The organism is Nitrobacter hamburgensis X14 (assembly GCF_000013885.1).
Lineage (GTDB): Bacteria > Pseudomonadota > Alphaproteobacteria > Rhizobiales > Xanthobacteraceae > Nitrobacter > Nitrobacter hamburgensis.
In genome coordinates this window covers 1878230-1989714 of sequence record NC_007964.1, presented here as the reverse complement: position 1 = coordinate 1989714, position 111485 = coordinate 1878230, and the positions used below count along the sequence as shown (strand labels likewise).

At 62.4% G+C, this 111485-nt stretch carries 109 protein-coding genes, 2 tRNA genes and 5 pseudogenes (1 of these 116 cut by a window edge); 33 read left to right on the top strand and 83 right to left on the bottom strand.

Annotated elements, in window-relative coordinates; genetic code table 11:
• Positions 1–15 precede the first annotated feature (15 nt).
• Positions 16–681 carry a protein-L-isoaspartate O-methyltransferase family protein gene (locus NHAM_RS09140; RefSeq protein ID WP_011510283.1) on the bottom strand — a complete coding sequence of 222 codons (666 nt, stop codon included), beginning with the start codon at positions 679–681 and terminating at the stop codon, positions 16–18.
• Between the two features lie 260 nt (positions 682–941).
• Between NHAM_RS09140 and NHAM_RS09135 the strand changes: the two genes are divergently transcribed.
• The 3 genes from NHAM_RS09135 (at position 942) to NHAM_RS09125 (ending at position 2207) form a co-directional block, all read left to right on the top strand.
• Positions 942–1016: transfer RNA gene (locus tag NHAM_RS09135), tRNA-Asn, on the top strand.
• A gap of 240 nt (positions 1017–1256) precedes the next feature.
• Positions 1257–1496: an aa3-type cytochrome c oxidase subunit IV gene (locus NHAM_RS29040; protein ID WP_011510282.1), complete on the top strand. Its 240-nt coding sequence runs from the start codon at positions 1257–1259 to the stop codon at positions 1494–1496.
• A gap of 480 nt (positions 1497–1976) precedes the next feature.
• Positions 1977–2207, top strand: coding sequence for a hypothetical protein (locus NHAM_RS09125; RefSeq protein WP_011510281.1), 231 nt, complete (start codon positions 1977–1979; stop codon positions 2205–2207).
• A gap of 33 nt (positions 2208–2240) precedes the next feature.
• Here NHAM_RS09125 and glmU read toward each other — a convergent pair whose 3' ends face one another.
• The gene (gene glmU, locus NHAM_RS09120) at positions 2241–3599 is read right to left on the bottom strand and encodes a bifunctional UDP-N-acetylglucosamine diphosphorylase/glucosamine-1-phosphate N-acetyltransferase GlmU (RefSeq protein WP_011510280.1); all 1359 of its coding nucleotides are present in this window, start codon (positions 3597–3599) and stop codon (positions 2241–2243) included.
• 151 nt (positions 3600–3750) lie between these two features.
• On the opposite strand from glmU, the gene NHAM_RS09115 reads away from it, so the two are divergent.
• Positions 3751–5121, top strand: coding sequence for a hypothetical protein (locus tag NHAM_RS09115; RefSeq protein ID WP_041358896.1), 1371 nt, complete (start codon positions 3751–3753; stop codon positions 5119–5121).
• A gap of 66 nt (positions 5122–5187) precedes the next feature.
• Positions 5188–5568: a hypothetical protein gene (locus tag NHAM_RS09110; RefSeq protein WP_011510278.1), complete on the top strand. Its 381-nt coding sequence runs from the start codon at positions 5188–5190 to the stop codon at positions 5566–5568.
• On the opposite strand, the gene NHAM_RS09105 is transcribed toward NHAM_RS09110, so the two are convergent.
• Complete coding sequence (locus tag NHAM_RS09105; RefSeq protein ID WP_081434972.1) at positions 5531–7126, bottom strand: beta-(1-6) glucans synthase; 1596 nt, start codon at positions 7124–7126, stop codon at positions 5531–5533. The genes NHAM_RS09110 and NHAM_RS09105 overlap by 38 nt on opposite strands.
• A gap of 319 nt (positions 7127–7445) precedes the next feature.
• Between NHAM_RS09105 and NHAM_RS09100 the strand changes: the two genes are divergently transcribed.
• From NHAM_RS09100 to NHAM_RS09090, 3 genes are all read left to right on the top strand, one after another.
• Positions 7446–8021 (top strand): hypothetical protein, encoded by a 576-nt coding sequence (locus tag NHAM_RS09100; protein WP_011510276.1) that lies wholly within the window; start codon positions 7446–7448, stop codon positions 8019–8021.
• Between the two features lie 187 nt (positions 8022–8208).
• Complete coding sequence (locus NHAM_RS09095; protein WP_011510275.1) at positions 8209–10878, top strand: glycosyltransferase; 2670 nt, start codon at positions 8209–8211, stop codon at positions 10876–10878.
• Between the two features lie 167 nt (positions 10879–11045).
• Positions 11046–11121, top strand: a tRNA-Lys gene (locus tag NHAM_RS09090).
• Between the two features lie 426 nt (positions 11122–11547).
• Here NHAM_RS09090 and NHAM_RS09085 read toward each other — a convergent pair.
• On the bottom strand, positions 11548–11808 hold the full coding sequence (locus NHAM_RS09085) for a hypothetical protein (protein ID WP_157043571.1): 261 nt from the start codon (positions 11806–11808) through the stop codon (positions 11548–11550).
• A gap of 492 nt (positions 11809–12300) precedes the next feature.
• Here NHAM_RS09085 and NHAM_RS09080 point away from each other — a divergent pair, with 492 nt between their 5' ends.
• From NHAM_RS09080 to NHAM_RS09070, 3 genes are all read left to right on the top strand, one after another.
• Positions 12301–12690: a hypothetical protein gene (locus NHAM_RS09080; protein WP_011510273.1), complete on the top strand. Its 390-nt coding sequence runs from the start codon at positions 12301–12303 to the stop codon at positions 12688–12690.
• A 210-nt stretch (positions 12691–12900) separates the two neighbouring features.
• On the top strand, positions 12901–13251 hold the full coding sequence (locus tag NHAM_RS09075) for a hypothetical protein (RefSeq protein ID WP_011510272.1): 351 nt from the start codon (positions 12901–12903) through the stop codon (positions 13249–13251).
• A gap of 19 nt (positions 13252–13270) precedes the next feature.
• Entirely contained in the window at positions 13271–13768 is a 498-nt protein-coding gene (locus tag NHAM_RS09070) for a hypothetical protein (RefSeq protein WP_041357877.1), read from the top strand.
• Positions 13769–13800: 32 nt separating this feature from the next.
• On the opposite strand, the gene NHAM_RS09065 is transcribed toward NHAM_RS09070, so the two are convergent.
• Together NHAM_RS09065 and cysK are read right to left on the bottom strand one after the other, a co-directional pair.
• Entirely contained in the window at positions 13801–14040 is a 240-nt protein-coding gene (locus NHAM_RS09065; protein ID WP_011510270.1) for a BrnA antitoxin family protein, read from the bottom strand.
• A gap of 38 nt (positions 14041–14078) precedes the next feature.
• The gene (cysK, locus tag NHAM_RS09060) at positions 14079–15056 is read right to left on the bottom strand and encodes a cysteine synthase A (protein ID WP_011510269.1); all 978 of its coding nucleotides are present in this window, start codon (positions 15054–15056) and stop codon (positions 14079–14081) included.
• Positions 15057–15278: 222 nt separating this feature from the next.
• Here cysK and NHAM_RS09055 point away from each other — a divergent pair, with 222 nt between their 5' ends.
• Positions 15279–15497 (top strand): hypothetical protein, encoded by a 219-nt coding sequence (locus NHAM_RS09055; protein ID WP_011510268.1) that lies wholly within the window; start codon positions 15279–15281, stop codon positions 15495–15497.
• Between the two features lie 27 nt (positions 15498–15524).
• Here NHAM_RS09055 and tgt read toward each other — a convergent pair whose 3' ends face one another.
• From tgt to coaD, 6 genes are all read right to left on the bottom strand, one after another.
• Positions 15525–16658: a tRNA guanosine(34) transglycosylase Tgt gene (gene tgt, locus NHAM_RS09050; RefSeq protein ID WP_011510267.1), complete on the bottom strand. Its 1134-nt coding sequence runs from the start codon at positions 16656–16658 to the stop codon at positions 15525–15527.
• Positions 16655–17737: a tRNA preQ1(34) S-adenosylmethionine ribosyltransferase-isomerase QueA gene (queA, locus tag NHAM_RS09045; RefSeq protein ID WP_041357875.1), complete on the bottom strand. Its 1083-nt coding sequence runs from the start codon at positions 17735–17737 to the stop codon at positions 16655–16657. Before queA ends, tgt begins: the two co-directional genes overlap by 4 nt.
• Before the next feature lie 110 nt (positions 17738–17847).
• Positions 17848–18312, bottom strand: a complete 465-nt coding sequence (locus NHAM_RS09040) for a peptidylprolyl isomerase (RefSeq protein ID WP_041357874.1) — start codon at positions 18310–18312, stop codon at positions 17848–17850.
• On the bottom strand, positions 18288–18560 hold the full coding sequence (locus NHAM_RS28090) for a hypothetical protein (RefSeq protein ID WP_245270038.1): 273 nt from the start codon (positions 18558–18560) through the stop codon (positions 18288–18290). Before NHAM_RS28090 ends, NHAM_RS09040 begins: the two co-directional genes overlap by 25 nt.
• Positions 18561–18725: 165 nt before the next feature.
• Positions 18726–19286, bottom strand: coding sequence for a peptidylprolyl isomerase (locus tag NHAM_RS09030; RefSeq protein WP_011510263.1), 561 nt, complete (start codon positions 19284–19286; stop codon positions 18726–18728).
• Positions 19287–19318: 32 nt separating this feature from the next.
• On the bottom strand, positions 19319–19816 hold the full coding sequence (gene coaD / locus NHAM_RS09025) for a pantetheine-phosphate adenylyltransferase (RefSeq protein ID WP_011510262.1): 498 nt from the start codon (positions 19814–19816) through the stop codon (positions 19319–19321).
• A 327-nt stretch (positions 19817–20143) separates the two neighbouring features.
• Between coaD and NHAM_RS09020 the strand changes: the two genes are divergently transcribed.
• Entirely contained in the window at positions 20144–20398 is a 255-nt protein-coding gene (locus tag NHAM_RS09020; protein WP_011510261.1) for a hypothetical protein, read from the top strand.
• 213 nt (positions 20399–20611) lie between these two features.
• Here the strand turns inward: NHAM_RS09020 and gyrA are convergent, their stop codons facing one another.
• Positions 20612–23353 (bottom strand): DNA gyrase subunit A, encoded by a 2742-nt coding sequence (gene gyrA / locus NHAM_RS09015; RefSeq protein ID WP_011510260.1) that lies wholly within the window; start codon positions 23351–23353, stop codon positions 20612–20614.
• A 149-nt stretch (positions 23354–23502) separates the two neighbouring features.
• Between gyrA and NHAM_RS09010 the strand changes: the two genes are divergently transcribed.
• On the top strand, positions 23503–24126 hold the full coding sequence (locus NHAM_RS09010; protein ID WP_011510259.1) for a MarC family protein: 624 nt from the start codon (positions 23503–23505) through the stop codon (positions 24124–24126).
• Between the two features lie 63 nt (positions 24127–24189).
• Here the strand turns inward: NHAM_RS09010 and scpB are convergent, their stop codons facing one another.
• From scpB to NHAM_RS08980, 6 genes are all read right to left on the bottom strand, one after another.
• Positions 24190–24936 carry an SMC-Scp complex subunit ScpB gene (scpB, locus tag NHAM_RS09005; protein WP_011510258.1) on the bottom strand — a complete coding sequence of 249 codons (747 nt, stop codon included), beginning with the start codon at positions 24934–24936 and terminating at the stop codon, positions 24190–24192.
• 21 nt (positions 24937–24957) lie between these two features.
• Entirely contained in the window at positions 24958–25797 is an 840-nt protein-coding gene (locus NHAM_RS09000; protein ID WP_011510257.1) for a segregation and condensation protein A, read from the bottom strand.
• Positions 25794–26819 carry a beta-N-acetylhexosaminidase gene (gene nagZ / locus NHAM_RS08995; protein ID WP_011510256.1) on the bottom strand — a complete coding sequence of 342 codons (1026 nt, stop codon included), beginning with the start codon at positions 26817–26819 and terminating at the stop codon, positions 25794–25796. Before nagZ ends, NHAM_RS09000 begins: the two co-directional genes overlap by 4 nt.
• A 47-nt stretch (positions 26820–26866) precedes the next feature.
• Positions 26867–28312, bottom strand: coding sequence for an SPOR domain-containing protein (locus NHAM_RS08990; protein WP_011510255.1), 1446 nt, complete (start codon positions 28310–28312; stop codon positions 26867–26869).
• A gap of 100 nt (positions 28313–28412) precedes the next feature.
• On the bottom strand, positions 28413–30206 hold the full coding sequence (argS, locus tag NHAM_RS08985; RefSeq protein WP_011510254.1) for an arginine--tRNA ligase: 1794 nt from the start codon (positions 30204–30206) through the stop codon (positions 28413–28415).
• A gap of 38 nt (positions 30207–30244) precedes the next feature.
• A complete protein-coding gene (locus NHAM_RS08980) occupies positions 30245–31459 on the bottom strand; it encodes a deoxyguanosinetriphosphate triphosphohydrolase (protein WP_011510253.1) in 1215 nt (404 codons plus the stop codon).
• A gap of 111 nt (positions 31460–31570) precedes the next feature.
• Here NHAM_RS08980 and erpA point away from each other — a divergent pair, with 111 nt between their 5' ends.
• On the top strand, positions 31571–31903 hold the full coding sequence (gene erpA / locus NHAM_RS08975) for an iron-sulfur cluster insertion protein ErpA (RefSeq protein ID WP_011510252.1): 333 nt from the start codon (positions 31571–31573) through the stop codon (positions 31901–31903).
• A gap of 114 nt (positions 31904–32017) precedes the next feature.
• Positions 32018–32818 (top strand): exodeoxyribonuclease III, encoded by an 801-nt coding sequence (gene xth, locus NHAM_RS08970; protein WP_011510251.1) that lies wholly within the window; start codon positions 32018–32020, stop codon positions 32816–32818.
• A 118-nt stretch (positions 32819–32936) separates the two neighbouring features.
• On the opposite strand, the gene NHAM_RS08965 is transcribed toward xth, so the two are convergent.
• The 10 genes from NHAM_RS08965 to NHAM_RS08920 form a co-directional block, all read right to left on the bottom strand.
• A complete protein-coding gene (locus NHAM_RS08965; protein WP_011510250.1) occupies positions 32937–33758 on the bottom strand; it encodes a tetratricopeptide repeat protein in 822 nt (273 codons plus the stop codon).
• Complete coding sequence (locus tag NHAM_RS08960; RefSeq protein ID WP_041357873.1) at positions 33745–34089, bottom strand: dihydroxy-acid dehydratase; 345 nt, start codon at positions 34087–34089, stop codon at positions 33745–33747. The genes NHAM_RS08965 and NHAM_RS08960 overlap by 14 nt, the downstream gene beginning before the upstream one ends.
• Positions 34090–34386: 297 nt before the next feature.
• On the bottom strand, positions 34387–35820 hold the full coding sequence (gene lpdA, locus NHAM_RS08955; RefSeq protein WP_011510249.1) for a dihydrolipoyl dehydrogenase: 1434 nt from the start codon (positions 35818–35820) through the stop codon (positions 34387–34389).
• A gap of 218 nt (positions 35821–36038) precedes the next feature.
• Positions 36039–37403, bottom strand: coding sequence for a pyruvate dehydrogenase complex dihydrolipoamide acetyltransferase (locus NHAM_RS08950; protein ID WP_011510248.1), 1365 nt, complete (start codon positions 37401–37403; stop codon positions 36039–36041).
• A 13-nt stretch (positions 37404–37416) separates the two neighbouring features.
• Positions 37417–38841 carry a pyruvate dehydrogenase complex E1 component subunit beta gene (locus tag NHAM_RS08945; RefSeq protein ID WP_011510247.1) on the bottom strand — a complete coding sequence of 475 codons (1425 nt, stop codon included), beginning with the start codon at positions 38839–38841 and terminating at the stop codon, positions 37417–37419.
• 27 nt (positions 38842–38868) lie between these two features.
• The gene (pdhA, locus tag NHAM_RS08940; protein ID WP_011510246.1) at positions 38869–39891 is read right to left on the bottom strand and encodes a pyruvate dehydrogenase (acetyl-transferring) E1 component subunit alpha; all 1023 of its coding nucleotides are present in this window, start codon (positions 39889–39891) and stop codon (positions 38869–38871) included.
• Between the two features lie 220 nt (positions 39892–40111).
• Entirely contained in the window at positions 40112–40429 is a 318-nt protein-coding gene (locus NHAM_RS08935; RefSeq protein ID WP_011510245.1) for an FtsB family cell division protein, read from the bottom strand.
• A 60-nt stretch (positions 40430–40489) separates the two neighbouring features.
• Positions 40490–41047, bottom strand: a complete 558-nt coding sequence (locus NHAM_RS08930) for an NADPH-dependent FMN reductase (protein WP_011510244.1) — start codon at positions 41045–41047, stop codon at positions 40490–40492.
• A 146-nt stretch (positions 41048–41193) separates the two neighbouring features.
• Complete coding sequence (locus NHAM_RS08925; RefSeq protein WP_011510243.1) at positions 41194–41778, bottom strand: protein-S-isoprenylcysteine O-methyltransferase; 585 nt, start codon at positions 41776–41778, stop codon at positions 41194–41196.
• A 7-nt stretch (positions 41779–41785) separates the two neighbouring features.
• Positions 41786–43036, bottom strand: a complete 1251-nt coding sequence (locus tag NHAM_RS08920; protein ID WP_011510242.1) for a hypothetical protein — start codon at positions 43034–43036, stop codon at positions 41786–41788.
• A gap of 263 nt (positions 43037–43299) precedes the next feature.
• Between NHAM_RS08920 and NHAM_RS08915 the strand changes: the two genes are divergently transcribed.
• Positions 43300–43974 carry a thioesterase domain-containing protein gene (locus NHAM_RS08915; protein ID WP_011510241.1) on the top strand — a complete coding sequence of 225 codons (675 nt, stop codon included), beginning with the start codon at positions 43300–43302 and terminating at the stop codon, positions 43972–43974.
• 92 nt (positions 43975–44066) lie between these two features.
• Here NHAM_RS08915 and eno read toward each other — a convergent pair whose 3' ends face one another.
• Positions 44067–45350, bottom strand: a complete 1284-nt coding sequence (gene eno, locus NHAM_RS08910) for a phosphopyruvate hydratase (RefSeq protein WP_011510240.1) — start codon at positions 45348–45350, stop codon at positions 44067–44069.
• A gap of 185 nt (positions 45351–45535) precedes the next feature.
• Between eno and queF the strand changes: the two genes are divergently transcribed.
• On the top strand, positions 45536–46012 hold the full coding sequence (queF, locus tag NHAM_RS08905) for a preQ(1) synthase (protein ID WP_011510239.1): 477 nt from the start codon (positions 45536–45538) through the stop codon (positions 46010–46012).
• A 17-nt stretch (positions 46013–46029) separates the two neighbouring features.
• On the opposite strand, the gene NHAM_RS08900 is transcribed toward queF, so the two are convergent.
• From NHAM_RS08900 to tpiA, 6 genes are all read right to left on the bottom strand, one after another.
• A complete protein-coding gene (locus tag NHAM_RS08900; RefSeq protein ID WP_011510238.1) occupies positions 46030–46746 on the bottom strand; it encodes an outer membrane beta-barrel protein in 717 nt (238 codons plus the stop codon).
• 85 nt (positions 46747–46831) lie between these two features.
• The gene (locus NHAM_RS08895) at positions 46832–48043 is read right to left on the bottom strand and encodes an MFS transporter (RefSeq protein ID WP_011510237.1); all 1212 of its coding nucleotides are present in this window, start codon (positions 48041–48043) and stop codon (positions 46832–46834) included.
• Positions 48040–48903 (bottom strand): 3-deoxy-8-phosphooctulonate synthase, encoded by an 864-nt coding sequence (gene kdsA / locus NHAM_RS08890; protein WP_011510236.1) that lies wholly within the window; start codon positions 48901–48903, stop codon positions 48040–48042. Before kdsA ends, NHAM_RS08895 begins: the two co-directional genes overlap by 4 nt.
• A gap of 153 nt (positions 48904–49056) precedes the next feature.
• The gene (locus NHAM_RS08885) at positions 49057–50685 is read right to left on the bottom strand and encodes a CTP synthase (RefSeq protein ID WP_041357871.1); all 1629 of its coding nucleotides are present in this window, start codon (positions 50683–50685) and stop codon (positions 49057–49059) included.
• A 167-nt stretch (positions 50686–50852) separates the two neighbouring features.
• Positions 50853–51245 (bottom strand): preprotein translocase subunit SecG, encoded by a 393-nt coding sequence (gene secG, locus NHAM_RS08880; protein WP_011510234.1) that lies wholly within the window; start codon positions 51243–51245, stop codon positions 50853–50855.
• 303 nt (positions 51246–51548) lie between these two features.
• Positions 51549–52301, bottom strand: a complete 753-nt coding sequence (gene tpiA / locus NHAM_RS08875; RefSeq protein WP_011510233.1) for a triose-phosphate isomerase — start codon at positions 52299–52301, stop codon at positions 51549–51551.
• 239 nt (positions 52302–52540) lie between these two features.
• On the opposite strand from tpiA, the gene NHAM_RS08870 reads away from it, so the two are divergent.
• From NHAM_RS08870 to moaC, 4 genes are all read left to right on the top strand, one after another.
• Positions 52541–54448 carry a peptidylprolyl isomerase gene (locus NHAM_RS08870; RefSeq protein ID WP_011510232.1) on the top strand — a complete coding sequence of 636 codons (1908 nt, stop codon included), beginning with the start codon at positions 52541–52543 and terminating at the stop codon, positions 54446–54448.
• A 40-nt stretch (positions 54449–54488) separates the two neighbouring features.
• Positions 54489–55502: an anthranilate phosphoribosyltransferase gene (trpD, locus tag NHAM_RS08865; protein WP_011510231.1), complete on the top strand. Its 1014-nt coding sequence runs from the start codon at positions 54489–54491 to the stop codon at positions 55500–55502.
• A 10-nt stretch (positions 55503–55512) separates the two neighbouring features.
• Positions 55513–56358: an indole-3-glycerol phosphate synthase TrpC gene (gene trpC / locus NHAM_RS08860; RefSeq protein WP_011510230.1), complete on the top strand. Its 846-nt coding sequence runs from the start codon at positions 55513–55515 to the stop codon at positions 56356–56358.
• Positions 56359–56515: 157 nt separating this feature from the next.
• Positions 56516–57031: a cyclic pyranopterin monophosphate synthase MoaC gene (moaC, locus tag NHAM_RS08855; protein ID WP_011510229.1), complete on the top strand. Its 516-nt coding sequence runs from the start codon at positions 56516–56518 to the stop codon at positions 57029–57031.
• Here moaC and NHAM_RS08850 read toward each other — a convergent pair.
• Complete coding sequence (locus tag NHAM_RS08850) at positions 57020–57412, bottom strand: SPW repeat protein (RefSeq protein ID WP_011510228.1); 393 nt, start codon at positions 57410–57412, stop codon at positions 57020–57022. The genes moaC and NHAM_RS08850 overlap by 12 nt on opposite strands.
• 626 nt (positions 57413–58038) lie before the next feature.
• On the opposite strand from NHAM_RS08850, the gene NHAM_RS08845 reads away from it, so the two are divergent.
• Complete coding sequence (locus NHAM_RS08845; protein WP_011510227.1) at positions 58039–59253, top strand: molybdopterin molybdotransferase MoeA; 1215 nt, start codon at positions 58039–58041, stop codon at positions 59251–59253.
• A 163-nt stretch (positions 59254–59416) separates the two neighbouring features.
• On the top strand, positions 59417–60118 hold the full coding sequence (gene lexA, locus NHAM_RS08840) for a transcriptional repressor LexA (protein WP_011510226.1): 702 nt from the start codon (positions 59417–59419) through the stop codon (positions 60116–60118).
• A gap of 121 nt (positions 60119–60239) precedes the next feature.
• Here lexA and NHAM_RS08835 read toward each other — a convergent pair.
• Both NHAM_RS08835 and NHAM_RS08830 read right to left on the bottom strand, forming a co-directional pair.
• Positions 60240–61324 (bottom strand): annotated as a pseudogene (locus tag NHAM_RS08835) (ComEC/Rec2 family competence protein); the annotation flags it as partial.
• A 32-nt stretch (positions 61325–61356) separates the two neighbouring features.
• The gene (locus NHAM_RS08830; RefSeq protein WP_011510225.1) at positions 61357–62160 is read right to left on the bottom strand and encodes a tyrosine-type recombinase/integrase; all 804 of its coding nucleotides are present in this window, start codon (positions 62158–62160) and stop codon (positions 61357–61359) included.
• A gap of 224 nt (positions 62161–62384) precedes the next feature.
• Between NHAM_RS08830 and NHAM_RS08825 the strand changes: the two genes are divergently transcribed.
• Complete coding sequence (locus NHAM_RS08825) at positions 62385–62861, top strand: hypothetical protein (RefSeq protein WP_157043569.1); 477 nt, start codon at positions 62385–62387, stop codon at positions 62859–62861.
• Positions 62862–62902: 41 nt separating this feature from the next.
• The gene (locus tag NHAM_RS08820) at positions 62903–63106 is read left to right on the top strand and encodes a hypothetical protein (protein ID WP_041357868.1); all 204 of its coding nucleotides are present in this window, start codon (positions 62903–62905) and stop codon (positions 63104–63106) included.
• On the opposite strand, the gene NHAM_RS08815 is transcribed toward NHAM_RS08820, so the two are convergent.
• From NHAM_RS08815 to NHAM_RS08730, 20 genes and pseudogenes are all read right to left on the bottom strand, one after another.
• On the bottom strand, positions 63103–64725 hold the full coding sequence (locus tag NHAM_RS08815; RefSeq protein ID WP_011510224.1) for a terminase large subunit: 1623 nt from the start codon (positions 64723–64725) through the stop codon (positions 63103–63105). The two genes, NHAM_RS08820 and NHAM_RS08815, sit on opposite strands and share 4 nt — an antisense overlap.
• Positions 64722–65060 carry a phage head closure protein gene (locus NHAM_RS08810; protein ID WP_011510223.1) on the bottom strand — a complete coding sequence of 113 codons (339 nt, stop codon included), beginning with the start codon at positions 65058–65060 and terminating at the stop codon, positions 64722–64724. Before NHAM_RS08810 ends, NHAM_RS08815 begins: the two co-directional genes overlap by 4 nt.
• Positions 65057–65473 (bottom strand): phage terminase small subunit P27 family, encoded by a 417-nt coding sequence (locus NHAM_RS08805; RefSeq protein WP_011510222.1) that lies wholly within the window; start codon positions 65471–65473, stop codon positions 65057–65059. Before NHAM_RS08805 ends, NHAM_RS08810 begins: the two co-directional genes overlap by 4 nt.
• Positions 65470–65772 carry a head-tail connector protein gene (locus tag NHAM_RS08800; protein WP_011510221.1) on the bottom strand — a complete coding sequence of 101 codons (303 nt, stop codon included), beginning with the start codon at positions 65770–65772 and terminating at the stop codon, positions 65470–65472. The genes NHAM_RS08805 and NHAM_RS08800 overlap by 4 nt, the downstream gene beginning before the upstream one ends.
• Positions 65773–66164: 392 nt before the next feature.
• A complete protein-coding gene (locus NHAM_RS26570) occupies positions 66165–66305 on the bottom strand; it encodes a hypothetical protein (protein ID WP_157043568.1) in 141 nt (46 codons plus the stop codon).
• Between the two features lie 90 nt (positions 66306–66395).
• Positions 66396–66542, bottom strand: a complete 147-nt coding sequence (locus NHAM_RS27510) for a hypothetical protein (RefSeq protein WP_011510219.1) — start codon at positions 66540–66542, stop codon at positions 66396–66398.
• Between the two features lie 98 nt (positions 66543–66640).
• Positions 66641–67027, bottom strand: a complete 387-nt coding sequence (locus tag NHAM_RS08795; RefSeq protein ID WP_011510218.1) for a hypothetical protein — start codon at positions 67025–67027, stop codon at positions 66641–66643.
• Positions 67028–67085: 58 nt separating this feature from the next.
• On the bottom strand, positions 67086–68279 hold the full coding sequence (locus NHAM_RS08790) for a phage major capsid protein (protein ID WP_245270037.1): 1194 nt from the start codon (positions 68277–68279) through the stop codon (positions 67086–67088).
• Entirely contained in the window at positions 68257–68787 is a 531-nt protein-coding gene (locus NHAM_RS08785; RefSeq protein WP_011510216.1) for an HK97 family phage prohead protease, read from the bottom strand. Before NHAM_RS08785 ends, NHAM_RS08790 begins: the two co-directional genes overlap by 23 nt.
• Positions 68784–69887 carry a phage portal protein gene (locus NHAM_RS08780; RefSeq protein ID WP_245270036.1) on the bottom strand — a complete coding sequence of 368 codons (1104 nt, stop codon included), beginning with the start codon at positions 69885–69887 and terminating at the stop codon, positions 68784–68786. The genes NHAM_RS08785 and NHAM_RS08780 overlap by 4 nt, the downstream gene beginning before the upstream one ends.
• A gap of 116 nt (positions 69888–70003) precedes the next feature.
• Positions 70004–70204 carry a hypothetical protein gene (locus NHAM_RS08775; RefSeq protein WP_041357866.1) on the bottom strand — a complete coding sequence of 67 codons (201 nt, stop codon included), beginning with the start codon at positions 70202–70204 and terminating at the stop codon, positions 70004–70006.
• On the bottom strand, positions 70204–70443 hold the full coding sequence (locus tag NHAM_RS08770) for a hypothetical protein (RefSeq protein WP_041357865.1): 240 nt from the start codon (positions 70441–70443) through the stop codon (positions 70204–70206). Before NHAM_RS08770 ends, NHAM_RS08775 begins: the two co-directional genes overlap by 1 nt.
• Before the next feature lie 6 nt (positions 70444–70449).
• Positions 70450–70860, bottom strand: a complete 411-nt coding sequence (locus NHAM_RS08765) for a hypothetical protein (RefSeq protein WP_011510213.1) — start codon at positions 70858–70860, stop codon at positions 70450–70452.
• 10 nt (positions 70861–70870) lie between these two features.
• Positions 70871–71743, bottom strand: a complete 873-nt coding sequence (locus tag NHAM_RS08760; protein ID WP_011510212.1) for a hypothetical protein — start codon at positions 71741–71743, stop codon at positions 70871–70873.
• Positions 71744–71999: 256 nt separating this feature from the next.
• Positions 72000–72590 (bottom strand): hypothetical protein, encoded by a 591-nt coding sequence (locus tag NHAM_RS08755; protein WP_157043567.1) that lies wholly within the window; start codon positions 72588–72590, stop codon positions 72000–72002.
• Positions 72591–73102: 512 nt separating this feature from the next.
• A complete protein-coding gene (locus tag NHAM_RS08750; RefSeq protein WP_041357860.1) occupies positions 73103–73297 on the bottom strand; it encodes a hypothetical protein in 195 nt (64 codons plus the stop codon).
• Positions 73294–73659 (bottom strand): hypothetical protein, encoded by a 366-nt coding sequence (locus NHAM_RS08745; RefSeq protein ID WP_245270035.1) that lies wholly within the window; start codon positions 73657–73659, stop codon positions 73294–73296. The genes NHAM_RS08750 and NHAM_RS08745 overlap by 4 nt, the downstream gene beginning before the upstream one ends.
• Before the next feature lie 106 nt (positions 73660–73765).
• The gene (locus NHAM_RS08740) at positions 73766–75070 is read right to left on the bottom strand and encodes a hypothetical protein (RefSeq protein WP_011510210.1); all 1305 of its coding nucleotides are present in this window, start codon (positions 75068–75070) and stop codon (positions 73766–73768) included.
• Between the two features lie 202 nt (positions 75071–75272).
• Positions 75273–76490, bottom strand: a pseudogene (locus NHAM_RS08735) (ComEC/Rec2 family competence protein); the annotation flags it as partial.
• 87 nt (positions 76491–76577) lie between these two features.
• Positions 76578–78254, bottom strand: coding sequence for a glutamine--tRNA ligase/YqeY domain fusion protein (locus NHAM_RS08730; RefSeq protein WP_011510208.1), 1677 nt, complete (start codon positions 78252–78254; stop codon positions 76578–76580).
• 204 nt (positions 78255–78458) lie between these two features.
• Here NHAM_RS08730 and gltX point away from each other — a divergent pair, with 204 nt between their 5' ends.
• Both gltX and gltA read left to right on the top strand, forming a co-directional pair.
• Positions 78459–79883, top strand: coding sequence for a glutamate--tRNA ligase (gene gltX, locus NHAM_RS08725; protein WP_041357859.1), 1425 nt, complete (start codon positions 78459–78461; stop codon positions 79881–79883).
• Between the two features lie 144 nt (positions 79884–80027).
• The gene (gene gltA / locus NHAM_RS08720; RefSeq protein ID WP_011510206.1) at positions 80028–81329 is read left to right on the top strand and encodes a citrate synthase; all 1302 of its coding nucleotides are present in this window, start codon (positions 80028–80030) and stop codon (positions 81327–81329) included.
• A 61-nt stretch (positions 81330–81390) separates the two neighbouring features.
• Here gltA and lpxB read toward each other — a convergent pair whose 3' ends face one another.
• The 16 genes and pseudogenes from lpxB to NHAM_RS08640 all read right to left on the bottom strand — a co-directional run.
• Positions 81391–82581, bottom strand: a complete 1191-nt coding sequence (lpxB, locus tag NHAM_RS08715; RefSeq protein WP_011510205.1) for a lipid-A-disaccharide synthase — start codon at positions 82579–82581, stop codon at positions 81391–81393.
• Positions 82581–83438 carry an LpxI family protein gene (locus tag NHAM_RS08710; RefSeq protein ID WP_011510204.1) on the bottom strand — a complete coding sequence of 286 codons (858 nt, stop codon included), beginning with the start codon at positions 83436–83438 and terminating at the stop codon, positions 82581–82583. The genes lpxB and NHAM_RS08710 overlap by 1 nt, the downstream gene beginning before the upstream one ends.
• A 19-nt stretch (positions 83439–83457) precedes the next feature.
• Positions 83458–84264: an acyl-ACP--UDP-N-acetylglucosamine O-acyltransferase gene (gene lpxA, locus NHAM_RS08705; protein ID WP_011510203.1), complete on the bottom strand. Its 807-nt coding sequence runs from the start codon at positions 84262–84264 to the stop codon at positions 83458–83460.
• Positions 84264–84719 (bottom strand): 3-hydroxyacyl-ACP dehydratase FabZ, encoded by a 456-nt coding sequence (gene fabZ, locus NHAM_RS08700; protein WP_011510202.1) that lies wholly within the window; start codon positions 84717–84719, stop codon positions 84264–84266. Before fabZ ends, lpxA begins: the two co-directional genes overlap by 1 nt.
• A gap of 3 nt (positions 84720–84722) precedes the next feature.
• The gene (gene lpxD, locus NHAM_RS08695) at positions 84723–85808 is read right to left on the bottom strand and encodes a UDP-3-O-(3-hydroxymyristoyl)glucosamine N-acyltransferase (RefSeq protein WP_011510201.1); all 1086 of its coding nucleotides are present in this window, start codon (positions 85806–85808) and stop codon (positions 84723–84725) included.
• Positions 85809–85840: 32 nt separating this feature from the next.
• The gene (bamA, locus tag NHAM_RS08690) at positions 85841–88372 is read right to left on the bottom strand and encodes an outer membrane protein assembly factor BamA (RefSeq protein WP_011510200.1); all 2532 of its coding nucleotides are present in this window, start codon (positions 88370–88372) and stop codon (positions 85841–85843) included.
• 314 nt (positions 88373–88686) lie between these two features.
• Positions 88687–89838, bottom strand: coding sequence for an RIP metalloprotease RseP (gene rseP, locus NHAM_RS08685; RefSeq protein ID WP_011510199.1), 1152 nt, complete (start codon positions 89836–89838; stop codon positions 88687–88689).
• Between the two features lie 46 nt (positions 89839–89884).
• Complete coding sequence (dxr, locus tag NHAM_RS08680) at positions 89885–91108, bottom strand: 1-deoxy-D-xylulose-5-phosphate reductoisomerase (RefSeq protein WP_011510198.1); 1224 nt, start codon at positions 91106–91108, stop codon at positions 89885–89887.
• 3 nt (positions 91109–91111) lie between these two features.
• Positions 91112–91954, bottom strand: a complete 843-nt coding sequence (locus NHAM_RS08675; protein WP_011510197.1) for a phosphatidate cytidylyltransferase — start codon at positions 91952–91954, stop codon at positions 91112–91114.
• A gap of 5 nt (positions 91955–91959) precedes the next feature.
• Entirely contained in the window at positions 91960–92718 is a 759-nt protein-coding gene (locus NHAM_RS08670) for an isoprenyl transferase (protein ID WP_011510196.1), read from the bottom strand.
• Between the two features lie 19 nt (positions 92719–92737).
• On the bottom strand, positions 92738–93301 hold the full coding sequence (gene frr / locus NHAM_RS08665) for a ribosome recycling factor (protein WP_041357857.1): 564 nt from the start codon (positions 93299–93301) through the stop codon (positions 92738–92740).
• Positions 93302–93362: 61 nt separating this feature from the next.
• Positions 93363–94079 (bottom strand): UMP kinase, encoded by a 717-nt coding sequence (gene pyrH, locus NHAM_RS08660; RefSeq protein WP_011510194.1) that lies wholly within the window; start codon positions 94077–94079, stop codon positions 93363–93365.
• 52 nt (positions 94080–94131) lie between these two features.
• Positions 94132–95055, bottom strand: coding sequence for a translation elongation factor Ts (gene tsf, locus NHAM_RS08655; RefSeq protein ID WP_011510193.1), 924 nt, complete (start codon positions 95053–95055; stop codon positions 94132–94134).
• A 127-nt stretch (positions 95056–95182) separates the two neighbouring features.
• Positions 95183–96181, bottom strand: a complete 999-nt coding sequence (locus NHAM_RS08650; RefSeq protein WP_011510192.1) for a 30S ribosomal protein S2 — start codon at positions 96179–96181, stop codon at positions 95183–95185.
• 180 nt (positions 96182–96361) lie between these two features.
• The gene (gene dnaE, locus NHAM_RS08645; protein ID WP_011510191.1) at positions 96362–99868 is read right to left on the bottom strand and encodes a DNA polymerase III subunit alpha; all 3507 of its coding nucleotides are present in this window, start codon (positions 99866–99868) and stop codon (positions 96362–96364) included.
• A gap of 547 nt (positions 99869–100415) precedes the next feature.
• A pseudogene (locus NHAM_RS08640) lies at positions 100416–100760 on the bottom strand (transposase); the annotation flags it as partial.
• A gap of 64 nt (positions 100761–100824) precedes the next feature.
• Between NHAM_RS08640 and NHAM_RS08635 the strand changes: the two are divergent.
• A pseudogene (locus NHAM_RS08635) lies at positions 100825–102049 on the top strand (IS256-like element ISNha9 family transposase).
• Positions 102050–102112: 63 nt separating this feature from the next.
• Here the strand turns inward: NHAM_RS08635 and NHAM_RS08630 are convergent.
• A pseudogene (locus NHAM_RS08630) lies at positions 102113–102856 on the bottom strand (IS5-like element ISNha7 family transposase); the annotation flags it as partial.
• A gap of 89 nt (positions 102857–102945) precedes the next feature.
• On the opposite strand from NHAM_RS08630, the gene NHAM_RS08625 reads away from it, so the two are divergent.
• Positions 102946–103545: a hypothetical protein gene (locus tag NHAM_RS08625; protein WP_011510188.1), complete on the top strand. Its 600-nt coding sequence runs from the start codon at positions 102946–102948 to the stop codon at positions 103543–103545.
• A 61-nt stretch (positions 103546–103606) separates the two neighbouring features.
• Here NHAM_RS08625 and pyrF read toward each other — a convergent pair whose 3' ends face one another.
• Entirely contained in the window at positions 103607–104329 is a 723-nt protein-coding gene (gene pyrF / locus NHAM_RS08620; protein WP_011510187.1) for an orotidine-5'-phosphate decarboxylase, read from the bottom strand.
• 260 nt (positions 104330–104589) lie between these two features.
• Here pyrF and NHAM_RS08615 point away from each other — a divergent pair, with 260 nt between their 5' ends.
• Both NHAM_RS08615 and NHAM_RS26565 read left to right on the top strand, forming a co-directional pair.
• Positions 104590–105333 (top strand): SDR family NAD(P)-dependent oxidoreductase, encoded by a 744-nt coding sequence (locus tag NHAM_RS08615; protein ID WP_011510186.1) that lies wholly within the window; start codon positions 104590–104592, stop codon positions 105331–105333.
• A gap of 125 nt (positions 105334–105458) precedes the next feature.
• Positions 105459–105626: a hypothetical protein gene (locus tag NHAM_RS26565; RefSeq protein WP_157043566.1), complete on the top strand. Its 168-nt coding sequence runs from the start codon at positions 105459–105461 to the stop codon at positions 105624–105626.
• Positions 105627–105690: 64 nt separating this feature from the next.
• Here NHAM_RS26565 and der read toward each other — a convergent pair whose 3' ends face one another.
• The 5 genes from der to NHAM_RS08590 all read right to left on the bottom strand — a co-directional run bounded on the left by der (position 105691) and on the right by NHAM_RS08590 (position 109943).
• Positions 105691–107073 (bottom strand): ribosome biogenesis GTPase Der, encoded by a 1383-nt coding sequence (gene der, locus NHAM_RS08610; RefSeq protein ID WP_011510185.1) that lies wholly within the window; start codon positions 107071–107073, stop codon positions 105691–105693.
• 69 nt (positions 107074–107142) lie between these two features.
• Positions 107143–107682, bottom strand: coding sequence for a hypothetical protein (locus NHAM_RS08605; RefSeq protein WP_011510184.1), 540 nt, complete (start codon positions 107680–107682; stop codon positions 107143–107145).
• A 40-nt stretch (positions 107683–107722) separates the two neighbouring features.
• Positions 107723–108376 (bottom strand): tetratricopeptide repeat protein, encoded by a 654-nt coding sequence (locus NHAM_RS08600; protein WP_011510183.1) that lies wholly within the window; start codon positions 108374–108376, stop codon positions 107723–107725.
• 153 nt (positions 108377–108529) lie between these two features.
• On the bottom strand, positions 108530–109357 hold the full coding sequence (panB, locus tag NHAM_RS08595) for a 3-methyl-2-oxobutanoate hydroxymethyltransferase (protein ID WP_011510182.1): 828 nt from the start codon (positions 109355–109357) through the stop codon (positions 108530–108532).
• A gap of 1 nt (position 109358) precedes the next feature.
• Positions 109359–109943 carry an NnrU family protein gene (locus NHAM_RS08590; protein ID WP_011510181.1) on the bottom strand — a complete coding sequence of 195 codons (585 nt, stop codon included), beginning with the start codon at positions 109941–109943 and terminating at the stop codon, positions 109359–109361.
• A 185-nt stretch (positions 109944–110128) separates the two neighbouring features.
• Here NHAM_RS08590 and NHAM_RS08585 point away from each other — a divergent pair, with 185 nt between their 5' ends.
• Positions 110129–110419 (top strand): hypothetical protein, encoded by a 291-nt coding sequence (locus NHAM_RS08585; RefSeq protein ID WP_245270034.1) that lies wholly within the window; start codon positions 110129–110131, stop codon positions 110417–110419.
• A 53-nt stretch (positions 110420–110472) separates the two neighbouring features.
• On the opposite strand, the gene NHAM_RS08580 is transcribed toward NHAM_RS08585, so the two are convergent.
• Positions 110473–111485 carry the 3' portion of a peptide chain release factor 3 gene (locus NHAM_RS08580; protein WP_011510179.1) on the bottom strand. It continues 607 nt past the right edge of the window, so 1013 of the gene's 1620 nt are visible here — the last part of the coding sequence; the start codon falls outside the window, past its right edge; its stop codon occupies positions 110473–110475.

The following is a 111485-nucleotide window of genomic DNA, read 5'->3' as shown; positions in this document are numbered from 1 at the left end:
TTCCTAACCGACTCGTTAAAAAATAAAAGCTGCCGGCCGCTCCAGCCCGGGCAAGACCGGGACCGACGCATCGAAGAGATCTCTGTGTCCGAAATCGGAATGCGAATGCGTGACGATGACCGCCCGTTGCGCGCGGCTCATGGCGAACACGCCGACCAGACGCCCTTCGGCGCCGAGCTGCCGGTTGAGCAGGTCCGGAACGACCTCGGTCGCGCCCTCCAGAATAATAACGTCATAGGGCGCATTGACGGGCGCTCCTTTGGACGCCGCGGCGGTGACGACGGTCACATGGCCGAGGCCGAGCGTCGCAAGAATGCCGGCCGCTTTCGCCGCCAGGGCCGGGTCGCTTTCGGTCGCCGTCACCCGATCCGCGAGTTTCGCCGCCAGCGCCGCAGAGTATCCGGTTGCGCAGCCCACCACGAGGACGTTGTCGGTGCTCTTGATGTCGGCAGCCTGCATCATCTTTGCGACGACCATGGGCTTGATCAGATACCGCTTCGGCGCGCCCTTTTCGCTGACGTCCAGATCGAGATCCAGGTAAGCCAGCGCCCGGCGATCTTCGGGAACGAAAACCTCACGCGGCAGCGCCAGCATGGCGTCGATGATTCTAAGATCGGTGACGTCGCTGGGGCGCACCTGACCATCAACCATTTTTCCGCGAGCGGTCGAAAAGTCAGACATCGGAGATAATCCCTCACCCGTGCAATAGATTCCGGGAGGACTAGGGCACCCCCATCGTCGATGCAAGCGTTTGCTGGAACAGGCATCACCCGCCGTCGCATTTGTCGCAGTATTTTCCGTCGGTTGCAGAAAGTGCTGGATCATCCTGCGGGCGAAATCCGATCCGACCGCCCGTCCCTGTCGAGGGAGTGCCCATTTGCCGCTTTGCAAGCGTCCGAGGCTTTGTTATAGGCTGGCACCGCGAAGATATTTTCGCCTGTTCCCTGGTAGCTCAGCGGTAGAGCATTCGACTGTTAATCGAATGGTCGCTGGTTCGAATCCAGCCCGGGGAGCCAAATTATTGCAATAACATATTGAAGTAATCGCACTTTTCTTGAAGCGTGAAAGTAGGCTTCCCCGCTTCCCCTCCCCACTTTTGGAATAGCCAACCGGCACCCCCAGATGCCGGCCGGCGGTGTTGTTTAGGACAAACGGCCACAACTCTCCACACTGATCCCGGCCAACTGTCCGTCGTCAGGTGATTTGAGACTGGTCAGGGATCGAGGCCGCTTTATTGCATTACCCAAACGCGTCACATGATCGTGACGCGCCGAAGGATCGACAGCAATGGAGATTGCGCTAATCTTTCAAGGCAAGATCAACCCTACCATGGGAGGCTTGACATGTCAGATCATAGCGAAATGATATTCACGACGGCGGACGGAATGGATTATCCGGCGCACGAGCAGCAGTTTAAAACTTTCGTCAAGATAGGGATGATCGCTACAGCGACCGTGGCTACCATTGTCGTGTTGATGGCGATTTTCATCGGCTGATTCTCCGGCCGTCGTTCCGGCCGGCCCTGATTTCAGTTCGCTGACAATGTGCCCAGTGCTTGAGTCGTGCGCGTAATCCATGGCTTTCCAGTTGCCGTCACGGATTGCCAGACCGATTGCCCGCATGACTTGAGCCTGAGGCAAGAGCACGGCGTTTTGCTTGCTCGCTGCGAGCGCTTCGACTTCGTCCCGATCGATTAACACAGTGCCGTCGTTCTTCACTTCGTAAAGCGCGGTATCGTTGAACGATTGCGCGACTTTGACAATCTTAACGGCTTTTGGCTCTTGGGCAGAGACAACGGCAGTTAGAGCTATCGAAGCAGCTATGGCCGTATCCGGTGCCGAGCGGATCGTACGACTCGTCAATCGGCGGGACGCATCCATTGGATGCCCTGCCATCCACCGTTCGACTTTGCAGCATCACTTTAACGAACGCGCAACGTTTATGCCGAAAGCTTCCATGACAGGAGGTCATGGAACGTGAGCAACACGCGCGATCCTAAAGGCACCGGGGTGCACCGCTTTTCCGCGACGCCGACGCGATCGCTCGAACAAAAGCCGTCGCGCCTCGCGAACTGGCCGCCGCCGTTCCGCAGCACCGCCGCGAAGCCAAAGATTATCCGGCATAAATCCGACGAGAAGCCGCAGCGGGCAAAGCCGCGCGGCTGGCGCCTGACGCGGGCGATGTTTTCCGAATTCGAGGAAGAATGAGTCTTCGGTTCTCGGGACGGATCGGTCGCCCCCTCAACCGGTCTTCGGCTTTTTGGCGAGCAGCTTCATTTCGCGGAAGCGTCTGGCCCAACCCTCGCGCACGGTCTGCTGGCCGCGCCCGACCGCAAGCGCGTCGTCCGGCACGTTTCGCGTGACGACCGAACCCGATCCCACATAGGCGCCGGCGCCGATCTTCACCGGCGCGACCAGCGACGAATTGGAGCCGACGAAAGCGCCCTCGCCGATCTCGGTGCGATACTTGCCGAAGCCATCGTAGTTGCAGGTGATGGTGCCCGCCCCGATGTTGGCATTGGCGCCGATATGGGCATCGCCGACATAGGTCAGGTGATTGACCTTGGCCCCGGCTTCGAGAACGGCGGCCTTGGTCTCGACGAAGTTTCCGACCCGCGCGCCCTCGCCCAGCGACGTTCCCGGTCGTAACCGCGCGTAGGGACCAACCGACGCATTCCTGCCGATCGACGCCTGCACGAGGTGGGAGAACGAGTGGATCACGGCGCCGTCAGCGATGGTCACGCCGGGTCCGATCACCACGTATGGCTCGATGGTCACGTCCTTGCCGAACGAGGTGTCGGCGGCGAGGAAAACCGTGTCGGGGGCCACCATCGTCACGCCGGCATCGAGCGCCTCCTTGCGCAGCCGCGCCTGCATGACCTGTTCGGCCTCGGCCAGTTGAGCCTTGGTGTTGATGCCGCGCACCTCATCCTCGCTGGTTTCGATCACCGCTGCCGTCAGACCGGACTCCCGGACGATACTGACGGCGTCGGTGAGATAGTATTCGCCCTTGCTGTTGGCGTTGCCGATTTTTTCAATGATTTGCAGCGCCGTCTTGCCGTCGAACGCCATGACGCCGGCATTGCAGAGCGTGATGCTACGTTCGTCAGCGCTTGCGTCCGCCTGCTCGCGGATCGCCGTCAGCCGGCCATTGTCCACGATCAGCCGGCCGTACCCGGTGGGATCGGCGGCATGGAAGCCGAGGACGACGAGCGACGCGCCAGCCTGTAACGGCGCCCGCATCCGCGCGAGCGTATCGGCCGAGATCAGCGGCGTGTCGCCGAACGCGATCACCAGATCGTCGGCGCCGCGGGCGATGGCCTCGCGCGCCGCGAGCACGGCGTGCGCGGTCCCGAGACGCTCGTGCTGGACGAACGTCATAACGTCCGGCCGCACGTGCCTCGCTTCATCGGCCACCGCCTCATGGCCCGGGCCCACAACGGCCGCCAGCGACGTTCCCGGGCCGCTTGGCGCGGCCGTCAACACATGCGCCAGCAGCGTCTGCCCCGCCACCGGATGCAGCACTTTCGGCAACGATGAGCGCATCCGCGTCCCCTCGCCAGCGGCAAGCACAATGGTCAGACAGCTCCGGCCGGTCATCCAGGGTCCTCATTCTCCGGCGCGTCATTACGCCGTCGCCGTCATTAAGCGTTTTTGCCCGAAGGGGAAACCGCCCGGTGCTCTGAGATCGGGCGGATTTCCTGTTAGCATTCGGCCATGATTCGGAGTGCAGGGGTCCGGCGTCATTATTGTGGCGAAGAATCAGAACGATCTGGCCGGGAGCGCACCGGCTGATAAAAGCGGCGGCAGGCCGAGCGGCTTTCTGGCCGACGAGGGCGCGTTCGACCGCCGTACCCTGTGGCGCCTCGGATCATGGGGTGCCGGCTCCGTCGGAGCCGTCATTGTCGCACTTCTGGCGCACAACTCCGGGGCCGGACTCCGACACGAACAAACAGCCGACCTGGCAAGGCAATCGCAGCAGATTCAATCGATCGCGAAAGCAAACGAAAACGAAACAAGGCGCCTTTCCTCCGCCATCGACACATTGAACCGCGATCGCGACCGGCTGTTTGCCCGTGTCACCGTGCTCGAGCAGGGACTGGATTCCGTCACCGGCTCCATAAGCCAAAATGCGGCGCAACCCGGTCCTCGGAGGCCGTCCTCTCACAACGAGGTCGCCTTGGGCTCGCCGCCGGCAGCAGCACCGCTCCTCCCTCAGCCGGATAAAGCGCTACCGGCCCCTGCGGGCCTGACGCCGCCACTCGCATCCGCAGCGGCCGAAACGGCGGCAGCAAAGCTGTCACCCGCTGCCCCCTCGCCTGCGAAGTCTTTATCCGCGAACACACCCTCCAAGACCTCTCCATCCGCAAATTCGTCGTCCACACCGGCCCTGCCTGAGACGAACTCACCCGCAGCGGCCGCGACGCCGGTCACACCAAAAGCCGCATCGCAACCTGCGACCGCCGCGCAGGATTCGCCCGCGACAAGGACCGGCGGGCCAGACGAAACAGCGGCCATTACGCCCGCAAAGTCCGAGCCGAGAAAAAACAGGGAGCTTCATAAAAGCAAGGATGCCGGGAGCAAGGCTGCGCAAATCGTCACCGCATCCATTCCCGCGATCGCCGATGCCCGACAGGCCCCCCCACTCCCTGCCCATATTCCGGTGGCGCACACCGATTTCGGCGTCGATCTCGGCAGCGCCAGTTCGATCAAGGGTTTGCGGGCGCTGTGGCGGAGCGTTCTGAAATCGGAGGCAAAAGAATTGACTTCGCTGCACCCGATCATCGTGCTGAAGGGACGCAGCAAAGGGGGCGGCGTGCAAATGCGCCTCGTCGCCGGGCCGCTGGCCGACGCGGCAGCCGCGGCAAAGATTTGCGCCGTCCTGTCCGAAAACGGCCGCGCCTGCGAAACTGCCGTGTTCGATGGCCAGCACCTCGCCATGAACGAAGACGGCAAAGAGAGCGGTGCCGCCGCCACGACAAAAAAGCCGAGACCGGCGCACACGTCATCACGGCATCGGCACAACCCGAGATCATCAGCGCGTACCGAAGAACCGGCGCCACCACCGCCACCGCCCCCACCACCAAAGCCGTCGCCGTTCGGTTCGTTCTTTTCACATTGAAACACCCGACGGCCGGGACCAGGTTTCCGGGTTGTCGGGCCGATCGATCCGGATCATATTGGCCTTATGAAAAAAGATCCGTTCCGGCTGACGCCTTACCAGGTGCAATGGCTGCTGATCGTTGGTTTCCTGAGTGTCGGTTACGCACTTTATCTGCGCTATCTCGCGGTCGAGCTGTCCACGGTCGCGCTGGCATGTGACGCCGGCCTGCAAACCATGCTGTGCACGGGGCGCAGCGTCGCGACCTACCTGTTTCGCAACCACGTCTTCGGCATCGCCGCGCTGGTCATCGCCGTGCTGCACGTGATCCGGCCGTCGATCGTATTGTTGACCGCGGGCCTGATCGCCGCCGGCTTCGGAATCGTACTCTACAATGTCGGCCTTTCCGGTCTTGCGATCGGCCTGCTTGTCACGGGGTTTGCGCGGCCCGCGCCCGCCACAGCGTGACGCCGAGCATGGCGTACACCACGCAGGTCCAGAGCGACTGCCAGTTTTTCGGACCTTCGTTGAACCCGACATAAACGGCCGCGATCACCAGCAGACCGGCGAAAACCTGTTCCGCGATCGGGCGGCGGCCGGCGAGCGGACGGGTGAGCCACGCCAGCGCCCAGCACGGCACCACCGCCATCGTCAGCGCGGCGAAGGGAAAATCGCGGTAGCGGGGATCGAAGACGAAGCCCAGCGCGGTCTCGGCCGCGATCAAGGTCGTCACGAGCAACGTGAGTCCCAGCAGCGCCGTCAGCACCGAGCTGGTGCGGCCGGGGCGCGGTCCCATCAATTCGACGAACGTCGGCAGCGCGCGTCCGGACATCAGGGCGTTCGCGCCCAACAACGGAGAGACGATCCCGGCCGCCAGCAGCAGGCCCCAGCGCAACGAGTTGCCCAGTCCGTAACTCTCGTAACACAGCTTGTCCGCGGCCACGCCCAGCAGGATTCCCGCCGACGTCGCCGAAACCGCAACCGCGATCCAGGACATCGGCCGTGGCGTCCACGGCCTCCGCCGCAACGTCAGCATGGCGACCGCAAAGACGAGGATGCACAATGCCATCCCGGCGCCCATCTGGGTTTTCCAGAGCGGAAAATTGCTTATGGGCTCGCCGGCCGGGTATTTCAGCTTGCGCCGGGTGGCGTCGATCAAGCCCCAATTGCCGCCGACCGTGCCCTCGAGCTGGCGCTTCCAGGGCTGGTCGTAGGCCTCGATCAGGTTGACGCGAAATTTCTCACGCTTCGCCATGTCGAGAATTTCGGACACCACGCGCGCCTGATTGGTGCGCGAGGGCAGCGCGCCTTCTCGCATGCGTCCGGCGCTCGGCCATCCGGTTTCGCCGATAAGGATTTCCTTGGCGGGAAAGGCCGCGGCGACCCGCTTGCGGATGGCGTCGACATGCGCGGCGGCGTTGCGCGCGCGGATCGGCAAATCCTCCCAGTAAGGCAGGATGTGGATGGTGACGAAATCGACCGCGTCATAGACCTCGCGGTTGCGCAGCCAGTATTCCCAGACATCCGCATAGGTGACGGGCACCGTCACTTGCGACTTCACCAGCCGGATGTTGGCGACGAGATCGGCGGCGGTCATTTCCCCGCGCAGCAGAACCTCATTGCCGACAACAAGCGCGATGATGGTGTCGGGGTGTTCCTTCGCAAGACCCACCGCGATATTGATCTGAGCGAGGTTTTTCAGGCGATTGTTGCCGAGCCAGATGCCCTGGATGACCTTGAGACCGACCTTCGCTGCCAGAGCCGGCACCCGATCGAGGCCGTTCTCGATCGAGTAGGTCCGGACGCATTTCGAGATCTTGGCCAATTGGGCAAGATCCTCGGCGATCTGTTCAGGCGGTATTTCGGTCGTCGCGACCAGCGGAGTCTGTTGACCCCGGAACGGAGCATAGGACACGCACTCCAGTTTCGCCGCCGGATCGATCGGCGCGCGCGCAAGCCGGATCGGCGCGCCAAGCCACCACCACGCCGCCGCGATCAGGCCTAGCGAAATGACGAGAAGCGCCAGTGGCGTACGAAAGGAAATCGGCTTCGTCCTCCGCGAGAGTGTCGTCGATTAGCGGGTCGAGGCGCTTCTGCCAAGAGCGGTGGTCGGACTTGCTGGACAAAATCCAGAATCTCCGTCATGGGAACCTAGTGGAGTGAATTTGACATTCGCGACCCACTTGGCCACGCGTCCCGTTTTAGCGAGCCTTCTTGCGAATGTTAGAACCGGACCACCGGGGCGTCTCCGCCGCATTGGGGACCAATTTGACCGGCATCTGATACCTGAATGAAGGTTGCAGTTGCGGCCAAGCGGTTGCGGCCAGCAAAGTCGGGGGACTTTCATGCATCGAGTGCCGTTCGGATTCGAGAAAGCGTTTTTGCGTGGCCTTGCCATTCCCGGCTTCGCCTTGCTGTTCGGCATCGGCGGCGCGATCGCGCAAAGCGGCGATCTTCGCGCCCAGGATCAGAACAAGCCAGCCGCGACCAACTCAACAAATGCGGCCGATGCCGCCAAGGACAGCCAGCGCAAAACCGACGAATTCGTCGAAGCCGCACGCGTCATCAACGGCCCGGCAGGAAATCCGGAATGCGTCTGGCTCGGCCGTCGCGTGGTTGTTCTGATGTGGCGCGATGACCTGGACACGGCCTTTCGTCATCTCGATCTCTACGATCGCTTCGGCTGCCCGGGCGGCCACGTTCAGGCAGCTTTCCGCTGCCTGGTCCGGTTCGGACCTATCGACCCCAAGGCCCCCGATGCGCTGAGCGGCCGCGTTCACACCTGTTGGATCAATCCGGACGCGCAGCCGGGTGAGCCTGCCGCCGCTGCGGCTTCTCCGCCGGCAGCAAACGCCGCGCCGGCCCCCGCGGCTCCGCCTCCGGCACAGCCAGCGCCTGCTCCCTCCCCGCCAAAAAAATAGCTGCCGCAGCCGCCGCGACGAAACCTTTCCTGATTGTCATGGTTGAAGCGGCAGGTCGCCCTCAAAACGCCATGGCGTCATACGAGTTGTTAAACCACATGGTGGAATTATCTCTGCTGATGTGTCAGTCGGACCTAGGGGACGGGTCCGCGTTTGTGTTGGACTCGCCCCTTATGGTTTAGTCGCGATGCGCGCTGTCGTCGCCGTTCTGCTGTTTGTGACCGCTGCACACGCTGCTCTCTGGGGAGTTCTTCAGGAAAGACAGCAGGCTCCCGACTTCAAGGGTGTTCTGACCAGCGTATCCTACGCACCGTTCGAAGGGTCGGCGCATCCGGACGTCGACAATATCCCCACCGCCGATAAAATCCGGTCCGACATGAAAGCGCTGGTACCCCTGACCCGCGCGATCCGTCTGTATTCGTCGACCGGTGGCGTCGAACTTGTGCCGCCGATCGCCAATGAGTTCGGCCTCAAGGTCATGGTCGGCGCGTGGATCGACAAGCATGTCGAGCGCAACGAGCGCGAGATGCTGGCTGCCATCGATCTCGCGAAACACAACAGCAACGTCAACGGCATCGTCGTCGGCAACGAGACGATCTACCGCGGCGATCAAAAGGTCGCCGATCTTATCAAGCTCATTCAGCGCGTGAAAGGTTCTGTGAATGTACCTGTGACCACAGGCGAAATCTGGAACATCTGGCTTGAGCACCCTGAGCTTGCGTCGTCGGTCGATTTCATCGCTGCGCACATCCTGCCCTATTGGGAGGGCTTTTCCAGCAAGCAGGCTGTCGATCAGGCCCTCATCATCTATCAAAAGCTGCGCGATGCCTTTCCCGGCAAACGGATCGTGATCGCCGAGTTCGGCTGGCCAAGCGCCGGATACAATCTCAGGAACGCCGATCCCGGCCCGTTCCAGCAGGCGGTCACGCTTCGCAATTTTGTCACCAAGGCCCAGTCGATCGGCATGGAATACAACATCGTCGAAGCCATCGACCAGCCCTGGAAGTTCTTCGAGGGCGGCGTCGGCCCCTACTGGGGCATTCTCGACGCGGATCGCGAGCCCAAATTTTCCTGGACCGGCCCTGTCGTCGATCAAGCGTACTGGAAACTCGCAGGTATCGCGCTTCTGGTCGGGGTCCTGCTGTCCTTGCCCATTCTGCGGCTCGTCCGTCCGACGGTGATGCAGGCCCTGCTGCTTTCGACAGCCGCCAACGGCGTCGGTGCCTGGGTCGCAACCGTCTTCGCCTACTGGACCGGCCATTACTTCGTTTTCGGTTCGGCGTTCGCAATGATGCTCGGCATGATCCTGCTGGTGCCGCTGATCCTGATCGCGATGGCGCGCATCGCGGAAATCGCGGCCGTGGCATTCGGACAGCGGCCGCAGCGGCTGATCACAAGGGAGGCAGCGGCAGAAGCGGCGCAAGCGACCGCCGACAATCCGTTGCCCAAAGTCTCGATTCACGTGCCGGCGTATTTCGAGCCGCCCGAGATGCTCAAGCAGACGCTCGATGCGGTCGCGCGCCTCGACTATCCGAATTTCGAATGCGTGGTGATCATCAACAACACCCCCGATCCGGCATTCTGGCAGCCGATCCAGGATCACTGCCGTGCGCTTGGCGAGCGTTTCAAGTTCATCAACGCCGAGAAGGTTGAGGGCTTCAAGGCCGGCGCACTGCGGATCGCCATGGAGCGCACGGCCGCCGACGCCGAGATTATCGGCGTCATCGATGCCGATTATGTGGTGCAGCCGGACTGGCTCAGGGATCTGGTGCCGGCCTTCAACGATCCGCGCGTCGGTCTCGTTCAGGCGCCGCAGGATCACCGCGACGGCGACCGCACGCTGATGCACTACATCATGAACGGAGAGTATGCCGGCTTCTTCGACATCGGCATGGTCCAGCGCAATGAAGCCAACGCCATCATCGTCCATGGCACCATGTGCCTGATCCGCCGCGCCGCGATGGATATGGCAGGAGGCTGGGCCGGCGACACCATTTGCGAGGATACCGACCTCGGCCTCGCGATGATCGAGCATGGCTGGGTCACGCACTACACCAACACCCGCTATGGCTACGGCCTGCTGCCCGACACCTACGAGGCGTTCAAGAAACAGCGCCATCGCTGGGCTTACGGCGGCTTCCAGATCGTCAAGAAGCATTGGCGCCGCTTTCTGCCGGGCGCGAGCCGGCTGTCGCAGGACCAGAAGCGCGAATTCACCCTGGGCTGGCTCAACTGGCTCGGCGCCGAAAGTCTCGGCGTCGTGGTTGCCATCCTCAACCTGATCTGGGTGCCGATCGTGGCCTTCGCCGACATCGCCATCCCCGACAAGATCCTGACCTTGCCCATCATCGCCGCGTTTCTGGTGTCGCTGATCCATTTCGTGGCGCTGTACCGCCTGCGCGTGCCGGTCAAAACCGCACAGATGCTGGGCGCCATGGTGGCCGCCATGTCGGTGCAGTGGACCGTGTCCCGGGCGGTCGCGCAGGGACTCATCACCGAGCATCTTGCCTTCGCGCGCACCTCGAAGGGCGGCCTGTCGCGGATGTCGATCGAGTTTCAGGCGTTCTGGGAGGCGGTGATCGGCGTTCTCCTGCTGGTCGGAGCCGCCGTGCTGATCGCGTCCAATCAGTACAAGGAAGTCCACGAGATCTACATCTTCGCGGGCGTGCTGGTGCTGGAGAGCCTGCCGTTCCTGTCGGCCGTCGCCATCGCCATCCTCGAGACCTCGCGCATCAACGAGTTTTCGTTCTGGCGCAACGCCCGCATCCGCAGCGCCGAACTGATCGGTCTGCGGCCGGCGCCGATGCCAACCAGCGCGTCGCCGCCCGTCGGCCCCGAGATTCGCGAAACAACCTGATCCCGACCGGCAACGTGCCGTTTGCAGGCATCGTACGGTTTGTATGTCGCTGGAAAGCCTGTCTGTAAGGTTCGGATTCCGGTGGCTTAATTTGTGTTGTACAGTCTCCCGCGCCGATCCGGCGCTATTGACCAGCGCGGATGGGCCCCCTACACAGCGCGACATGTGAGCGCGTAGCTCAGGCGGTAGAGCACGTGACTTTTAATCATGGGGTCGTGGGTTCGAGTCCCACCGCGCTCACCATAAAACGCATTCCGACGTCGAAGGTTTTCTGACGTGTGCGATTCGACGCGCGAGCGCTGTTCGCGCCCTCCGGGTGTTAGGGATCCGCTTCATCGAACGCCTTCATGGCGGCCATGATCAGGGCGAATCCCGACAAGTCCGGTGGATGATAAAAATGGCGAACCACCTCAATGACATCGAGAATGGCTTCATGCGATGCTTCTCGTCGCGAACAAGGACTTCTTCCTGTTCGGCACAAGCCGGGGAAGAAATAGAAAACCCCGCCGGAGCGGGGTTATTCTTCGGAGCTGGTGCTTGAAGCTATAGCGTTTTCGAGCGAACCACGTCCTCGGGCTTGACCCGAGGATGGATACCGGTTCGCATGAAGAAAACGCGTCAAATCAGATCATAGAGCCCGCTTCTGATTCCGTCAGAAGCGAAAAGGCTCTAGTGCTTTAAGCCTACGTGAACTTCGGTCCCAAGTGCGTTTTCTTCGACCCCAAGTGCTTCACAAATCGCCTTTAGGTGCGGACGATCCGGAAACTGGACGCCACGCATGTAGAGCAAGATGTCGCAGCGGCGGAAATCAGAGCGGCCGCGGAACCGCTTCGATGCTTCGCGGGCGAATTCCGCCGCTGTCCAATGGTTGTCGGCGACGAGTTTTGCAAGATGATTCCCAAACTCAACTCTATCTGCATCTGCCATCATTTTCTTTTTCCTGACCTCCCCATCACACGCATCAACCATCCGGACAGGATAGTCCGTCCGGAAGACGATCCGCGACGCAAACCGCCGGGCCTCCCGGCGTTTTTCTTACGTCAAGGGGAGTATATTCGTTACTATACATCGTCCCCATTTACCTCTACCGCCAGCTTCAGGGCACCCCTGCGCGTTTTGCATAGCCGCCGCTCTATCCAACGCAGTGGCCATGTCCCATCCAACGCAGAGCACTGACTCATCCCGCCCTTCCGGGGTTTTATGGACGCCCTCGGACCTGGAGCCATCGAGCGACCGGACTGAGGACAGGTCAGCCGCACACAGACGAACCAACCAGGTCAGAAGAAAGTGCGGATACCCGCATCAGAGCTATTGTGAGATTCGACCCGTTATCGATCGGGCAATTGCGGTATGGATATTGAGGCGCGGCGTACGCGATAGAGCGCGACCCGCTCTTCGGTCAGAACGCCACGGGGATTTTTGATGAAGGTTCGCAAAGCCGCACGATTCGTGACCGTTACTGGCAGTCGTGCCAACGTCGAGCGACAATCCGTCGATATCCTGTTCACGGGCGACGACGGAAACGACTATGCGATCGAGATCGACCCCTCCATCTTAGCGGCCCTGGTCGCGGCCATACTTGGCGAGGCCAAGGAGCTTCACGCCAGCCTTCCTGAGTTGTCCGATCTTCCGATGCAGGAGCTTCGGACCACCCAGATGACCGTTTCGATGTCTCCCGACGGTACGCTGGCCTGGAGGATTTCTCTGGCCGGGGACATCCATTTCGATCTGGCGTTCTCTCCCGAGCAGTTTCGCTCGCTGGACCGCAAAATGGCGATGGTGCGTGAACTAATCGACCGCCGCATTCAATAACTGGGGAACCTCGCCGAACCCTTCCGGCAAGATTGGCGGCGATATCGTAACAGACTGAATTCATTGTTGATTTGCCAGAATCGAATTAAAATCCAAAATGGCGTGCGGATTAACGTTACGGCGAGCCTAATTTGCGATTTCGTGTTGCCGCAAATTTTGAACACATTCTGCCGGGATAAGGCGGCAATCACGACATTGAGGATTTGGTCCATGCGCGTTACTCGCATTCAAGCTGCTCTTTTTTCATGCGTCCTGACTGCGGGTTTTGCTGCTCCGGCACTCGCCCAGACGCCCTATGACGGGCTTTGGAACGTCAAAATCGTCACCAAGACGGGTAGCTGCGACCCGGTGGCGCAATATCCCATGACGGTTACCGACGGCAAGGTTTCGGCGGCCGACGCCGACGTCACCGGCAGCGTCGGCAACCAGGGCCACGTGAGGGTGTCGATCCGCGGCGCTTACGCCAAGGGCCAGCTCAGCGGCAATGCGGGATCCGGCAAGTGGAACGGCGCATCCGCGGGAATTCCTTGCAGCGGCCGCTGGGAAGCGTCGCGTCAGTAAAATATCGGGGTTGAGGGCAATGGGATTCGGGGCGACCATGTCACGAGGATTATCGACGGCGTGCGCCGTCGGCGCTGCTATGATGCTGTCGGTGTCCGCGAGTTACGCGGGGGCCGGTCCGTTTGAAGGCTTGGCGGGCGTTTGGACCGGGCGCGGCACAATACAGCTTGAGGATGGCTCGACCGAGAAAATCAGATGCAAGGCCACCTACGCGGTGAGCGGCGACGCTCAGGGCCTCAATCAGACGCTTCTGTGCGCCAGCGACAGTTACAAATTTGAACTCAAGAGCAATGTGCTCGCTCAGGGCGGGGTTCTGTCCGGCACCTGGAGCGAAACCAGCCGCAACGTTGGCGGAACTCTCGGAGGGCGGGCCGGCAACGGCCAGTTTAACGTCGACGTCAGCGCCCCCGCATTCACGGCGAAACTCAAATTGACCACGAATGGCAACCGGCAGAACGTCGTCATCAGCTCCGAGGGACAGTTCAGGGGCGCCAGTATCTCGCTGTCGCGCTCCTGATTTTTCAAGCCACGTTTAGCGGCCCGCGGCGTTTAGCGACCCGCGGCCTTGCGTAAGGCAGCATTGATGCGGTCCTGCCAGCCCGGACCGCCCTCCTGAAAATATTCCAGGACCTCCTGGTCGATCCGCAGCGACACAAGCTGCTTGATGCCGGGGAGCGCCGTCGTCTTCGGTGGAGCTTCGGCGACCTTCTTTGTCACCTGCTTGAACGCAGCCTCCGCCTCGGTGCGGGCATCGTTCAGCGTCCTTGGCCGTCTGGGTGGTTCTGCCATCGCCTCTTTCCTGAAAATCCGCTAGCAAGACAAGTCGATCAAATTCCCTCGAATAGTGCAGTCGAGAGATAGCGCTCCGAAAACGACGGGACGACGGCAAGGATTGTCCGGCCCGCGCTCTCCGGCCGCTTGCCGATGGCAAGCGCCGCCGCAACAGCGGCGCCGGACGAAATGCCGCCCGGGATGCCTTCGTTACGCGCCAGCGCGCGGGCGGTTTCGAGCGCCGTGGCGCTATCGACCTTGACGACTTCGTCGATGACGGAACGATCCAGGATGTCCGGGATGAAACCCGCGCCTATTCCCTGAATCTTGTGCGGCGAATGCCGGCCGCCCGACAAGACCGCGCTCTCTTCCGGCTCCACCGCAACGATGCGCAGCGCCGGCTTGCGCGGCTTCAGGGCCTGACCGATCCCCGTGATGGTCCCGCCGGTACCGACGCCCGCCACGATATAATCGATGTTTCCGCCGGTATCGTTCCAGATCTCCTCTGCCGTGGTGCGCCGGTGAATCTCCGGATTGGCGAGGTTCTTGAATTGCTGCGGCATCACGGCGTGCGGCGTGGTTCGCACCAGTTCCTCGGCCATGGCGATGGATCCTCTCATGCCTTCCGCCGCCGGCGTCAGAACGATTTCCGCGCCGAGAAACGCCAGCATCTTGCAGCGCTCCGTCGAAACCGATTCCGGCATCACCAGTTTCAGGCGATAGCCGCGCGAGGCTGCAACGAAGGCCAGCGCAATGCCCGTATTGCCCGACGTCGGTTCGATCAAAACGGTGTCGGCGTGGATCTTGCCGGCCTTCTCCATCGCGATGACCATCGCAGCGCCGATGCGATCCTTCACGCTTGCGGCCGGGTTGAAATATTCCAGCTTGGCCAGGATCGTCGCGTTCACGCCGTGCTGCTGCGGCAACCGGCGCAGCCGGACGATCGGGGTGTCGCCGACCGTATCGACAATACTGTCGAACACGCGGCCACGGCCGGCACGGCGCGATGCATCGGTATTCGACTGCGTATCCATGTCAGCGTCCTTGAGTAACGGGTTGAAACAATGCGCGCCCTTCCATAGGGTCAGCCGGCGCCCGGGGGCAAGCGCCGTGCCCACAGCAACAATTCGTTGCACCGCAAAACCGGACGCCCGCAAAACTAGAATCGTAAAAGAAACGCATTTGTGTTGCGACATCGTCAAACATCGCATTTAATGAAGAGCTCAGCTCAGCTTGATCAACCAAGGAGGGTCACGATGCCAGCAATTGCTGAAATCCCGTCGACCGCCCTGCCGCATCCCGCGCGGCACGGAACCGATCTTCCGACATGCCCGGTTTGCGCTGACACGATGATCGCAGCGGAAGCATCCGCATACCTGTCGGATAATGTCATCGGCCATCTGTGGAGTTGCGACACCTGCGGTTACGGCTTCGTGACCAAGCATGTCATTGTCCGACGCATCGCCTGCAACTGATACAATCTCTTCCAAAGCCGCCTGACATCATCGCGCGGCAATATCGCCGCGCGCCCAGTCTCCACGCGTCCGTTCGCGAAATAGCTGAAAGTTTCGTTCTGTAATCGCCGTGCGCATGGCCTGCATCAGGTTCTGGTAATAGGCGACGTTGATCCCGGAGAGCAGCATCGCGCCCAGCGTTTCGCCCGATCGCACCAGATGGTGCAGATAGGCCCGCGAATAGTTCCGCGACGCCGGCCAGGAACTCTCCTCGTCGAGCGGACGCGGATCGTTGGCATGGCGCGCATTGCGCAGGTTGATCTGGCCGAAGCGGGTGAAGGCCATGCCGTGGCGCCCGTTCCGCGTCGGCATGACGCAATCGAACATGTCGATGCCGCGCGCGACCGCTTCCAGCAGATCGTCCGGCGTGCCGACGCCCATCAGATACCGCGGCCGGTCCGCCGGCATCGACGGGATCGTTTCCTCGATCATAGCGAGCATGACGGCCTGCGGTTCGCCGACCGCGAGACCGCCGATGGCGTAGCCGTGGAAACCGATCTCGGTCAGTCCGCGCGCGCTCGTGCGACGCAATTCGGGGCTGTCACCCCCCTGAACGATGCCGAACAGCATATTGGCAGCAGGCGCCCCCTCGAAGGCGCGCTTGCTGCGCTCGGCCCAGCGCAACGAGAGCTGCACGGCGCGCTCGATGTCGCTGCGCTCCGCCGGCAGACGCACGCATTCGTCGAGTTGCATCGCGATGTCGGAGCCGAGCAGCCGCTGGACTTCGACGGCGCGTTCCGGCGTCAGTTCGATCGCGGTGCCGTCGATATGAGATCGAAAGGTGACGCCCTGCTCTTTCACCTTTCGCAACTGCGCCAGCGACATCACCTGGAAACCGCCGGAATCCGTCAGCATGGGCCCATCCCAGGTGGTGAATTTTTGCAAGCCGCCGAGTTCTGCGATCCGCTCGGCACCCGGCCGCAGCATCAGGTGATAGGTGTTGCCGAGCACGATGTCGGTCCCGGCGTCGCGCATCTCGCGCCAGTGCAGGCCTTTCATCGCGCCTTGCGTCCCGACCGGCATGAACGCCGGCGTTCGCACCGCGCCGTGCGGCGTGGTGAGAAGGCCGGTACGAGCCTCGCCGTCGCGGCCGAGAAGCTCGAAATGGTTGGCGAGGCTCATGCGTCGGACGTGCCCGGAAACAGCAGGCAGGCGTCGCCATAGGAATAAAACCGGTAGCCTGCGGCGATGGCGTGAGCGTATGCCTGTTTCATGGTTTCAAGGCCGCTGAAGGCCGAGACCAGCATGAACAGCGTCGACCGCGGCAAATGAAAATTCGTCATCAGGATATCGACGGCGCGGAAGCGATAGCCCGGCGTGATGAAGATCGCGGTCTCGCCGGTGAACGGCGCTATCCGGCCGTCGTCCGCTGTCGCGCTCTCCAAAAGCCGCAGCGATGTCGTTCCGACCGCGACGATCCGGCCGCCGCTCGCCCGCGCCGCGTTCAGCGCATCGGCGGTCTCGGCGGAAATCGTGCCCCACTCCGAATGCATGCGGTGCCCGACGGTGTCCTCAGTTTTCACCGGAAGAAACGTGCCGGCGCCGACGTGCAGGGTCAACCGATGAAGGCCCACGCCGCGTTCGCGCAGCACCGCTTCCACCGCCGGCGTGAAGTGCAACCCCGCGGTCGGCGCGGCGACCGCGCCCTCATGGACCGCAAACATGGTCTGATAGTCCGCAACATCGCGATCGTCTGGCTCGCGCTTCGAGGCGATGTAGGGCGGCAGCGGCGGTGAGCCCAGATCGGCAATGGCCTGATCCAGCGTCGGCCCATGAAACGAAAAGGCGAACGTGACCTCGCCCTCCTCGCCCTTGCTTTCGACCTGCGCATCCAGATGCCCGAGGAAGCACACCCGTCCCTCATTGCCGAAGCGGACGATGTCTCCTGCGATAAGTTTCCTGGCCGGCTTGACCAGCGCGTTCCACCGCGAGCCGTCGAGGCGTTTAATTAACGTCGCTTCGATCCTCGGCTCGGCGTCGCGGCCAATGCGGCGGCCGCGCAACTGCGCGGCAATGACGCGGGTATCGTTGACGACGAGCTGGTCGCCGGGCCGCAGCCATTTCGGCAGATCGCTCACCCGTTGATCGTGCAAGCCCGCTCCCGGCTGCACCACGAGCATCCGCGCCGAATCGCGCGGGCTCGCCGGACGCAGCGCGATGCTCTCGGACGGCAATTCGAAATCGAAGAGATCGGTGCGCATACTGTAAGCCGTCATTGCCGGGCTCGACCCGGCAATCCATCTTCTTCGAAGGACTCTTGTGAGGATGGAAGGATGCGCGGGTCAAGCCCGCGCATGATGGGTGTCAGCGTTCAAGCCGCATCGGCAGCCATACGCGCCTTGACGATCTTGTCGGGGTTTTGCACCGGCTCGCCGCGCTTGATCTTGTCGACGTTCTCCATGCCTTCGGTCACCTTGCCCCAAACGGTATATTGCCGGTCCAGGAACGACGCTTCGTCGAAGCAGATGAAGAACTGACTGTCGGCGGAATCCGGGCTTTGCGCCCGCGCCATGGATGCGGTGCCGCGCACGTGCGGTTCGTTGTTGAACTCGGCCTTCAGTTTCGTGCCCGAGCCGCCCGTCCCGGTGCCTTGGGGGCATCCGGTCTGCGCCATGAAGCCGTCGATCACGCGATGGAAGACGATGCCGTCGTAGAAGCCTTCACGCACCAGCTCCTTGATCCGCGCAACATGACCGGGAGCGAGATCGGGACGCATCTCGATGGTCACGGGTCCCTGTGTGGTTTCGAGGATCAAGGTGTTGTCGTTGTCAGCCATGCTCTCTTCTCTCTCGGTTTGGGAGGGGTTCGTCGGTCGTCAAATCGGATGGTCAGAGGACGGCCCGCGATCGCATCGCCCATGCCATGGGTAAATGGCATCGGAGCGCAGCGTTGCAATGCTTGCATCACGGCCGTCCGGTAGATGATGCGCTCCTCGTCCGTCGCGCCGCTCGTTTCGTAGGTGATGCGGGGGCGGCCCAGAAGGCTGCCATCGCGCCTGAAGGTGAACTGCACGGTGATCTCCATGCCGGGATTTCCGCGCGGCAAAGCTGGGGGCTGCCAGCATCGCTTCAACCGCGCCGACATGGCGGCCAGGTTCGCCACGCCGCCATCCTGCGCCGTAGCATATCCCGATCCAAGGCCGCCGATGCAGATCGCAGTCAAGACAGCCGGCCACCGCATGATCGACGTTCACTTGATGTCGGAAGCAACCTGAACCTTCAGCATCTTGTCCGGATCGGTGACGGTGCCGCTCGCCGAGCCGGCGGGCGCCTTCTTCAGCTTGTCCACCACATCCATGCCGGAGACGACGTCACCCACCACGGTGTATTTGCCATTGAGGAAGGAAGCGTCGGCAAAGCAGATGAAAAACTGCGAGTTTGCCGAGTCTGGGCTTCCCGCGCGCGCCATTCCGACCACGCCGCGCTTGAATGGCACGTTGGAGAACTCAGCCTTGAGGTTCGAATATTTCGATCCGCCGGTGCCGTTGAAATTCTGGCCGTCGCCGGTCTGCGCCATGAAGCCGTCCATGACGCGATGGAACGGAACGTTGTTGTAGAAACCGTCGCGGGCGAGCTGCTTGATGCGCTCGGCATGTTTGGGCGCGATGTCGGTCCGCAGCTTGATGACGATGGTGCCCTTCGTGGTCTCGATCACGATCGCGTTCTGCTTGTCGAGGTTGCCCGGCAGCGGTTGGGCGACAGCGGGGATCGCGAACATCAGCGCGGCGACGAGGCCAAGGATTCTAATCATGACAACTCCGGATCAGAGGAAGACCGGTTCATTCAACCGGCGAATTTGGTCTTGAGACTCGATGCGACCGATTGCGGAACGAACGCTGACACATCGCCGCCCATGGCTGCGATCTGCCGTACCAGTGTGGCGGTGATCGGGCGGACACCGGGCGAAGCCGGGACGAAGACCGTATGCACGCCGGGCGCCATGGTCTCGTTCATGCCGGCGATCTGCATTTCATAGTCGAGATCGGTGCCGTCGCGCAGGCCGCGGATCAGGATCGTGGCGCCGGCCTTTTGCGCGGCGGCAACCGTGAGATCGTCGTAGGTCGTGCAGTCGAAGGCACAGCCGGCCTTTTCGGCAACCGGCGCGAACACCGACCGCACCATCGCAAGACGCTCCCCGGCCGGGAACAGCGGGGTCTTGCCCGGATGAACGCCGATGGCAACGATCAGCTGGTCGCACAGGACGACGGCGTGCCTGACGACATCAACGTGGCCGTTGGTGACGGGGTCGAACGATCCGGGATAGAGCGCGACGCGGGACATATTTCCCTCTAGCGCGCCCGCCAGGAGGCCGCAAGCAAAGCGGGTTCCGCAATCAGCGCTGGCGCAGCCGATATTTATTTTCCAGCGCCGACCGAACCCAATCAAGGGTTTGCGCGTCTTATCAATGTGGTGGCGAGGCCACTGAAGTTATTACAGATTCCGGCATTCTGTTTCGCCCAGCGCGCCAGGACGAAACAATTCTAGAGTCGATGAAACCACTTTCGGGAGGCCACGAAGACATCGCGAAACCGGGGCCGGCTATCAATCCGTCCAACCGACCGGGCCACCAAGCCGCAAACGGCAAGGCCTCGATAACAGGGGACCGTCATGATCAAGGCTTTTTCCGCAGTCGCGGTTGCAGCGTTCATTGCAGCCGCCCTCACCGTTCTCCCGGGTTTTGCCCCGCAGGTTTCGGCCAGCACGCCGGTCGCGCTCGCCAAGGGCGACCGTCTCGATATCCGCCCCGTCGGCACGGGCTGCTCGCAGCAGGCGTGGCCGAATTTCGAGACGTCCTGCCTCCGCGCCTCCGGTTCCAAAACGATCGTTCGTGAAGTCCGCCTGGTGACGGCAGCCCGTCACTGACCCTCGACCTTTTCGTTCTTTGAGCCTCCAAGGCAAAGCCGCCCGTATGCCCACGGGCGGCTTTTGCCGGCCTATAGCGTTTTCGAGCCAAGCATGTCCTCGGGCTTGACCCGAGGATGGACACCGGTTCGAGTGAAGAAAACGCGTTAAATCAAAACTTAAAGCCCCGCTTCTGATGCCACCAGAAGCGGAAAGGCTCTGGGCGAAGCGGCGCTATCCGCCGTTGCCGTTCTCGTTTTCCTCGCGGATGTGCTCGACGGACACCACGTGCTCGCCCTCCGCCGTGGTGAAGACGCGAACGCCCTTGGAGGCGCGGCTGGTGATGCGGATGCCTTCCACCGGCACCCGGATCAATTGCCCGCCGTCGCTCACCAGCATGATCTGGTCCGACATCTCCACCGGGAATCCCGCCACGAGATGGCCGATCTCGCCGAGCTTGGTCGGATCGCTGGCGCGGATGCCCTTGCCGCCGCGTCCTGAAACCCTGAATTCGAACGACGACGACCGCTTGCCATAGCCCTGCGTCGTGACGGTGAGCACGAACTGTTCGGCGGCGCCCATCTCCACATAGCGCCCCTCGGGCAGCGAGAGGTCGGTATGCGCGGCCTCGTCGGCCTCCGGCGTCGCCTCTTCGGGCTCGATATCCTCGCCGGTGGCGGCACGGCGGATCGCTCCGGACTGTTTCAGATAGGCAGCGCGCTCTGCCGGCGTCGCATCGAAATGATGGAGGATCGACAGCGAGATCACCCGGTCGCCCTCGGCCAGTGCGATACCCCGCACGCCCATAGAGGTCCGGCCCGAAAACACCCGCACGTCGGACGCCGGGAAGCGGATGCACTGGCCGCCGCCGGCGGTCAGCAGCACGTCGTCACGCTCGGTGCAGATCTGCACGTCGACGATTGCCTCGCCCTCGCCGAGCTTCATCGCGATGATGCCGGAACGCCGGACGTCGACGAAATCGGAGAGCTTGTTGCGCCGGACCGTGCCGCTGGTGGTCGCGAACATCACATCGAGGTTGGCCCAGGACGATTCATCCTCGGGCAGCGGCATGATGGTGGTGATGCGCTCGCCCTGTTCGAGCGGCAGGATGTTGATCATCGCCTTGCCGCGCGCATTCGGGGCCGCCATCGGCAGGCGCCAGACCTTTTCCTTGTAGACCTGGCCGCGTGACGAGAAGAACAATACCGGTGTGTGGGTGGACGCCACGAACAGCCGGCTGACGAAATCCTCCTCGCGGGTCTGCATGCCAGAGCGGCCCTTGCCACCGCGCTTCTGCGCCCGATAGGTCGACAGCGGCACCCGCTTGACGTAGCCGGCGTGCGAGACGGTCACGACCATATCCTCGCGCTGGATCAGGTCCTCGTCCTCGACCTCGCCTTCCTGCTCGAGGATGACGGTCTTGCGCGGGGTGGCGAATTCGGCCTTCACCGCACCAAGCTCGGTCTTGATGATCGCCTGCACGCGGGCGCGCGAACGCAGGATGTCCAGATAATCGGCGATCTCGATCGCGAGCTTGTCGAGCTCTTCGGAGATTTCCTCGCGGCCGAGCGCGGTCAGGCGCTGCAGGCGCAGATCGAGAATGGCCTTGGCCTGCTCCATCGACAGTCGCGCGGTGCCGTCCGGCGACGTGCGGTGACGCGGATCGTCGATCAGCGTGATCATCGCCGCCACATCCCTCGCCGGCCAGTCGCGCGACATCAGGGTATCACGTGCCGTGGCTGGATCGGGAGACTCACGGATGACACGGATGATCTCGTCGATGTTGGCGACGGCGATGGCGAGGCCGACCAGGATGTGAGCGCGGTCGCGCGCCTTGTTGAGCAGGAATTTCGTGCGGCGGGTGACGACCCGTTCGCGGAACGCGATGAACAGGGTCAGAAGGTCTTTCAGATTCATAAGCTGCGGACGGCCCGCATCCAGCGCTACCATGTTGGCGCCGAAATTGGTTTGCAGCGGTGTGTACCTGTAGAGCTGGTTGAGCACGACCTCCGGCACCGCGTCGCGCTTCAACTCGACGACGACACGAAAACCATCGCGGTCGGATTCGTCGCGCAAATCCGAGATGCCTTCGATCCTCTTGTCACGCACCAGTTCGGCGATGCGCTCGACCATCGTCGCCTTGTTCACCTGATAGGGGATTTCGGAAATGATGATCGCTTCGCGGTCCTTGCGCGCCGGCTCGATCGCAACCTTGCCGCGCATGACGATGGAGCCGCGGCCGAGGTGATAGGCCGAGCGGATGCCCTGACGGCCGAGGATGATGCCGCCGGTCGGGAAATCCGGACCCGGCACGATGTTGATGAGGTCGTCGATCCCGAGCGCGGGATCGTCGATCAGCGCCACGCAGGCGTCGATGACTTCGCCGAGGTTGTGCGGCGGGATGTTGGTCGCCATGCCGACGGCAATACCGCCGGCGCCGTTGACCAGAAGGTTCGGAAACTTCGCCGGAAGGACCGACGGCTCTTTCTCGCTGTTGTCGTAGTTGGGCTGGAAATCGACGGTGTCCTTGTCGATATCGTCGAGCAGCGATTGCGCGATCTTGGTCAGGCGGGATTCGGTGTAACGCATGGCCGCGGCCATATCGCCGTCCACCGAGCCGAAATTGCCCTGCCCGTCGATCAGCGGCACGCGCATGGAGAACCCCTGCGCCATGCGCACCAGCGCGTCGTAGACCGACTGGTCGCCGTGGGGATGGTACTTACCGATAACGTCGCCGACGGTGCGCGCCGACTTGCGATAGGGCTTGTTCCACTCGAAACCGTTCTCGTACATCGCGTAGAGAATGCGCCGGTGAACCGGCTTGAGACCGTCGCGCGCATCCGGCAGCGCACGCGCCACGATCACGCTCATGGCGTAATCGAGATAGCTGCGCTTCATCTCTTCGAGGATGGAAACGGGCCGAATGCCCGAAGGCGCCGGCGGCTCTCCGGACTTCGTATCTTCAGTGTCTGACAATCGAGGATTCCGGTCGGTTTCTGCTTGGAATCATATAGCCTATCAGGGGTCGAAAGACCACCTGCTGCGGCCTCGCAAGACGGTTTTTTCCTGTTGTTTTCTCAGGTACTTATGGGCCACAACGACAGCTCCAGATCGATGGTGGAATCGTGCTCCTGGACTACGCGCTGACGACTTTTGTAACGCTCGCCGTAGTGGTCGATCCGATCGGTCTGGCCCCGGCATTTCTGTCGATTACCCAAGGCCTGTCGAAAGCCGCCCGGCGCGACACCGGATGGCGCGCCGCGACCATCGCGGCCGCCGTTCTGATCGCGACGGCGCTCGGCGGCACATGGCTGCTCGCCCGGCTCGGAATTGGCCTCCCCGCCTTCCGCATCTCCGGCGGCATCCTGCTATTCGCGGTTGCTTTCGAGATGGTGCTGGGCGTTCGGCCGGCGCGGGAGGCCAAGCAAGCCGAGCAGGCGGTCGAGGAGCACGCGCGAAACATCGCGGCGTTTCCGCTGGCGATCCCGATGATCGCAGGTCCCGGGGCAATCACTGCCACGCTGCTGCTGGCCGGACGCACGGCCGGCGATCCCCTTCAACTGATAGCGCTGATCGTCATCATCGTTGCGGTCGCCATCATCAGCGGAGCCACGTTCGCGGTTGCGGGGCGTGTCGCCGGCGCGCTCGGCAACACCGGCAATGTCGTGCTGTCGCGGCTGCTCGGCGTGGTGCTGGCGGCGCTCGCCGTGCAATTCGTCATCGATGGCTGCCGCGAGGCGTTCGGCTGAAGCGGTTGATGGCGCTTCGGTTGCGCCACGGATAGCCGGGCGGGCGTCGCGTTGCCACCTATGCTATGCCCCGCTCGCTCCGACATCGCCACCGGCGGAATCGTCGCTTTCCGGTTCCAGAGCCGGGGCCAGCGCCAGTTCGAGATCGCCGGCCTCAAGCGGATCCTCATCGTCGTGCAAAGCGGGATCGTCGGATGGCGTCGGAACCATGAACCCGCCGGGCAGTCGGGAATCCAGCAGCCCCGTTCCCTTCAGTTCTTCCAGGCCCGGCAGATCGCCAAGACTTTCGAGAGTGAACTGGGACAGAAACGCCTCCGTGGTTCCGAAGGTGAGCGGGCGACCCGGTGTCTTGCGGCGACCGCGTGGCTTGATCCAGCCGGTCTCCAGCAGCACGTCGAGCGTCCCCTTGGAGGTGACGACGCCGCGGATTTCCTCGAGCTCCGCACGGGTCACGGGCTGATGGTAGGCGATGATCGCCAGCATCTCGATAGCCGCGCGCGACAGGCGTTTGGTCTCCGTGCTTTCCCGCGTCATCAGCCAGGCCAGATCGCCCGCGGTGCGGAACGTCCACTTGTTGGCGACGCGCACCAGATTGACCCCGCGCGAGGCGTAGTCCGCCTGTAATTGCGCCAGCGCGACCTTGATGTCGACGCCGTCGGGCATCCGCTTGGCCAGCGCCGCCTGATCGAGCGGCTCGGACGAGGCAAACAGCAGCGCCTCCAGCAACCGCAGTTCCTCGGGGCGCGCTGCGGGCTGTTCCGACTGAGGCTCATCGAGCTGCTCTATGCGCATTTCCGCCAGGCTTGCCATCGCTCGGTCTCCTTCTTCCACTTACTGCGCCGGAGCGTCCGGCCCCGCTACCGGAGCGGATGCCGGCTGCGACGCACGCTTGCGAAAATAAAGCGGCGCGAACGCCTCTTTCTGGTTCAGATCCATGACGCCTTCCCGGACCAGTTCGAGCGCGGACGCAAAACTCGACGCGAATATGGTCGCCCGCTGCAAGGGATCGACGACAAAGGTCATCAGATAATCGTCGAGGCATCCCCAGTCCTCGCCGGACAGGCCGACCAGACGCTCAAGGGAGGCCCGCGCCTCTCTCAACGACCAGACGGTGCGTTTGGCCATGTGAACCGTCGCCAAGACGCGCTGCTGGCGCTGCGCAGCATAGGCGGTGAGGAGGTCGAACAGCGTCGCCGTGAACCGCGGATGGCGAATCTCCGCGATCGCCTCCGGATTTCCGCGCGGAAAGATGTCGCGCAGCAGTTGCTGGCGATTCATCAGGCGGTTCGACGCTTCGCGGATGGCCTCGAGGCGGCGCAGCCGATTGGCGAGCGCCGTGGCCATCTCCCCGGCGCTCGGTCCGTCCGGAGCCGCCGGTTCAGGCAGCAGCGACCGTGATTTCAGAAACGCCAGCCACGCCGCCATGACCAGATAGTCGGCGGCCAGTTCGAGACGAATCTTGCGCGCGGCCTCGATGAAAACGAGATACTGGTCGGCAAGCGCCAGAATGGAGATTTTCGACAGGTCGACCTTCTGCTGGCGAGCGAGAGCCAGCAACAGGTCAAGCGGCCCTTCATAACCCTCGACATCGACCACGAGCGCAACGTCGTTATCGATATCGACGCGCTCGGCCGGCCGTCCGGTTTCAAACGACAGAATTTCCGCGCTCATGCGCCTGCTGCTCCCGCTCCCGTCAACGCATCGAATTCCGCCCGCGCCGCCTCGCGGTCGAACGGCTGCGGCGGCTTGCGCGATGCCAAGGCCCGTCGGGCGCGATCCAGCGCTTTTCCCGAAAGCTCCGGAGTTTCCCCGGCGACCTGACGCATTTCGTCGAGATTGCCGTTGCAATGCAGGACCATGTCGCAACCGGCCGAAACGATCGCCCTGGTCCGCTCGGCAATCGATCCCGTCAACGCATTCATGGACACGTCATCACTCATCAACAATCCCTGGAACCCGATCGTGCCGCGAATCACCTGTTCGATGATTGTCGCAGAAGTTGTGGCCGGTTGTGTGGGATCAATCGCGCTGAACACAACATGTGCGGTCATCGCCATCGGCAGGTCGGCGAGCGGCTTGAATGCAGCAAAATCAACGGCCTCCAGATCGGCCTTCGAGTTATTGACGATCGGCAGTCGATGATGGGTGTCGGCGGTCGCCCGCCCATGCCCCGGAATGTGCTTGAGAACCGGCAGAACGCCGCCCTGCTCCAGCCCCTCGGTGACGGCGCGCGCGATTGTCGCGACCTTGTCCGGATCGGCGCCATAGGCGCGGTCGCCGATGACGGCGTCGGCGCCGGACGCCGGAACGTCCGCCAGCGGCAGGCAATCGACGGTAATGCCGAGATCGGCGAGGTCGGCCGCGATCAGTTGTGCGCTCAGCCGCGCCGCTCTCAGCCCCGCGGCGCGGTCGCGGTCGTAGAGAGCGCCGAACATCGCGCCCGGCGGATAGACCGGCCAGTGCGGCGGGCCCAGTCGCTGCACGCGACCGCCTTCCTGATCGATCAGGACGGGGGCATCGCTATCGCCGACTGTCTCTCGAAAGTCTTGAACCAACCGAGCGACTTGCAGGGGATTGTCGACATTCCTCCTGAACAGAATGAAGCCCCATGGTCGCTCGACGCGGAGGAACTCGCGCTCCTCCGCTGTCAGGCTCAGGCCTGACGCACCCGTGATAAATGCGCGTACACTCATAGCGGCCGATTAGCTCGCGTCGGCAGCGAGGGTCAAGGAAACCGCGGTTAATTCCTTTGGACGACGCACTGCCCGCCGGCCGATTTGAGGCTGCCGCAAACACGCGACGCCTCCTCGGACGAGCCGAACGGCCCAACCATTGCGCGATAGTAGACACCCTTCGCACCAAGGTCGGCGCGTTTGACCAATAGAGTCCGCGACCCCAGCACCGATGGGAATTTGCCCTGCAGCACCCGGAACGAGGCCTGCGCGTCCGCTTCATTCCGTTGCGACGCGACCTGGACCAGATAGCCTCCGGTGCTGACTGCGGCCGGCGCCTGCTGGCCCGGATTGGTCGAAGCCATCCGGGTCCGCGATTCGGCGGCACCCTGCGGGGACAGCGACAGCGGCGCATTTGCACCAGGTGCAGCGGCGACCGCAGGCGCATGCCGGGTGGCGGCAGGCGCTGCCTGAGATTCATGCCGGGCGACGGTCGCAGCCGCGACATCGGCCTGATCGCCACGAACCGTCAGCGTCCTGACCCTGCGCGGTTCGTCGCCAGCAAGTGTCCCGTTCGCGACGGTCGCGGGAGGCCGGATATTCGGCGCCACGCTTGCCGCCGCCGGCGGATTGGCGTTCTGGTTCAACGGCGGAAATACCACGCGCGGACCGGAGGTCGTGGCCTCCTTGACATCGACGGGCTGCTCTTCACGCGACACCATTTGCTCGGTGCCGTTTTCCGTGGACATCCGGTCCTGAATCAACTTGCCGACGGCATCGCCCGAGATGGCCTGCTGCGGGACGATCTTGTTGGGTTCGGCGTCGGCCCTGATGACCGGCGGCGCGCCGCTCCGGGACGTGCCGACATAGGTGCGGTAAGCGTACGCCGCCCCGGTGCCGAGGACCGCGAGCGCCAGAACCGCGACCACCGTCGCCATCCTGCCGCGACGCCTGGGAGCCGGTTCCTCCCCCTCTTCCCCGTAGCCGTCCTGATAGCCGAAAGGCGCTTCCGAATACGTCTCGCGGGGAAACTGATCCTCATACGCCTCGCGGGGAACGCGATCCTCATACGCATACGCGCGCTGCTCGTCCGGCAGGCGACCGTACAGCACGTCGTCATAGCGATCAGGATCGGCCTGAGGATAAGACTCCGGCTCGGGGTGCTGAACGTGCGGCTGATCATCGGGATAGACGGCCGCGCGCCGCAAAACCGGGTGCGGAGCGGCTTCGACGTCTTGCGGCGGATCAGGTTGAGCCATCCGCCTTTGAATCCACGACGGCGGCGAGGCCGGAGCGTCGTCTTCGATCGGGGGCAGCGGCTCGAAGTGATCGACGGGATCATCCGCGGGGACCGTCGGCGCGCTTCGTTTGATATCGCCGAAGGGATCGGTCTGGCCGATCAGCCGAGCCAGCTCGGCAAGCGGATCGGGCTCCGCTTGGGCGGTCGCGCGGCGGTCGTCGCGCCCGTAATCATCGTCCTCCGGGAAGGGTCTGTCGTGATATCGATGAGCCATCGTGATGTCGCGTCCCTTCCGGAAAGGCGCCAACTCCGCTCGTTCTAAACGAAACAGCAGCCAATCAAGCCGTCACCCCCCTTGTGTCGGCTATACCCCACTATCGCATCTCGTTCGGCGCATGGACGCCGAGTACGGCAAGTCCCGATGCCAGAACAGAGACAACGCCCTGAACCAGTGCCAGCCGCGCCCTGGTGATTACTGCATCATTATTGATAATGAAGCGTAAATGAGGCATATCGCGCCCTTTCGTCCAGAGCGCGTGAAATTCGCTTGCGAGATCATAGAGGTAGAATGCGATCCGGTGCGGCTCGTGTGCGAGCGCGGCGGCTTCGACGGTTCGCGGATAAAGCGCGAGCCGCCGCAGCAATCCGAGTTCCGCCGGATCGGTCAGTCGTTCGACGGCCGCGGCGGCAAGAAAGGCGGCACGTTTCGAGGCGTCTTCCGGCAGGTCCGGGAACGCCTCGCGCGCATTGCGGAAAATCGAGAATCCGCGAGCATGGCCGTACTGCACATAGAACACCGGGTTGTCCTTCGACTGCTCGATGACCTTGGCGAGGTCGAAATCTAGCACCGCGTCGTTCTTGCGAAACAGCATCATGAAGCGCACCGCGTCGGAGCCGACTTCATCGACCACCTCGCGCAAGGTGACAAAATCGCCGGAGCGTTTCGACATCTTCACCGGCTCGCCGTTGCGCAACAGCTTCACGAGCTGCACGATCTTGACGTCGAGGGTGGCCTTGCCCGACGTGACCGCCTTGATCGCGGCCTGCACGCGCTTGATGTAGCCGCCGTGATCGGCGCCCCAGACATCGACCATGTTGAGGAAGCCGCGGTCGAACTTGGTCTTGTGATAGGCGATATCGGACGCGAAGTAGGTGTAGCCGCCGTCCGACTTTTTCAGCGGGCGATCGATATCGTCGCCGTATGCGGTGGCGCGAAACAGGGTCTGCTCGCGATCCTCATAGTCTTCGACCGGCGCGCCTTTCGGCGGCGGCAGCCGTCCCTCGTAGACATCGCCCTTCGCGCGCAGGAAATCGATGGTCGCGGCGACGCGGTCACTACCGCCCTCGATCAGCGAGCGTTCCGAGAAAAACACCTCGTGCTGGATGTTGAGCGCGGCGAGGTCGCCCTTGATCATCTCCATCATCATGGCGATGGCTTTGGCGCGCGCGACCGGCAGCCACTCGGCTTCCGGCGCCTTCAGCAGGCTGTCGCCGTGCTCGGCGGCGAGCGCCTGCCCGACCGGCTTCAGATAGTCGCCAGGATAAAGCCCTTCCGGAATCTCGCCGATGTCCTGCCCGAGCGCCTCGCGATAGCGTAAGTAAGCCGAGCGTGCGAGCACGTCCACCTGCGCACCGGCGTCGTTGATGTAGTATTCGCGCGTCACGCCGTAGCCGGCGAACGACAGCAGGCTCGCCAGCGCGTCGCCGAACACCGCGCCGCGGCAATGGCCGACATGCATCGGGCCGGTCGGATTGGCGGAGACGTATTCGACGTTGACCTTCTCGCCCGCGCCGATCGCGCTGCGGCCATAGCCGTCGCCCTCCCGCAGCACGGTGCGCAGCGCATCCGACCACACCTGCGGCTTCAGGGTCAGGTTGATGAAGCCGGGACCCGCGATCTCGGCCTTGTCGATCAGGCCGTCGGCCCGCAGTTTCGCGGCAACCTTCTCGGCAAGATCGCGCGGCTTGCTCTTGGCACCCTTCGCCAGCACCATCGCGGCATTGGTCGCCATGTCGCCATGGGAGGCCTCGCGCGGCGGCTCCACCACGATCCGCGACAGGTCCAGTCCCGCCGGCAGCGCGCCTTCTTCCACAAGCGCGGAGCAAACCGCATGCACGCGCGCAAGGACGTCAGCGAAAAGATGCCGCGATGGGCCGGGATTGGTCATGATGCCTGAGATTTTGAGTTGGCCGGGTCACGCGCCGCCTAACGCAATTCCGGGGTCGAGTCAAAAAGCCTGCGATGCTCGGTGATGGCGAACCGGTCGGTCATCCCGGCGATGAAATTGCCGATCCGGCGTGCTCTTTCGGCATCAAGCTCGCGGCTTTCGCCGTCCTCCGGCAACCATTCGGCGGGAAGCGCCGCCGGATCGTCGCGGTAGCGCGCGAACAGGTCCCGGACGATGGTTTCGGCCTCGCCCATCACGCGCATGACGCGGGGGTGACGATACATGCGTTGTTTGAGGAAGGCCTTGATCAGGGCTTCCGCCTCGGCGGCGGCGGGCGGAAAGGCAATCAGCGCCTGACCGTGGCGGCGGACTTCGTCGACCGATTGCGGCCGCGCATCGGCGAGCCGCCGCTCCGCCTCCGACACGACGGCCGTAATCAGGTGGGAGATCAAGCCGCGCACCAGCGCGGCGCCGCGCCGGTGGTCGTCCAGCAGCGGGTGGCGGCGCGCGATATCAGCGATCATCGCCGCGGTCAGCGGCATCGCCTTCAGATCGTCGACGGCGAACAGGCCGGCGCGCAGACCGTCATCGATGTCGTGGGCATCATAGGCGATGTCGTCGGCGATCGCCGCGACCTGCGCCTCGAGCGAGGCGAAACTCCATAGTTCCAGATCGTGACGCCGGTTGAAATCGGCGATGCCGACCGGGATGCCACGCCGCTGATAGCGCCCGATGGCGTTGCAGGCGCGGTCGGCCAGCGGGCCGTTGTGCTTGACCACCCCTTCCAGCGTTTCCCAGGTCAGATTGAGACCGTCGAAATCCGGATAGCGATGCTCCAGCAGGGTCACGATCCGCAGCGTCTGCGCGTTGTGGTCGAAACCGCCATAGCCATCGAGGCAGGCATCTAGCGCCCGCTCCCCGGCGTGGCCGAACGGCGGATGGCCGAGATCGTGCGCCAACGCCAGCGCTTCCGTCAGGTCCTCGTCGAGCCCGAGCTGCCGGGCCAGCGCGCGGGCGATCTGGGCCACCTCCAGGGTATGGGTAAGGCGGGTCCGGTAGTGATCGCCTTCGTGATAGACGAATACCTGCGTCTTGTGTTTCAGCCGCCGAAACGCGGTCGAATGGATCACCCGGTCGCAGTCGCGCCGGAACGCGCTGCGGGTCTTGCTCGGCGGCTCGTCGAACAGGCGGCCGCGGCTGCGGGCGGGGTCGCTGGCGTAGGTCGCGTGGGGAGCTGCCATTCCGACTGCCATGGCGTTTTGACCCTCTTATCGTTTGATTCCGTCGCCCGGCGCACTTAACTATGGCTCTGCGGGTATTTCAAAATATTGGACAATGTCCGCCATCGCATACGGAGTCGCACGATGACCGAAACCAACATAACCGTCAGCGAACGCGCGGCGCGCCGGATCGGGGAAATCCTCAAATCCGAGGGCGATGGCGCCATGTTACGGATCAGCGTCGAAGGCGGCGGCTGCTCGGGCTTCCAGTACAAGTTCGACATCGAGCGCGCCAAGGCCGAGGACGATCTGGTGATCGCGCGCGATACCGCCGTAGTGCTGGTCGATCCCGCCTCGGTCCCGTTCCTGAGCGGTTCCGAAGTCGATTTCGTCGACGACCTGATCGGGGCCTCGTTCCGGGTGGTCAATCCGAACGCCACCGCTTCCTGCGGCTGCGGCACCAGCTTTTCGATCTAGACTCTACCTCCCTTTGATCATGCGCGGGCTTGACCCGCGCATCCATCGACAGAAGAGCTTTTGAGAGATGGACTGCCGGATCAAGTCCGGCAATGACACCTGGAAACTCTCGTCATGCGCATAGCCACCTGGAACGTCAATTCGGTCCGGCAGCGCCTGGATCACCTTCTGGCCTGGTTGGGGGAGACCGCGCCGGATGTCGTTTGTCTCCAGGAGATCAAATGCGTCGACGAGCAATTCCCGCGCGAGGCCATCGAGGCGCTCGGCTACAATGTGGTGACGCACGGCCAGAAGACCTTCAACGGCGTGGCGCTGCTGTCGAAATTCCCGTTCGACGAAACCCGGCCGCGATTGGCGGGCGATGACGGCGATGTGCAGTCGCGATTCCTTGAAGGCGTCGTCTCGCTCAAGCACGGGGTGGTCCGGATCGCCTGCCTCTATCTGCCCAACGGAAACCCGCCGAATACCGAGAAATATCCTTATAAGCTCAAGTGGATATCGCGACTTATTGAATATTCAAAAGAGCGACTGAAAAGCGAGGAGACCTTTGTTCTCGCTGGCGATTTCAACGTCATCCCCGCGCCGCGCGACGTCTACAATCCCGCCGCTTGGGTGGACGATGCCTTGTTTCGCCCGCAGACGCGGGAGGCGTTTCAGACGCTGCTCGGGCTCGGCCTGACCGATGCGCTGCGTGCGGCCTCGGATGCCACCGGAGACTATACCTTTTGGGATTATCAGGCAGGCGCCTGGCAGAAGAACAACGGTCTGCGGATCGATCACCTGCTGCTGTCGCCGCAAGCCAGCGACCGCCTCAGCGCGGTCGGTATCGATCGCCATGTCCGCGGCTGGGAAAAGGCGTCGGATCACGTTCCCGTCTGGATCGATCTGGATCTGGACGGCGCCGGATCGGCCTGAACGGACCCATGGGTCTCTATAGCGTTTTCAGGCGAAGCAGCGACCGGTTCGCGCGAAGAAAACACGTCGAACAAAAACATAGAGGCTCGCTTCTGATTCCATCAGAAGCGGAAAGGCTCTAATCCCGCCGCCCCTGCACCCAGTGCTCAAGCATCTGCAGCGCCATCGCGCGGTCGTCTTCCGAGGCTTTCGCGATCGCCTTGTTGTAGCTTTCGGCGATCCAGGTCTCGTCCGGCGCGGCCGCATCCCGCGCCAGCGTCAGCCACATCAGTCCGCGCGCCGCCTGCCGAGGCAACTGGTCGCCGCTGAACAGCAACTTGCCCAGCATCGCCTGGGCCTCATGCTGGCCTTTCTGCGCCGCAAGGCCAAGCCAGCGTGCGCCGTACTTGACGTCGTGGGGCGCGCCGACACCTTTCAGATAAAGCCGCGCCAGATCGTACTGCGCGTCGGCATTGCCGAAATAGGAGGCCGCATAGGAGAACATCTCGCGCGCGCGCTCGGCGTCGCGCTTGATCTTCGAGTTCGGGATGCCCTGGAGGTAATAGCGTCCGAGCGCCACGAACGCGTTGGCGACGATCCCGGCCTGCGGCGCCGAAGGACTATCCTCGGCATGAGCATTGGCGATGCGGCTGAAGTACTCGAAGGCGCGCAGATCGTCCTGGGCAACGCCGTCGCCGTTCGCATACATCCGCCCCAACCGCCACTGGGCAATAGGGTGCCCGCCCTCGGCGGCATATTGCAGAGCCGTCAGCGAGGTGCTCGGAGGCACCGCCTTCTTCAGCGCCTGGCCACCGGCGAGAGGCGCGGAGGCCACGGGAAGCGCCGTCGCCGCGGTATCGGACTGGCCGGCCACGGTCCCGTCAAAGGCAAACGCCGGTACGCTCACGCAGACCGCGCCCAATGCCAACGCAACAAGAACTACGCTCCTAGACGTCCACATAACGCAATTTCTCGTACACCCCGCCCCGATAGGTCAAAACACCGCTGACTGCCGGTCCGATCTGCTGGGTATATTTCCAGAGCACGCCGGATGTATGGTTGGTCGCGCGAAGCTGCCAATTGGTCTTGCGTTCGGCGCGTTCGGCAGCGGTCAAATTTACGTCAAGAGTCCCGGCGACCGCATCGGTTTCGACCATGTCGCCATCCCGGAGCAACCCGATCGGGCCGCCGACAGCGGCCCCCGGCAGGTGCGCGCGATCGCGCGCGCGTTCCTGACCTTCCGTTCCATGACGGTTCGGCAGCCTGCTCTTGATGCCCGTCTCGACGTCCATCGCGAACCCGTTCTCCCCGGCGGCCTCTTTTTGACCGGAGCCGCTCCCAAGCGAGGGTTGTCCCAAGCCACCAGGAGCGCCAGCCTTGAGCCGACGGGCAATAGTTCACGAAGTGGTGTGGCTAAATAGCGGCGTCTGCAAGAGCCACCTGTCCGCAGGGTTAAATGTTCGATTGGTGTTGCGCACTCGCAACAATGGTTACCGCCGGGCAACCATTGGCCCGGTAGCCCCGGCGCGGAGCATGAGCCCGCTAAAGTTGCCCATAATCGATTCGGCCAAACAGCGCCGCTTGTCTCCCTACATATTGAGCACGCGCCCGTAGGCGTCGAGCACCGCTTCCTTCATCATTTCCGAGAGTGTCGGATGCGGGAAGATGGTGTGCATCAATTCCTGCTCGGTGGTCTCCAGGTTCATCGCAACCACGTAACCCTGGATCAGTTCGGTGACCTCCGCGCCGACCATGTGCGCGCCGAGCAACTGCCCGGTCGTCTTGTCGAAGATGACCTTCACCAGCCCCTGATCCTCGCCCAGCGCGATGGCCTTGCCGTTGCCGGCGAACGGAAAGCGGCCGACGCGGATATCCCTGCCCGCCTCCTTCGCCTTGGCTTCGGTGAGGCCGACGGACGCGATTTGAGGGTGGCAGTAGGTGCAGCCGGGAATCAGCATCTTGTCCATCGGGTGCGGGTGCAGACCCTTGATCGCCTCGATGCAGATCACCCCCTCATGCTCGGCCTTGTGCGCCAGCATCGGCGGCCCCGCGACATCGCCGATCGCGTAGATACCCGGCACGTTGGTCCTGCCGTAGCCGTCGATCACGATGCAGCCGCGGTCGGTTTTCACGCCAAGCTTCTCCAGTCCGAGATTCTCGATATTGCCGACCACGCCGACCGCCGAAATCACCCGCTCGAACTCGGCGGCGACCGGCTTGCCATCGCCCACGTCGATGGTGGCGACGACGCTGTCGGCCTTCTTGTCGAGCTTGGTGACCTTGGTAGAGGTCATGATCTTGATGCCCTGCTTCTCGAACTGCTTGCGGGCAAGTGCGGCGATCTCGGCATCTTCGACGGGAAGGACCTGCGGCAGCACCTCGACCACGGTGACCTCGGCCCCCATGGTGCGGAAGAACGAGGCGAACTCGATGCCGATCGCGCCGGAGCCGACGACCAGCAGCGACTTCGGAATCTTCGGCGCGACCATCGCCTCGAAATAGGTCCAGACCAGCCTGCCGTCCTGCTCCAGGCCGGGCAGCACACGCGGCCGCGCGCCGGTGGCGACGATGATGTGGCTGGCCTGATAGCTGCCCTCGCCAAGCGCGCCCTTGGGTGGCTCGGTGATGAGGCGCGGATCGGACTTCTTCACCGTGACCTTTCCGGGCGCGTCGATCGACGCCTCGCCCCAGATCACGGTGACCTTGTTTTTCTTCATCAGGAAACCGACGCCCTCGTTCAGGCGCTTGGAAACGCCGCGCGAACGCTGCACCACGGCCTTCGGATCGTAGCTCACCTTCTCCGCCGACAGGCCGTAATCCTTGGCGTGCTGCATGTAGTGATAGATTTCCGCCGAGCGCAGCAGCGCCTTGGTCGGAATGCAGCCCCAGTTGAGGCAGATGCCGCCGAGATACTGCTTCTCGATGATTGCCGTCTTGAAGCCGAGCTGCGCCGCACGGATCGCGGTGACATAACCGCCGGGACCGGAGCCGATGATGATGATGTCGAAGGAGGTGTCGGGCATTGTCTAGAAGCTTCTCTTGCTTCCCTCTCCCCTTGTGGGAGAAGGTGGCGGCGCGAGCGGCGCGCTTGCGCCGCGGCGGCCACCGGGGTTCGCGGCTGACGCCGAATTGGCCTTGTCCGTCATTGCGAGGAGCACCTGCGACGAAGCTATCCAGTCTTTCTTTAATCTCTCTGGATTGCTTCGCTGCGCTCGCAATGACGGCGTCCTCGCCATCACCATCACACCATCATCATCACAGGGTTCTCGATCAGCGTCTTGAACGCGCCGATCAGCTCCGCGCCGAGCGCGCCGTCGACCGCGCGGTGATCGCAGGACAGCGTCACGCTCATGATGTGCGCCGCCTCTATCTTGCCGCCCCGCACGACCGCCCGCTCCTCGCTGGCGCCGACAGCGAGGATGGTGGCGTGCGGCGGGTTGATGACCGCGGTGAAATCCTTGATGCCGTACATGCCGAGGTTAGAGACCGCCGTGGTGCCGCCCTGATACTCCTCTGGCTTGAGTTTTCGCGCACGCGCCCGCCCGGCGAAATCCTTCATCTCGGTGGAGATCGCCGACAGCGATTTGGTTTCGGCCTTGCGGATGATCGGCGTGATCAGCCCGCCCGGCATCGCAACCGCGACGCCGATATCGGAATGCCTGTGCTTGAGCATGCCGCCCTCGGTCCAGCTCACGTTGGCATTCGGAACGCGTTGCAGCGCGATCGCCATCGCCTTGATGACGAAGTCGTTGACCGAGAGCTTGTAGAGCGGCTTCTTCTCTTTGTCCTTCGGTGCGGACGCGTTGATGTCCTCGCGCGCGGCCAAGAGCCGTCCGATATCGCAGTCCATCGTCAGGTAGAAATGCGGCACGCTCTGTATCGAGGCGGTCAGGCGCTGCGCGATCGTGCGGCGCATGTTGTCATGCGGCACGACTTCGTAGGAGCCGTCTTCAAACAGCGACAGGATCTGCTTGTCGGACATCGCCGGCGCGATCGACGGAGCGCCTGCGGGCGCAGCGGCGGGCGCCTTGAGGCCCTTGCCGGATTTCGCCTGCTCCACGTCGCGCGCGACGACCCGGCCGTGCGGGCCGCTGCCCTCGATGCGCGCCAGTTCGATCCCGGCATCCTTCGCCAGCCGCCTAGCGAGCGGCGAGGAGAACACACGGGCTTGGCCGTTGGCCTGCGGCGTTGGCGACCCTGAGGATGCAGGCTTGGGCGCAGGCGCGCTGGACGATGCGTCCGGGGTTCGAATCGCCCCCTCGCTACCGGTTTTCGCTCCCGCCTTGGATTCCGTTTTTGCTTCGGCCTTCGCCTCGGCCTTCGCAGACGCCCCGCCGCCGCTCGCCGCCGCCCTGACATCCTCGCCGTCCCCGGCGAGCACCGCGATCACGTCGTTGACCGGCACATCCTGCGTGCCCTCAGGCACCAGGATTTTCGCGATGGTGCCCTCGTCCACCGCCTCGACTTCCATGGTCGCCTTGTCGGTCTCGATCTCGGCAATGACGTCGCCGGACTTGACCTTGTCGCCCTCCTTCTTGAGCCACTTGGCGAGGTTGCCCTTTTCCATCGTCGGCGACAGCGCGGGCATCAGGATATTGATCGGCATGACTAGACCCCGCTCACCGATAACAGACGGCCTTGGCCGCCTCGACGACTTCGGCCACCGACGGCAGCGCCAGCTTTTCGAGATTGGCCGCATACGGCATCGGCACGTCCCTTCCCGAAACGCGCATCACCGGTGCGTCGAGATAGTCGAACGCGTGTTCCATGATGCGCGCGACGATCTCGGCGCCCACGCCCGACTGCTGCCAGCCCTCTTCCACGGTCACCGCGCGCCCGGTCTTCCGCACCGAGGCCACGATGGTTTCGGTATCCATCGGGCGCAGCGTGCGCAGGTCGATGACCTCGGCCTCGATGCCGTCCTTGGCGAGTTCATCGGCGGCCTTCAGCGCATAGGTCATGCCGTTCGACCATGCGACCAGCGTGACGTGCTGACCAACACGCGCGATCCGCGCCTTGCCGATCGGCAGCACGTAGTCGTCGAGCTTCGGCACCGGCCCGGTGTGTCCGTAAAGAATTTCGTTCTCGAGGAAGATCACCGGATTGGGATCGCGGATCGCGGCCTTCAGAAGCCCCTTGTAGTCGGCGGCGGAATACGGCGCGATCACCTTGAGGCCGGGGATTTGCGAGTACCAGGCCGAATAGTCCTGGCTGTGCTGGGCGGCGACGCGGGCGGCGGCGCCGTTCGGACCGCGAAACACGATTCCGCAGCCCATCTGTCCGCCGGACATGTAAAGCGTTTTGGCGGCGGAGTTGATAATCTGGTCGATCGCCTGCATCGCGAAGTTGAAGGTCATGAACTCGACGATCGGCTTCAGGCCGGCAAACGCCGCACCGACGCCGACGCCGGCAAAACCGTGCTCGGTGATCGGGGTATCGATCACGCGCCGTGCGCCGAATTCCGCCAGCAGGCCCTGCGACACCTTGTAGGCGCCCTGATATTCGGCGACCTCCTCTCCCATCAGAAAGACGTCGCCGTCGCGGCGCATCTCCTCGGCCATGGCATCACGCAACGCCTCGCGGATGGTCATGGTCACCATCTCGGTGCCGGCAGGAATGTCGGGATCCTCGGGAATCTCCATCGCCGGCCCGGCGGGTCGTTTCGGGTCCGAGATCATCGGCTTGCCCTCGCCGACCGGCGAACGGGATTCCGCCACGTCCTTCGAAACGTCCTGGGCGGGAGTGACCGGCGTTTTGGCGGCCTTCGGCGCTTCCGCGTTGCCGAGATCAGCCGCACTTTCGCCGTCGGCAAGAATGGTTGCGATCGGCGTATTCACCGCGACGTCGTTGGTGCCTTCCGGCACCAGAATCCTGCCGAGCGTGCCCTCGTCGGTCGCCTCGACTTCCATGGTCGCCTTGTCGGTCTCGATCTCGGCGATGACGTCGCCGGATTTGACCGTCTCGCCCTCCTTCTTCAGCCACTTGGCGAGGTTGCCCTTCTCCATGGTCGGCGAAAGCGCGGGCATCAGAACTTGGATTGGCATAATCGCTCCGAAAAAAGGCTTGCGCGCTCAGCGGTAAACGTCGGTGTAAAGCTCGGACACGTCGGGCTCGGGATCGTTTTGCGCGAAGTCCGCCGCTGCGTTGACGATCTCGCGCACTTCGGCGTCGATCTTCTTCAGATCGTCCTCGGAGACCTTGGCCGCCAGCAGCCGGTTGCGGACCTGTTCGATCGGATCCTGATCGTGCCGGACCCTGTCGACCTCCTCGCGCGTGCGGTACTTCGCCGGATCGGACATCGAGTGGCCGCGATAGCGGTAGGTCTGCATCTCCAGGATATAGGGGCCGTTGCCGTCGCGGCACCACTTCACCGCCTTGTCGCCGGCTGCCTTCACGGCGCGGACGTCCATGCCGTCGATCTGCTCGCCGGGAATGTTGAAGGACGCGCCGCGCCTGGAGAAATCCGTCTGCGCCGACGAGCGCGTCACCGACGTGCCCATGGCATAGCGATTGTTCTCGATGATGTAGACCACCGGAAGCTTCCACAGCTCCGCCATGTTGAAGCTCTCGTAGACCTGGCCCTGATTGGCGGCGCCGTCTCCAAAGTAAGCGAGGCTAACGCGATCGTTGCCGCGATAGCGGTTGGCGAAGGCGAGGCCCGTTCCGAGCGACACCTGCGCGCCGACGATACCATGACCGCCGTAGAAGTTCTTCTCCTTGCTGAACATGTGCATGGAGCCGCCCTTGCCCTTGGAATAGCCGCCGCGCCGCCCGGTCAGTTCGGCCATCACGCCCCTGGCGTCCATGCCGCAGGCCAGCATGTGACCATGATCGCGGTAGCCGGTTATGACCTGATCGCCCTCCCCGATCGCCATCTGCATCCCGACCACGATCGCTTCCTGGCCGATGTAGAGATGACAGAAGCCGCCGATCGCACCCATTCCGTAAAGCTGGCCGGCCTTTTCCTCGAAACGGCGGATCAGCAACATGTCGCGTAGCGCGTGAAGGTCCTGTTCACGCGTGAACGCGGGGGGGGACGGGTTTTTCGAGCTATTGTCTGCTGCCTGCGCGACGCTTTTTTTGGATGCGGCCATATTAAATCCGGGTGCGGGAAGGGTTCACTCTCTCTAGCCCAACTCAGACAACCTTGAAAGCGCGCGATCAAATTGACGCGCGCGGTTTCTGCGGTGCAGCGCGTTGCGAAATTCCGTGACCGAAAATCAGAGGTTTTTGAAATTAGACAACAAGTTTTCCAACTCAGACGAAATCAAGCGAACGGCTTGCATTCGCCGGCCGCAGCCGCGCTCTTCGAAATTACTTCTGGGGGATGATATGAACCAGATCGCGCGGATTCGCGTAGTCGAGCTGATAGCGGACGCGCTCGTCGAGCATGTCGGGGTCGATTCCGCTCGAGCGCAGGAGCGCGACCCGCTTCTCGCCCTCGGCACGCTCCGCCTTCAGCCGCGCCAGTTCCGACGTCAGCGCGACGATCTCCTGATCGAGCTCCTGCCGGGCATTCAAGCCGTACTTGCCGGTATAGGCGTTGACGCCGAAATAGCCGACGACCATCGCCGCCATTGCGTAAAGGGCAAGCCCGGTGAGCACCGATTTGAGTCGTGAGCGCGAGACCATGGCCTGACGATGCGGCGGCCCGGTTAAGGCTTCGCTAACAACCGGGCCGGGCGCAGGTTGCTATCTGGTCTGCTGAACCACCCAGGCGGCGAAGGCCTTGATATAGGCCTCGAGAAACTCGCGCAGCGACGCCTTGACCAGTTCGTCGTTCTCGTCGAACGCATCGCCAATGCCGCCCACATAGGCCTCCGGCTGCTGCAAAACCGGAACGTTGAGGAATACCAGCGATTGGCGAAGATGATGATTGGCGCCGAACCCGCCGATGGCGCCCGGCGAATTGCTGATGACGCCGCCGGGCTTGCCGTCGAACACACTCTGTCCATAGGGACGCGATCCGACATCGATGGCGTTTTTCAGAACGCCGGGAACGGACCGATTGTATTCGGGTGTCACGAACAAGACAGCATCCGCCTTCTTGACCCGCTCGCGAAAACTCACCCAGTCGGCCGGCGGCGTGGCTTCAAGATCCTGGTTGTAGAACGACAATCCGCCGAGCGTGATAACGTCAAACTGGAGCGAAGGCGGCGCGAGCCTCGTCAGGGCCTTGGCGATTTTCAGGGAAAACGACCCTTTGCGAAGGCTGCCGACGATGACAGCGGTGCTGTGCTGGGATGCCATGGACAAATCCTGCGGTTGTGCGGCCTCACGGCCCTGTAGTCCAACCTAGCGGCCAGGGATAAAGATGCAAGTGCATCTATCCGGCGGGATACCCGTCATCACAAAAAGTTTTGCCGGTTCGCTTCGTCGAATGCGGATATCGCCGATCAATACACGCCGGGAATAATCCGCTTGGTTTCCTGCATGTAGCGTCGGTAATCCTCGCCGAACGTCTCGATCATCATCTGCTCCTCGAAGCGCACGCGCGCGAAGAACAGCACGGCCACGGCGACGAGGCCGCTGAAGGCGGCGACAACGTTCGGCAACAGGCAGGCTTGCGCGGTCGCCCAGAGCCAGAACGAGGCATACATCGGATGGCGGATCGTCCGGTAGACGCCGTTGCGGACGACGCGATGCCCCTCGCGCACCTCCAGCGCCGCCGACCACTGCCGGCCGAGATCCTTGTGCGAGCGGCGGAACAGCCAGAGCGAAAAGGCGAACAATGCGGCGCCGGGCACGACGAGCCCATAGCCCGGATCGTAGGCGCAAGCGCGCGGCCATCCCGTCGCAAGATTCAGGATCGGGATCGCAAACAGTCCGAGAAACGCGATGGCCAAAAGTACGCCCTCGCGCCAGGTGCCGTCGCGCCGCAACGTCGCGGTGCGCCGCGCCCGGCGGGCGTAGGGATAGCGGATGACGAACCACGCGATGACGCCGACGAGCCAGATCGTCTGTCCCAGTGCAATGGACATGAGCCGCTTACGCCGCGCCGACGGCGGCGTCCGCTGGCCTGGCCGCCGCGGTCGCCTCGGACGACGCGCGCTTCAGAAGCGCGCCGTCCTCTCCGAAACGGTCGACACCGCCGCGCGGCGCCGTGATCTCCTCGAACGGCAGCGGACCGCAGACGATGAGGCAATGGTCGTAGTTGGCGCGCACGCTGTTTCCCATCAAGAACTTGTAGTGCAACACCATGAAGTCGAACCGGTGACGCCGGAAGCTATCCTTGTCCATCATGTCGTGCAACTGCACGCGCCGGATGTTCGGGCGTCCGTCCGAACGCTCGCGGCTGACGCGCTTCAATGTCACCGGATCGAAGCGATAGAAACTGATGGCGTCGTCGCGGGCGTGGTATTCGGTCCAGCGGATCCGGTGCTCGTCGGCGACGGCTTGCGTGGCCTGACGAATGCGCCCGCCGTGCGAATGCAGCGAGAATTTCGGAATGGTGGCGCCGACGGTCAGGATGCATAGCGAAGGGCCGCGCCGGGCGAGTTCGGGCTCGCGCTCAAGCGCTCGCGCGACCGAATCCATGACCAGCGCGGCACCGAGGCAATGGCCGACAATAACGATCTCATCGACATCGGCGTTGCGGACCCGGTCGAGGATTCGCTCCGCAAACCGATCGATCCGGGCATCCATGCGCGGCCGCTGGCCGTAGACGAACTCGCGCGAGAAGATCCAGTCGTCGAACACATGATTGATCGGCCATCGCCAGCCCAACAGGCGCAGCAAACCTGCCGCCACACCCACGGTCACCGCCGCTGCCAGCAGGGGTGCTGCAAACCCGGTCACACCCGTGAGCCTGACCAGGCCGTATCCGATCCCCGCCCCGCACGCGGCAAACCCCGCGACATACAGGTACGGGAACAGAAAGAAGCCGGCATACTTCCAGCTTGCATACATAAAACGAAACAGCGTGCCGGTGAGGACAAAGTCCACCAGAGTGACGACACTCTGACCGAGGCGGGACCACATGCCTCGCGCATGATCTTCCAGGATCAGGTCGTCCCACCGCAGCATTTCATAGGCCGTGCGGGTGTTCCAGTTGGGGCCTGAGGCCTCCATCTCCCACGACGCGCTGACCGGCGTCGCCTCGATCCCGCTCGCGATCCCGGCCCTCACGCCCCAGGTCCGTTGAAACACCGACAGCGACCGGGCGAACCGATGAAGCTGCTGCTCCGGCGAAATCGGGTCGTATCCGCCGATATGAAAGACATGCCGCCGTGCGATCATGCGATCCCGCCACTTCCTTCGCCGTCATATTGCGTGTTCGAGTCAGGCTCGTGGAGTAAATTTGACATTGTGCGCCCACCTGGCCGCAATGCTCTCCGACCGCAAACAGAATACCCCACATCCGACCCCGAATACTTGCAACGACACAAGTCCACGTGTGGCGTTTCAATCACAACACACAGGATTTATGGCAACACAATTGACGAGAGAACGTGGAGCCGAAATATTGTGCGGTCACGGGTCATTTGAACTGGAACTTATTTATGCCGAGCACCTTTCCGCCTGCACGCCGCGGCCTGCACGCCGCGATTGTAAGTCTTGCCTTGTTTGTGATCTGCGGGTTCCTCACGACCTCGGCCAACGCGCGGACCGCAGCGTCGCACCGGCCTGGTCACGTCTATCTGATGCGCGGCCTGTTCAACGTATTTTCGCTCGGCATGGATGAGCTGGCCGCGAAGCTCGAGAAAGTCGGCGTGAAGGCCGAAGCCGTGTCCTATACATCCTGGTCATCGCTCGCCGACAGCATCACGGCCCAATATCGCGCCGGCAACCATGAGCCGATCATTCTGATGGGCCATTCCTACGGCGCGGATACGACGATTTCCCTGGCGCGCAAGCTGAACGACAACAGGATTCCCGTGGCCCTGATCGTGAACTTCGATCCGACGGCGCCGGACCGGATTCCACGAAATGTCCGCCGAATCATCAATTTCTACGTGCCCACCGAATGGGGACGTCCCGTCGAGGCCGGCAAGAAGTTCCGCGGCCGCCTGTCCAACCTCAACGAAAGCGGTAAGTACGGCCATTTCGGCATCGACAAGGCCGACGCCCTCCATCGCAAAGCAATCGCGGCGGTGCTTCAGGCAGTCGGCCGGAGCGACCATCGTGTCAAGCAGCCTGCCAAGCGCGATCATATCTCGGCGTTGCCGGCGCAGTAAGCGTGCGCAACGTCATCGCCGACGCAATTGGTCGGTGCGCGGAAATCCCCACGCCCCGGCCGGTTGTTTGTAAGTCCGCTTGATAGCCCGCGTTACGCCAGCGCCTTCAGCGCCGCGCGGCCTCCGTACCTCGCCTGAGCACCAAGCTGCTGCTCGATGCGCAGCAACTGGTTGTATTTGGCGGCGCGGTCAGAACGCGACAGCGACCCGGTCTTGATCTGCCCGCAATTGGTGGCAACCGCGAGGTCGGCAATGGTGGAATCCTCCGTCTCGCCGGAGCGGTGCGACATCACGGCGGTGTAGCCGGCCTTGTAGGCCATCTCGACGGCGGCCAAGGTCTCGGTCAACGTGCCAATCTGGTTGACCTTGATGAGGATGGAATTGGCGAGGCCCTTCCCGATGCCGTCGGCAAGCCGCGTCACGTTGGTGACGAACAGGTCGTCGCCGACGAGCTGACACGACTTGCCGATCAGGTCGGTGAGGAGCTTCCAGCCCTCGAAATCGTCCTCGGCCATGCCGTCCTCGATCGAGACGATCGGGTAGTCCGACGCCAGCTTGGCGAGATATCTGGCCTGCTCCTCAATCGAACGGGTCTTCCCCTCGCCTGCATAAACATACTTGCCGTCCTTGAAGAACTCGCTTGCGGCAGGATCGAGCGCCAGCGCGACGTCATCGCCCGGCTTGTAACCGGCCTTGACGATCGCCCCCATGATGAAATCGAGCGCCGCGCTGGCCGAGGGCAGGTTCGGTGCAAAACCGCCCTCGTCTCCGACGTTGGTGTTGTGGCCGGCCTTCTTCAGCTCGGCCCTCAGGGTGTGAAAGATTTCCGAACCGCAGCGCAGGCCCTCCGAGAAGGTTTTGGCGCCGACCGGCATGATCATGAATTCCTGGAAGTCGATCGGATTGTCGGCATGCACGCCGCCGTTGACGATATTCATCATCGGCACCGGCAGCGTCCGCGCCGAGACGCCGCCGACATAGCGATACAGCGGCATGTCGAGAGAATCCGCCGCCGCCCTGGCGAGCGCCAGCGACACGCCGAGAATCGCGTTGGCGCCGAGCCGGCTCTTGTTCGCGGTCCCGTCGAGCCCGATCAGGATCTCGTCGATCTGCGCCTGCTGCTCGGCGTCCATGCCCCCGATAGCGTCGAAAATCTCGCCGTTGATGGCATCGACCGCCTTCCGCACGCCCTTGCCGAAATAGCGGGTTTGATCGTCGTCGCGCAGTTCGACCGCCTCGTGTGCGCCGGTAGAGGCGCCCGAGGGTACCGCCGCGCGGCCCATCGCGCCGTCTTCGAGCGCCACGTCGACCTCGACGGTCGGATTACCGCGGCTGTCGAGAATTTCGCGGCCGATGATGTCGACGATGGCAGTCATAAGAACCTCTTGAATCACTGGATTTTGCGCTGCTTCTACAGCAATGCTTGCGCGCGCGAAAGGCCGTGAATCATGACGCCTGCGTGACGTATCCGTCAGGATTGGCTATCAGCAGCATGATCCGCCACAGTGTGAGCGGTTTGGCGAAAAGATCATGCGCCCTTTAAAAATGTTTAGAGACGATCATGCCAAGAAAGCTTCCCTCTTCGCCAAAAACGTCCGCTCTGCAACTCGGCCGCGCCGTGGCTTGGCCGGGTTCACCGGAGGAGGCGAAACTGGACCGCGTGCCCAATCCGCAGAAGGGCACCAACTATGTCGCGCGGTTCACGGCGCCGGAGTTCACCACGCTGTGCCCGGTCACCGGCCAGCCGGACTTTGCCCATCTCGTGATCGACTATGTGCCGGGATCGTGGCTGCTGGAGTCGAAATCGCTCAAGCTCTATCTTGCCAGTTTCCGCAATCACGGCGCCTTTCACGAAGACTGCACGGTGGCGATCGGCAAGCGCATCGCGACCGCGGTCAGGCCGAAATGGCTGCGCATCGGCGGCTACTGGTATCCGCGCGGCGGCATTCCCATCGACGTGTTCTGGCAGACCGGCACGGTGCCGAAGGGCGTCTGGATTCCCGACCAGAGCGTCCCGGCCTATCGGGGACGAGGCTGACAGGCGTTTCATCGCCGTCAGAAATCTACCTTTATCGAAGCACTGAGTGTGGCACGCCAAACATCATCGATCCTGTAGGGATTGATATCGGTGATCCCCAGATTGCCGCTTCTTGCGTTGCCCGTTTCAAATCCATCGGCGTAGGCGATCAAGCCGTCCAAGCCCACCACGACATTCGAAGCGATCTTGTGCCGGAGTCCCAGCCCAACCTGTGCTGCGGCGCCGATCTTGGTGTGATTGGCCAGATCGGCAACGAAAATCCCTGTCGGCTTATCCGTTTCGACCACTTGGGACAGTGTATTGAATGTCATTCCGAGACCTGCGGTGGTCCTTATGGACGTCGCATCCGACAGAGGAAATTCATACGCAACATTGCCCAGAATCGCATTGCTGATTGCCTCACCTTCGAACCTTGACGAAACCCCGTACAGCGGGAAATTCGCCTCCCAGCCAATATCGCCCCGGCTATGCTGATAGCTGATGAAAGCTGACATGGCTGGATCAAACCGATAGCCTACATGGCCACCAACGCCCACGACCTCGCCCAACTTCACGTTGCCGACGACACCGCCTCCGGCAAAAGGCGCGCCGCCATTGGTTGTGCGAGACGATCCGAATGCCGCTCCCCCGGACACATCCAGTCCAGCGAAGAAGCCCTGCTCTGTCGCGAAAGCGGATAAAGGAAAGGCGATTGTCGCTAGGGCGGCCAAACCTAACAATCCCGGCGACATCATTATCCATGATCTCCGCAAATCTTTCGAGAGATCATCAGATAAATATGGTTACCGTCGCATTAAGGTCTTCTTAGCGGATCGAAAATTATGCCGCGCGCGATCCGGCCTTCCCGACCAGCAGCCGCGCACAGACCAATCCGAGAATCATGATGACGACGGCGTTTGCAGCAAGGGTCGGAAATTTTCCGCCCCAGGAAAGGCTCACGCCATAGGCGATCGGACCGGCCGTCTGTCCCATGTAGAAGAAGAACGAATGCAGCGACAGCGCGGTCGCCCGCGCCTGCTCGGACAGTTCGCTGGCGAATACCTGCAGGCAGCCGTGCAGCATGTAGAAGCCCCAACCCATCGCGATGAAGCTGAGCATCTGGATACGCCAGTCCGGGCCGAAACCGACCGCGACGATCTGCGCCGCCACCAGCATCGCGCCTGATATCATCATGCCGCGTACGCCGAGCAGCGACAGCAACCGCGACACCGTCATGGTGTAGAACAGCCCGCCGACGGCAAATCCGGCGATGACGATACCCGCGACCGAAAGCCGGGTTTCGCCGAGTTCGAACAGAAACGCCGCGACGTAGGGAAACAGTCCAAGCACGCAGCAGCCTTCGATGAAAACGGCGGAGTAGCAGACCCTGGCGTTGGGATTGCTGAAGATCTGTCGGTAGCCATGCCGCAGATCGGTGAACTTCATCGGCCGCGAGGTTGCGATCGCATTGCCACGGCGGAAGCCAGACCCGACGGCGATCGAAGCGGCCAGAACCAGCACTCCGAGCACGACAAGCACGCCGCGCCAGCCGACCAGATCGCCGATCACGCCGGAAAATGAGGCGCCAAGCAGATTGCCGCTCACCGTTCCCGCGATCGTCCTGCCGATCGCCACCTGCCGTTGTGACGCCGGAACGAGGTCGCTCGCCATGCCGAGCGCGACCGGAAAAACGCCACCCGATGCGATCCCGGCGAAGATACGCGTCACGAACAGCGCGCTGTAGGACGTGCACAGCGCGCCGGCAACGTTCGCGATGCCGAGCAGCACCAGGCACACCAGCATCAGCCGCCCCTTGCCGAAGATATCGGCGGCCGCGCCGATCAGCGGCTGCACGGTGGCAAACGAGAAGGCGGTGACCGCCGACAGGCCGGCGGCGGTTGCGACCGTCACCGACAGATCGTCGGCGACATGCGGCAGCACCGGGTCCATCGCGCGCGTCGACAGGCTCGCTGCGAAGGTGGCCAGGGCGATGATGTTCAGCAGCGGCGGCAATTTGTGCTTTCCAGCCGCCACCGACGTGACCGATGTCATTTTGGGAGGGCCGGATCGGCCGCCTTTGCGAGCGCATCGAACGCCATCAGCCTTCGCACCAGCGCCTCGAACTCGCGCAGCGGCACCATGTTGGGACCGTCCGACGGCGCATGGTCCGGATCGGGATGTGTCTCGATGAACACGCCGGCGACGCCGACCGCGACCGCCGCGCGCGCCAGCACCGGCACGAATTCGCGCTCGCCGCCACTTGAGGTGCCATTGCCGCCCGGTTGCTGCACCGAATGGGTGGCGTCGAAGATGACGGGCGCGCCGGTGGTGCGCGCGAGGATCGGTAGCGAGCGCATGTCCGAAACCAGCGTGTTGTAGCCGAACGACGCGCCGCGCTCGGTGACCAGCACGTTGGGGTTGCCGCCGCCAGTGATCTTGGCAACCACGTTCGCCATGTCCCACGGCGCGAGGAACTGTCCCTTCTTGACGTTGACGACCTTACCCGTCGCCGCCGCCGCCAGCAGCAAGTCGGTCTGCCGGCACAGGAATGCAGGTATCTGCAGCACATCGACCGCCTGCGCGACCTCGGTACATTGCGCGGCCTCATGGACGTCGGTGAGCACGGGCAATCCGAGCGACGACCCGATCTCCGCGAAAACCGGCAGCGCCTGCTTCAACCCGAGCCCCCGCGCGCCCGACGCGCTGGTGCGGTTGGCCTTGTCGAACGAGGTCTTGAAGACGAGACCGATGTTCAGGCGCGCGGCGATCTCCTTCAGCGCGCCGGCCACCTCGAGCGCATGGGCCCGGCTTTCCATCTGGCACGGACCGGCGATGATCGACAGCGGCCGGTCCTGGCCGAAAGTCACGGAGCCGGCGGAGACGACGGGCGCTGCGGAGACGGACTGGTTCAAGGCGACTTCCTTTGCTGACCGACCATGCCGGGCAGCGGCGGCGGGATCAACCCGCCGTACGGCTTCGAATACGAGGGTTGCGCCGGGGCGACGCCGGAGAATCTTGCGGAACTCATATGCAGCACGGCAACACCCGCCGCCTGTCTTGCCGGCTTAAACCAGCCGGCTCTGCACCACCGCGGCCTGGATGAACGAGGCGAACAGCGGGTGCGGCTCGAACGGCCGCGATTTCAGTTCGGGGTGATACTGCACCCCGATGAACCACGGATGATCTTCATATTCGACGATCTCCGGCAGCACGCCGTCGGGCGACAGGCCCGAGAAGCGCAGCCCATGCTGTTCCAGCCGGTCCTTGTAGGCGGTGTTGACCTCATAGCGATGGCGGTGACGCTCGGAAATCTCCAGCGCGCCGCCGTAAATGCCGGAGACTCGGCTGCCGCGCTTGAGCGCCGCCGGATAGGCGCCGAGCCGCATGGTGCCACCGAGGTCGCCGGCCCTGGAGCGCTTCTCCAGTTCGTTGCCGCGCAGCCATTCCGTCATCAGGCCCACCAGCGGCTCGCTGGTGGGGCCGAATTCGGTCGAATTGGCGCTCGGGATTCCGACCAGATTGCGCGCCGCCTCGATCACGGCCATCTGCATCCCGAAGCAGATGCCGAAATAGGGCACGTGCCGTTCGCGGGCGAACTGTGCCGCCTTGATCTTGCCCTCGGCGCCGCGCTGGCCGAATCCGCCCGGCACCAGGATGCCGTCGACGTGTTCGAGGAACGGCGCGGCATCTTCATTCTCGAATACCTCGCTCTCGATCCAGTCGAGCTTGACCTTCACCTTGTTGGCGATGCCGCCATGGGACAGCGCCTCGATCAGCGACTTGTAGGCGTCCTTCATGCCGGTGTACTTGCCGACGATCGCGATCGTCACCTGCCCTTCCGGGTTGTGGACCCGCGCGTTGATTTCGTGCCAACTCCGCAGGTCCGGCGCCGGCGCCTCAAGGCCGAATGCCGCCAGCACCTCGTCGTCGAGGCCTGCGGCGTGATAGACCTCCGGCACGGCATAGATGTTGTCGGCGTCGCGCGCCTCGATCACCGCGCTTTCGCGGACGTTGCAGAATAGCCCGAGCTTGCGCCGCTCCTCGGCGGGAATGGTACGGTCGGTGCGGCACAACAGGATATCCGGCTGGATGCCGATCGAGCGCAGTTCCTTGACCGAATGCTGGGTGGGCTTGGTCTTCAACTCGCCTGCGCTCGGGATGAACGGCAGCAGGGTCAGGTGGACGTAGACCGCATGACCGCGCGGAAGATCGTTCTTGATCTGCCGGATCGCCTCGAAGAACGGCAGTCCCTCGATGTCGCCCACCGTGCCGCCGATCTCGCACAGCACGAAGTCGTAGCCGTCGTTGCCGTCAAGGATGAAGTCCTTGATGGCGTTGGTGACGTGGGGAATGACCTGGATCGTGGCGCCGAGATAATCGCCGCGCCGTTCCTTTGTCAGGATGTCCTGATAGATGCGGCCGGTGGTGATGTTGTCCTGCCTGGTCGCGGGACGCCCGGTGAAGCGCTCGTAATGACCGAGGTCGAGATCGGTCTCGGCGCCATCGTCGGTCACGAACACTTCGCCGTGCTGGTAGGGCGACATTGTTCCCGGATCGAGGTTGAGATAGGGGTCGAGCTTGCGAAGGCGGACCTTATAGCCGCGCGCCTGCAACAGCGCGCCGAGCGCCGCCGATGCCAGACCTTTTCCGAGCGAGGAAACCACGCCGCCGGTGATGAAAATATAGCGCGCCATGGGACTCAATCTTTAAGGCTCCCGTATCGATTCGCCAAAACCAATCGCAGCCGCCAGCCGAAACACTGATGGGCTGTGGGTGACTTCAAAGTCACAACGATTGCAGTCTCTTGGCGGGCGCTGCTGATGCAGGACGGCGACCCAGGCCCTGCATGTGGTGCCCTGCTTTATTGCGAGCGAGGCGCCTGCGGACCCGCGGGTGCCGGCGCGGCCGGCTGCTGCTCCGATTGCTTCAGCGAATCGAGAAGGCCGCCGCTGGCCGGCGGAGCGACCGGCGTCGCGCCTCCCGCCGGCTGGGACTGCGATGCCGGTGTTCCATCCAGGATCGAACCCGGTTTGTGGTCGTAGCCCGCAAGCCAGGAGAGGAACAGGCTGGTCGCGAAGAAGCCGGCCGCGAGGAAGGCCGTGGTGCGGGTCAGCAGGTTCGCGGTGCCGCGGCTCGACATGAATCCGGCGCCGCCGCCCATGCCGAGACCGCCGCCTTCGGACTTTTGCAGCAGGACGATGACGGTCAGCGTCGCGACGATGATCAGGTGGACTACGATAACAACGGTGTGCATCTCTGGCCTTCCATCACAAGCGCGCGCCGGCTGGCCGGAAATCACAAGCTTGCGGGGCTTGAACCTGGTGGTCCGATTCCAACATTCGCATCCCGTTTCAGCGAGCCTTCTTGCGAATGTCGGAATCGAAGGACCACTAGCAAATATAAGTTGCTAGTGGAGTTTCGAATTTGACATTCGCGTCCGGGACACGCGGCCAAGTAGGTTGCGAATGTCAAATTCACTCCACTGGGCGGGTGTCTACACGATCAGGCGCGACGTTGCCACCCCCGCAGGCTGGCGCTTCGCCGCGATTTGAACCGGTCAGGCAACAGCCCCGGCGATCGCAAGGAAATCTGTCGCCTTGAGGCTGGCGCCACCGATCAGCGCTCCGTTCACATTCGGAACCGCCATCAATTCCGCGGCATTCGACGGCTTCACCGAACCGCCATAGAGAATACGGATCCTGGCCCCCTCGCCGCTAAAGCGCTGTGTGAGCTGATCCCTGATAAACCCATGGACATCCTGCACATCTTTTGGTGTGGGCGTGCGTCCAGTACCAATGGCCCAGACCGGCTCGTAGGCGACAACGAGATTTGCAGCGGTCGCGCCATCCGGCAGCGAGCCCGCAAGCTGCCGTCCGACCACCTCGAGCGTCTGACCGGCATCGCGCTGGTCCTGGGTTTCACCGACGCAGACGATGGCGATCAACGCCGCCCGCCACGCTGCTTCCGCCTTTTGCCGCACAAGCGCGTCGGTCTCGCCGTGATCGGCGCGACGCTCGGAGTGACCGACGATGATGGCGGTGGCGCCCGAATCGGCCAACATCTCGGCGGACGTATCGCCCGTATGGGCTCCGGAAGGATTAGGATGGCAATCCTGCGCGCCGATCCGCAGCGGCGATCCCTGAACCGCTCCCGCAAAGGCAAGCACCAGCGTCGCCGGCGGGCAGATCAGCAGATCGGCCTTTTGTGCGGGGCCGCCCGCGCCTGCGATCATCTGGCCGAGTTCGCTGGCCGAAGCCTTGAGGCCGTTCATCTTCCAGTTTCCAGCAATCAGCGGTCGCAGCCCGGTCATGGATCTCTCATGGATAATTTCAACAATCCGCCCCTCGGCACGAGCGATCCCGACGCCGAAGTTTGCAGGCCTTGCTAGCAGACGTTATCGGCCGGGGCCAGTCTCCGGCACCCGCTGCGGCGTTCCGCCGAGGTTGCGACGGCGCGTCTGCCACTTTATGATGCGTTATCAACCCGGTGACGCCCTCACGCGGTTTTCGCTCAGGTGCGCCCTGCTTCCCTCCTGCAAAAGACGGTCTCATGCTTCGAGGAATACGCAACGCCTCATCAAACTGGCTCGGCAAGATCCTCATGTCCATCGTGATGGGCCTGCTGATCGTAGCCTTCGGCATCTGGGGCATCGCGGATATCTTCCACGGTTTCGGCCAGTCGAACCTGGCCACGGTCGGCAGCACCGAGATTTCGACCGAGCAGTTCCGCCAGATCTACAATGACCGGTTGCAGCAGCTCGCGCGCCAGTTCGGGCGTTCGCTGAGCCCCGATCAGGTCAGGGCCCTCGGCCTCGACCGTCAGGTTTTGCAGCAGGTGATCGCGGAAGCCGCGCTCGACGAGGACGCCCGGCGCAAGGGCCTCAATGCATCCGACGACGAGATCCGGCGACAGATCATGAGCGATCCCAATTTCAAGGGCGCCAACGATGCCTTCGACCCGGCGCGCTTCGCCGGCCTGATCCGCCAGATGGGGTACACCGAGCAACGCTATGTCACTGAGCAGCGGCATACGACGCTGCGCCGCGAGATCGCCGGTACGGTGGCGGCAGGCGTCGAGCCTTCGAAGACGCTGCTGGAGATGCTGAACCATTTCCAGAACGAGCAGCGCACCATCGACTATGTCAAACTCGGCGTACCCCAGGCCGGCACCATCGATCCGCCGACACCGGAGCAACTGGCGAGCTATTTCGACGCCCACAAGGTGCAGTTCCGCGCGCCCGAATTCCGCAAGATCGCATTCGTCGTGATGACGCCCGAGGGGATCGCGAAAACGACGGCGGTGTCCGACGAGGATGCGAAGAAGGCCTACGAGCAGCAGAAGGACAAGCTGTCCACGCCCGAAAAGCGGCAGCTCTGGCAAATCGTATTCCCCAACGTCACGGAGGCCCAGGCCGCGCGGAGCAAGATCGCCGGCGGCGCTTCGTTCGACGACATCGCCAAGGAGCGCAATCTCGCCGCCTCCGACGTCGACCTCGGCATAATCTCCAAATCCGAGATCATCGACCCCGCCGTCGCCGAAGCCGCCTTCTCGCTGAAGGCCGACGAGGTCAGCCAGCCGATCCAGGGCAGGTTCGGTGTCGCACTCGTCAAGGTCGGCAAGATCGAACCGGGCAACCAGCCGACTTACGACAGCGTCGCCGCGAAACTGAAGCACGACATCGCGGTCGATCGCGCGCGCGCCGAGGTCAACGATCTCCACAACAAGATGGAGGACGAGCGCGGCGGCGGCGCGAGCGTGCTCGAGGCCGCCAAAAAGCTCGGCCTCACCGCGGTCACCATCGATGCTGTCGACCGCTCCGGACGCACGCCGGACGGCAAACCCGTCACCGGGATTCCGCCGCAAGTCGACCTGATCGCGCAGGCGTTCGCCAGCGACGTCGGCGTCGACAACGAGACGCTGCAAGTCGGCGATAACGGCTTCGTCTGGTTCGACGTGCTCGGCGTCACGCCCTCGCGCGACCGCACCCTCGACGAGGTCAAGGACAAGGTCGAGACGGGATGGCGGGACGAGCAGATCAGCAGCCGGCTGATGACCAAGGCGACGGACATGGTCCACAAGCTCGACCAGGGCGGCAAGCTCGCCGACGAGGCCGCAGGCCTCGGTCTCAAGGTCGAGAACGCGAGCGCTCTCAAGCGCGATGCCACGGCGGCCGGCCTGCCCGCCGCCGTGATCGCCGCCGTCTTCCGCACCGCCAAGGGCGGAGCCGGGCAAGCGCCGGGCGCGGGCGGTGAGGAATGGGTGGTTTTCCGCGTCACTGACGTGAAGGTGCCGTCGCTCGATCTCGCCTCCGATGAGATGAAAAAGCTGAAGGACAGCATCCAGCGCAGCCTGTCGGATGAGGACATCGGCCAGTACATTGCCAGACTCGAAACCGAGATCGGCACCACGGTCAATCAGGCGGCGGTGGCGCAGATTACCGGCGCCAACAACAACTGACGGGATCGACGGCGCCCCACCATTTTTTCGAAAGCATCTGATGGACGATCTCAAGGCCCTGATCGGAAAGGTCGCGACCGGCGCAACCCTGACGCGCGAGGAGGCGTCCTGCGCGTTCGACAGCATGATGTCCGGCGAGGCGACGCCCTCGCAAATGGGCGGCCTTTTGATGGCGCTGCGCGTGCGCGGCGAAACCGTCGACGAGATCACCGGCGCGGTCGCGGCGATGCGCTCCAAGATGCTGCGGGTCACGGCGCCGGCGGATGCCGTCGATGTCGTCGGCACCGGCGGCGACGGCTCCGGCTCGGTGAACGTCTCGACCTGTGCGTCGTTCATCGTCGCAGGCGCGGGCGTTCCCGTCGCCAAGCACGGCAACCGCGCGCTATCCTCGAAATCCGGCGCCGCGGATTGTCTCGCCGCGCTCGGCATCAAGATCGACCTCACGCCCGAACAGGTCGGCCGCTGCGTCAACGAGGCCGGCATCGGCTTCATGTTCGCGCCGTCGCATCATCCCGCGATGAAGAACGTCGGCCCGACCCGCGTCGAACTCGCGACCCGCACGATCTTCAATCTGCTGGGCCCGCTGTCCAACCCCGCCGGGGTGACGCGGCAGATGGTCGGCGTGTTCTCGCGGCAATGGGTGCAGCCGCTGGCGCAAGTGCTCAAGAACCTCGGTTCGGACTCGGTATGGGTCGTGCACGGTTCCGACGGCCTCGACGAGATCACCCTCGCCGGCCCGACCTTCGTGGCCGCGCTCGAGAACGGCAACATTCGCTCGTTCGAGGTGACGCCGGAGGACGCCGGACTGTCGCGCGCCCATGGCGATGCGTTGAAGGGGGGCGACGCCGAGGCCAATGCAGCGTCCTTGCGCGGGGTGCTCGAAGGCAGGCCCGGCGCCTTCCGCGATGTCGCGCTGCTCAACGCGGCCGCGGCCCTGATCGTCGCGGGCAAAGCGAAGACCCTGAAGGACGGCGTCGCGTTCGGCACCACATCGCTCGACAGCGGTGCCGCGATGAACAAACTGAAGCAGTTGATTGCGGTTTCCAACGGTTGAGGATCGTGGCGTGGCCGACATCCTGACGAAGATCGAAGCCTACAAGCGCGAGGAGATCGCGAGCGCAAAGCGCGCGCGCTCCCTCAGCGAGGTTCTGGCCGCCGCCGAGGCTGCATCTCCGCCGCGCGGTTTCGTCCAGACCATCCGCGCAAAACTCGCCAGCGGTGACTATGCTTTGATCGCCGAGGTCAAGAAGGCCTCGCCCTCGAAGGGCCTGATCCGCGCCGACTTCGATCCGCCTTCGCTGGCCCGTGCTTATGAGGCGGGCGGCGCGGCCTGCCTCTCGGTCCTGACCGACACGCCCTCCTTTCAGGGCCATCTCGATTTCATGGTCGCCGCCCGCACCGCCACGTCGCTGCCGGTGCTGCGCAAGGACTTCATGTTCGACACCTATCAGGTGGTCGAGGCCCGCGCGCATGGGGCCGACTGCATCCTGATCATCATGGCCGCGCTCGACGATGCCGCGGCGAAAGACATCGAGGCGGCTGCGCTCGATCTCGGCATGGACGCGCTGCTCGAAATCCATAACCGCGCCGAACTCGATCGCGCGCTAAAACTTCGCTCGCCTATGATCGGCGTCAACAACCGCAACCTCCGCACCTTTGAGACGACGCTCGAAACCAGCGAAGCGCTGGCGCCGCATATTCCGAAGGATCGCGTGATGGTGGGCGAAAGCGGTATCTTCGCTGCCGCAGACCTCGCGCGGCTCGAACAGGTTGGCATCTCTACCTTCCTCGTCGGCGAAAGCCTGATGCGGCAGGCCGACGTTACCGCCGCAACCCGCGCGCTGCTGGCGCGGGGCGGACAATCATCTCCACAAGTCGTCCCTGCGAACGCAGGGACCCATAACCCCTGACGATCGTGAAGGAGCGGGCGTCAAATCGTTTTCAAGCGAAGCAGGTTCGCAAAGCGACGTGCTGTTCCTGCCCGCACTACGTGTATTCATTCGCGCGTTCTCGGCGTATGGGTCCCTGCGTCCGCAGCGACGACACCGTTTTTGGAGTTCCGCAAGCATGTCCGGAAAAGTGAAAGACGAACCCGCCCTCACCCATATCGATGTCAAAGGCGAGGCGCGGATGGTCGACGTCTCGGCAAAGCCGGCGACCGAGCGCGTCGCCGTCGCCGAAGGCCAGGTCGTCATGACCAAGGCCACGCTGGCCCTGATCGAGAGCGGCAACGCCAAGAAGGGCGACGTGCTCGGCACCGCGCGCATCGCCGGCATCATGGCGGCCAAGCGAACATCAGACCTGATCCCGCTCTGTCATCCGCTTGCGCTGTCGAAGGTCACGCTCGACATCGAAACCGATAAAAAGATTCCCGGCTGCCGCGTCCGCGCCAGCGTCAAGGTCTCCGGCCCGACCGGAGTGGAAATGGAAGCCCTCACCGCGGTCTCGGTCGCCTGCCTGACGATCTACGACATGATCAAGGCCGTCGAACGCGGCGTCCGCATCGAAGGCATTCATCTCGTCGAGAAGAAGGGCGGCAAATCCGGCCACTACCTCGTGACGGATACTCCATCAGTACAATAGCGGTCGGTTCTCCTCGGGCGGCGTCGGATTGCGGAGTTCGTCTTCCTTGTCGTAGACGAGCCATATTTCAAGCACCGACAAGAACGCCACCACGACTCCGATACCGATACTGAAGTGCATAGCGCTGGTGTGGGCGAAGCCCAAAAGCCATGGCGAGGCTATCAACCAGAGTCCGAGCAGCAGGTTGACCCATTCTTTCCACCAGGCGAACGCCAGCAACGCGGCCACCGAGACCGCGCCTATCGCCGCACTGCTCGCCCAGAGATTGAGGTCCACAGTCGTGGTGTCCCGCGCCAGAAACCACGGGGTTACAAACAGGACCAGCGCTAATAAGAGATTATAGACATCGAGGATCGATTCGCGCCGCCACTTCCGCATCATGGGTGCCTCCTTCGACCTGTGCACCGCTTGCCGGTGCATTCCTCCCCCGGCGGTTCTTCGCCTGACTGGCGGCAATCGCGCCACCCCGGACAAAACCGTCGGTTTATGGGACAACCGGTCCGACGCCGGACGGTTCCGCTGACCGATTCCGGGAATCGCACACCTCGCGTCGCGATTTGATTCTGGACCAACAAACGCGGACAACCTCATGATCCAAGTGTCATTTGGGATCGTGAGTTCGTTCGACGGATGAACTCCGTGCAGGAAGCGAGCCTCCGAAACCGCCTTGGAGCCGTGCGGGGCCTCGAGCGAACGCGCCACTCGGGCGTTTCGATTCACGGCACCGTTGTCTGCGGACCGCAAGTTCTGTAGATGAACTTACGCCCGCGAAGCGCATCGTCTAAAACTCCACTAGAGCCTTTTCGCTTCTGATGGAATCAGAAGCGGGCTCTATGATTTTGATTTGACGCGTTTTCTTCACGCGAACCGGTATCCACTTCGCTCGAAAACGCTCTAGTTATCTATATTTGCTAGTGGTCCTTTGATTCTAACCTTCGCAAAGGTACCTGCTCACACAGGATACGAATGTTAGAATCGGCCCACTGGAAACCTGGGAGAATATGGTCATGGCCCTGATGGCAGTCGCCGACGCCCTTGCGGCTGTTCTCGCCGGAGTCGAACCGCTTCCGGAAGAAGCGGTCGATCTCGAGGCCGCGCATCGCCGGGTGCTGGCGCGCGACCTCCCCTCGCGCCGGACCCAGCCGCCGGTGGCGATGTCGGCGATGGACGGCTACGCGGTGCGCGCGGCGGACATCGCGACGATTCCAGCGCGGCTGCATGTGATCGGCGAGATCGCCGCGGGACGGCCGCTCGAGCGGGCGCTGGGGGCCGGCGAAGCTCTGCGGATTTTCACCGGAGGCGTGGTGCCGGACAGCGCCGATACCGTCGTGATCCAGGAGGACACCGAACGCGACGGCGACGACGTCGTCGTCAGGGAAGCCACCGCGGCCGGAAAGAACATCCGCCCTGCCGGCGTCGATTTTCACGAAGGCGACGTGTTGCTGCGCGCCCGCAGCCATCTCACCGACCGCCATCTCTCCCTTGCTGCCGGCATGAACTATCCGGACCTGCCGGTGCACCGACGCCCAAAAATAGCCGTGCTCGCCACCGGCGATGAACTGGTTTTGCCGGGCACGACGCCCGGTCCAGGCCAAATCGTCCTATCCAACGGCTACGCGCTTCGTGCGCTCGCCCGGGGCGAAGGCGCCGAGGCGATCGACCTCGGCGTCGCCGCCGACACCATGGAGGCGACGAGGGCCGCGATCCGCCGCGCCCGCGAGAGCGGCGCCGACATTCTCGTCACCACAGGCGGCGCGTCGGTCGGAGACCATGACCTCGTCAAGCGCGCGCTGGAGGCCGAAGGCGTGGAGATCGCGTTCTGGCGGATCGCGCTCCGGCCCGGCAAGCCGATGATGCACGGACGGCTCGGCGCGATGCGCGTGATCGGCCTGCCCGGCAACCCCGTCTCCTCCTACATCTGCGCGTTCCTGTTCATGGTGCCGCTGATTCGCGCGTTGTCGGGTCGTCAGGATATCCACCATCGCATTGAACGAGCGGTGCTCGGCAGCGATGTCGCCGCCAATCAAGCCCGGCAGGATTATCTGCGCGCCCGGCTCGCGCACTCGCCCGACGGGCTGCCGATCGCGACACCGGTCGGGCATCAGGACAGTTCGCTGATGGGAAATCTCGCGGCAGCGGAAGCACTCGTGGTCCGCGCACCGCTTGCGCCTGCCTCAAGTAAAGGCGAGCCCTGTGCCGTGATTAAGCTCTCGCTGTCGTAAAACCTCGCTTTGTTGACGTTAAATTAAACAGTTGCGGAACACATATCGAACATATAGTGTCCGTTCATGATTTGTTTCGGATACTCATGCCGCTAGGCATAAGGCTCCAAGCCTGACGCCCCGGAATCGGACGGCAGGCACCATCAATCGGGGACTGGTCGGGATGCTCACGCGCAAACAGTACGAACTCCTGCGTTTTATCAACGAACGGCTGAAGGAATCCGGCGTGCCGCCCTCGTTCGATGAAATGAAGGATGCGCTCGATCTGCGCTCGAAGTCCGGTATCCATCGCCTGATCACCGCGCTGGAGGAGCGCGGCTTCATCCGCCGCCTGCCCAATCGCGCCCGCGCCATCGAGGTCATCAAGCTGCCGGAGGTCGCCGGTAACGGCGGCGGCCGTCGCGGTTTCACGCCGAGCGTCATCGAGGGCAATCTCGGCAAGGTCCGCCCGAGCGGCGGCGGTGTCGTCGACGATGCAGAACGTCCGGTCGCCGTTCCGGTGATGGGTCGTATCGCGGCCGGCACACCGATCGAGGCGCTGCAGACCCGGAGCCACACCATCAGCGTGCCGCCCGACATGCTCGGCTCCGGCGAGCACTACGCGCTCGAGGTGCGCGGCGACTCGATGGTCGAGGCCGGAATCCTCGACGGCGACATGGCGCTGATTCAACGCAACGAGACTGCGGAAACCGGCGACATCGTGGTTGCCTTGATCGACGACGAGGAGGCAACGCTGAAGCGCTTCCGCCGCCGCGGCGCCTCGATCGCGCTCGAGCCCGCGAACACAGCTTACGAGGTTCGCATCCTTCCGCCCAACCGCGTCCAGATCCAGGGCAAACTGATCGGCATCTATCGCAAGTACTGATTCTTGCAAGTTTTCGAGCGAAGTGGGTACCGGTTCGCGGGAAGAAAACGCGTCAAATCAAAATCATAGAGCCCGCTTCTGATTCCATCAGAAGCGAAGGCTCTAATCGGCGGCAGAGCGTTCAATCGTCCGGCTGGAGATCGTCAGCCGCGGGCGTGGCATCGACCGGGCGCGCCGGCGCCGATCGGGAGCCGATGCGCGTCGGCTTGTCACCGCCGACAGCGGGCGACCAGGGCCGGTCGACATGATCGGGCCTGACGGCATCGACGACAAAATGGTGTTTTGCGCCGTCTGAGACTCGCCGCAGCTCCAGGGCGCCTTCCCGCCGCAGCCTGTCCTGATCGATCACCTGCGCAAGACATCCCTCGGGAGCCTGCCACGGCGTCACCATCACCTCCGCCCGCACGCAGTCGTCCTCCATGGCGTCCGCGCGGCGCGCCAGCGCGACAATTCCACCCCCCACTCACCTTAACCACGCAGCCACCGTCGTCGCATGAGACGCCCTCCGCAAAGGTGGAGTCGGCAGGCTGACGCCCGTCCGCATCAGCGGCCAGCCATTCCCTGACCGTAAAGTTATCCTTGCCCGTGCGGAGGGAGACGCAGCCGCCCGTCCCCGCCCCGCACGCCGACGTTATGACCGTCGGCGGAGATCAGAATATCCGGCTGCTCCACCGCAAGCGACCATGCGATCGCCAGCCCGATGATGGCCGCTCCGCTCCAGCGCAGCGGCGTTCTGAGCAGTCCGAGCAAGATGATGCCCGCGGTCGCGGCGATCAGCGGCCCGGTTCCGAACGCCGCCATGCGGCCGATGGCGCCGGGCAGCGCCGCCACCCATTGCGTGACCACGATCATCCATTCGATGCCGATATCCATCAGCCGCCAGAACACGCCGTCAAAGCCGAACGGCATCGCAGCCAGTCCCAGAAGCCCGGCCGGCATCACCAGCGCCGAGACCACCGGCATTGCCAGCAGGTTTGCGACCACGCCGTACGGTGTCACGCGATGAAAATGGAACGCGGCATATGGCGTCGTCGCAAGTCCGGCGACGAACGACGCCAGTGCCAGCGTGACGATTTCGCGGCCGCCCCACAGCGCCGCCCGCGCCGTCGGCGAGTGATCGGGCGTCGCGAACAATTTCGGCATCCCGACCTGGACCAGCGCCACCAGTCCGAGCGTCGCCGCGAACGACATTTGAAAGCTCGGATGGTGATTCCGATATCATTCGTGTCATCAAATCCTTAGCTCGCCTTACGGGGTTTACTCCGGGACTTTTTCCGGGACTCTGCGAGTCGCTCGACGGCAACAGCTACATCCTCGTCCAACACGTGCGCGTAGCGCAGCGTACTCTTGATGTCCCGGTGGTTTAACGCCTTTTGAACCAGCTTAAGGTTTCCGCTGTCGCGGAGAAGCTTGGTTCCGAAGTCATGGCGGAAGTCGTGGAATCGAAAGTTGGCCACGCCAGAACTGGCGCGGAGCCGTTGCCATGCGGTCTTGGCTCCGGTGTAGGTCAAGGAATAGCGTTGTCCCCTCACCCGGCGCAGCCGCTTGTTGCCATAAACCGCAACGTAGGTGAATACGAACTCGGGATGCTGACCCTGCAGCGGAAACAGGATTTCGCGTACCGCCGCGGTAATGGGAAACACCACGCGCCGACCGCCCTTGCCGGTTCGAACAATTTGCCGAGTGCCGAAATCAACCTCGCTCCAGCGCAGGGTGACGCACTCTTTGAGTCGCATGCCACTGGCGCGAACGAAATCGAAGAATGGCTCATAATCCACGCGCATCGCGTCGTCGAGGGCGTCAGCCTCCTCGATCTTCAATTCGCGGACTCGCTCCACCGGTTCGGCCAACAGCAGCTTTTCCCATTCGGGCTCGTCCTCGAATACCGCCTTTTCGGCCTTGGCGAACGTGAACAGCCGCTGCAATACCTTGATCGTCGACCGGTTGACAGTGGCGTTAGAGATCAGCGGGAGCGCCTGCACTTGTTCCTTGGTCCGCTTACCGCGGCGCGAGACACGCTGGCCACGACGCCACGCCACCATGGCTCATCCACCAGCGGAGCCTTCCTCAATACATCGGACGGCGGGATTAAGGGCTTCGAGGAAATTTGCCAAGGCATGCAGCCTCTCCCGCAGCTTAACGGCGGCTATGCAGAGCCCAAACCATCGCCGAAGCCCGCCAAGCAACCGGCTACTTAGCCATCAAAAGGTTAGTTGCAACCTGCCCGGTACGAGCACCATAAGTTATTAGAACAATGGGGGGCGAGATGGAAATTCCTAAGTACAAGCTGCAGCCAATCAAGACCGCAACGCGCGGGCAGATTGGATTGGCGCAAATAAAAGACCAGAACCACTACGTCATGATAGTCGACGGTGGCGACTTGTCTGACGCGAATGCACCTCTGATTCTTTCCAAAGACACCATACGGATTGCTGCTAATCGTCCCGCCGTAGTGCCCTTGCCTGGGTCTGCTTTGCGCTCTCTCGTTGCTCTGAGGTCGGTTAGGTTTGACATGGATCACTTACCGCCTGGTCTGATCCAGATCGTTGGCGACAGAGAAATGATGGTGGTACAGGATCGAGATAGATTGCGTTCTGTCGATATCCGAAGTGGCTCTGTTGAACCACTAACTCACAATGCCGATCTGTTCGTATTGTCGTGGGACATTGTCCAGGCCGACTGGAATGGTCGGTTTGAGTCAATCTTTCATTTCGATGTGGCAGATAGGACGCCAAGCCCGTAGCGTTTCTGACCGGTCGAGTTGGGGCTGAAGGGGAAAACCAAATGAGAAATCCGACCGCGCGCGAACTTAAGGTGTTGAATTACTTTGTTGGTGATCACGTCGAACACTCTGACCGATTTGCCGGGGCTGGTGAAAAGACGATCAAGGATATGGTCGATATGGGATGGATCGTTCAGGTTGATCCATCCGAAACGAGCGTGCGCGGCTACTATAGGATAACCCCAGCCGGGGAAGCGGTGCGCTAATTAAACCCCGCCAGCGCCGTTTCCCATTCCGGGTCATCGTACAGCGACGTCGCCGCCGCACTGCCGCCAGCGCTCGCCCGATGCGCCGCCATGGCCGCCGCGACGGCTCCATCGATCGATAACCACTTCTTTGATTTGGTGAACCGCACGACATGGCCAGACGAATTCGTCTGCGCCTCGACGTTCGCAAAGCAGAACCGCAACGGCTCATTGCCGCCATGCTTGAACTTGCGCCCAACGATGGCGCGCTCAAGGTTCGCTATAGCTGGCATCATCGACAACGAACCTTGCCGGTGTTCGACGGCCGGGAGTCCATCCTCTAAAAGGTTGTTCATTAGGTTTCGCGCCATGGCCGGATCGACCGCGATCTCCTGCACAGAATAGGTCTCGCACAGTTCGCGAACGCGTTCCTCAACGCGGCGAAAATCGATGACGTTGCCAGGCGTGGCCTCGATCAGCCCGCGGGCTTGCCAGTCGATGTATGGAGCGCCTGTAGCTTCCTGCCTCTGTCGCAAGTTGTCGGCCGGGCAAAAGAAGTAAGGCACCACGATGTAACCATCATCGCCATCACGGAAGGCCGCGACAATGACCGAGAGGTCGATGCTAGAGCTAAGGTCGACGCCCAGCCAGCAAGGCTCGCCTTCAAGCGCTGCAAGGTCTATTTCGCCGGCGCCTTCGTCGTAGACCGTCATATCGACGAACGGTGCCGCGGAACTATCAAGCCAGACATTGAGGTGGAGATTCTGCACCATGTCCCTAGCCGTCATGCTGGTTTCAGCTTCCCGCACAAGCTGTCGCAAGCCGGAGATGTCTTGATATCCCAATGTCAGGCCGGGGTTGGCGCGATAAAGCAGCGCCTCGTCTTTCCAATCCGCGCCCGCGTCGGTCTCGAACAGGATCGGCAACATGGAAGGGTCATTGATCTCGCCCGTCGCAACCTTGCGCGCACGGTCGACGATCTCCCACGCGAGATTGTCCTGGCCGCGGCCGGAAGTCGTCGCAACCACCAACAGCGAGTCCTTCACCTTCGGCAACGACGACTTCAGCGCAATCCAAAGGTCAGTGCCTCGCCACTGTGCCAGTTCGTCTGCCACAAGCAGCGCAATGCTCTTTCCGTGAGCCGTGCCGGCATCGCTGCTAATGGTTTCGATAAAGCTGCCGCCCTTTTTCAGGACGATTTTCTTCGCTGAATTGAAGGCGTCATAGATGCGCGTGGCCGATACAAGCCGCTTATCCATCCGCACGACGTCGACGGCCTCTTTGAAGGCGATCGAGGCTTGCTTACGATCTGCGGCGGCCAGCACGCATTCACCGCCGGGGATTTTCTCCGGGCCGATGGCGTGAAGCAGCGAAATCGCGGCCGACAGGCTGCTTTTGCGATTGCCTCTAGGGATTAGCAGGACCACTGTTTTAACGACGCGCGAGCCATCAGGATTGCGCGGTCCGTAAATGCGGCGCACGATACGCTCTTGCCATGGATCAAGCTGGAATGCATTGCCCGGCAAGCGACTCTTTGGATGCTTAAGCCGGCGCAGAAACTTAACCGCGCGCTCGCCGTATCCAAACGGATCATCGATCGGCGAGTCGTCAAATAGCCAATGCGGGTATGGATCCTTCACAGTTCATCAGTCTCGCAAAGCACATCGCACCATTGCTGGCGCGTGTCAGGCGTCACGGCGCGAATATTATATTCGCTGTCGGTGTGGACGTTGCGGAGCCGCCATGTGCCATCCACTGACGCAAGCGCCGCTTGATAGCGCAGCGTCGCAACAAGCGTTTGCGTGCCCTGTAAGCGACCAGCCATAACAGTTTCGCTGGCCTTGAGCACCTTGATCGCAGCACGCGCCGTTACCTGAACAACCCAATCAATGGTCGAACCGCCTGCGCCATCCGGCACAGATACTTGCTTCAGCAGTTCGATCTTCTCTCTAAGGTTACCGGATGCAACCATCATTCCACCGCCAAGGGATTGTCGTCGGTTTCGTCGCTGTCTTCATGTGCGCCGGCACGGCTACGACTGGCCGGTGTTAAGCCCAACTCTGCCGACCAACGGCGGGATTCCGCCGTTGCTTCTCTCAGCGTTGCGAACGCAGGATGGCGCTTGATCTCGCCCAGCCGATTTTCGACATAGGCTCCGTCCTTGGCGATGGCGGCGCGCGCATCCTTGATGTCGGCGGCGGACTCGCAGAACCTTTCGACGGCGTGCATATCCGCGGCGGACAACACACGCCTCTCGACAAGCACGGGCATCACGCGGCGCCATTCGACTTTTGCATCGGTCGACATTGCTTTCGGTGGCTGCGGCACCGTGCGGATCGCGTCTGCGATCGGCTGCGGCGTGGCCTTGCGGCCTGCGGTGTGTTTCACAGGCCGAAATTCCAGCTACGGATATTGTTGATGATCTCGCGTGCGCCGAACGGAATTTCGCGCAATGTAGCGTCGATCGACGCCTCTCGCTGCTGGTACCAGGACGATGCTATGAGCAAGGTCGCCTGCCTAAGGTCAGCCGATGGCGTCGAAGGTGGCACGTCCGCCTCGGGATCGTCGACGAGAAACGGGCGGATGTATTCCGACGCGCCGTCCAGATAGTCCTGCAGCGCAGCATCGTCATCAGCGAAATCGACGTTGCAATGCGCCTTCAATTCTTCAAGCGTGGCGAATGCCATGAGATTATAGTCCTAATTTAAGGAGTGAACCAATATCGAGCCGTCTTGTTCGCTTCTTGGCCGCCGGTAGCAATGCGATCGGGCAAAGTCGGCCGATACCCCCGGAGGGTACTGCGCTGCGGTCAGCTTGGCGCGTGGTGCGTTATTTCTCGTTTGACACAACGTCGGCGCTTTCGTCGTTGCGGCTATCAGCGCGCTTCTGTGCGGGCTTCGGCATCACAGTGCGAATGACTGCGAACGCTGCCTTGCGAAGTTTGATGCAGGTCTTACACATTACTTGATAGGCCTTCCGAAGCCGCCTTCGCACGCGATGTTCTGCCTGTTATTGCAGGCAATGCAGGATGGCTTCCAATTGCTGCGAACAAGGCGCAGGTGCGGCGCTTTACGGATGCTCACCCGATGCGCGACCAGTACGGCAGGCCGACCACAATCCGCGCATACATCATTGCCAGGCTCTGCGAGATACGCCTGAGACAGCCGACGCCACTCGCCATCGTATCCGCGCTGTGGTGCTGTAGGTCGCAGTCGGTCACGTTCAGCCTTCCTCTTAATGGAGCACTCACATCGCTTGCCTGCCTGCACAACCTTGCCGCACGTACAGAGGCGCGGAGCGGCAAAGGGCATTACGCAAGCACGATGGCGTCGGCATCGCGGATGAACCGCCAACCCGCGGTTTCGAGAGCGTCGATGATTTGCTCGGCCGTGGTGTCGTCCACACCGCGCGAGACGAGCAACTGCTTGATGATCTCTATCGGTTTTCTGATGGTCATATCGGTCTCCTGTAAGGAAACGGTGGGGAGTCGCCACACACCAAGCGACTCCCCTGCAGCGCACGTTCAGCACATCCACGTCGCGCACCGCATACTGCTTAGGCTACCGGCTTGTCTGCCGCGTTGCCCTTCACCACAACGGCACCGGCAACGATCGAGGTGCCGGAGGTCTTGGTGATAACCGCGCGGATGTAGCGCTTATTGCCAGTATAGCCCTGCTTGTAGGTCGAGGTTGCGGCAAGGCTTGCAGGCAGCGTGCCAACAAGATCGCCTGCAGCGACGTTGGCGAAGTCGCCGTCGGTCGTGGTGTCGCTCTCCTGCAAGCTGACAACATACAGCCCGGCAGAAGTGATGGCGCCAGTGTTGACGATGACGGCCGCGCTATTGAAGCCCTGAAGGTCGACGGCAGTGCCCTTCGTGGTGGCGGCATAGTCAACCGGCGCCAGGGTCTGTGCAACGCCGATGTTATTCGCGATATCGCGCATTACTATTTATCCTTATTGAAAGAGAAAGTGAGCGGGCCGAAGCCCCTTCGTTGATGGGTTAGCTGGTCGCGCACTTGATCTTGCGCAGCGCATCGGCGAGAACCAACGCACCACCAACACGACGACGCGCGTGGAAACGCACCAGACCATTTGCAGCTTGGCTGTACTGGTCACGAAGCAGGCTCAATGCGACGCGATCATAAATGCGGTACGCAGAGGCGAAGTCGCCGAACACGATCGGCTCTGCTGCGCTGCCAACATCGTCGAGCGTATTATCTTCGATAACCGGACGCCCGAGGATGGTCGAAGGATCAGACGCGGCCAAACCGGGCTGCCACAGGTAACTGCCCGTGGTGCCATCCTTCAGCTTGCGAACGGTGGCTATGGTTTTGGAGTTCATCATCCAAACCGACCGGCCACGATAGAACGCCGGCAAGGCGTAGAACGCATCGATGATAGTGTCGGCAGGATTCGTGCCGAGCGTCGAAGCGTTGCCCGTTGGCGTGTAGGCGATACCCGCAGACGCCATGACGCCGAGCGGTTTCTTCACGCCATCACCACGCTGGAAACCAAGAGCCTCCAGACGTCCGAATTCCTCGGCGAGGTCGAAGGCAACTTCGGCTTCAACGTTGACCGCGGCGTCTTCCAAGAGGCGCTGCGAAACATCCACATAGCACGCCATTTCATGGATCGGGATCTCAACCTGACCGTAACTGGACTCCGTTCCGGTGCGGGTCTCGGTTTCACCGACCCACTTGCCAGTCGGGCGACCCGTGCGCTTAGGAATTAGAACTTCGCCGCTCGAAGTGTTGCCCACGCGAGCAGCCTGGCGAACGGGCGATTGCTCGACAATACCCTTCACGACTTCCGCGCTGAACTCAATCGGAGCGAGGTAACCTCCAGAGCTATCTGGGGCGATCGTGAGCGACTTCACCTCATCCGCGGTCAACGTCTCTTTGCCGTTGCGCAGGTAGCCGGTGAATGCTTTGCGTTCAGCGCTGATCTCGTCCTTCTTCTCAGTATGAATGGCAGGGCGGGCGAGTTTGACTTCGGCCGCGGCAAGTCGCTTTTCAAGATCGGCGACCGGTGCCGTCTTCGTGTTGACGTCAGCGGTCAGCGCTTCAAGCGCCGACTTGATTTCGGCCGCGCCGTCTTCCGCAGGAAGTTCGGCTGCGTTCTTGGTCTCAAGAGCAGTAGCAGTGTGGAAAGTCATATGATAGGAATTCCTGTTAATGAAGTAGATTGCGAGCACTGTTGATCGCCGCAACTAACTCGCGAAACTGCGTTGCGGAATTGGATTTCACTGCGGTGACGGTGGATTCCGTGTTGCTGGGAAAGGTGACCACCGAGATTTCCCAGAGGTCTACCTGCTCAAGGATGCGCGCACCCTTTGTGCGGTCCATGCGGTCGCGCACGGTGCGGTAGCCAATGGATAGGCTATCGAGCAGGCCGGCCTTCATCAGCTTGTAGGTCTCGGAGCCTTTCGTGGTACCGAGAATAAGCTGACCCGTTGCTTTCAATCCGCGGTCATCTTCGACCAGCGACAACCACTTGCCGATCGGTTCAGTTTGGTCATGCTCCCGAAGCATTTTGACTTTCGCGGCGGGCCGTTTTACGAGCGACTTCTTAAACGCCGACTTGACCACGATATCTTTGTGGCTATCGACAACGTCAAAGACGCTCGCGTATCCCGTGAATGTGCCGTCTTCCTGGATTGACTTAATGTCCAATTCAAAGACGCTGCCATGGTCAGTCTTCAAGCCGCTTGATCCTTCTTGGGTTGGTTGTCATTTGCTGATGATTGAACATGCGGGCTTGCCAGCACGTCGCCATCAGGAAGCGGCGGCAAGTTAAGTTCCCGCCTCACATCGTTGGCCGTCATCACGCCGGCGGACCGATACTGGCCGAATGCGGTTGCGCGAGCGGCGGGGTCGGCCATCAACAGTTGCGACAGATCGAACTCGAAGTGCATTGTTGCCCGCTCTTCAGGCGTCAACAGCGTGCGAGCATAGGCATCGCACCACGCGCGCAACCACGGCTGGAGGCCGTACTTCACAAACTGGAGATCGAGCTGGACGCTGTTGGACCACGTCGCGCGGCTCATGTCGCTCAACAGCGTGGCCGGGACTCGCGTCAATCGCGAGATTTCACTGACCACAAAAGCGCGTTGTTCGATTGCCTGGCTATCGACGGAGCTAAAGGCAATCGGGGTGTATGAACCCTCGTTGTCGATAACCGCGATGCCGCCCGCCTTGTCGCCGCCGTGAGCCGATCGCCACATCTGGGCAATCCGGCCGGCTGCGGTGGCGTTCAAGCTGCCCTTGAAGGAAAGCACGCCACCGGGCCGGCTGTTATTCTTAAACAGTTGCGACGCGCTGCGCTCAAGCAAGATCGCCAAGCCAATAGCATCGCGGCCCGTATGCAACAGACCTAATCCTCGCTGTTGCAGTGGACTGCTCGGGTTTGGCGTCTGCAGATGAACGACGTCGGCCGGCCCATACTCGCGGCCGTCGATCCGATAGACCGGCTCGCCATCAGGCTTGTACTCAAGCACCACGACCTGCCGCGGCACGTAAAGGATCTCCGCTGGCCGATCGGCGGTGCGCGTCACCAGCGCGAAGCCATCGCCAAAGATGATCGCGTCCAGCGTAACTCGACGGCGAATCTCACCAGCCGACATCCATTCATTGCTGAAGCCATGCACAAGCTGATAGGCTGGATGTTGTTTTGCGGCCCGCTCGGAATCGTCAGCATCATCATGCAACAATCGACACTGCACGCCTGCCGTGGAATTTGACGTGATGCTAACTGCCGCCTCGGCAGGGGGGCATCGCATAAGGGCGTCAACCGTGACGGTCACGCCCGACGCGGACACGGCGAAGGCATCGCAAAGCGCAGCCCAACTATCCGACGTGCAATCGGTCAATTCGGATTTCGTTTCCGGCACCGGCTCGGATTTACGGCTGAACCAACCCACTACACCGCCGCCTTCCGTCGCTTGACAGGCTCGTTGTCATTGGCTGCCGCCGGCACATCGAGACCCGCGTTGATGCGCGCCTGCTTCAGTGGCACCTCACCATTGACGCCGAAGCGGCAAAGCTCATCATAAGCTTTCTCGCGCTTGGATTTCGGATGCGCCAAGTCGTAATCGAATTGCGCCCATGATCGTGCCGCCATTATGCTGCCCTCCAGCCACGAATGCGCGGCGCTTGTTCTTCCTGAGTGTTTGTGTCCGGCCACAACGATCGAGGCTGCATGGCGTCTGCAAACGAGGTCAACGATGCAATTGGGACGTGGCGCTCTTGAATCCTGCCGAGGTGGTCGATCCAAATAATCAACGCTTCGTTGCTGTGAAACGAAACGGTTTTCACGATCCGCCCGGCCCAGACGACTGGCGCGTTTTTGCGGATGTTCATGACGCACTACACAGCCACGCCAGGCGCAACGATCCGCACAGCCAACACCGACGTCGACTTGGCAATACCCAGCTGGCAGACGTTCTCACCGGAGGTTAGATCGGCCACTGGCTGAATGCCGCCGGGAGTCTCCGAAAGGTAATACGCACTGCCCTTGGTGAGGACAGCATTTATCGTCAAGTCCCCTTCGACTTGCACGACAACCGGCTGGTTTAGAGCGGCGCCGTTCAGCGCAATGCCACCGGCCTTGTTCGCGCCAGCCACAACAGAGTCTGAGTCAGCGAGCTTCCACTTATTCACCGCAGCGTCGAGATAAACCGCCTGCCCCGCCGTAATGGCCTCACCGGCTGTGCCGAAGGACCGCTTGCCAGAGCCGTCGCCTACAACGGACGTCGAGGTTATGCTGATATCGGTCATGCTTGATTCCTCAGTAGTGAAAAATTGCCGTGTCGTTGGCTAAGGTGTCGCCGAGGCTGTCTCGGGAGTCGCTGTCGCGGCCGTGGAAGGCCGGCACGTCTAACGATTCAATCACGCGGGCATTCGCTCGCTTGCGGATGCGTTTGAAGGTGTCGCGCTTTCCGATATCGTCGGAAGAAATCTCGCCTTCGAGCACGGCGAGCACAACTTCCGAAATGAGGTCGTCGCGATCCTCCAGTTTTCGGAAGTGCTTCCACGCCGTTGCGTAGAGCGGCTGCTGCATCAAGCTCGAAAGTAAAAGGCTCGGTGCGACGCCAGTATCGCGGATATAAACATACGCATTGGCCATCGCGTGCGTGGCCATCGCTTTGGCGTATCGCGCGGCGAATGCCGGGTTGCGGTTCGCGCGGAAGATGATCGACTCAAGCGCCGGAAGGTCGCGGCGGTTGAGCAAAGCGCCTGATAGGTCCATGCCGCGATGGTCGCGGATGAATTCAACCGCGCTGTCGAACTGCTCGGCGGTGAAACGTTTCCGCTTAAATTCTTTCGATATGCGAGTCCCGCGCTTGTTAGGACTCCGCTCCCGCTTCTTAAGTGCGGCTACATACGCCGGACGCTTGTCGGGATTGGCGCGCAGATAGTCGTGGATCCTACGCCCGAAGATGCCCAGTTCCTTGCCGGCGCTCTCGGGGCTATGACCCTGCTCCAGTAACCGCAACATGGGATCAAAATTCGCCGCGATAGCGTCAATGCCGGGAGTTGCGCGGCCGGGCCGAAGGGATTCGATCTCGGCCAGCCTATCGGGGGTGCGCTTGAGGTAAGCTGACCATGCAGGCTGCGACGGCGCGTCCGGTGTTGCCGCCAAGGCTTGCGCGTCAGACATGCCAGACGCGATACGGGTGCGGATTGAATCGAAGTGGATAGCGGCGCGAGATGCCAATCGGGATTCCGTTGTGGTGGAAAGGTCGCCGCTCCCGAGTGCCTGATGCGGCGGGGAGCGGCTGAATGAGGAGGGAAACCGGGAAACCGGATTTACTCCCCTCCTACTATCTTGTGCGCGAGTGTATCAGGCCGCCTTGGCGTACTCGGGAAAGGCCGGGTCCCTCATGAACTGAAGGATGCTCCAGTCGATGTAGGTCTCAATGCGTGGCGACATCGGCTGTTTCACGGCTGCGGCGATTTCCTCCGTGGTGGCGTCGCCAGATGCTAAGTCCAACAATCGGCAACACATGGCCGAGGCGACGTCGTACGTTGCTGGCGTCGATTTTCCTGTTGGCCTCGCCCTCGGCGTCGGGCAGTGTCGGCATGTCCAGTCCGTTGTATCGGTGTGAGCCCACTGGTGGCGGCGCCTTGGAGCGGTTGTTCCTCCGCGGCGTATCGAACCGCTCTTCACCAGGGCGCCAGGGCTTGCCTTCAGCCTCCAGTTTGACCGTTAACCGGGCCGACTGCGTCGTCATGAGGTTGTCGAAGTGCCACTCTGCGGGTGCAGAGCCATCATCGGAGTCCTCGGCGTCGACGTAGTTGTCGTTCGCCACGGTCATGACAGGCAATGCCTGCAACGTGGCCCAATCGTTCAGGGCCATTGCCATGTGCGGGCAATCTTCGGCAAGCAGCCGGGCTGGCTGCTGTCGGCTGGTAGCCTTATGGGGGCGGTTGGTCGGCTTGGGGTTGCTGGCTACAATAGCCAGGTGTTCCGCGGGCGTGCGGTAGTTATCATTGGCTGCCTGCAAGGCTAGCCTCCTGTGATAAAGTTTATCAGATGCCACTCTCGGTGGACTGCGCTCGCCTACATCGCCAGCAAGCACGGCGGCGGCACGCTGCTCAGGCGTGCCGTGGGCCTCAATGCGGGGCCATACCGGGATGTTGAGTCCCTGTGAGTTAGTACCTGTTTGCAGGGGTGATACTAAAATCGCCCTACACATCGATTTGAACCAACGAGCCGGATTTTTCGGCCGGTTCAGAAAAATAGCTATGACTCGGCGCGCGGGAGCGTCAAGTAAGTGGATATCGGTGAGCAGAGCGGCCACCGCCCTGGTGACCTTCGTCCCGTTCTTCAGTGTTGTGGTTTTGGTTCGCCAGCGTGCCATAAAGACAAATACGTTCTGCGGCGAAAAGTGGGAGCGATCTCAGAAATAAATTTGCTGGGCCATAGCGGGCCATAGCGCGCCACTGGTGCGCGTACCGGTCATATCGTTGTGAGAAAGCTACCGGCCTCGTGGGGCGCCGCAGGCAGCATAGGCCCCTACTTCACTGGCCTTGGCCCGACGTAGCCGGCCTGCACCCGCTCCGCTACTTCGACGGCCCTGGCTTGGTTTAGGATCGTCAATATCTCTTCCAGAGCCCGCTGCGGGTCAGGTGGTCGACACGGCTGTAGATGATCGGCAATCACCAGTTCGATGTCGAGGATGGCCCTGGCGAGAATTTCAGCGTTGGTCATCGGAGGCTCCTAACGGCATCAAGCCTCAATGCCAACTGCCGCTCTGGTAAGGCGTGCCGCTCAATAAAATGATCGAGCGTCGACGAGATATCTTCGTAAGCCAGATCCGCCCGACGCTGAATCTCACGCGCGATGTCCGCAGAGACGTCCTCAGACCAATGATCGGCGGTGTTGAAAACAATGACTCGGCGGGGGTCGTTGTACTGGCCGGACATCAGGTCGGCGATAACGGTCTCAAGATCGGTCTTGTCGCTATCGGCTTCGCGCCAACAGCAACCTTGCCCACTGAAACAATCCTCCACGAGGTATACCGTCTCCGCGGCGGGAACGATCGAAGGGGACCAACTCATACCCAACTCCATCGGAAAGTAACGACGTTGGGGGTGGGTGGTTCCGACGCCGGCCTCACCGCCTCCGGCCAGAACTCCAGGTGGTGGTGGAAAGGGCCGCTCGGTGCAGACCGACGCGTTAAGCTGCGTCCAGCCAATCGGGCCAATCGGCGTCGTTGAGTGTTGCCGCCATGCGCTCGGCAAATTCCGCCGCGCTCTGTGTGCTTTCCGTTTGATTTGCGTGCCGCACCGGCTCCGGCCTCTCTGGGATAGGCGGCTCGTCGTCCGGCCGCGTCGTTGGTGCGGCAAACTCCTCATCGTCACCCGTCAGGATGATCGTCCGACCGAGCAACTCGGCCGGGTCTTCAATCTGATTCAGGCCGGCCGCCCGAACAAGTTCACCTAGCTGTTTCTGGCCGTCATACTGCGTATCGCCGTCATGATGCTCTAGTATAATGACGTGCTCCAATACCGCGCCGTCCTCATCGGTGGTGGCGAAGTGCAATTCCGAAGATCCGTGACCAAGCTCCATAACGTTCGCGGCGGTGATGCGGGCCGTGGTGGGGCCGGCTGGCTTGCGGGGCTTGGCCGGCTTGGCCTTACCGGTACCAAACTTCTCATCAGGAAGTTTGGCCGGGCGCTCTACCTTGTTGAACCCCTTCGGAGCGGGCTTGCGGAACATCTCGTCCTTGAGCCACCGGACCAGGCTCATGCGGGGGGCGTTTGGATTGTTCTGCGCGCCCCAGCTTTCATGCCAGTCCGCTGCCGCTTGGATCACCATGGAAAGGTCAGCATCTGGAGGGACGGCACCCCACGCCCTCTTATAGGCGGCTCGGGCGGGCTTGCTCATGTCGGCAGGCACATACGCGGTAAGGAGCGCCCCCAACGTTAATTCTTCCTCCGGCGCTTCCCCTGCGGCGGGCACCAGCCCGGCCGCACGGGGCGGCGTAGCCGGCGCGGAGTCATGTCTATCTCTCAAGGGACCGGTTAAGAACCGGTCTTGAGGATAGGAGGGGGTGACACTGGTGTCACCATAACTACCATTTAGGGTGACATTCTCGTCCGTTTCGGTGACAGGAATGTCACCCTTTTTATCGGTGACACCTGTGTCACCCTTTTGTGGAACTAGACTAAAGTTGGGGGTGTAGACGGTGGCGTGACCGCGACCACCGGCCCGGACTACCTGCACGAATTCGAGGCTGACCATGTGTTGCCGCGCTCGGCCCACTGTACGATCGGAGAGGCCGGTGAGGTCGCAGAGCTCATGATCAGAAACAAACCCATTCCCGCTCCAGCCCTTGTACCTCTGGATGATCTCGGCAAAGACGGCTAGGTCTGCCTTGGTCGTCTCAGGGTGAAGGGCGGCCATTCGGAGCAGCTTGAACTGCACCCAGGCCTCGACGTCGAGCGCGTACCGCTTTCGCTTGGAGAAGTGCCCGCTCATACGGCCCCACCGAGAACGTCATGTGAACACGCCAGACCATTCCGGGACTTTTTCCGGGACTCTGTGCCGCCGTTCTCGGATTTTAGCCCTGTTTCGAGCGGTTTTTGTTCACGGTGCCCATTCTCGTCCGGTTCAAAAATCATAGACAATTCAATAGGTTTACCCGCCGAAACGCGATCTACGCCATTGGCGCATTCAATCTTTGAAAGCTCGGATGCACTAATGCCTCCGGCGCAATCGCGAGCACGATCATCGCCGCGACCGCCAGCGTGCGGAACGTGATAGCGCGCCGATCGACCATGATCGCAATCAGTACCACCGCCGTCATGAAGAACGAGCGCTGGGTCGCGACCTCGGCGCCCGACAGCAGGAGATAAAACGCAGCCGCGGCGAGCGCCGCCGCCGCCGACCATTTCTTGATCGGGAAGGTCGCCGTCAGCGCCGGGATCAGCGCGAGCAGCGCGCGCACCGCGAAGAACACCACGCCGGCGACCACGGCCATGTGATAGCCGGAAATCGACAGCACATGGCCCAGCCCCGAAATGAACATCGCGTCGTTGACGGGTGTCGTGATGGCGTCGCGCCGCCCGGTCAGGAGCGCGGTGGCAATCGCCCGCGAATCACCGCTGAGAACTAAGCGGATGCGGGCGTCGATGGCGTCGCGCATCTCCTGCATCAGCGCGGCATAGCGCAGCGCGATGCCGCCGCCGCGCGGTGGATTCACGATTTTGATGGCGCCCATGACGAAGCCGGAGGCGCCGATGCCCTGGAAATACATGTCGCGTGCGAAATCGTAGCTTCCGGGCCGCAAAGGTGTGAGCGGCGGCTGCAACCGCGCTTTCAATTCCACGAAACTGCCGACGGCGGGCGCGGTGCCCTTCTTGACCGACAGCCGCACGCGATCCAGTTTGACGTGCCGCCACGGATCGTCCATCCGGACGACACGCAGAACAAATCTGTCGGTGCGCTCGCGTACCTCGCGGGTTTCGACGAAGCCCTTGATCAACGGCGAGTACATCGGCCGCGTCAGGACGACGTGCGCAACCCGCGCCGTATTCACCGTGGCGACGGCGAAGCCCGTGGCCATCGCTGCGATCATCACGGCGGCAGGAAACAGCCGATGCCGACGCAGTAACAGTGCCGCGACACAAAGGGCCCCCGCAGTTGCGGCGACAACCCAGGCTATCGGCTCGTGATCGGCCGAAAAATAGATCGCGATGCCTGCGCCGAACGCCACCGGCACCCAGGGCAACAACCGCCCGGCTCCCGCTTCCGCGCGCGCCCAGGCTCGCAGCCGTGCCACAAGTGCCGGCAAAGTGCCCGAAGGAGTTTGTGAGGGACTGGCAGCGACGGCTTGCCGCGACGGCCACGTTCCTGCGTATCCCCCCGCCCGATCCCGAGCCCTGCCCCGCTCCGGCATCCGGCCACCCCTCGCGCCCTCGCAGCACAATGCTAACGGAAGAGACCGCGCAAAGAACAGTGGAACGGATACGGAATACCGACGAAATCAGGAGCCGGCCGCCGCGACCTTGGCCCAGGTGTCGCGCAGGCCGACCGTCCGGTTGAACACCAGCCGGCCGGGAGAGGAATCCCGGTCCCGACAGAAATAGCCCTGCCGTTCGAACTGCACTGCGCCATCTGTATCGTCGCGGGCAAGCGCGGGCTCGACCATGCCGGACAGCGTCTCCAGCGATTGCGGATTGAGTTCGGATGCAAAGTTCGCGGCGTCGGGTTGCGCCGTTGCGAACAGATGACCGTAGAGTCTGATCTCGGCCGGCACGGCCTCGGCTGCGCTCACCCAGTGCATCGTGGCCTTCACCTTGCGGCCGTCGGGCGCGTTGCCGCCTTTGGTCGCGGGATCGTAAGTGCAGCGGAGTTCGACCACGTCGCCCGCCGCATTCTTGACCACCTCGCGGCAGGTGACGAAATAGGCATAACGCAGCCGCACTTCTCGGCCGGGTGAAAGACGGAAAAATTTCTTGGGCGGATTCTCCATGAAATCATCCTGCTCGATATAGAGTTCGCGCCCGAACCGGATCCGTCGCGTGCCCCGCGATGGATCGTCGGGATGGTTGACCGCCTCAAGCTCCTCGCTCTCGCCTTCCGGATAGTTCTCGATCACGATCTTGAGCGGACGCAGGACGGCCATGCGACGCGGTGCGCTTTTGTTGAGAGTCTCGCGGATCGCGAAATCGAGCATTCCGACGTCGACGGTGCTGTTGGCTTTGGCAACGCCGATCCGTTTGATGAACTCGCGCAACGCCTCGGCCGGTACGCCGCGCCGCTGCAAGCCCGCAAGCGTCGGCATGCGCGGATCATCCCAGCCCGCGACGTGACCGCCACGGACGAGTTCGGTCAGTATCCGCTTCGACAACAGGGTGTGCGTGACATTGAGCCGTGCGAATTCGTACTGATGCGGCCGCGACGGCACCGGAAGGTTGTCGAGAAACCAGTCATAGAGCGGCCGGTGATCCTCGAACTCCAGCGTGCAGATCGAATGCGTGATGTGTTCGATCGAGTCCGACTGCCCGTGGGCGAAATCGTAGCTCGGATAGATGTTCCACGCCGTGCCCGTGCGTGGATGAGGGGCATGGAGTATCCGGTAGAGCACGGGATCGCGCAGGTTGATGTTGCCCGACGCCATGTCGATCCTAGCACGCAGAACCCGCGCACCATTGGGAAATTCTCCGGCCCGCATCCGCGCGAACAGGTCGAGATTTTCATCGACCGGCCGATCGCGGAACGGACTGTCCCTGCCGGGCTCGGTCAGCGTGCCGCGCGCGAGCCGGATATCCTCCTGCGACTGGTCATCGACGTAGGCCTTGCCCGCGCGAACGAGGTGCTGCGCCCAGGCGTAGAGCTGCTCGAAATAATCCGAGGCATAGTGGAGGTTCTTCCCCCAATCGAAGCCGAGCCAGCGGACGTCGCGCTGGATCGCGTCGATGTATTCCTGCTCCTCCTTGGTCGGATTGGTATCGTCGAAACGCAGGTGGCAGCATCCGCCGAACTCCTCGGCAATGCCGAAATTCAGGCAGATCGATTTGGCGTGTCCCAGATGCAGATAGCCGTTCGGCTCCGGTGGGAACCGGGTGACGACGCTCTTGTGCTTTCCAGACGCGAGATCAGCCGCCACGATATCGCGTATGAAATCCCGGCCCGCATCCGCGGTCGATTCGTCAGTCATTGTATGCCTTTCAAAGCTGAGCCTATGTGCCAAATCCGCAAGCGCCCGCCAAGGGCCGAGATGCTGCTGGCAACCGGGCCGGGGCAGCCTCTTCACTTCACCGAATTGACGGCGCAAGGTGGCCGCAATTAGCCGTGCGCGCGAATCCGGGGTGTGATAAACGGCCTCCGCCGATACCGTCCTGAAAGGTTCAGATCCCCGAAAATGATTGCATCCGTCGTCACCCGCTTCGCACCGTCTCCGACCGGTTTTCTTCACATCGGAGGCGCCCGAACTGCGCTCTTCAATTGGCTCTATGCGCGCAAGCACGGCGGCAAGATGTTGCTTCGGATCGAGGACACCGATCGCGCGCGCTCCACGACGGCGGCAATCGAGGCTATCCTTGACGGGCTCAAATGGCTGGGAATCGACTGGGACGACGATGTCGTGTACCAGTTTTCCCGCGTCGCACGGCATCGCGACATCGCTGAGCAGTTGCTTGCCGAAGGCAAGGCTTATCGATGCTACGCAACGCCGGAAGAGCTGGCCGAGATGCGGGAGAAGGCGCGCGCCGAGGGTCGCGCCAAGCTTTACGACGGCCGTTGGCGCGACCGCGATCCATCGGAAGCCCCGCCGGATCTCAAACCGACCATTCGCCTCAAGGCGCCTCTGAGCGGCGAGACCGTGATAGAGGATCAGGTTCAGGGGCGTGTTGTCTGGCAGAACGAGAACCTCGACGACCTCGTGCTGCTGCGGGGTGACGGCACTCCGACCTACATGCTCGCGGTCGTGGTCGATGATCATGACATGGGAGTCACGCACATCATTCGCGGCGACGACCACCTCATCAACGCCGCCCGCCAAAAGCAGATCTACGATACTCTCGGATGGGCTCTCCCGACGATGGCCCATATTCCACTCATCCACGGCCCCGACGGATCGAAACTCTCGAAGCGCCACGGCGCGCTGGGAGTGGATGCCTACCGCGCCATGGGTTATCTGCCGGCGGCACTCCGCAACTATCTGGTCCGGCTCGGCTGGAGCCATGGCGATCAGGAGATTTTCTCCACACAGGAAATGATCGACGCGTTCGACCTGTCCGCGATCGGACGATCCGCGGCGCGCTTCGACTTTGCCAAACTCGAAAACCTCAACGGCCACTATATCCGCAATTGTGACGATCACGTTCTTGTAGACCTGTTCCAGGATGCGCTCGATTACGTTCCCCGCGGAGCGGACCTCAAGCCGAAACTCAACGATGCCACGCGAGCGCAACTGCTGCGCGCGATGCCCGGACTCAAGGAACGGGCCAAGACCCTGATCGAACTGATCGACAGCGCCCGGTTTATCTTCGCCGATCGGCCGTTGACACTGGACGCCAAAGCCATCCCGTTGCTGACCTCGGAGACTCGCGCGCTGATCGGCAGACTCCGCACAACGCTTGAAACGGTCACATCATGGAGCGCGCAGACCACCGAAGCCGCGATGCGAACCTTTGCCGAGCAAAACAATCTGAAGCTCGGCGCCATCGCGCAACCGCTTCGCATCGCCTTGACGGGACGAACGACATCGCCGGGCATATTCGATGTCCTCGCCGTGCTTGGAAAAGAGACGTGTCTGGCTCGGCTTGACGACCAAAGCTCGCCGTAACGCCGACCACCGATGTCTGGCGATCTTGCGGTGCAAACAGCAATACGATAACCCATTGCGCGGCGCTTCTGGAATAACCGGCCAGTCTCTCTATCTCATCGAGAGAACCAGCCGGCCCGCAACGATCTCATCGGGGGCTTCGCGATGAACGCAACAAGCACAAAAACCGCAACGCTGACGGTCGACAACACGACCTATGAGCTTCCCGTTTTGAGTGGCACGGTCGGACCGGACGTCATCGACATCGCCAAGCTCTACGCGCAAGCTGGCCTGTTCACTTATGATCCTGCCTTCACGTCCACCGCCAGTTGCCAGTCCAAGATCACCTATATCGACGGCGACGCAGGCGTGCTCGAATATCGCGGTTATCCGATCGAGCAGCTCGCAGAAAAAGGCGATTTCCTCGAAACCTGCTATCTGCTGCTCTACGGTGAACTGCCCACCAAGTCGCAAAAATTCGATTTCGACCAGCGTGTCATTCACCACACCATGGTTCACGAGCAAATGACGCGGTTCTTCCAGAGCTTCCGCCGCGACGCTCACCCCATGGCGGTCATGGTAGCTGCGGTCGGCGCACTCGCCGCTTTCTATCACGACTCCACCGACATCAACGATTCCAAGCAGCGCATGATCGCATCCATGCGCATGATCGCGAAAATGCCGACACTGGCTGCGATGGCCTACAAATATACCATCGGCCAGCCGTTCATGTATCCGAAGAATTCGCTGAGCTTTGCCGAGAATTTTCTCCAAATGTGCTTCGCCGTGCCGTGCGAGGACTACGAGATCAACCCCGTCCTGGCGGGTGCGCTCGACACAATCTTCATCCTGCATGCCGACCACGAACAGAACGCCTCGACATCGACCGTGCGCATCGCGGGTTCGTCGGGCGCGAATCCGTTCGCGTGTATCGCAGCGGGCATCGCCTGCCTGTGGGGACCGGCGCACGGCGGCGCCAACGAGGCGGCGCTGGCCATGCTCTCCGGCATCGGAACGGTCGACAGGATTCCCGACTTCATAACGAGGGTGAAGGACAAGAACAGCGATGTCCGCCTGATGGGCTTCGGACACCGGGTCTACAAGAACTACGATCCGCGCGCCAAGATCATGCAGAAGGTGTGTCACGCGGTGCTCGATGAGACCGGCCACGGCGACGATCCGATGCTCAAGGTGGCGCTGGAGCTTGAGAAGATCGCCCTGAACGATCAGTATTTCATCGATCGCAAGCTGTATCCGAACGTCGATTTCTATTCGGGCATCACGCTGAAAGCGATGGGCTTCCCGACCTCGATGTTCACGGTTCTGTTCGCCGTCGCGCGCACTGTCGGCTGGATCAGTCAGTGGAGCGAGATGATCGAGGATCCGCAACAGAAGATTGGCCGCCCGCGGCAGCTTTATACCGGCGCGGCGCGGCGCGATTACGTCGATATGGCCGACCGCAAATAAACTCTCGAAATGAGGCGAGGCCGGATGCTGCTACGGACCCGCTCATCCTTTTCTTTGCGCACTACTCCGGTCCGCGGGACGCGTGCATTGTTTCAAGGACGATATCCGCCGCGCGCTCGCTCGGCGAGTGCTGTCCCGTTGCCATGATCGCATCGAGTTTGGCAAACGCTTTGAGTTGACGCCGCCGCAGCGGCGAGTCTGTCAGAATCTCTCGAAGCGCCGGCGCAAGATTCTCGGGCGTACAGTTTTCCTGAAGAAATTCGGGAATGACGTTTTCACCAATGACGAGATTGGCCAGAATCACCGATGACGTGCGGATCACGCGTTGTGCGATCCAGGCCTCCACTGCGCCCCCCCTATAGGCGGTAACCATCGGCACGCCCGCGAGCGCCAACTCGAGTGTGACGGTTCCTGATTTCGTGAGGGCTGCACGGGCGACACGAAAAGCCGCTTGCTTGCCCTGCTCGCCAACGACGATTCGGGGCTGCAGCGGCCAGCTCGCGACTGCGGCTTTCACCTTCTCGATCAGATGCGGCATCGTCAGGAGAACCACATCCATCTCGCCGGCGTCCAGCTGTAACGTACGCAGCGTCTCGCCGAACACCGCCATATGATGATCGATCTCGCTGCGCCGGCTTCCGGGCAATACCAGAAGCGCCGGCGGCGGCGCATCGCGCCGCTGGCGTTCCTGTGCATCCGGCCGCAGCATTCCGACCTGCTCGATCAGCGGATGTCCGACATAGGTGCAAGGCGGCCCTGCGAGCCTGCGATATTCTTCCGGCTCAAACGGCAGCAGCGCCAGCACGTGATCCACATAGCGACGCATGGCCCGCGCCCGACCGGGCCGCCACGCCCACACCGAAGGCGAGACGTAGTCCACGATCGGCAAGGCTGGTCGCCGCGCACGCACCCGCCGCGCCACGCGATGGGTGAAGTCGGGACTGTCGATAATGACGAGCATGTCGGGCTCAGCCGCGATCACGGCATCGGCGGTTTCGCGTATCCGCCGCAGGATCATGGGAAGCTGCTTCACCACAGCCGCAAATCCCATGATCGACAGATCTTCGATCGGAAACAACGACACCAGGCCTTCGCGCGCCATCGACCGACCGCCGACGCCTTCGAACCGTACGGCATCATCGAGCCGCCGCCGCAGGACTTTCATCAGGCTGGAACCGAGGCGGTCGCCCGACTCCTCGGTCGCGATGAGAAATATCCTTCGCGAGCTATTTGCGGCGGTCCCGTCCGCCATCACGCAGGCAGTCCGACAACGAACAGGCTTGACGCATCCGCCGCGCCGACCAGCGCCTGCGGTTCGGCAACGAGCGTATTGCCGGCGACAACGGCCATACCGGCGAGTCCGGCGGCGGCCGCATTCTCGATGGTACGCGGACCCAGCGTCGGCAGATCGTAGCGCAAGTCCTGCCCGTTCTTCGGCGCCTTCACCAGCACGCCGCGCGCGGTTTTGGCGCGGATTCGTCCCTCGGCGCGCAGTTGGGCGATACGAGCCAACAGCGCATCCGTTCCCTCAATGCCTTCGACGCCGACCACATGACCGTCGATCACCACCACGGCCTGCCCGATGTCAAACGGACTGAGGGCGCGCAGCACGTCCAGCCCCTTCGCTATGTCTGCCGTAGCGGATTGATCCGGCGTCTTCCGGGTCAGGCATCCCGCGGGCATCAGCAGATCCGGGGCAATGTCCTTGATGCCCACCATTCGAAAACCGTCACGCTCGAGGATGCGGCCGACCCCCGACAGCAAATGATCATCGCCGCCGCGAAATGCCGCCAGAACATGTCCCATCACCCGAACAGTTCCCCAGTCCAGGCGAATCTCCGACAGTGCGGGGCGAATCAGCGTTCCGATGAAAGCCAGATCGCGACAGTTTTCGGCGCGCAGCAGACGAGCAACCTTTCCGATCTGGCCGACCGCGATCCAGTGATGTTGGAACTGCGACACCTTCTCCGGATCGCAAACGCCCTTCAACGCGAAGAAAACCGGTTTGATGCCTCGCGCCACAAGCGAATCCGCAACCGCGAACGGCAGCACTCCACCGCCGGCAATCAAGCCAATCGGCGAAGAGATATCCGAAACGCGATCAGTCATGGCTCTCCCGGCGTCTCCGCTATGCAGACCCGTTTGCACCGCCCACCGGCAAACACAGAGGCCGATGCTTACCCTCGCCGATAAACGTCAGGATCTCCGCAATGGCAGGATCGTCCGACGCACGGGCTTGAACGCGCTCGAGGCGCTCTGCAAATAGACCCGGCCCGTAAAACAGGTCCTGATAGAGGGACCTGACCTTGGCGAGACGCTCGCGGGTGAACTTGCGGCGCCTCATGCCGACAACGTTGAGACCCTCGAGGTGCCCATGCTGGCCGTTGACGAAGCCATAAGGAATGACATCGCCGCGAATGCCGGTGAGGCCGCCGATCATGGCTTGTCTGCCGATACGCGCGAACTGATGCACGGCCGAGAGACCGCCGATGTAGACGAAATCTCCGATCTTGCAGTGCCCTCCCAACGTTGCCGAGTTGGCAAAGACCACATCATTGCCGACCTGGCAGTCGTGGCCGACATGACTGTAACTCATGAAGAACCCGCGGGCGCCGACGCGGGTAACGCCGACATCCTTGGGGCTGCCGACGTTCATCGTCACGCTTTCGCGGATCGTGCAGCCGTCTCCGATCTCGAGGCGCGTCGGCTCGTTCCGATAACCCATATCCTGTGGCGCACCGCCAAGCGCGGCGAACGGATAAATCGTACAATTTGCTCCGATGGTCGTGTGGCCCGTGACGGACACATGCGAGATCAGGCGGCAGTTCGGGCCAAGGACGACGTGAGGGCCGACCATGCAGAAGGGCCCGATCTCGGTCGCCTCTCCGATCACGGCGCCATCTTCAATCCGCGCGGTGGGATCGATTTTGCTCATCAGTCGGTCAGCATCGCGCCGACGTCGGCTTCGGCGACGGTCGCGCCATTCACCTTCGCGTCGCCGTGAAACCACCACATCGTCTTGCGGCGACCGATGCTGCGCATGTGATATTCGACGATATCGCCCGGCATGACCGGCTTGCGAAACTTGCACTTGTCGATGGTCAGGAAATAAACCGCGCGGGGCTTTTCGGTGCCCTCTACCGACGTGATGCCTATGACACCCGCCGTCTGCGCCATCCCCTCGATCATCAACACTCCCGGATAGACCGGTCGTTCCGGAAAGTGTCCCTGGAACGCAGGCTCATTGATCGTGACGTTCTTCACGCCGATACCGCTGTGGTCGGCGCGAATGTTGATGACCCGGTCGATCAGCAGGAATGGATAACGATGAGGGAGGGTTTTGAGGATGGTGGCAATATCAACCTCCTCGAACTTGATCGGCGACTCCATTACTCATGCACCTCGATCCGTTGGATCTGGCGTGGCCGATCCGGCGTTGGGCGCACCATCGCGCGCCAAGCGCTCCACCGCAAAGAGCTCGCGGTACCACTGCCTGGTCGGTTTCGCGAAATAACCGCCCCAGCGGCCGTTTGGAGGGATATCGTCCTTGACCCCGCTCATGGCAACGACCTGCGCGCCGTCACCGATGTGAAGGTGGTTATTGATCCCGACCTTGGCGCCCAGCGCCACGTTGTCGCCGATCGTCAAGCTACCCGCCAAGCCGATTTGGGCCGCCAGCAGACAGCGTCGGCCGATCGTCACGTTATGGCCGATCTGGACCTGGTTGTCGATTTTGGTCCCCTCCCCGATCACCGTGTCGCGCAGGCTGCCGCGATCGATGGTTGTGCCGGCGCCGATCTCGACATCGTTCTGGATCAGCACGCGCCCGGTCTGCGGAACCTTAACATGGCCTTCGGAGCCGAAGAAAATGAAGCCGTAGCCATCCTGCCCGATATGACAGCCGGGATGGATGAGAACATTGTTGCCGATAAGAGCAACCTGGATCGTCGTGCCTGCGCCGACGTTGCAATTCCTGCCGATCCGCACACCCGGGCCGATCACCGCGCCCGAACCGATGACCGAACCGGTGCCGATTTCGACTCCGGGACCGATTACCGCCAGCGGGTCAACGACGACCGCGTCTTCGAGATGCGCGGACGGATGAACGACGGCGGAGGCCGCGATGGTTGCATTGTCGAACCAGGATTGCGGCCGGAGCGTATCGGCATGACAGTCTCGCGCGATCCTCACGAACGCACGAAACGGGGCCGCCGATCGCAGAACAGCCACGTGGCCCGGTACGCTGGCCTCGAATCGCGGGCTGACGAAACAGGCGCCCGCCCTGGTCGCCGCCAGTTGCGCGGCATACTTGTGATTGTCAAAAAACGTGAGATGCATCGGCCCGGCCTGGTCGAGCGAAGCGAGGCCGGTAATCCGCTGCTCACCACGGGAGGCGTCGATTAACTGCGCCCCCGTCGATGCGGCAATCTCCACCAGCGTCAACGGCGGCGGCTGCTTAAAGAATGCGGGTTGCGTCATTCCATCCGTCGCGGTGCACGCCGTGATCACGCTCAGAACGTCGTTCCGCCGCCAAACCTGAACTCCTGCACCCGGTCGTACTTGCCCTTTGTGATCGGCACGGCGTAGTCGAAGCGGAGCGGGCCGAACGGAGACTGCCAGATCAGGCCGACACCGACCGAGGTCCGGACCACGTTGGTGTCGTCAAACTGAAGACCGGCACAGGTGCCAGGATTGCTGCGCGACGTACTTGGCATACAGCCCGGCGCATTGAATTCATTGGTCGCCAAGTTAGACGTCGGTCCCTTGTAGCCCCAGAGTGAACCGGCGTCCGCGTAAACGGCACCCTTCAAGCCTACTTCCTTCGGCAGGAACCAGAACGGCATCTGCAACTCGACCGAAGCGCCCCAGTACTGGGTGCCACCCAAAGCATCCATCGTGCTCAGAAAATTGATATCGCGCGGACCGATGCCGTTCGGTGCGAAGCCGCGAACCAGATTGGGCCCCATCTGGAAATTATCCAGCATGCGAATTCCGTTCTGTCCGGCGTAAGCGCCAACATTGTTCAGAATACCGCCTTGCAGATGGACCAGACCGACGATGTCCGAGACCAGCGGCTGATAGTACTTCGCATCGATCGCCGTCTTCAAATATTTGACGTCACCACCGACACCGGCAAAGTCCTGCCTGAAATCAATCAGAAGACCGTCGGTCGGGTTCTTGTTGTTGTCGAGGGTGTTGTAGGTCAGCGTGTAGCCGAGCATCGAGGTCAGCGTCTGGCCGCCCAACTCCTGGCGGATTGGCAGCGACGCTTCGCCATCGGAGTAACAGCCGAGGGTCGGATTATTCGGATTGAATTGGCCGATTGAATTCAGGAATGCTGGTGACGGATTGTAGTTCGGACCGCCAATGTTGTTGTTACAGTTCCGCAGGGATGTTGGTAGCCCGATTTCCTGCCGGAAGATCGAATAACGCAATTGCAGTGTCAGATCCTCCCGCAGGCCGAAGCCGAGCCGCGGGCTGAATCCGAGCGTCTTGATGTTATAGGAGATGTATTGGTTGGCGAGCTGCTCACGCTGGTAGAAATCAAGCCCGAGCGCGACCCGATAGTCCAGCAGGTAGGGCTCGACAAACGACAGCGAATATCCCCGTGCGTACTGCCCGTACTGAACCGAGGCCTTCGCATACAGACCGCGGCCCAGCAGGTTACGCTCCGAGACGCTGACTTCCGCGAGTGCGCCCTGGGTCGTCGAATAGCCGCCGGACACCGAGAAGTCACCGGTCGACTTATCCTCGACGTCGACGTCGAGAATCACGCGATCGCTGGATGACCCCGGCTCGGTCGTGATCTTGACCGTCTTGAAGAAATCGAGGTTCTTCAGGCGGCGCTCGGCACGATCCACCAGCGATCGATTGTAGGCGTCGCCTTCCGAAATATCGAACTCGCGCCGGATCACATAGTCCCGCGTCCGCGTGTTGCCTCTGATGTTGATGCGCTCGATATACGTCCTCGGGCCTTCGTCGATCGCGAATACGATCGAGACGGTATGGGCATCGAAGTTGCGATCACCTCGCGGGCGCACCACGGCGAAGGCATATCCGCGCCGCGACGTTTCGACCTGCATCTCCTCGACGGATTTCTCGAGCGCTTCGGCGTTATAGAGCGACCCGACGTGGACGTGCGAAAAGCCGCTCAGTGACTTTCCGTCGAGCGCCGGAATCGACGATTCGAATGTCACCGACCCGACGCGGTATTGCTGGCCTTCGTCGATCTTGAAGGTCACGAGGAACCCGTGGCGAGCGGGATCGTATTCGGTCAAGGCGGCAACGATCTGAACGTCCGCATAGCCGTGCTTCAGATAATAGCGGCGCAGCAAGTCACGGTCGGCCTCGACGCGGTCGGGATCATACACGTCCCCGCCACCGAGGAAGCTCAGGAAGTTCGACTCATGCGTCTTGATCACGTCCTTCAGACGGTAGGACGAAAAAGCGTGGTTACCGATGAACTCGACCGATTTGACGCCGGTCTTGCCGCCTTCGCTGATCGAAAAAACGAGATCGACGCGGTTGTTGGGTTGCTCGATGATCTCTGGGGTAACGCTCACATCGTAGCGGCCGGAGTGGCGATAGATTTCAACGATTCGCTGGACGTCGGACTGGACCATCGGTCGGGAGAACGTACCGCGCGGCTTGGACTGAATTTCCGCCGTCAGTTGCTCGTCCTTGACCTTCTTGTTGCCCTCGAACGCGACCCGGTTGATGACCGGATTTTCCACGACCGAGACCACGAGCCGGCCGCCGACACGGTTGATCCTGACGTCCTGGAACAGACCGGTCCCGATCAGCGCTTTCAACGCGTCGTCGATGCTCGCCTGGTCAAGGCGCCCGTTGGCATCCGGCTTGAAATACGAACGGATCGTCTCCAGCTCGACCCGACGGTTTCCTTCGACGGAAATCGACGACAGGGTCTGGGCGGCAGCTGGCGACGACACCAGAGGGACGGTCACGAACGCGGCGACCGGCACGGCGACGGCCATCAGGGCGGCGAGCAGTGTCCCCCTTAACACTCGCATTCCAACATTCATGCGCAACGCGCCCTTATCATTCCGATGCCGGTCCATACCCCTACGAGCCGGCAGATTCCCATGTGGTTGCAACGCTTGTAGCTAATTTTGCCAGAGTGGCAAACGGCCTTTCGCAGTGCAATTCCAATTTAACTCCAAGACGTTGCCCTTTAGCCACGCCCAGATCACGGTGATTTGGATCGAATCGATCCAAAATCATGAACGGGATCGATTCCAACATTTTTGAGACGCGTCTTCTTCACGCGAACCGGTATCCATCCTCGGGTCAAAGCCCGAGGACATGCTTCGCTCGAAAACGCTCCAGGACGCGCGACTCACGAGCCAGCCAGATGCAGAATATCGTTGTAGGTCGCAAAAACCATCAGCATCAGCACCAGGCCGAGACCGATTCGGAAGCCCATTTCCTGTGCACGCTCGGACATCGGCCGCCCCCGAACGGCTTCAACCGCATAAAACAAAAGGTGCCCGCCATCCAGCAGCGGAACCGGAAACAGGTTCAGCAGCCCGATGGATATGGAAAGAACGGCAGCAAGATGGATCAGTGCGGCGGGGCCGATCGTGGCGACCTGCCCGGATATCTGCGCGATCCGAAGCGGTCCCCCGATCTGGTCGGCGTCCTCGCGCCCGGTGAAAATTCCACCGATATAGGCCATCGTGCTGTCGACCACGAACCAGGTTTCCTTGACTCCCAGCCACACCGCCGTCGCCGGATTCACGCGTTCCGTGGTGACATCTCCAGGTGAAGTCGCGTGCGCAATCCCGAGAACGCCGATCCTGTGCTCGTTTCCAAACCTGTCCTTGATCTCCTTAAGTTGCGGCGTGCCCCGCAGATCGATAACCGAATCGCCGCGTTTCACGGCGAATGTCAGCGTCTCGCCAGCACTGGTTCCGACGATCCGCTGCATGTCCGAGAAACTGTCGATCCCGCTGCCGTTGATCGCGGTCACGATGTCGCCGGCTTTGAAACCAGCCGCTTCGGCTGCGCTGCCGGCCTGCACCGTATCGACACGGGGGGTCGTGCTGGGCTTGCCGAAAATCATGAACAGGCCGGCGAAGATGAAGATCGCGAGGATAAAATTGGCAATCGGCCCCGCAGCCACGATCGCGGCACGCGGGAGAACCTTCTTGTGATGAAAGCTGCCGGCTCGCTCCTCCGCCGTCATGGATGCGAGGATCGCGTTCGACGGCGTGCTCGCTTCGGAATCATCGCCAAAGAACTTGACGTACCCGCCGAGGGGGATGGCGGAGAGCTTCCAGCGCGTCCCGTGCCTGTCGTTGAAGCCCGCCAATTCTGGTCCAAAGCCCACGGAGAATGTCAGTATCTTCACGCCCGCCCAGCGCCCAACCAGAAAGTGGCCGAGTTCGTGAAAGAAAACGACGATGGTGAGGACAAACAGGAACGGAACGATGTAGCCGATCAAACCGTGGCTTAATGTATTGAAACCGTGAAGAAAAAACTCGGCCATTCCGTTTCCCTCGTCCAGTGCCGGAGGCCCTGTTCCCGGCCACCCTTTAGGTGGCCTTTGCGGCGATTTGTGGCAATAGCGACGCGGCCATATTTCGCGCGTTGTGGTCAATGGCGATGGCGTCGTCAGCCGACGCCAGCGGCGCGAGATTGCCTGCCCGGACCCAGCCATTCATGGTGGCCTCGACCAGGCGCGCGATGGCGCCGAACCTGATTTTCTCGCCGATGAACGCCGCAACGGCGATCTCGTTTGCGGCATTGTAGACCGTGGTTGCGCCGTTCCCCGTCCTCAGCGCGTCGTAGGCCAGCCGGAGCGCCGGGAACCGCGTGAAATCCGGTGCCTCGAATGTCAGCTGTCCGATGCTGGCGAGATCGAGCTTCGCCGCCGGTCCGACGATGCGCTCGGGCCAGCCGAGGCAATGAGCGATCGGCGTCCGCATGTCGGGAGTTCCGAGTTGAGCGACGACGGACCGGTCGGAGAACTCGACCATACCGTGGACGATCGATTGCGGGTGAACCAGGACGTCGATCTCGTCCGGCGTCAGCGTGAACAGGCAGGCGGCCTCGATGACCTCGAGTCCCTTGTTCATCATCGACGCCGAGTCGATGGTGATCTTCCGTCCCATGCTCCAGTTCGGATGCTTCAGCGCCTGCGCCAGGGTCGCCTTCTCGATGTCGGCCGCCGCCCAGGTGCGAAACGGGCCCCCCGACGCGGTAATGATGACGCGCGTGAGTTCATCGCGATTTCCCGAACTCAAGGCTTGAAACAGGGCATTGTGCTCGGAGTCGGCCGGCAGGATGCAGGCCCCCGCCTTCGCGGCGCGCTGCATGAAGAAGTCGCCGGCGCAGACGAGGCACTCCTTGTTCGCAAGCGCAATCGTTGTCCCGCGATCAACCGCTGCAAGCGCGGGCTTCAGTCCGGCCGCGCCGCTCACCGCGGCCATCAACCAGTCGGCCGGACGCGAAGCAGCCTCGATGATCGCGCTTTCGCCGACGCCACACTCGATACCACTGCCCGCGAGCGCATCCTTCAACTCGCCAAAACGCGCGGGATCGGCGACCGCGACAAACCGCGCAGCGAATTCCCGCGCCAGTTTGACAAGAGCCTCGACATTTGAATTCGCGGTCAGTGCTTCGACACGGTAGCGGCCGGGCGCGCCGCGCAACAAATCCATCGTGCTGTCGCCGATCGACCCGGTCGCTCCCAGAACCGTCACGGTCCTGACGCCAGCCTCAACCGGCTTGTTATTCTTCAACGGAACGGCACCCATACGTCACCAAACCATAAGGGCGTGACCGATGCCATCCGCATCGCCACGCAAAAATCCGAAAAGCGCGGCGAGAACAATCGCCGCCACAAAGCCGTCGAGGCGGTCGAGCAGCCCGCCGTGTCCCGGAATGATCTGACTGGAATCCTTGACCCCGAAACGCCTCTTGACCGCCGACTCAAACAGATCGCCCGATTGCGATACGACGGACAGAACCGCCCCGAGCAGAAGCAAGGGCATCATTTCTCCAAAACCGAAGGCGGAAAATCCGACGGCGACAACAAGGCTCGCGACGAGGCCACCCACCGCACCAGCCCATGTCTTCTTCGGACTGACGCGAGGCCACAATTTGGGTCCACCGATTCCGCGGCCGGCGAAATAACCTCCGATATCGGTCACCCAGACCACCAGCAGCACCAACATCAACGCGGTGAATCCGTAGTCGCCGTCGAGGCGCACCTGCGCCGACGCAAATTCGGCCGCAGCCGCATAACAGAATCCGGCTACTGACCAAAGGCGTAGCCGTTGCGACGCCGCGCCGACCGCCGCAGCGCCGATCACAAGAACAACCAGCGAATACCCGCTGTGTCCGAACCCCAGACACAGGCCGGACACGACGAGGGCCGTGATCCCGGCGGCAGCCGTCCGCCTTTCCTGCGCGGTGCCGACGATCATCAGCCATTCGACGTAAAGGCCGACGGACGCGAGCGTCACGAGTCCGATCCACAGAGGTCCGCCGGACCATGCGACGGCAATCGCAGCCGGCGCGAGAACCAGCGCTGCGATGATACGCGTCCGGAGATTTCGCGATCCCGGATCGGCAACCGGCGCTACCTGATCCTGATTCATATCCATCACGATGCGGTTTTCGCAGCCAGGCCACCGAAGCGACGCTCGCGTCTGGCATACTCGGCGATCGCGCCTTCCAGCGCCGACTTGTCGAAATCCGGCCAATGCATCGGAACAAAAACGAATTCGCTGTAGGCCGCCTGCCACATCAGGAAATTCGACAGCCGCTGTTCGCCGCTGGTACGGATGATCAGGTCGGGATCAGGAATATCGGGCGCATCGAGATACTGACCGAGCGCGTCCGCATTGATCGTCGCCGGATCGCGCTTGCCATCCGCGACCTCCCGCGCCAGTTGCTGCGCGGCGTTGGCAATTTCCTGCCGCGAGCCATAGTTGAAGGCCACCACCAGCGTGAGGCTGGTGTTGTCTCTGGTGAGTTCTTCCGCCTCGCCGAGAAGCGCGCAAATGTCCGGCTCCAGCCCCGCGCGCTCACCGATAACACGGACGCGAACACCGTCACGGTGCAGCGAGGCCAAATCATTGCGGATAAACCGGCGCAGCAGGCCGAAAAGATCGCCAATTTCGGTGGCGGGCCGCGACCAGTTTTCCGAGCTGAAGGAAAAGATCGTCAGGTACTGAATGCCGAGTTCATGCGCCGCGCGCACGACGCGCCGCAGCGCCTCGACACCGCGACGATGACCCTCGGCGCGCGGCAAACCGCGCGACGCCGCCCAACGCCCGTTTCCGTCCATGATGATGGCGACATGCGGCGGCGCATCGGTGTGATCCGATCCATTGGCTGCGGGCGCGGCGGCATTCGACATGAGGTCAGTCCAGTCCCGGCTAGACAGTGAGGATTTCCTTTTCCTTCCCCGCCAGCAATTCATCGATTTCGGAGATAACGCCGTCCGTCGCCTTCTGAACATCGTTCGCCAGGCGCTTCTCGTCATCCTCGGAAATCTCGTGGTTCTTCTCGAGCTTCTTGATCGTATCCAGGCCGTCGCGCCGCACATGACGAACCGCCACTTTCGCCGCCTCGGCATACTTGTGCGCGACCTTGACCAGTTCCTTGCGACGTTCTTCGTTCAATTCGGGGATGCGCAGGCGCAGTACCTGTCCTTCGGTCGCGGGGCTCAGTCCCAGATTGGAATCGACGATCGCCTTTTCCACCGCCTTCACCATCGACTTGTCCCAAACCTGCACCGACAGCAGGCGCGACTCGGGAACACTGATCGTCGCAACCTGATTCAAGGGCATATGGCTGCCATAGGCCTCGACCTGCACCGGTTCGAGCATCGACGCCGCCGCGCGCCCGGTCCGCAAACCGCCCAACTCGTGCTTGAGGGATTGAATTGCCCCCTGCATCCGGCGCTTCAACTCGTTAATATCGAAATTACCCGCCGTCATACCGCTCTCCATCCCGGACACGTCTTCTGACCTCCGACCGCACCCGGCCCGACGCCATGAATCAACTGGCCACGATCGTTCCTCGACCGGTGCCTTTCAAAATTGCACCGATCGAACCCGGTTCGGCGATCGAGAACACAATGATAGGCAGCGACGTCTCGCGGGCAAGCGCGAAAGCAGTCGCGTCCATGACCTTATAGCCGCCTTCGAGCGCCTGCGAGTGACTTAACCGCTCGAACCGCGTGGCAGATGGATCCTTCTTCGGATCGGAACTGTAGACACCATCCACGTTCGTCGCCTTGAGCACGGCTTGTGCGCCGATCTCTGCGGCGCGAAGCACCGCCGTGGTGTCGGTCGTGAAATAAGGATTGCCGGTCCCGCCGCCGAGCAGAACAATACGGCCCTCCGAGAGGTATTTATGCGCCGCATTGCGGGTGAAAAGCTCGCAGACTTCGGGCATCACGAACGCGGACAGGGCACGGGCCGACTGCCCGCGACGTTCGAGGGCAGCCTCGAGCGCAAGGCAGTTCATGACGGTCGCAAGCATTCCCATAGTATCGCCGGTCGGGCGCGAGACGCCGCGGGACGACACCTCGACGCCCCGGAATATGTTTCCACCACCGACCACAACCGCGATTTCCGTCCCCAGCGCACGCGCAGAGGCCAGATCGCCGGCGATACGATCGACGGTCGGCTGGTCGATGCCGAAGGGCTGCGAACCCGCCAGATATTCCCCGGACAGTTTAACGACAACACGACGATAGGCCGGCTCATCCATGATGCGTTAGCTCCGCCGCGAGTCTTGCTCCCCGCCCCGTTCAGGCCTGGCGTTACCCCTGCCCGGCGGCCGCGGCAACCTCGGCCGCAAAATCGGATTCGGCCTTCTCAATTCCCTCGCCTAGCGCATAGCGCACAAAGCCTGTGAGCTTCACAGGCGCGCCGACCTTGCCCTCAGCGTCCTTGAGCGCCTGACCGACGCTTTTTTTGTCGTCGAAGATGAACGGCTGTTCCAGCAGGGTCTGTTCCTTGAAGAATGTTTTCAGGCCGGACTCGGTGATCTTCTCGATCATCGCTTCGGGCTTGCCCTGCTGCCGGAACTTGTCGGCGAGGATGTCCTTCTCGCGCTTGACGACGGCGGGATCGACCCCCGAAGGATCGATGGCCAGCGGGTTCGAGGACGCGACATGCATCGCGATCTGACGGCCAAGCGCAGCGAGTTCGTCGGCGTTCCCCGACGACTCGAGCGCGACGATCACACCCATTTTTCCGGCGCCATCGATGACGGCATTGTGGACATAGCTCGCGACAAGCCCCTTGCTGACCTCGAGCGACGCGGCGCGACGCAGCGTCATGTTCTCGCCGATGGTGGCGATCGCATCCGAGATGGCCGTCTCCACGGTGGCGCTGCCAACCTTGGCGGCCTTGATCACCTCGACGTCGGCGCCGACGCTGAGAGCAACCTGCGCCACCATCTTGACCAGCCCCTGGAACTGCTCGTTGCGCGCGACGAAGTCTGTTTCCGAATTGACTTCGACGACGACGCCCTTGTTGCCGCTGGTGACGGCGCCGATCAGGCCTTCGGCCGCAACGCGTCCCGCCTTTTTGGCGGCTTTCGACAGTCCCTTCTTACGCAGCCAGTCGATCGCAGCCTGCATGTCACCGTCGTTCTCGGTCAGCGCCTGCTTGCAATCCATCATGCCGACGCCGGTGGTTTCGCGCAGGTCCTTGACCATGGCTGCGGTGATTGTTGCCATTGCTGTATGTCCTTTGCCTGTCAGGAGACAGCGGTGCAGCTCATCGGCCACCGCCGCCTCTACTCAGGAAACAAGTCAGAAAATCCCGTGTGAAAGCGGGCGGCCGCGAAACCGCCGGCCCGTCACGTTATTCGGCCTCGGCGGTCAACGCCTTGGCCTGAGCGACCCAGCCGTCAGCACGGCTCGGAAGTCCAACCTCTTCACCGATCTTGTGAGCGGTCTCGTGATCGAATTCGGCGAGCTGCCAGTAGTGGAAAATGCCGAGGTCGTTGAACTTCTTCTCGATCTCACCGGACACGCCCGTGAGCTTCTTGAGATCGTCGGCAACGCCGCGCGGGCCGGCAAGACCCTGGAAGCCGGCAGGCTGCGCGGCGGCGGGAAGTTCTTCCTGCACCGGCTGGACCGAGGCCCCGATGTCAATGCCGGAATCGCCCTGGGCCCGCGAAATGCCGTCGATCGCCGCACGCGCAATGAGATCACAATACAGGCTGATGGCGCGGCCGGCGTCGTCGTTGCCCGGAACCAGATAGGTGATGCCCTTGGGATCGCAGTTGGTGTCGACGATAGCCGCGACCGGGATGTTCAGCCGCTGGGCCTCCTGGATCGCGATGTCTTCCTTGTTGGTGTCGATCACGAAGATCAGGTCCGGCAGACCGCCCATGTCCTTGATGCCGCCGAGCGAGCGATCAAGCTTGTCGCGCTCGCGCTGCAGCGTCAGCCGCTCCTTCTTCGTGTAGGCGTTGGCGTCGCCGGAACTCAGCACCTCATCGAGATGGCGCAGCCGCTTGATCGAACCGGAAATCGTCTTCCAGTTGGTCAGCGTGCCGCCGAGCCAGCGCGAGTTGACAAAGTACTGCGCCGAGCGCTTCGCGGCATCGGCGACGCCGTCCTGCGCCTGACGCTTGGTGCCGACGAACAGGATGCGGCCGCCCTTGGCGACGGTGTCGCTGACAGCCTGCAGCGCGCGATGCAGCAGCGGCACGGTCTGCGCGAGATCGATGATATGGATGTTGTTGCGCGCACCGAAAATGTAATCCGCCATCTTCGGATTCCAGCGGTGCGATTGGTGGCCGAAATGAACGCCAGCCTCAAGCAGCTGACGCATGGAAAATTCAGGAAGCGCCATAGTTCAATTCTCCGGTTGGTTCCTCCGGAAACGTGTGAGCAGGACGAACCGTCAAACCGAAAGGAATGCGGTCCGGCTGCCACCGGACGGCTTGTTAGGCCATGTTTCCGTGTGAGATGGCGGCGTATATACCGGGGGCACCCGGTATAAGCAAGGCAATCCGGCCCGCTGCGCTGCCGGTCAGATCGCCTGGACGTCCACGACCCCCGAAACCGCCTTGATGGCGCCTGCGACCTGCGGCGAAACCCGAAAACGGCCGGGAAGCTTTATTTCCACCTCGGTTTCGAGGTCCAGCAACATCACCAGCGAGACGTCGCCGTCTCCGGATTGCCTGGACGCTGGAACCTTGGCCGCCCCGGCCGGGCCATCGTTTTCGGGCGTCTGAAGTCGCCTTACGATCGAATCGAGCGGCCTGGTATCGCGCAGGAAAATCCGCAAACCCCTCTGGGTCTTGGCCGCGGCATCGTCCAAGGGCTCCGCGTGCAGAACGCGGGCGCGAACCTCATCGCCCTGCAGTTCCGCGCCGAGTTGCATCAAAACCGCGGCCCCCGGCTCCAGCACCTCGCGAAATTGCGCCAGCCCTTCCGAAAACAGCACCGCCTCGAAATGGCCGGTCGGATCGGACAGGCCGATGATGCCCATCTTGTTGCCGGTCTTGGTGCGCCGCTCCATCCGCGAGACGACCGTCGCGGCGACCCTGCCTGCGGTCGCGCCTGTCTTTACCGCGCGGGAAAACTCGGCCCAGGACTGGACGCGCAGCCGCTTCAGCGCGGTTGCGTAGTCGTCGAGCGGATGCCCCGACAGGAAAAACCCGACCGCATCGTACTCGCGCTTCAGCCGATCGGACGGCAACCACGGCTCCGCCTGAGGCAGCATGATGGCCGGCGCATCCGCCATACCGCCGAACATGTCGTTCTGACCGAGCATCGCGGCCTCGTGACTGCGCTGGCACGCGGCAAGGATCGCCTCGGCGCCGGCGAACACACGGGCGCGATTGGGTTCGAACGCATCGAACGCTCCGGCGGCCGCGAGGCTTTCGATCACGCGCTTGTTGACGGCGCGCGGCGGCACCCTGGCGGCGAAATCGGCCAGCGACGTGAACAATCCGTTCTTGCGGGCTTCGACGATCTGCTCGACCGCCTGCGCGCCGACGCCTTTCAGCGCCGCCAGCGCGTAACAGATCACGCCGCCGCTGACCTCGAAGGTCGCGCCCGAGCGGTTGATCGAGGGCGCTTCGACCTTGATCTCAAGGCGCTGGGCCTCGCTGCGAAATTCCGAAAGCTTGTCGGTGTTGCTCATATCGAGCGTCATCGACGCCGCCAGAAATTCGATGGGATAATGCGCTTTCATATACGCCGTCTGGTAGGATACGAGCGCATAGGCCGCGGCATGGCTTTTATTGAATCCGTAATCGGCAAACTTCGCCAGCAACTCGAAAATTGTTTCCGCCTGCCCCTTGGGCACCCCGTTCTTCACGGAGCCGGCAACAAAAATCGCGTGCTGCTTTTCCATTTCCGCGCGGATCTTCTTGCCCATCGCGCGCCGCAGCAGATCGGCGTCGCCGAGCGAATAGCCGGCCATGACCTGGGCGATCTGCATCACCTGTTCCTGATAGATGATGACGCCAAACGTTTCCTTGAGGATCGGCTCCAGCATGGGATGAAGATATTCCGGCTCCTCTTCGCCATGCTTGCGCGCGCAGTAGGTCGGAATATTCGCCATCGGCCCCGGTCGATACAGCGCGACCAGCGCAATGATGTCCTCGAACCGGTCCGGGCGCATATCCACCAGCGCCCGCCGCATGCCCTGACTTTCAACCTGGAAAACGCCGACCACGTCGCCCCGCGTCAGCATCTGGTAGCTTTCCGCATCGTCGAGCGGCAGCGTTGCGAGATCGATATGGACATTGCGCTGCTTCAGCAGCTTCACGGCAACGTCAAGAACGGTCAGCGTCTTCAGGCCGAGAAAGTCGAACTTCACCAGCCCTGCCGGCTCCACCCACTTCATGTTGAACTGGGTCACCGGCATGTCCGACTTCGGATCGCGGTACAACGGTACGAGTTCGCTCAGGGGACGATCGCCGATCACGATGCCAGCCGCATGGGTCGAGGCATGACGGGTCAGCCCCTCGAGGCGCTGGGCGATATCGAACGCGCGCGCCACCACCGGATCCTCGTCGCGAAACGCCTGCAGCTTCGGTTCGCTCGCGATCGCCGCGGCCAGCGTAATGGGCGCTGCTGGATTTTGCGGGACCAGCTTGGTCAGCTTGTCGACCTGCCCATAAGGCATCTGCAAGACGCGTCCGACGTCACGCAAAACGCCGCGCGCCTGAAGCGTTCCAAAGGTGATGATCTGCGCGACCTGATCGCGACCGTAGCGCTTCTGCACGTAGTCGATGACCTCGCCGCGCCGCTCCTGGCAGAAATCGATATCGAAGTCCGGCATCGACACGCGTTCGGGGTTGAGGAAGCGCTCGAACAGCAGACCGAACCGGATCGGATCCAGATCGGTGATGGTGAGCACATAGGCCACCAGCGAGCCAGCGCCGGAGCCCCGGCCCGGCCCCACTGGAATGCCCTCGGACTTGGCGTGCTTGATGAAGTCCGCAACGATCAGGAAGTAGCCCGCATAATTCATGCGGGTGATGACGTCGAGTTCGAAACTCAGGCGCGCGCTGTAGTCGTCCTCCGTCATTCCCTGGGAAAGACCATGAACCGCCAGCCGGTTGGCAAGCCCCTCTTCCGCCTGGCGCCGCAATTCGGCGACCTCATCGCTTTTCGCATCCGCCGCGTTGGCGCCGGCGCCGACCGCGAAATGCGGCAGGATCGGCTTGCGCGTCAGGGGCCGGAACGCGCAACGTTCCGCAATTTCAATCGTAGACGACAACGCTTCCGGAATGTCGGCAAACAGCACGGCCATTTCCGCGCGGGTCTTGAAGCGATGATCCGGCGTCAGTTGATCGCGGTCGGTTTCCGCGACGAGGCGGCCGCCGGCGATACACAGCAAGGCATCGTGGGCCTCATAATCGTCGGAGGCTGCGAAATACGGTTCGTTGGTCGCGACCAGCGGCAGACCCTTGGCATAGGCGAGGTCGATCAACGCGCCTTCGACGCGCCGCTCCTTGTCAAGGCCATGACGCTGCAACTCGACATAGAGCCGGTCACCGAAAACCCCGGCGAGTTGATCGCAACGCGCGATAGCGAGAGCCGAATGATCGGCATTGAACGCCAGCGCCACCGGCCCGTCGGGGCCACCGGTCAAGGCAATCAGCCCTTCGTTTTCATCCCGAAGCCACCCCGACTTGATATGCGGGGTCTGATGCAGCGCCGATTCGAGGAACGCGCGGGAATTCAGCCGCATCAGGTTGCGATAACCGGCCTCGCGCGTCGCCAGCAGAACAATTCGGGCGAAGGGAAGCGCGCTGCGCGCATTGGGATCCTGATCGTCGAAATCGACCGCCAGTTCGCACCCGACGATCGGCTGGATTCCGTAACCCGCGACCTTGTCGGAAAACTCCAGCGCACCGAACATATTGTCGGTGTCGGTCAGCGCCAATGCCGGTTGATGGTCGGCCTTGGCCAGTTCCGCCAGTTTCTGGATCTTGATCGAGCCCTTCAAAAGCGAATAGGCCGAATGGACGTGCAAGTGGACGAAACCGGCGTTGGCGGCGGCGAGTTTCTGGCTCATGGTTTTGGGCAATCATCGGTGCTGGGAGCTAACGGCCGGGAAAGCCGACTCGCCAATAAATGGTGAGGGCTTGCACCCGCCGTGTCCATGCGAAATCCAGGCGCAGGCGAAGCTGTTCCTGTTTTCCCCAGCACGCCCGGAAAGCCGGACCGTTCACTCACGAAAGCTGCGGAATGAGTTGCGCCCAGACGGCGATCATCCCGACGAACAGCACGATCGAGGCCAGCGCCGTCGCCTCCTCAATGAATAGTCTCAACATGATTCCCCCTCCTTTATTAGAACATAACAGAAACATTGTTTATGTTTTGTTCCAAAAGTCAAGGGCCGGCAGTGGGTCGATTTGAGAAATGAATAGGAAGGAAATTGCTTGGTTAATTTGGGCGCGGGTAGGACTGGCGCTAGTCGGGAGCCTATGTGAGAAGGACACCTAGCAGGCTGTTGAAGAAGTTTCCCACGGAGACGGATATGGAATGGAGTCAGCGTGATCTGCGGGCGGCGCCACCATCAGGGTCCTGATCGAGCATCTTGACGGTGCACGACTTGTGTTTCACGCGGCGGCTGCCAGGAGTTTGGGCAAGCGGATCAGGTTGTAGGCCGCCAGCGCCAGGGTGAAGGTGGCGTTGACGCGGTCGCGGCCTCGCAGCTTGATCTTGGCAAGTCCGGCGGAGGCCTTGATCCAGCCGAACACCTCCTCGATGCGCTTGCGACAGCGTTGGCTGACGGCATATCCGGCATGACGGAGAGTCCTCTGGTCGATCGCGGTCTTGCGCGGCTTTCCGGTCTTGCTCAAATGCCCGTCGATGGCGATGTGCGGCGTGACCGAACGCCGTCTTAAGTCCTCGACGAATGCGGTGACGTCATAGGCCTTGTCGGCGCCCAGCGTGATCCGCCGCTCGCTGGACACTGTCAGGAATTTCGTGTGCGGGCGTGCATAATGGGTAAAAAGGATTCCCACTATGGCCCGACGCAAAGACCCTGCGATACCAAATGATCTTCTCGACCAGCTTCTGGCGGGAGGCGCAGCCAGTGCAGCCTTCGAACAGGGCGGCCTGCTGGATTCGCTCAAGAAGGCTCTGACCGAGCGCGCGCTAAACGCGGAGATGGACCATCATCTGGCGAGCGGCGAAGACGCTGGCAATACGCGTAACGGCTACGGCCGCAAGACCGTGACGACGGAGACCGGCAAGCTGGAGATCGACATACCGCGCGATCGCCAGTCGAGTTTCGATCCGCAGTTGATTGCCAAGTATCAGCGCCGTTTTCCCGGCTTCGACGACAAGATCGTGTCCATGTATGCGCGCGGCATGAGCACCCCGGGAGATCACCGGGCACCTGCGCGATCTGTACGGTATCGAGGTGTCGCCGGACCTGATCTCAACGGTGACGGACGCCGTTCTCGACGAAGTCGCCACCTGGCAGCAAAGACCACTCGATCCGGTTTATCCGCTGATCTTCTTCGATGCGATCCGGGTCAAGATCCGCGACGAAGGGATGGTCCGCAACAAGGCCATCCACATCGCGCTGGGGGTCCGCGCCGACGGCGCCAAGGAGGTGCTCGGCCTGTGGCTCGAGCAGAACGAAGGCGCCAAATTCTGGCTGCGGGTGATGAACGAGCTCAAGAACCGCGGCGTCGATGATATCCTGCTGGCCGTCGTTGATGGCCTGAAGGGCTTCCCCGATGCGATCACCGCTGTGTTCCCGGAGGCGGTCGTCCAGACGTGCATCGTCCACCTGCTGCGCAACTCCATGGACTTCGTGTCCTGGAAAGACCGCAAGGGGCTGGCGACAGCGCTCAAGGACATCTACCGCGCCGTCGATGCCGATGCTGCCGAAAAGGCGCTGGCGGCGTTCGAGGCCGGCCCCTGGGGCCAGCGCTACCCCGCCATCGGCCAGAGCTGGCGGCGCGCCTGGGGCGAGGTCATCCCGTTCTTTGCCTTCCCTGACGAGGTGCGTCGGATCGTCTACACAACAAACTCAATAGAAGCGCTGAACTCGAAACTCCGGCGGGCTGTCAGGGCCAGAGGCCACTTCCCCAGCGACGACGCGGCAACCAAGCTGCTCTATCTGATCTTGAACCGATCGGAGAAAGAGTGGAAAATGCCGCCTCGTGAGTGGACCATGGCCAAGGCCCAGTTCGCCGTCATCTTCGGCGAGCGCTTCATCAAAGCCATGGCGGCGTAATGTTCAACCGCTCGCCCGCACACGAAATTCCTGACAGTCCCGCTCGCTTTGGCCGCGGTGGCAGTCGATCAGCGCCAACGCCTGATCCCGCTCCGCCGTTCCGGTCGCCCGGCTCACGCCACCCAGCACCGCCAGTCCGTTGCGGTTCTCCATCAGGGCATGGCCGATGTAGCAAAGCTTCGCCGGCTGGCCGCCGCCCTTCTTATAGAGCCGTGCCTCGGGATCGGTCGTGCTCTGATGCGTCTCGTTGCAGCGCTTCTCGTTGTGGAAACTGCGCTCGGCGTTGCGTCCCGGTCCATCACTGTCCTGGTCACCGCCGTCCTTGCGCCGGAAGCTCTTGATCGATGCCCACGCCTCGATCAGCGTGCCGTCGACCGAAAAATGCTCGCTTGATAACAGCCGCTTGACCTGGTGCTGCCCCATCAGCGCGTTCAAGAACTTCGCGGCGATCTCACCTTCAAGCAATCGGTCGCGGTTCTTCGAGAAGGTCGAGTGGTCCCACACCGGGTCGTCCACGCCCAAGCCCACGAACCAGCGCAACAGCAGGTCGAACTCCAGCCGCTCCATCAACTGCCGTTCCGAGCGGATCCCGTAGAATGCCTGCAGCAGCATTGCCCGAAGCAGCTTCTCCGGTGCGATCGAGGGACGGCCGAACGCCGTGTAGAGCTTGTCAAAGTCCCTCGACAGATCATTCAACGCCGCGTTCGCGATCTGTCGGATCGTTCGCAGCGGATGGTCGGAGCGAATCCGAGCCTCCAAGTCCACATAGCTGAACAGCGAGCCTGACCGTTCGTCGCTTCCCCGCATCGCTCCCCCCTCGACGCATCCGCATCAAGAGAATCATGCCCAGAACCGCTGCGCCAGAGACTTCTTCAACAGCCTGCTAGGGGATCGAAATGCCTGATCTGATCAAGCTCTTGGAGCAATGGGGGGCTGTAACGACCGCACCCATTCCATTCGCAATCGCGGTTGCCATCGCGAGCGGATTAATTTGGCTCGCGATAGGCTGGTCCTATAGCAGCGTTCTCGCCGGTAAGAATGCGCAGATTGAATTACAGGATCGTCAACTCTCAGATTATCGCGAGAAGCTAAAAGGGGCGACTCCAGAAGAAGCGAAAGCCAAGATTGACTCACTTGAGCGCACGCTACGAATGACCGTGGGCCAAAGCTGGATTCCCCTCAGCAAATCCCAAATTGATGATCTCGCTTCAAAGCTGAAGCAAATTCAAAAAAGTCGTGCGCAAATCATGTATGAGAACGCACTCGGAAGGGAGCTTGCCCAGAGTATCTTCGACGCGTTCAAGCAGGCAGGATGGGATCAGGCGTGGCTAAGCACGGGTAGTGGCCTTGGCGACGGACTAGTGACAGGATGGAGTTCGCGTGCTGTAGCTGTGAAAGAGGCGTTAGAATCCACAGCAAAGCTTCCCGTAAGACCTATCGATACCGAAAAAGAAATACCTGATCTTTTAATCGTCGGTGTAGGCATCAACTCTTAGTTAAAAGTCATCCCTCCGACTTTTCCTTAATCTACTCCAGCGCATCGGCCACGGATCGACCTCAATCCGGGCGCAGCGCGTCCGCCATCTCCTGGATGATCGCTTGCGCGGCGGCTTTCGGATCGTCCGCCGCGTAAATGGGTCTGCCCAACACCAGATAATCGGCTCCCGCCCGTATGGCTTCAAACGGTGTGGCCACCCGCTTCTGATCGTGCCTGGCGCCGCCGCTCGGGCGGATACCGGGCGACACGATCATCAGCTTGTTGCTCGTCTGTTTTCGAAGCTCGGCGGCTTCCAGCGCCGACGCGACGACGCCGTCGACCCCAACCTCAAGCGCTTTCTTCGCGCGGGCAATGACAAGGTCTTCGACTTTGCCGTCGAAGCCCATCTCCTTGATGTCCTCGGCATCCATGCTCGTCAGCACGGTGACGCCGAGAATCTTCATGTCGGAGTTGCCGCGGCCGGCGACGGCGGCTTTCATGATGCTCGCGACGCCGTGCACGGTCAGGAACGTGATTTTCAATTCGGCTGCTTGTGCGACCGCGCGTTGAACGGTCTCTTCGATGTCGTAGTACTTGTAATCTAGGAAGACCCGCTTGCCCTCGACAATAAGCTCCTTGGCAAACTCGTTTCCGCCAACGAGCTGGAGACCCAGACCGACTTTGTAAAAAGAGACCTCGTCACCCAGCTTCCGAACAAGCTTCCTGGCGTCCTCAACCTCCCAAAAATCGAGAGCCACAATCAGCTTTTCACGAGCGCGGTCGAGATAATGCGAATCGGTCATGCCTCGCGCTGCCTCAGTGCTTGCCATAGGGATTTCCGGGACGTTATTGAGGGTCGACAAGACCGTCGGCACCGAATCCTTGAAATATCGGAGTTTAGGGCTGTGTTTTGCTACACGAAGCTGCTTCAGGCAAGGATATATGCCAGCAAACGCGGTGTCGTAACCGCCTGGCGGGTGGATTTGACATTCGCATCGCGATGCCCGCAGCAGGTGCGGTAGCGAATGTCAAATCCACCCACTAGTACAGAAGCACCCGTCTCATGACACAACCGCTCGCCTCCCGTATCGCGCTCGTCAGCGGCGCCTCGCGCGGCATCGGCTATGCCACCGCGCGGGCGCTCGCAAAAGCCGGCGCGCATGTGATCGCCGTGGCGCGCACGCAAGGAGGGCTCGAAGAGCTCGACGACGACATCCGCAAGGACGGCGGCAGCGCGACGCTGGTGCCGCTCAATCTCACCGACTTCGACGGCATCGCCCGGCTCGGCGCGGCCCTGAACGAGCGCCACGGCAAGCTCGATATTCTTGTCGGCAACGCCGGCATCGCCGGTCCGTCCTCGCCGCTCGGCCACATCGAGCTGAAGCCATGGCAGGACGTGATGGCGATCAACGTCACCGCGAATTTTCAACTGATCCGCTGCATGGAGCCGCTGCTGCGGCAATCCGACGCCGGACGCGCGGTGTTCGTCACGTCTGGCGCCGCCAGCAAGGCCAACGCCTATCGCGGTCCCTATGCGGCCTCGAAGGCCGCGCTGGATACGCTGGTGCGGTGCTGGGCAAACGAGACCGCCTCGACCCCGCTCCGCGTCAACCTGTTCGATCCGGGACCGATCCGAACCCGGATGCGCGCCGCCGTGTTTCCCGGCGAGGATCCCATGAGGCTGGACACGCCGGAACAGGTTGCGGAATTCATCGTGCCGATGTGCCTGCCGTCCTGGAACGAGACCGGCAAACTTTACGACTACAACAGCCGCAAGGTGATGAGCTTCCATCCGCCGTCGGCCTGATCCTTGCCTGGGCGGCGATTGGTAGTTCCCCCGCGCCGGCGCATTGAACCGTTTGGGGCGGCCGCCTCACAAATGACTGGAACGTCATGCGCGATGGATAGGTTCGGTCGGGTCAGGAGCTGTCGATGCAAGCCGTTGTCGAGCGCGTGATACGCGCCATTACCCTCAAGAACTCGCTGTCCAACGAAAAGGCCGGCGGCGCTCGCCGGACTCCGGCTGGACTGGCCGCCGACTTGTTGGAGAATTACAGGGCGCAGCTTCTGCAGCGTGCGCAGCCTCCTCGCAACCGCTGACCAACATTCCAAACTTGCGCGTATTCTGATCGCAAAACCGGTGTCCACTTTTGCGGAATACGCGCTATGATTTGCGCTTGCGCTTATGCGCGAACGGATTGGCCTTTTCGCGAAGCGTGATGCGGATCGGCGTTCCCGGCAGATCGAAAAAGCCGCGCAGGCTGTTGACCAGATAGCGCAGGTAGGATTCAGGAACCGCATCCGCCCGCGAACAGAACACGATGAAACTCGGCGGCCGCGCCTTGGCCTGGGTTACGTAGTTGAGTTTCAGCCGCCGCCCTGACACGGCCGGCGGCGGGTTGGCATCGACCGCCTGCTCGAACCAACGATTGAGCGCCGCGGTCGGCACGCGGCGGTTCCAGATCGCGTAAGCGTCCTGGATCGCCGTCATCAGCCGGTCGACTCCCTCGCCCATCAAGCCGGAGACAGCGACGATCGGCATGCCCTTGACCTGCGGCAGCAGATGATCAGCATCGGTCCGCAGCGCAGCGATGAGACTGGATTGCCGCCCCATCAAATCCCACTTGTTCACGGCGATCACCAGCGCGCGGCCCTCGCGCTCGATCAGGTCGGCGATGCGGAGGTCCTGCTCCTCGAACCTGTTCTGCGCATCCATCATCAGCACGACGACTTCGGCGAACCTGGCGGCGCGCAACGTATCCGCCACCGACAGCTTCTCAAGCTTCTCCTCGATCCGCGACCTGCGCCGCAACCCGGCGGTGTCGAAGATACGAAAATCGCGGCCCTGCCAGTTGAGTTCGACCGAAATGGAATCCCGCGTGGTCCCGGCTTCGGGACTGGTCAGCAGACGCTCTTCCCCAAGCAGATAATTGATCAGCGTCGATTTGCCGGCGTTGGGGCGCCCAACGATCGCCACGCGGATCGGCCGCTGCGAGATATCCTCGGACTCGATGATGTCGTCATCGTCGAATTCCTCGGCTTCTTCGGTGGGTTCCGGCATTACGCCGCGCAAGGCGTCGTAGAGATCGCTCATGCCCTCGCCGTGCTCGGCGGACACCCCGACGGGATCGCCGAGCCCCAGCGCGTAGGACTCCAGCGCGCCGGCTTCCCCGTGCCTGCCTTCGCTCTTGTTGGCGACCAGCACGACCGGCTTGTTGGCACGCCGCGCGAAATCGGCAAACGAGCGATCGGTCGGCGTCAGGCCCGCGCGCGCATCGAATACGAACATCAGGGCATCGGCGGCTGCAATCGCAGTCTCGGTCTGTTCCTGCATACGCGCCGTCAACGAGCCGCGTGGTCCCTCGTCGAGGCCGGCGGTGTCGATCACCGTGAAATCGAGATCGCCGAGCCGCGCCTGCCCTTCGCGGCGGTCGCGGGTCACGCCGGGCTTGTCATCGACCAGCGCCAGTTTCTGTCCGACCAGACGGTTGAACAGGGTCGACTTGCCGACATTGGGTCGGCCTATGATGGCAATGGTGAAGGACATCGGTGTTCCCTGCCCGGCAGGGGCGGCGTCTCAATACCAGCGTTTCGGCGGCGCCGATACCGCTCTGTGTCAGCGCGAGAAGCTGTCGCTAGGCAGCGGTGCCGGAAATGGCGATGCAGCGGGCTCGGACTGTTGCACCGGCTGCCGCTGCGGCGCGGCCTGCTGCTGCGGTGCTGGTTCTTCCTTGGGCAGCGAGGTGGCTCGCCGATGGACCAGCCGCTTCGGCTTGCGGGGCGGCGCAGCGGGGGCGCCATCCGCAGCACCGGTCTCGGCGCCGGCAGGCACGCCGGCCGTCCTCTCCGGTGTCCCCGACCGCCGCGCTTGCCCGGATTCATCCGACGGCGCAGCCGCAGCGGCCGCGGCCGCTTGCTCCTGCTGCTGTTGCTCGACGTTGCTCTTGTAGAGATCCTTCGGGACGCCCTGCTCTATGCCCGGAACACCATCCGGGAAAACCGGCTCGCGCTTGCCCGGCAGCTTCTTCTTGGTATCGAGGAAGTCGAGCATATCGGATGGATCCCAATTGCTCAGGCCGCCGCCGCTGCAACCGGCCAGCACGCCGCAGAACGAGATCAGAACAGCGGTGGCAATCAGGCGTTGCGAGCGGCGCATAAACGGTTCTCGTTCAAACTTGAGGTCAGCACATCCTGGCTCAGCTCTTCGCAACCGGCGGCAGCAAGGCTTGCAAGGCTTCGGCGCGGCTGCGCAGGCTGGACGGTGTCTGGCCGTCCTCGCCGATCATATCGAGCCATTTTCGCGCGGCCGTCGTATCGTTGGCGCGCCAGGCGGACAACGCCAGCAGTTCGCGCGCGGTGTGGCGGAAGGCCGCCTGGGGCGCGGTCGCCGGCTCCAGCCGCTGCAGCATGTTGTTGTAGGTCTCGGTATCCAGCAGCAATCCGGCGGCACGCACCCGCGCGAGATCGCGCTCCGCGCTGCCGAACCCGCTGTCGGCGGCGATCGCGTCATAGAGCTTGACCGCCTCCTTGGGGTCGCGCTTGACGGCTTCGGCGGCAGCGCGAAGGCGCGACAGGTTGCGATATCCGGGCGGCGCGGTCGCCGCCAGCTTCGTGAAGGCCGCTTCGGCTTCGGCATACTTGTTTTGATCGGCCAGCGTCGCCGCTGCCTCGAAGGCCGAACCGGCCTCGGCGGACTTCTGGGTCTGGAGGTACAGATATCCACGCCAGCCGCCAACAGCGGCAACGATCAGGATAGCGGCGGCGACGATCAGCCCCGAATAGCGGCTCCAAACCCTCTTGACCTGCTCGCGGCGCAACTCATCGTCAATTTCGCTAAAAAGCTCAGTCACTTAATGTTTCCCCGTCCCCGATTTTCCGCAAGCCCGCGACGCGACACCGCGCGCATCTCCTCCGATGGCGGCGGCGATACCCTAGCGATATGGCGCCGACAAGGCAAAACGAGCCCGATCAAGGTGCCAACCGCACAACAGCAGGCACGCGATCTAGCTGGCCTTCGGCTTCATCGCATAAACGTGTTCCGGGCCGGGAAAGGCGCGGCTACGCACATCGCGCGCATAGCCTTCGATCGCGGCCTCGATCATGGGGCCGAGTTCGCCATAGCGCCGGACGAATTTCGGCGCGCGCGGCGACAACCCGAGCATGTCCTCCAGCACCAACACCTGGCCGTCACAAGCGGGGCTGGCGCCGATGCCGATGGTCGGGATCGCCACGCTTTCCGTAATCTTGCGCGCCAAGGGCTCTGCGACCGCCTCGATCACCATCGAGAATGCGCCGGCCTCCGCCACGGCACGCGCATCGTCCTCGATCGGCCGCCACGTTCCCTCCTCGCGTCCCTGCGCGCGAAACGAGCCCAGCGTGTTGATGGATTGCGGCGTCAGGCCGACATGCCCCATCACGGGAACGCCGCGCGCGGTGAGAAACGCGATGGTCTCCGCCATCTTCACGCCGCCTTCGAGTTTCACCGCGCCACAGAGCGTCTCCTTGAGAATGCGTGCGGCGGAATGAAAAGCCTGCTCCTTCGAGGCCTCGTAGGAGCCGAACGGCATATCCACCACGACCAGCGCCTGTTGCGACCCGCGCATCACCGCGCGGCCCTGCAGGATCATCATGTCCAGCGTGACCGGCACCGTGGTCTCGAAACCGTGCATCACGTTGCCGAGGCTGTCGCCGACCAGAATGACGTCGCAATGGCGGTCGACCAGCGCCGCGGTATGGGCGTGATACGAGGTCAGCATCACGATCGGATCGCCGTTCTTGCGAGCGCGAATGTCGGGTGCTGTCCTGCGCCTGATCGCCGACTGGACCGACATGCTATGCTCCAAAGGCGGGAACGCCGACGACGTAAGGATGGAAGAGAAGGCCGAGCGCAAGATAGACGACGAAGCCGACGACAATCGCGATCACGTCGTTGCGAACCCCGCCAACCGGAATCTGCAACCCGCTGGGGTCGGTCCGGTGCTTGAGCGAGATGCGGTCGATCACCGCCCACGCCAGGATCGAGCCGAACAGAATGATCGAGCCAAGATCGCCGTTGGCGAGCAGATGCGCCGCCGCCCACAGCTTGACGCCTGCCAACATCGGATGCTTCAGCTTCGCATAGATGCGGCCACGGATATACGACGCCACCACCAGGATGATCGCGGGCAGTATCAGCGCTTCGGCGATGTGCTTCATCACCCGCGGCGGATACCAGACGTCGATCCAGCCGGTGGCGCGATAGGTCAGGAATCCCCAGACGATCAGCGCGACACCAGCCGCGGAAATCAGCGAAAACCCCATCTTGTATGGTCCTTCGCCATAGGACGAGATCAACCGCTTACGAAAATCGCGCCGTGTCGTGGCGAGGTGCACACCGAGGAACAGAACAAGGCCAGCAATCATCACCGATAGTCCCATCGTATCCTCCTTATGAGCACTGATCTCCGAGTATCATTTTTGAGGAGTTTCAGGCAACACGGCGCAAGAACAGAGGCAAACACGTTTTCGTCGCAACAACACCCAGCAATCACCTTGAACGACGGGGAACGCCAGCGCGTGATCGCAGTTGTCGCCGCTCCACCAACCAAATGGAGCTTATACATATGAACGTCAGACTTCTCGCCGCCGCCGCCGCTATCGCCGCTTTCGGAATTGCCGGTGCCCAGGCTCAAGCCCCGACATACGGTCATGAGCAGCAGAACGACAGCGTCCGTGGCAGCGCCGGAGCGTCCGGATCCGCGCATACCAAAAAGGTCCATCCGAAGGGATCGACGAACGGCACGGTCGGCGCCGCAACCGGGCGCCGCGGCGTCAATACCGAACCCTCCGGGTCCGCGAAAACGCCGCCGGCGGACATCAACGGCAACGCCCGCACGGGCGGCTCGATGCGCTAGCCGGCGCCTCTCGGAAAACGGCCGGTTGCGCACCGGCCGTTTTCGTTACGGGCTTATGATGTTTTCTTCACGTCCTTGACGCTGGAGAACGTGATGCCTTCGGCCCGTTCCTTCGTGTAACCGAGATAGAATTCGTTCTTGGCCAGGAACACCGGGTCGCCATCGACGTCGTCGGCGACACCGGAGCCGTTGGCGGCGATGAAGGTATCGAGCCTCTTGTGATCGTCGGAAGAAATCCAGCGCGCGAGCTGGAATTCGCTGGTCTCGAAATCCACCGGCAGCGAATACTCGGCAGCGAGACGTGCTTTCAGCACATCGAGTTGCAGCATACCGACGACGCCGACCAGCGCGGGCGCACCGTCGCGCGGACGGAAAACCTGCACGACGCCCTCCTCCGACATCTGCTGCAGGGCCTCCTTCAGCTTCTTCGCCTTCATCGCATCCGTCAGCCGCACGCGGCGCACGATCTCCGGCGCAAACGACGGCACGCCGACGAAGGTGACATCCTCGCCTTCGGTCAGGGTATCGCCGATCCGCAATGTGCCGTGATTGGGAATACCGACCACGTCGCCGGCGAACGCCTCGTCCGCAATCGCGCGATCCTGAGCAAAGAAAAATTGCGGCGACGACAGCGGCATCGGCTTGCCGGTGCGCACCAGCTTCGCCTTCATGCCGCGCGTCAGCTTGCCGGAACAGAGGCGGGCGAAAGCGATGCGATCGCGATGATTCGGATCCATGTTGGCCTGGATCTTGAACACGAACGCGGTCATGCGCGGCTCATCGGCCTCGACCTTGCGCAGGTTCGACTCCTGCGCGCGCGGCGGCGGCGCGAATTTTCCGAGCCCATCCAGCAAATCGCCGACACCGAAATTGCGCAGCGCCGAGCCGAAATACACCGGCGTCAGATGCCCCTCGCGAAACGCGTCAAGCTCGAACGGCTTGCAGGCTTCGGTCGCCAGCGCCAGTTCCTCCCTGATCTCGTCGACATTCAGATTGGCATTGCGCGCGGCGAGATCGGCGATGTCGATCTGTTCGGCCGCGCCGGTCTTGGCGCTGCCGCCCTCGA

What these genes read in the sequence shown, in the direction of transcription:
- NHAM_RS09140 (WP_011510283.1), bottom strand. Translation starts at nt 681, where the DNA reads ATGTCTGACTTTTCGACCGCTCGCGGAAAAATGGTTGATGGTCAGGTG.
- NHAM_RS29040 (WP_011510282.1), top strand. Translation starts at nt 1,257, where the DNA reads ATGATCGTGACGCGCCGAAGGATCGACAGCAATGGAGATTGCGCTAAT.
- glmU (WP_011510280.1), bottom strand. Translation starts at nt 3,599, where the DNA reads ATGACCGGCCGGAGCTGTCTGACCATTGTGCTTGCCGCTGGCGAGGGG.
- NHAM_RS09110 (WP_011510278.1), top strand. Translation starts at nt 5,188, where the DNA reads ATGAAAAAAGATCCGTTCCGGCTGACGCCTTACCAGGTGCAATGGCTG.
- NHAM_RS09100 (WP_011510276.1), top strand. Translation starts at nt 7,446, where the DNA reads ATGCATCGAGTGCCGTTCGGATTCGAGAAAGCGTTTTTGCGTGGCCTT.
- NHAM_RS09095 (WP_011510275.1), top strand. Translation starts at nt 8,209, where the DNA reads ATGCGCGCTGTCGTCGCCGTTCTGCTGTTTGTGACCGCTGCACACGCT.
- NHAM_RS09085 (WP_157043571.1), bottom strand. Translation starts at nt 11,808, where the DNA reads ATGATGGCAGATGCAGATAGAGTTGAGTTTGGGAATCATCTTGCAAAA.
- NHAM_RS09080 (WP_011510273.1), top strand. Translation starts at nt 12,301, where the DNA reads ATGAAGGTTCGCAAAGCCGCACGATTCGTGACCGTTACTGGCAGTCGT.
- NHAM_RS09075 (WP_011510272.1), top strand. Translation starts at nt 12,901, where the DNA reads ATGCGCGTTACTCGCATTCAAGCTGCTCTTTTTTCATGCGTCCTGACT.
- NHAM_RS09070 (WP_041357877.1), top strand. Translation starts at nt 13,271, where the DNA reads ATGGGATTCGGGGCGACCATGTCACGAGGATTATCGACGGCGTGCGCC.
- NHAM_RS09065 (WP_011510270.1), bottom strand. Translation starts at nt 14,040, where the DNA reads ATGGCAGAACCACCCAGACGGCCAAGGACGCTGAACGATGCCCGCACC.
- cysK (WP_011510269.1), bottom strand. Translation starts at nt 15,056, where the DNA reads ATGGATACGCAGTCGAATACCGATGCATCGCGCCGTGCCGGCCGTGGC.
- NHAM_RS09055 (WP_011510268.1), top strand. Translation starts at nt 15,279, where the DNA reads ATGCCAGCAATTGCTGAAATCCCGTCGACCGCCCTGCCGCATCCCGCG.
- tgt (WP_011510267.1), bottom strand. Translation starts at nt 16,658, where the DNA reads ATGAGCCTCGCCAACCATTTCGAGCTTCTCGGCCGCGACGGCGAGGCT.
- queA (WP_041357875.1), bottom strand. Translation starts at nt 17,737, where the DNA reads ATGCGCACCGATCTCTTCGATTTCGAATTGCCGTCCGAGAGCATCGCG.
- NHAM_RS09040 (WP_041357874.1), bottom strand. Translation starts at nt 18,312, where the DNA reads ATGGCTGACAACGACAACACCTTGATCCTCGAAACCACACAGGGACCC.
- NHAM_RS28090 (WP_245270038.1), bottom strand. Translation starts at nt 18,560, where the DNA reads ATGGAGATCACCGTGCAGTTCACCTTCAGGCGCGATGGCAGCCTTCTG.
- NHAM_RS09030 (WP_011510263.1), bottom strand. Translation starts at nt 19,286, where the DNA reads ATGATTAGAATCCTTGGCCTCGTCGCCGCGCTGATGTTCGCGATCCCC.
- coaD (WP_011510262.1), bottom strand. Translation starts at nt 19,816, where the DNA reads ATGTCCCGCGTCGCGCTCTATCCCGGATCGTTCGACCCCGTCACCAAC.
- NHAM_RS09020 (WP_011510261.1), top strand. Translation starts at nt 20,144, where the DNA reads ATGATCAAGGCTTTTTCCGCAGTCGCGGTTGCAGCGTTCATTGCAGCC.
- scpB (WP_011510258.1), bottom strand. Translation starts at nt 24,936, where the DNA reads ATGGCAAGCCTGGCGGAAATGCGCATAGAGCAGCTCGATGAGCCTCAG.
- NHAM_RS09000 (WP_011510257.1), bottom strand. Translation starts at nt 25,797, where the DNA reads ATGAGCGCGGAAATTCTGTCGTTTGAAACCGGACGGCCGGCCGAGCGC.
- nagZ (WP_011510256.1), bottom strand. Translation starts at nt 26,819, where the DNA reads ATGAGTGTACGCGCATTTATCACGGGTGCGTCAGGCCTGAGCCTGACA.
- NHAM_RS08990 (WP_011510255.1), bottom strand. Translation starts at nt 28,312, where the DNA reads ATGGCTCATCGATATCACGACAGACCCTTCCCGGAGGACGATGATTAC.
- argS (WP_011510254.1), bottom strand. Translation starts at nt 30,206, where the DNA reads ATGACCAATCCCGGCCCATCGCGGCATCTTTTCGCTGACGTCCTTGCG.
- NHAM_RS08980 (WP_011510253.1), bottom strand. Translation starts at nt 31,459, where the DNA reads ATGGCAGTCGGAATGGCAGCTCCCCACGCGACCTACGCCAGCGACCCC.
- erpA (WP_011510252.1), top strand. Translation starts at nt 31,571, where the DNA reads ATGACCGAAACCAACATAACCGTCAGCGAACGCGCGGCGCGCCGGATC.
- xth (WP_011510251.1), top strand. Translation starts at nt 32,018, where the DNA reads ATGCGCATAGCCACCTGGAACGTCAATTCGGTCCGGCAGCGCCTGGAT.
- NHAM_RS08965 (WP_011510250.1), bottom strand. Translation starts at nt 33,758, where the DNA reads ATGTGGACGTCTAGGAGCGTAGTTCTTGTTGCGTTGGCATTGGGCGCG.
- NHAM_RS08960 (WP_041357873.1), bottom strand. Translation starts at nt 34,089, where the DNA reads ATGGACGTCGAGACGGGCATCAAGAGCAGGCTGCCGAACCGTCATGGA.
- lpdA (WP_011510249.1), bottom strand. Translation starts at nt 35,820, where the DNA reads ATGCCCGACACCTCCTTCGACATCATCATCATCGGCTCCGGTCCCGGC.
- NHAM_RS08950 (WP_011510248.1), bottom strand. Translation starts at nt 37,403, where the DNA reads ATGCCGATCAATATCCTGATGCCCGCGCTGTCGCCGACGATGGAAAAG.
- NHAM_RS08945 (WP_011510247.1), bottom strand. Translation starts at nt 38,841, where the DNA reads ATGCCAATCCAAGTTCTGATGCCCGCGCTTTCGCCGACCATGGAGAAG.
- pdhA (WP_011510246.1), bottom strand. Translation starts at nt 39,891, where the DNA reads ATGGCCGCATCCAAAAAAAGCGTCGCGCAGGCAGCAGACAATAGCTCG.
- NHAM_RS08935 (WP_011510245.1), bottom strand. Translation starts at nt 40,429, where the DNA reads ATGGTCTCGCGCTCACGACTCAAATCGGTGCTCACCGGGCTTGCCCTT.
- NHAM_RS08930 (WP_011510244.1), bottom strand. Translation starts at nt 41,047, where the DNA reads ATGGCATCCCAGCACAGCACCGCTGTCATCGTCGGCAGCCTTCGCAAA.
- NHAM_RS08925 (WP_011510243.1), bottom strand. Translation starts at nt 41,778, where the DNA reads ATGTCCATTGCACTGGGACAGACGATCTGGCTCGTCGGCGTCATCGCG.
- NHAM_RS08920 (WP_011510242.1), bottom strand. Translation starts at nt 43,036, where the DNA reads ATGATCGCACGGCGGCATGTCTTTCATATCGGCGGATACGACCCGATT.
- NHAM_RS08915 (WP_011510241.1), top strand. Translation starts at nt 43,300, where the DNA reads ATGCCGAGCACCTTTCCGCCTGCACGCCGCGGCCTGCACGCCGCGATT.
- eno (WP_011510240.1), bottom strand. Translation starts at nt 45,350, where the DNA reads ATGACTGCCATCGTCGACATCATCGGCCGCGAAATTCTCGACAGCCGC.
- queF (WP_011510239.1), top strand. Translation starts at nt 45,536, where the DNA reads ATGCCAAGAAAGCTTCCCTCTTCGCCAAAAACGTCCGCTCTGCAACTC.
- NHAM_RS08900 (WP_011510238.1), bottom strand. Translation starts at nt 46,746, where the DNA reads ATGATGTCGCCGGGATTGTTAGGTTTGGCCGCCCTAGCGACAATCGCC.
- NHAM_RS08895 (WP_011510237.1), bottom strand. Translation starts at nt 48,043, where the DNA reads ATGACATCGGTCACGTCGGTGGCGGCTGGAAAGCACAAATTGCCGCCG.
- NHAM_RS08885 (WP_041357871.1), bottom strand. Translation starts at nt 50,685, where the DNA reads ATGGCGCGCTATATTTTCATCACCGGCGGCGTGGTTTCCTCGCTCGGA.
- secG (WP_011510234.1), bottom strand. Translation starts at nt 51,245, where the DNA reads ATGCACACCGTTGTTATCGTAGTCCACCTGATCATCGTCGCGACGCTG.
- tpiA (WP_011510233.1), bottom strand. Translation starts at nt 52,301, where the DNA reads ATGACCGGGCTGCGACCGCTGATTGCTGGAAACTGGAAGATGAACGGC.
- NHAM_RS08870 (WP_011510232.1), top strand. Translation starts at nt 52,541, where the DNA reads ATGCTTCGAGGAATACGCAACGCCTCATCAAACTGGCTCGGCAAGATC.
- trpD (WP_011510231.1), top strand. Translation starts at nt 54,489, where the DNA reads ATGGACGATCTCAAGGCCCTGATCGGAAAGGTCGCGACCGGCGCAACC.
- moaC (WP_011510229.1), top strand. Translation starts at nt 56,516, where the DNA reads ATGTCCGGAAAAGTGAAAGACGAACCCGCCCTCACCCATATCGATGTC.
- NHAM_RS08850 (WP_011510228.1), bottom strand. Translation starts at nt 57,412, where the DNA reads ATGATGCGGAAGTGGCGGCGCGAATCGATCCTCGATGTCTATAATCTC.
- NHAM_RS08845 (WP_011510227.1), top strand. Translation starts at nt 58,039, where the DNA reads ATGGCCCTGATGGCAGTCGCCGACGCCCTTGCGGCTGTTCTCGCCGGA.
- lexA (WP_011510226.1), top strand. Translation starts at nt 59,417, where the DNA reads ATGCTCACGCGCAAACAGTACGAACTCCTGCGTTTTATCAACGAACGG.
- NHAM_RS08830 (WP_011510225.1), bottom strand. Translation starts at nt 62,160, where the DNA reads ATGGTGGCGTGGCGTCGTGGCCAGCGTGTCTCGCGCCGCGGTAAGCGG.
- NHAM_RS08825 (WP_157043569.1), top strand. Translation starts at nt 62,385, where the DNA reads ATGGAAATTCCTAAGTACAAGCTGCAGCCAATCAAGACCGCAACGCGC.
- NHAM_RS08820 (WP_041357868.1), top strand. Translation starts at nt 62,903, where the DNA reads ATGAGAAATCCGACCGCGCGCGAACTTAAGGTGTTGAATTACTTTGTT.
- NHAM_RS08810 (WP_011510223.1), bottom strand. Translation starts at nt 65,060, where the DNA reads ATGATGGTTGCATCCGGTAACCTTAGAGAGAAGATCGAACTGCTGAAG.
- NHAM_RS08800 (WP_011510221.1), bottom strand. Translation starts at nt 65,772, where the DNA reads ATGGCATTCGCCACGCTTGAAGAATTGAAGGCGCATTGCAACGTCGAT.
- NHAM_RS27510 (WP_011510219.1), bottom strand. Translation starts at nt 66,542, where the DNA reads ATGACCATCAGAAAACCGATAGAGATCATCAAGCAGTTGCTCGTCTCG.
- NHAM_RS08795 (WP_011510218.1), bottom strand. Translation starts at nt 67,027, where the DNA reads ATGCGCGATATCGCGAATAACATCGGCGTTGCACAGACCCTGGCGCCG.
- NHAM_RS08775 (WP_041357866.1), bottom strand. Translation starts at nt 70,204, where the DNA reads ATGGCGGCACGATCATGGGCGCAATTCGATTACGACTTGGCGCATCCG.
- NHAM_RS08770 (WP_041357865.1), bottom strand. Translation starts at nt 70,443, where the DNA reads ATGAACATCCGCAAAAACGCGCCAGTCGTCTGGGCCGGGCGGATCGTG.
- NHAM_RS08765 (WP_011510213.1), bottom strand. Translation starts at nt 70,860, where the DNA reads ATGACCGATATCAGCATAACCTCGACGTCCGTTGTAGGCGACGGCTCT.
- NHAM_RS08760 (WP_011510212.1), bottom strand. Translation starts at nt 71,743, where the DNA reads ATGTCTGACGCGCAAGCCTTGGCGGCAACACCGGACGCGCCGTCGCAG.
- NHAM_RS08750 (WP_041357860.1), bottom strand. Translation starts at nt 73,297, where the DNA reads ATGACCAACGCTGAAATTCTCGCCAGGGCCATCCTCGACATCGAACTG.
- NHAM_RS08745 (WP_245270035.1), bottom strand. Translation starts at nt 73,659, where the DNA reads ATGGAGTTGGGTATGAGTTGGTCCCCTTCGATCGTTCCCGCCGCGGAG.
- NHAM_RS08740 (WP_011510210.1), bottom strand. Translation starts at nt 75,070, where the DNA reads ATGAGCGGGCACTTCTCCAAGCGAAAGCGGTACGCGCTCGACGTCGAG.
- NHAM_RS08730 (WP_011510208.1), bottom strand. Translation starts at nt 78,254, where the DNA reads ATGACTGACGAATCGACCGCGGATGCGGGCCGGGATTTCATACGCGAT.
- gltX (WP_041357859.1), top strand. Translation starts at nt 78,459, where the DNA reads ATGATTGCATCCGTCGTCACCCGCTTCGCACCGTCTCCGACCGGTTTT.
- gltA (WP_011510206.1), top strand. Translation starts at nt 80,028, where the DNA reads ATGAACGCAACAAGCACAAAAACCGCAACGCTGACGGTCGACAACACG.
- lpxB (WP_011510205.1), bottom strand. Translation starts at nt 82,581, where the DNA reads ATGGCGGACGGGACCGCCGCAAATAGCTCGCGAAGGATATTTCTCATC.
- NHAM_RS08710 (WP_011510204.1), bottom strand. Translation starts at nt 83,438, where the DNA reads ATGACTGATCGCGTTTCGGATATCTCTTCGCCGATTGGCTTGATTGCC.
- lpxA (WP_011510203.1), bottom strand. Translation starts at nt 84,264, where the DNA reads ATGAGCAAAATCGATCCCACCGCGCGGATTGAAGATGGCGCCGTGATC.
- fabZ (WP_011510202.1), bottom strand. Translation starts at nt 84,719, where the DNA reads ATGGAGTCGCCGATCAAGTTCGAGGAGGTTGATATTGCCACCATCCTC.
- lpxD (WP_011510201.1), bottom strand. Translation starts at nt 85,808, where the DNA reads ATGACGCAACCCGCATTCTTTAAGCAGCCGCCGCCGTTGACGCTGGTG.
- bamA (WP_011510200.1), bottom strand. Translation starts at nt 88,372, where the DNA reads ATGAATGTTGGAATGCGAGTGTTAAGGGGGACACTGCTCGCCGCCCTG.
- rseP (WP_011510199.1), bottom strand. Translation starts at nt 89,838, where the DNA reads ATGGCCGAGTTTTTTCTTCACGGTTTCAATACATTAAGCCACGGTTTG.
- dxr (WP_011510198.1), bottom strand. Translation starts at nt 91,108, where the DNA reads ATGGGTGCCGTTCCGTTGAAGAATAACAAGCCGGTTGAGGCTGGCGTC.
- NHAM_RS08675 (WP_011510197.1), bottom strand. Translation starts at nt 91,954, where the DNA reads ATGAATCAGGATCAGGTAGCGCCGGTTGCCGATCCGGGATCGCGAAAT.
- NHAM_RS08670 (WP_011510196.1), bottom strand. Translation starts at nt 92,718, where the DNA reads ATGTCGAATGCCGCCGCGCCCGCAGCCAATGGATCGGATCACACCGAT.
- frr (WP_041357857.1), bottom strand. Translation starts at nt 93,301, where the DNA reads ATGACGGCGGGTAATTTCGATATTAACGAGTTGAAGCGCCGGATGCAG.
- pyrH (WP_011510194.1), bottom strand. Translation starts at nt 94,079, where the DNA reads ATGGATGAGCCGGCCTATCGTCGTGTTGTCGTTAAACTGTCCGGGGAA.
- tsf (WP_011510193.1), bottom strand. Translation starts at nt 95,055, where the DNA reads ATGGCAACAATCACCGCAGCCATGGTCAAGGACCTGCGCGAAACCACC.
- NHAM_RS08650 (WP_011510192.1), bottom strand. Translation starts at nt 96,181, where the DNA reads ATGGCGCTTCCTGAATTTTCCATGCGTCAGCTGCTTGAGGCTGGCGTT.
- dnaE (WP_011510191.1), bottom strand. Translation starts at nt 99,868, where the DNA reads ATGAGCCAGAAACTCGCCGCCGCCAACGCCGGTTTCGTCCACTTGCAC.
- NHAM_RS08625 (WP_011510188.1), top strand. Translation starts at nt 102,946, where the DNA reads ATGCCTGATCTGATCAAGCTCTTGGAGCAATGGGGGGCTGTAACGACC.
- pyrF (WP_011510187.1), bottom strand. Translation starts at nt 104,329, where the DNA reads ATGACCGATTCGCATTATCTCGACCGCGCTCGTGAAAAGCTGATTGTG.
- NHAM_RS08615 (WP_011510186.1), top strand. Translation starts at nt 104,590, where the DNA reads ATGACACAACCGCTCGCCTCCCGTATCGCGCTCGTCAGCGGCGCCTCG.
- NHAM_RS26565 (WP_157043566.1), top strand. Translation starts at nt 105,459, where the DNA reads ATGCAAGCCGTTGTCGAGCGCGTGATACGCGCCATTACCCTCAAGAAC.
- der (WP_011510185.1), bottom strand. Translation starts at nt 107,073, where the DNA reads ATGTCCTTCACCATTGCCATCATAGGCCGACCCAATGTCGGCAAGTCG.
- NHAM_RS08605 (WP_011510184.1), bottom strand. Translation starts at nt 107,682, where the DNA reads ATGCGCCGCTCGCAACGCCTGATTGCCACCGCTGTTCTGATCTCGTTC.
- panB (WP_011510182.1), bottom strand. Translation starts at nt 109,357, where the DNA reads ATGTCGGTCCAGTCGGCGATCAGGCGCAGGACAGCACCCGACATTCGC.
- NHAM_RS08590 (WP_011510181.1), bottom strand. Translation starts at nt 109,943, where the DNA reads ATGGGACTATCGGTGATGATTGCTGGCCTTGTTCTGTTCCTCGGTGTG.
- NHAM_RS08585 (WP_245270034.1), top strand. Translation starts at nt 110,129, where the DNA reads ATGAACGTCAGACTTCTCGCCGCCGCCGCCGCTATCGCCGCTTTCGGA.